102 protein-coding genes and 4 tRNA genes (2 of these 106 cut by a window edge) are annotated in these 115343 nt (G+C 40.2%); 61 read left to right on the top strand and 45 right to left on the bottom strand.

Annotation, left to right across the window (positions count from 1 at the left end):
* Both F3J02_RS15915 and F3J02_RS15910 read right to left on the bottom strand, forming a co-directional pair.
* Nucleotides 1–963, bottom strand: the 5' portion of a protein-coding gene (locus F3J02_RS15915; protein ID WP_167250828.1) for a glycerophosphodiester phosphodiesterase. Its footprint begins 180 nt before the window's first position; 963 of the gene's 1143 nt are visible here — the first part of the coding sequence; its start codon is at nt 961–963; its stop codon lies beyond the left edge, outside the window.
* 168 nt (nt 964–1131) lie between these two features.
* The gene (locus tag F3J02_RS15910; RefSeq protein WP_167250826.1) at nt 1132–2745 is read right to left on the bottom strand and encodes a phosphoethanolamine transferase; all 1614 of its coding nucleotides are present in this window, start codon (nt 2743–2745) and stop codon (nt 1132–1134) included.
* A 333-nt stretch (nt 2746–3078) separates the two neighbouring features.
* On the opposite strand from F3J02_RS15910, the gene F3J02_RS15905 reads away from it, so the two are divergent.
* The 3 genes from F3J02_RS15905 to F3J02_RS15895 all read left to right on the top strand — a co-directional run bounded on the left by F3J02_RS15905 (nt 3079) and on the right by F3J02_RS15895 (nt 8484).
* A complete protein-coding gene (locus tag F3J02_RS15905) occupies nt 3079–6183 on the top strand; it encodes an efflux RND transporter permease subunit (RefSeq protein ID WP_167250824.1) in 3105 nt (1034 codons plus the stop codon).
* A gap of 291 nt (nt 6184–6474) precedes the next feature.
* Complete coding sequence (gene mgtE / locus F3J02_RS15900) at nt 6475–7812, top strand: magnesium transporter (protein ID WP_167250823.1); 1338 nt, start codon at nt 6475–6477, stop codon at nt 7810–7812.
* 78 nt (nt 7813–7890) lie between these two features.
* Nucleotides 7891–8484: a DUF4112 domain-containing protein gene (locus F3J02_RS15895; protein WP_167250822.1), complete on the top strand. Its 594-nt coding sequence runs from the start codon at nt 7891–7893 to the stop codon at nt 8482–8484.
* Between the two features lie 58 nt (nt 8485–8542).
* Here F3J02_RS15895 and htpX read toward each other — a convergent pair whose 3' ends face one another.
* Together htpX and F3J02_RS15885 are read right to left on the bottom strand one after the other, a co-directional pair.
* A complete protein-coding gene (gene htpX / locus F3J02_RS15890) occupies nt 8543–9448 on the bottom strand; it encodes a protease HtpX (protein ID WP_167250821.1) in 906 nt (301 codons plus the stop codon).
* Nucleotides 9449–9664: 216 nt separating this feature from the next.
* Nucleotides 9665–10543 (bottom strand): lytic transglycosylase domain-containing protein, encoded by an 879-nt coding sequence (locus tag F3J02_RS15885; protein ID WP_171526153.1) that lies wholly within the window; start codon nt 10541–10543, stop codon nt 9665–9667.
* Between the two features lie 498 nt (nt 10544–11041).
* Here F3J02_RS15885 and ttcA point away from each other — a divergent pair, with 498 nt between their 5' ends.
* A complete protein-coding gene (gene ttcA / locus F3J02_RS15880; protein ID WP_167250819.1) occupies nt 11042–11947 on the top strand; it encodes a tRNA 2-thiocytidine(32) synthetase TtcA in 906 nt (301 codons plus the stop codon).
* A gap of 196 nt (nt 11948–12143) precedes the next feature.
* Nucleotides 12144–12527: an SCP2 sterol-binding domain-containing protein gene (locus F3J02_RS15875; protein WP_004801562.1), complete on the top strand. Its 384-nt coding sequence runs from the start codon at nt 12144–12146 to the stop codon at nt 12525–12527.
* A gap of 56 nt (nt 12528–12583) precedes the next feature.
* Here the strand turns inward: F3J02_RS15875 and F3J02_RS15870 are convergent, their stop codons facing one another.
* A complete protein-coding gene (locus F3J02_RS15870; RefSeq protein ID WP_005208108.1) occupies nt 12584–13693 on the bottom strand; it encodes a transglycosylase SLT domain-containing protein in 1110 nt (369 codons plus the stop codon).
* 374 nt (nt 13694–14067) lie between these two features.
* Between F3J02_RS15870 and greB the strand changes: the two genes are divergently transcribed.
* Together greB and F3J02_RS15860 are read left to right on the top strand one after the other, a co-directional pair.
* A complete protein-coding gene (gene greB / locus F3J02_RS15865) occupies nt 14068–14556 on the top strand; it encodes a transcription elongation factor GreB (RefSeq protein WP_167250817.1) in 489 nt (162 codons plus the stop codon).
* A 96-nt stretch (nt 14557–14652) separates the two neighbouring features.
* Nucleotides 14653–14742: transfer RNA gene (locus F3J02_RS15860), tRNA-Ser, on the top strand.
* A 50-nt stretch (nt 14743–14792) separates the two neighbouring features.
* Here F3J02_RS15860 and F3J02_RS15855 read toward each other — a convergent pair.
* A complete protein-coding gene (locus F3J02_RS15855; protein WP_159882427.1) occupies nt 14793–15389 on the bottom strand; it encodes a LysE/ArgO family amino acid transporter in 597 nt (198 codons plus the stop codon).
* Nucleotides 15390–15939: 550 nt separating this feature from the next.
* Here F3J02_RS15855 and F3J02_RS15850 point away from each other — a divergent pair.
* Complete coding sequence (locus tag F3J02_RS15850) at nt 15940–17103, top strand: MFS transporter (RefSeq protein ID WP_167250815.1); 1164 nt, start codon at nt 15940–15942, stop codon at nt 17101–17103.
* Between the two features lie 114 nt (nt 17104–17217).
* Nucleotides 17218–18105 carry an ArgP/LysG family DNA-binding transcriptional regulator gene (locus tag F3J02_RS15845; protein WP_167250813.1) on the top strand — a complete coding sequence of 296 codons (888 nt, stop codon included), beginning with the start codon at nt 17218–17220 and terminating at the stop codon, nt 18103–18105.
* 170 nt (nt 18106–18275) lie between these two features.
* Here F3J02_RS15845 and F3J02_RS15840 read toward each other — a convergent pair whose 3' ends face one another.
* Entirely contained in the window at nt 18276–18611 is a 336-nt protein-coding gene (locus F3J02_RS15840) for a hypothetical protein (RefSeq protein WP_167250811.1), read from the bottom strand.
* A 300-nt stretch (nt 18612–18911) separates the two neighbouring features.
* Here F3J02_RS15840 and F3J02_RS15835 point away from each other — a divergent pair, with 300 nt between their 5' ends.
* The 3 genes from F3J02_RS15835 (at nt 18912) to F3J02_RS15825 (ending at nt 20760) form a co-directional block, all read left to right on the top strand.
* A complete protein-coding gene (locus F3J02_RS15835; RefSeq protein ID WP_167250881.1) occupies nt 18912–19322 on the top strand; it encodes a J517_1871 family lipoprotein in 411 nt (136 codons plus the stop codon).
* Nucleotides 19323–19395: 73 nt separating this feature from the next.
* On the top strand, nt 19396–20019 hold the full coding sequence (locus F3J02_RS15830; protein WP_016541197.1) for a MarC family protein: 624 nt from the start codon (nt 19396–19398) through the stop codon (nt 20017–20019).
* A gap of 225 nt (nt 20020–20244) precedes the next feature.
* The gene (locus tag F3J02_RS15825; RefSeq protein WP_167250809.1) at nt 20245–20760 is read left to right on the top strand and encodes an acyl-CoA thioesterase; all 516 of its coding nucleotides are present in this window, start codon (nt 20245–20247) and stop codon (nt 20758–20760) included.
* A gap of 143 nt (nt 20761–20903) precedes the next feature.
* Here F3J02_RS15825 and F3J02_RS15820 read toward each other — a convergent pair whose 3' ends face one another.
* Entirely contained in the window at nt 20904–21101 is a 198-nt protein-coding gene (locus F3J02_RS15820) for a hypothetical protein (RefSeq protein ID WP_167250807.1), read from the bottom strand.
* 478 nt (nt 21102–21579) lie between these two features.
* Here F3J02_RS15820 and F3J02_RS15815 point away from each other — a divergent pair, with 478 nt between their 5' ends.
* The 7 genes from F3J02_RS15815 (at nt 21580) to pgaD (ending at nt 28309) form a co-directional block, all read left to right on the top strand.
* On the top strand, nt 21580–22608 hold the full coding sequence (locus tag F3J02_RS15815) for a CobW family GTP-binding protein (RefSeq protein ID WP_167250805.1): 1029 nt from the start codon (nt 21580–21582) through the stop codon (nt 22606–22608).
* 54 nt (nt 22609–22662) lie between these two features.
* Nucleotides 22663–23193 carry a YaeQ family protein gene (locus F3J02_RS15810; RefSeq protein WP_004801500.1) on the top strand — a complete coding sequence of 177 codons (531 nt, stop codon included), beginning with the start codon at nt 22663–22665 and terminating at the stop codon, nt 23191–23193.
* Nucleotides 23194–23222: 29 nt separating this feature from the next.
* Nucleotides 23223–23564, top strand: coding sequence for an FKBP-type peptidyl-prolyl cis-trans isomerase (locus F3J02_RS15805; RefSeq protein ID WP_004652009.1), 342 nt, complete (start codon nt 23223–23225; stop codon nt 23562–23564).
* A gap of 372 nt (nt 23565–23936) precedes the next feature.
* Nucleotides 23937–24338 (top strand): hypothetical protein, encoded by a 402-nt coding sequence (locus F3J02_RS15800; RefSeq protein WP_167250803.1) that lies wholly within the window; start codon nt 23937–23939, stop codon nt 24336–24338.
* Between the two features lie 253 nt (nt 24339–24591).
* Nucleotides 24592–26589 (top strand): poly-beta-1,6-N-acetyl-D-glucosamine N-deacetylase PgaB, encoded by a 1998-nt coding sequence (gene pgaB, locus F3J02_RS15795; RefSeq protein WP_167250801.1) that lies wholly within the window; start codon nt 24592–24594, stop codon nt 26587–26589.
* A gap of 13 nt (nt 26590–26602) precedes the next feature.
* Nucleotides 26603–27859: a poly-beta-1,6-N-acetyl-D-glucosamine synthase gene (gene pgaC, locus F3J02_RS15790; RefSeq protein WP_005184274.1), complete on the top strand. Its 1257-nt coding sequence runs from the start codon at nt 26603–26605 to the stop codon at nt 27857–27859.
* A gap of 33 nt (nt 27860–27892) precedes the next feature.
* Entirely contained in the window at nt 27893–28309 is a 417-nt protein-coding gene (pgaD, locus tag F3J02_RS15785) for a poly-beta-1,6-N-acetyl-D-glucosamine biosynthesis protein PgaD (RefSeq protein ID WP_167250799.1), read from the top strand.
* A gap of 144 nt (nt 28310–28453) precedes the next feature.
* Here pgaD and F3J02_RS15780 read toward each other — a convergent pair.
* A tRNA-Leu gene (locus tag F3J02_RS15780) sits at nt 28454–28539 on the bottom strand.
* Nucleotides 28540–28752: 213 nt separating this feature from the next.
* Here F3J02_RS15780 and F3J02_RS15775 point away from each other — a divergent pair.
* Complete coding sequence (locus F3J02_RS15775) at nt 28753–30513, top strand: alkaline phosphatase D family protein (protein WP_167250797.1); 1761 nt, start codon at nt 28753–28755, stop codon at nt 30511–30513.
* 128 nt (nt 30514–30641) lie between these two features.
* Here the strand turns inward: F3J02_RS15775 and F3J02_RS15770 are convergent.
* Nucleotides 30642–30727 (bottom strand) — tRNA-Leu (locus F3J02_RS15770).
* 8 nt (nt 30728–30735) lie between these two features.
* A tRNA-Cys gene (locus F3J02_RS15765) sits at nt 30736–30809 on the bottom strand.
* Between the two features lie 152 nt (nt 30810–30961).
* Here F3J02_RS15765 and folD point away from each other — a divergent pair.
* From folD to F3J02_RS15750, 3 genes are all read left to right on the top strand, one after another.
* Entirely contained in the window at nt 30962–31810 is an 849-nt protein-coding gene (gene folD / locus F3J02_RS15760; protein WP_167250795.1) for a bifunctional methylenetetrahydrofolate dehydrogenase/methenyltetrahydrofolate cyclohydrolase FolD, read from the top strand.
* Between the two features lie 49 nt (nt 31811–31859).
* Entirely contained in the window at nt 31860–32528 is a 669-nt protein-coding gene (locus F3J02_RS15755; protein WP_167250793.1) for a class I SAM-dependent methyltransferase, read from the top strand.
* 159 nt (nt 32529–32687) lie between these two features.
* A complete protein-coding gene (locus F3J02_RS15750; RefSeq protein ID WP_167250791.1) occupies nt 32688–32972 on the top strand; it encodes a GNAT family N-acetyltransferase in 285 nt (94 codons plus the stop codon).
* A gap of 65 nt (nt 32973–33037) precedes the next feature.
* Here the strand turns inward: F3J02_RS15750 and F3J02_RS15745 are convergent, their stop codons facing one another.
* Entirely contained in the window at nt 33038–33460 is a 423-nt protein-coding gene (locus F3J02_RS15745) for a hypothetical protein (protein WP_167250789.1), read from the bottom strand.
* Between the two features lie 261 nt (nt 33461–33721).
* Between F3J02_RS15745 and glpK the strand changes: the two genes are divergently transcribed.
* The 3 genes from glpK (at nt 33722) to glpD (ending at nt 37828) form a co-directional block, all read left to right on the top strand.
* Complete coding sequence (gene glpK, locus F3J02_RS15740) at nt 33722–35236, top strand: glycerol kinase GlpK (RefSeq protein WP_159882447.1); 1515 nt, start codon at nt 33722–33724, stop codon at nt 35234–35236.
* A gap of 51 nt (nt 35237–35287) precedes the next feature.
* On the top strand, nt 35288–36046 hold the full coding sequence (locus F3J02_RS15735; protein WP_167250787.1) for a DeoR family transcriptional regulator: 759 nt from the start codon (nt 35288–35290) through the stop codon (nt 36044–36046).
* Between the two features lie 261 nt (nt 36047–36307).
* Nucleotides 36308–37828 (top strand): glycerol-3-phosphate dehydrogenase, encoded by a 1521-nt coding sequence (glpD, locus tag F3J02_RS15730; RefSeq protein ID WP_167250785.1) that lies wholly within the window; start codon nt 36308–36310, stop codon nt 37826–37828.
* 53 nt (nt 37829–37881) lie between these two features.
* Here the strand turns inward: glpD and F3J02_RS15725 are convergent, their stop codons facing one another.
* Both F3J02_RS15725 and F3J02_RS15720 read right to left on the bottom strand, forming a co-directional pair.
* Nucleotides 37882–40074: a TonB-dependent siderophore receptor gene (locus F3J02_RS15725; protein ID WP_167250783.1), complete on the bottom strand. Its 2193-nt coding sequence runs from the start codon at nt 40072–40074 to the stop codon at nt 37882–37884.
* A 202-nt stretch (nt 40075–40276) separates the two neighbouring features.
* A complete protein-coding gene (locus F3J02_RS15720; RefSeq protein ID WP_004801473.1) occupies nt 40277–42106 on the bottom strand; it encodes a phosphoenolpyruvate carboxykinase (GTP) in 1830 nt (609 codons plus the stop codon).
* A 397-nt stretch (nt 42107–42503) separates the two neighbouring features.
* Here F3J02_RS15720 and F3J02_RS15715 point away from each other — a divergent pair, with 397 nt between their 5' ends.
* The 4 genes from F3J02_RS15715 (at nt 42504) to groL (ending at nt 46349) form a co-directional block, all read left to right on the top strand.
* Complete coding sequence (locus F3J02_RS15715; protein WP_167250781.1) at nt 42504–43442, top strand: diacylglycerol/lipid kinase family protein; 939 nt, start codon at nt 42504–42506, stop codon at nt 43440–43442.
* Nucleotides 43423–44190 carry a metallophosphoesterase family protein gene (locus F3J02_RS15710; RefSeq protein ID WP_167250779.1) on the top strand — a complete coding sequence of 256 codons (768 nt, stop codon included), beginning with the start codon at nt 43423–43425 and terminating at the stop codon, nt 44188–44190. Before F3J02_RS15715 ends, F3J02_RS15710 begins: the two co-directional genes overlap by 20 nt.
* A gap of 175 nt (nt 44191–44365) precedes the next feature.
* Nucleotides 44366–44656, top strand: coding sequence for a co-chaperone GroES (locus tag F3J02_RS15705; protein WP_004652030.1), 291 nt, complete (start codon nt 44366–44368; stop codon nt 44654–44656).
* A gap of 58 nt (nt 44657–44714) precedes the next feature.
* Nucleotides 44715–46349, top strand: a complete 1635-nt coding sequence (groL, locus tag F3J02_RS15700; RefSeq protein ID WP_005202097.1) for a chaperonin GroEL — start codon at nt 44715–44717, stop codon at nt 46347–46349.
* A gap of 68 nt (nt 46350–46417) precedes the next feature.
* Here the strand turns inward: groL and F3J02_RS15695 are convergent, their stop codons facing one another.
* On the bottom strand, nt 46418–46792 hold the full coding sequence (locus tag F3J02_RS15695; RefSeq protein WP_167250879.1) for a diacylglycerol kinase: 375 nt from the start codon (nt 46790–46792) through the stop codon (nt 46418–46420).
* Nucleotides 46793–46982: 190 nt separating this feature from the next.
* Here F3J02_RS15695 and F3J02_RS15690 point away from each other — a divergent pair, with 190 nt between their 5' ends.
* Both F3J02_RS15690 and epmA read left to right on the top strand, forming a co-directional pair.
* Entirely contained in the window at nt 46983–48050 is a 1068-nt protein-coding gene (locus tag F3J02_RS15690; RefSeq protein ID WP_167250777.1) for a 4-phosphoerythronate dehydrogenase, read from the top strand.
* Complete coding sequence (gene epmA, locus F3J02_RS15685; RefSeq protein WP_167250775.1) at nt 48047–49030, top strand: EF-P lysine aminoacylase EpmA; 984 nt, start codon at nt 48047–48049, stop codon at nt 49028–49030. The genes F3J02_RS15690 and epmA overlap by 4 nt, the downstream gene beginning before the upstream one ends.
* A gap of 18 nt (nt 49031–49048) precedes the next feature.
* Here the strand turns inward: epmA and F3J02_RS15680 are convergent, their stop codons facing one another.
* The 5 genes from F3J02_RS15680 to F3J02_RS15665 all read right to left on the bottom strand — a co-directional run bounded on the left by F3J02_RS15680 (nt 49049) and on the right by F3J02_RS15665 (nt 54049).
* Nucleotides 49049–50176: a helix-turn-helix transcriptional regulator gene (locus tag F3J02_RS15680; RefSeq protein WP_167250773.1), complete on the bottom strand. Its 1128-nt coding sequence runs from the start codon at nt 50174–50176 to the stop codon at nt 49049–49051.
* A gap of 183 nt (nt 50177–50359) precedes the next feature.
* Nucleotides 50360–50521 (bottom strand): hypothetical protein, encoded by a 162-nt coding sequence (locus F3J02_RS18805; RefSeq protein WP_416224654.1) that lies wholly within the window; start codon nt 50519–50521, stop codon nt 50360–50362.
* Nucleotides 50522–50616: 95 nt separating this feature from the next.
* The gene (locus tag F3J02_RS15675) at nt 50617–51618 is read right to left on the bottom strand and encodes an SUMF1/EgtB/PvdO family nonheme iron enzyme (RefSeq protein ID WP_216076287.1); all 1002 of its coding nucleotides are present in this window, start codon (nt 51616–51618) and stop codon (nt 50617–50619) included.
* Nucleotides 51615–53297 (bottom strand): arylsulfatase, encoded by a 1683-nt coding sequence (locus F3J02_RS15670; protein WP_167250771.1) that lies wholly within the window; start codon nt 53295–53297, stop codon nt 51615–51617. Before F3J02_RS15670 ends, F3J02_RS15675 begins: the two co-directional genes overlap by 4 nt.
* A 134-nt stretch (nt 53298–53431) precedes the next feature.
* Nucleotides 53432–54049: a rhomboid family intramembrane serine protease gene (locus F3J02_RS15665; protein WP_005145015.1), complete on the bottom strand. Its 618-nt coding sequence runs from the start codon at nt 54047–54049 to the stop codon at nt 53432–53434.
* Between the two features lie 153 nt (nt 54050–54202).
* On the opposite strand from F3J02_RS15665, the gene nfuA reads away from it, so the two are divergent.
* Both nfuA and F3J02_RS15655 read left to right on the top strand, forming a co-directional pair.
* Nucleotides 54203–54841 (top strand): Fe-S biogenesis protein NfuA, encoded by a 639-nt coding sequence (gene nfuA, locus F3J02_RS15660; protein ID WP_004652044.1) that lies wholly within the window; start codon nt 54203–54205, stop codon nt 54839–54841.
* Between the two features lie 225 nt (nt 54842–55066).
* A complete protein-coding gene (locus F3J02_RS15655; protein ID WP_167250769.1) occupies nt 55067–57112 on the top strand; it encodes a TonB-dependent receptor domain-containing protein in 2046 nt (681 codons plus the stop codon).
* Nucleotides 57113–57134: 22 nt separating this feature from the next.
* Here F3J02_RS15655 and F3J02_RS15650 read toward each other — a convergent pair whose 3' ends face one another.
* The gene (locus F3J02_RS15650) at nt 57135–58145 is read right to left on the bottom strand and encodes a hypothetical protein (RefSeq protein WP_167250767.1); all 1011 of its coding nucleotides are present in this window, start codon (nt 58143–58145) and stop codon (nt 57135–57137) included.
* 24 nt (nt 58146–58169) lie between these two features.
* Complete coding sequence (locus F3J02_RS15645) at nt 58170–59186, bottom strand: alpha/beta fold hydrolase (RefSeq protein WP_167250765.1); 1017 nt, start codon at nt 59184–59186, stop codon at nt 58170–58172.
* Between the two features lie 233 nt (nt 59187–59419).
* Here F3J02_RS15645 and F3J02_RS15640 point away from each other — a divergent pair, with 233 nt between their 5' ends.
* The 3 genes from F3J02_RS15640 to aac(6')-I all read left to right on the top strand — a co-directional run bounded on the left by F3J02_RS15640 (nt 59420) and on the right by aac(6')-I (nt 61269).
* Nucleotides 59420–60034, top strand: coding sequence for a carbonic anhydrase (locus F3J02_RS15640; RefSeq protein ID WP_167250763.1), 615 nt, complete (start codon nt 59420–59422; stop codon nt 60032–60034).
* Between the two features lie 209 nt (nt 60035–60243).
* Nucleotides 60244–60756 (top strand): GNAT family N-acetyltransferase, encoded by a 513-nt coding sequence (locus tag F3J02_RS15635; RefSeq protein WP_167250761.1) that lies wholly within the window; start codon nt 60244–60246, stop codon nt 60754–60756.
* A 72-nt stretch (nt 60757–60828) separates the two neighbouring features.
* Nucleotides 60829–61269 (top strand): AAC(6')-Ighjkrstuvwx family aminoglycoside N-acetyltransferase, encoded by a 441-nt coding sequence (gene aac(6')-I, locus F3J02_RS15630; protein WP_167250759.1) that lies wholly within the window; start codon nt 60829–60831, stop codon nt 61267–61269.
* Nucleotides 61270–61294: 25 nt separating this feature from the next.
* Here the strand turns inward: aac(6')-I and F3J02_RS15625 are convergent, their stop codons facing one another.
* Nucleotides 61295–61924 carry an arylesterase gene (locus tag F3J02_RS15625; protein WP_167250757.1) on the bottom strand — a complete coding sequence of 210 codons (630 nt, stop codon included), beginning with the start codon at nt 61922–61924 and terminating at the stop codon, nt 61295–61297.
* 36 nt (nt 61925–61960) lie between these two features.
* On the opposite strand from F3J02_RS15625, the gene F3J02_RS15620 reads away from it, so the two are divergent.
* Nucleotides 61961–62665 (top strand): ABC transporter ATP-binding protein, encoded by a 705-nt coding sequence (locus tag F3J02_RS15620; RefSeq protein WP_167250755.1) that lies wholly within the window; start codon nt 61961–61963, stop codon nt 62663–62665.
* On the top strand, nt 62662–65145 hold the full coding sequence (locus tag F3J02_RS15615) for an ABC transporter permease (RefSeq protein ID WP_167250753.1): 2484 nt from the start codon (nt 62662–62664) through the stop codon (nt 65143–65145). Before F3J02_RS15620 ends, F3J02_RS15615 begins: the two co-directional genes overlap by 4 nt.
* Here F3J02_RS15615 and F3J02_RS15610 read toward each other — a convergent pair.
* Entirely contained in the window at nt 65142–65948 is an 807-nt protein-coding gene (locus F3J02_RS15610; RefSeq protein WP_167250751.1) for a rhomboid family intramembrane serine protease, read from the bottom strand. The genes F3J02_RS15615 and F3J02_RS15610 overlap by 4 nt on opposite strands.
* Nucleotides 65949–66020: 72 nt before the next feature.
* Here F3J02_RS15610 and mtgA point away from each other — a divergent pair, with 72 nt between their 5' ends.
* On the top strand, nt 66021–66695 hold the full coding sequence (gene mtgA, locus F3J02_RS15605; protein ID WP_167250749.1) for a monofunctional biosynthetic peptidoglycan transglycosylase: 675 nt from the start codon (nt 66021–66023) through the stop codon (nt 66693–66695).
* Between the two features lie 112 nt (nt 66696–66807).
* The gene (gene ppk1 / locus F3J02_RS15600; protein WP_167250747.1) at nt 66808–68886 is read left to right on the top strand and encodes a polyphosphate kinase 1; all 2079 of its coding nucleotides are present in this window, start codon (nt 66808–66810) and stop codon (nt 68884–68886) included.
* Nucleotides 68887–68936: 50 nt separating this feature from the next.
* Here ppk1 and F3J02_RS15595 read toward each other — a convergent pair whose 3' ends face one another.
* Nucleotides 68937–69980 (bottom strand): NAD(P)H-dependent flavin oxidoreductase, encoded by a 1044-nt coding sequence (locus F3J02_RS15595; protein ID WP_167250745.1) that lies wholly within the window; start codon nt 69978–69980, stop codon nt 68937–68939.
* Nucleotides 69981–70099: 119 nt separating this feature from the next.
* Nucleotides 70100–70801 carry a VIT1/CCC1 transporter family protein gene (locus F3J02_RS15590; protein WP_167250743.1) on the bottom strand — a complete coding sequence of 234 codons (702 nt, stop codon included), beginning with the start codon at nt 70799–70801 and terminating at the stop codon, nt 70100–70102.
* Nucleotides 70802–71030: 229 nt separating this feature from the next.
* Here F3J02_RS15590 and F3J02_RS15585 point away from each other — a divergent pair, with 229 nt between their 5' ends.
* Together F3J02_RS15585 and wecB are read left to right on the top strand one after the other, a co-directional pair.
* Nucleotides 71031–72245, top strand: a complete 1215-nt coding sequence (locus F3J02_RS15585) for a tetratricopeptide repeat protein (RefSeq protein ID WP_167250741.1) — start codon at nt 71031–71033, stop codon at nt 72243–72245.
* 2 nt (nt 72246–72247) lie between these two features.
* On the top strand, nt 72248–73387 hold the full coding sequence (gene wecB / locus F3J02_RS15580) for a non-hydrolyzing UDP-N-acetylglucosamine 2-epimerase (RefSeq protein ID WP_167250739.1): 1140 nt from the start codon (nt 72248–72250) through the stop codon (nt 73385–73387).
* Here wecB and F3J02_RS15575 read toward each other — a convergent pair whose 3' ends face one another.
* From F3J02_RS15575 to F3J02_RS15535, 9 genes are all read right to left on the bottom strand, one after another.
* On the bottom strand, nt 73388–74266 hold the full coding sequence (locus F3J02_RS15575; protein WP_167250737.1) for a hypothetical protein: 879 nt from the start codon (nt 74264–74266) through the stop codon (nt 73388–73390).
* Nucleotides 74244–76091: a hypothetical protein gene (locus F3J02_RS15570; protein ID WP_167250735.1), complete on the bottom strand. Its 1848-nt coding sequence runs from the start codon at nt 76089–76091 to the stop codon at nt 74244–74246. The genes F3J02_RS15575 and F3J02_RS15570 overlap by 23 nt, the downstream gene beginning before the upstream one ends.
* On the bottom strand, nt 76092–77342 hold the full coding sequence (locus F3J02_RS15565; protein WP_167250733.1) for a glycosyltransferase family 2 protein: 1251 nt from the start codon (nt 77340–77342) through the stop codon (nt 76092–76094).
* On the bottom strand, nt 77329–78234 hold the full coding sequence (locus F3J02_RS15560) for a hypothetical protein (protein WP_167250731.1): 906 nt from the start codon (nt 78232–78234) through the stop codon (nt 77329–77331). The genes F3J02_RS15565 and F3J02_RS15560 overlap by 14 nt, the downstream gene beginning before the upstream one ends.
* On the bottom strand, nt 78234–78983 hold the full coding sequence (locus tag F3J02_RS15555) for a hypothetical protein (protein WP_167250729.1): 750 nt from the start codon (nt 78981–78983) through the stop codon (nt 78234–78236). Before F3J02_RS15555 ends, F3J02_RS15560 begins: the two co-directional genes overlap by 1 nt.
* A 185-nt stretch (nt 78984–79168) precedes the next feature.
* Complete coding sequence (locus tag F3J02_RS15550) at nt 79169–80608, bottom strand: cryptochrome/photolyase family protein (RefSeq protein ID WP_167250727.1); 1440 nt, start codon at nt 80606–80608, stop codon at nt 79169–79171.
* Nucleotides 80609–80727: 119 nt separating this feature from the next.
* Entirely contained in the window at nt 80728–81210 is a 483-nt protein-coding gene (locus tag F3J02_RS15545; RefSeq protein WP_004801387.1) for an FKBP-type peptidyl-prolyl cis-trans isomerase, read from the bottom strand.
* A gap of 122 nt (nt 81211–81332) precedes the next feature.
* A complete protein-coding gene (locus F3J02_RS15540; RefSeq protein ID WP_167250725.1) occupies nt 81333–82619 on the bottom strand; it encodes an NAD(P)/FAD-dependent oxidoreductase in 1287 nt (428 codons plus the stop codon).
* Nucleotides 82620–82712: 93 nt separating this feature from the next.
* The gene (locus F3J02_RS15535; RefSeq protein ID WP_167250723.1) at nt 82713–84032 is read right to left on the bottom strand and encodes a D-alanyl-D-alanine carboxypeptidase PBP6B; all 1320 of its coding nucleotides are present in this window, start codon (nt 84030–84032) and stop codon (nt 82713–82715) included.
* Between the two features lie 170 nt (nt 84033–84202).
* Here F3J02_RS15535 and F3J02_RS15530 point away from each other — a divergent pair, with 170 nt between their 5' ends.
* Nucleotides 84203–85906, top strand: a complete 1704-nt coding sequence (locus F3J02_RS15530) for a M61 family metallopeptidase (RefSeq protein WP_167250721.1) — start codon at nt 84203–84205, stop codon at nt 85904–85906.
* Between the two features lie 37 nt (nt 85907–85943).
* On the opposite strand, the gene uraH is transcribed toward F3J02_RS15530, so the two are convergent.
* Nucleotides 85944–86345 (bottom strand): hydroxyisourate hydrolase, encoded by a 402-nt coding sequence (gene uraH / locus F3J02_RS15525; RefSeq protein ID WP_167250719.1) that lies wholly within the window; start codon nt 86343–86345, stop codon nt 85944–85946.
* A 120-nt stretch (nt 86346–86465) separates the two neighbouring features.
* A complete protein-coding gene (locus F3J02_RS15520; RefSeq protein WP_167250717.1) occupies nt 86466–87158 on the bottom strand; it encodes an outer membrane protein in 693 nt (230 codons plus the stop codon).
* Nucleotides 87159–87309: 151 nt separating this feature from the next.
* Here F3J02_RS15520 and F3J02_RS15515 point away from each other — a divergent pair, with 151 nt between their 5' ends.
* The 4 genes from F3J02_RS15515 (at nt 87310) to F3J02_RS15500 (ending at nt 92539) form a co-directional block, all read left to right on the top strand.
* A complete protein-coding gene (locus F3J02_RS15515; RefSeq protein WP_167250715.1) occupies nt 87310–87993 on the top strand; it encodes a heavy metal response regulator transcription factor in 684 nt (227 codons plus the stop codon).
* Nucleotides 87977–89353: a heavy metal sensor histidine kinase gene (locus F3J02_RS15510; RefSeq protein WP_167250713.1), complete on the top strand. Its 1377-nt coding sequence runs from the start codon at nt 87977–87979 to the stop codon at nt 89351–89353. Before F3J02_RS15515 ends, F3J02_RS15510 begins: the two co-directional genes overlap by 17 nt.
* Before the next feature lie 328 nt (nt 89354–89681).
* Nucleotides 89682–91913, top strand: a complete 2232-nt coding sequence (locus tag F3J02_RS15505) for an NADP-dependent isocitrate dehydrogenase (protein ID WP_167250711.1) — start codon at nt 89682–89684, stop codon at nt 91911–91913.
* A 224-nt stretch (nt 91914–92137) separates the two neighbouring features.
* Nucleotides 92138–92539, top strand: a complete 402-nt coding sequence (locus tag F3J02_RS15500) for a hypothetical protein (protein WP_167250709.1) — start codon at nt 92138–92140, stop codon at nt 92537–92539.
* A gap of 40 nt (nt 92540–92579) precedes the next feature.
* Here F3J02_RS15500 and F3J02_RS15495 read toward each other — a convergent pair whose 3' ends face one another.
* The gene (locus F3J02_RS15495) at nt 92580–93398 is read right to left on the bottom strand and encodes an rRNA large subunit pseudouridine synthase E (RefSeq protein WP_167250707.1); all 819 of its coding nucleotides are present in this window, start codon (nt 93396–93398) and stop codon (nt 92580–92582) included.
* A 194-nt stretch (nt 93399–93592) separates the two neighbouring features.
* Between F3J02_RS15495 and icd the strand changes: the two genes are divergently transcribed.
* Together icd and F3J02_RS15485 are read left to right on the top strand one after the other, a co-directional pair.
* A complete protein-coding gene (gene icd / locus F3J02_RS15490; protein ID WP_167250705.1) occupies nt 93593–94849 on the top strand; it encodes an NADP-dependent isocitrate dehydrogenase in 1257 nt (418 codons plus the stop codon).
* 137 nt (nt 94850–94986) lie between these two features.
* Nucleotides 94987–95607 carry a pentapeptide repeat-containing protein gene (locus tag F3J02_RS15485; RefSeq protein WP_167250703.1) on the top strand — a complete coding sequence of 207 codons (621 nt, stop codon included), beginning with the start codon at nt 94987–94989 and terminating at the stop codon, nt 95605–95607.
* Nucleotides 95608–95687: 80 nt separating this feature from the next.
* Here the strand turns inward: F3J02_RS15485 and F3J02_RS15480 are convergent, their stop codons facing one another.
* Both F3J02_RS15480 and F3J02_RS15475 read right to left on the bottom strand, forming a co-directional pair.
* On the bottom strand, nt 95688–95852 hold the full coding sequence (locus F3J02_RS15480) for a DUF1427 family protein (RefSeq protein WP_167250701.1): 165 nt from the start codon (nt 95850–95852) through the stop codon (nt 95688–95690).
* Between the two features lie 13 nt (nt 95853–95865).
* The gene (locus tag F3J02_RS15475) at nt 95866–96477 is read right to left on the bottom strand and encodes a DJ-1/PfpI family protein (RefSeq protein WP_167250699.1); all 612 of its coding nucleotides are present in this window, start codon (nt 96475–96477) and stop codon (nt 95866–95868) included.
* A 273-nt stretch (nt 96478–96750) separates the two neighbouring features.
* On the opposite strand from F3J02_RS15475, the gene F3J02_RS15470 reads away from it, so the two are divergent.
* Nucleotides 96751–97569, top strand: a complete 819-nt coding sequence (locus tag F3J02_RS15470) for a PhzF family phenazine biosynthesis protein (protein ID WP_167250697.1) — start codon at nt 96751–96753, stop codon at nt 97567–97569.
* Between the two features lie 144 nt (nt 97570–97713).
* A complete protein-coding gene (locus tag F3J02_RS15465) occupies nt 97714–100482 on the top strand; it encodes a M16 family metallopeptidase (RefSeq protein WP_167250695.1) in 2769 nt (922 codons plus the stop codon).
* Between the two features lie 52 nt (nt 100483–100534).
* On the opposite strand, the gene F3J02_RS15460 is transcribed toward F3J02_RS15465, so the two are convergent.
* Nucleotides 100535–100918: a DUF3144 domain-containing protein gene (locus F3J02_RS15460; protein WP_167250693.1), complete on the bottom strand. Its 384-nt coding sequence runs from the start codon at nt 100916–100918 to the stop codon at nt 100535–100537.
* A 105-nt stretch (nt 100919–101023) separates the two neighbouring features.
* On the opposite strand from F3J02_RS15460, the gene F3J02_RS15455 reads away from it, so the two are divergent.
* Complete coding sequence (locus tag F3J02_RS15455) at nt 101024–101656, top strand: hypothetical protein (RefSeq protein ID WP_167250691.1); 633 nt, start codon at nt 101024–101026, stop codon at nt 101654–101656.
* 329 nt (nt 101657–101985) lie between these two features.
* Here F3J02_RS15455 and F3J02_RS15450 read toward each other — a convergent pair whose 3' ends face one another.
* Nucleotides 101986–103443 (bottom strand): CYTH and CHAD domain-containing protein, encoded by a 1458-nt coding sequence (locus F3J02_RS15450; RefSeq protein ID WP_167250689.1) that lies wholly within the window; start codon nt 103441–103443, stop codon nt 101986–101988.
* A gap of 177 nt (nt 103444–103620) precedes the next feature.
* On the opposite strand from F3J02_RS15450, the gene F3J02_RS15445 reads away from it, so the two are divergent.
* From F3J02_RS15445 to rapA, 6 genes are all read left to right on the top strand, one after another.
* Nucleotides 103621–103992 (top strand): DUF962 domain-containing protein, encoded by a 372-nt coding sequence (locus F3J02_RS15445; protein WP_004801345.1) that lies wholly within the window; start codon nt 103621–103623, stop codon nt 103990–103992.
* Nucleotides 103993–104170: 178 nt separating this feature from the next.
* On the top strand, nt 104171–104782 hold the full coding sequence (gene thiE / locus F3J02_RS15440) for a thiamine phosphate synthase (RefSeq protein ID WP_167250875.1): 612 nt from the start codon (nt 104171–104173) through the stop codon (nt 104780–104782).
* Between the two features lie 82 nt (nt 104783–104864).
* On the top strand, nt 104865–106163 hold the full coding sequence (gene hemL / locus F3J02_RS15435) for a glutamate-1-semialdehyde 2,1-aminomutase (protein WP_167250687.1): 1299 nt from the start codon (nt 104865–104867) through the stop codon (nt 106161–106163).
* A 329-nt stretch (nt 106164–106492) separates the two neighbouring features.
* Nucleotides 106493–106909, top strand: a complete 417-nt coding sequence (locus tag F3J02_RS15430; RefSeq protein WP_167250685.1) for a GlcG/HbpS family heme-binding protein — start codon at nt 106493–106495, stop codon at nt 106907–106909.
* Between the two features lie 142 nt (nt 106910–107051).
* Nucleotides 107052–107696, top strand: a complete 645-nt coding sequence (locus F3J02_RS15425; protein WP_171526150.1) for an RluA family pseudouridine synthase — start codon at nt 107052–107054, stop codon at nt 107694–107696.
* Between the two features lie 144 nt (nt 107697–107840).
* Nucleotides 107841–110678, top strand: a complete 2838-nt coding sequence (gene rapA / locus F3J02_RS15420; RefSeq protein WP_167250681.1) for an RNA polymerase-associated protein RapA — start codon at nt 107841–107843, stop codon at nt 110676–110678.
* A gap of 56 nt (nt 110679–110734) precedes the next feature.
* Here the strand turns inward: rapA and dps are convergent, their stop codons facing one another.
* From dps to fabR, 3 genes are all read right to left on the bottom strand, one after another.
* Entirely contained in the window at nt 110735–111229 is a 495-nt protein-coding gene (gene dps, locus F3J02_RS15415) for a DNA starvation/stationary phase protection protein Dps (protein ID WP_167250679.1), read from the bottom strand.
* 215 nt (nt 111230–111444) lie between these two features.
* Nucleotides 111445–112461 carry an AI-2E family transporter gene (locus F3J02_RS15410; protein WP_167250677.1) on the bottom strand — a complete coding sequence of 339 codons (1017 nt, stop codon included), beginning with the start codon at nt 112459–112461 and terminating at the stop codon, nt 111445–111447.
* Between the two features lie 85 nt (nt 112462–112546).
* Nucleotides 112547–113242, bottom strand: coding sequence for an HTH-type transcriptional repressor FabR (gene fabR, locus F3J02_RS15405; protein ID WP_167250675.1), 696 nt, complete (start codon nt 113240–113242; stop codon nt 112547–112549).
* Nucleotides 113243–113382: 140 nt separating this feature from the next.
* On the opposite strand from fabR, the gene F3J02_RS15400 reads away from it, so the two are divergent.
* Both F3J02_RS15400 and F3J02_RS15395 read left to right on the top strand, forming a co-directional pair.
* Nucleotides 113383–114450: a ferredoxin reductase gene (locus F3J02_RS15400; protein WP_167250673.1), complete on the top strand. Its 1068-nt coding sequence runs from the start codon at nt 113383–113385 to the stop codon at nt 114448–114450.
* A gap of 14 nt (nt 114451–114464) precedes the next feature.
* Nucleotides 114465–115343, top strand: partial view of a fatty acid desaturase family protein gene (locus F3J02_RS15395; RefSeq protein ID WP_167250671.1) — the 5' portion only. It continues 216 nt past the right edge of the window; 879 of the gene's 1095 nt are visible here — the first part of the coding sequence; it begins with the start codon at nt 114465–114467; the stop codon falls past the right edge of the window.

Genomic DNA, 115343 nt, shown 5'->3' with positions numbered 1-115343 from the left:
ATTCTCAGGGCGGAAGGTATACGGATGTACCTTTAAATTGACTTTATGCGCATCCGCAATAAAAGAGGTGGTCTGTGTCATTGCGGCATCTTTAAAGACATAGACTTTCCATGGACCGACGCCATTGGCATAGCTTGAAACGTCTTTGAGACCCTGTGCCGTTGCCAGATCCGCATAGGTTTTAGGGTTGTTTTGCGCAACATAATCTGCTGGTCTTGCTTCTGGCGCATCATAGAGCTGAATCAATTGTGCATGCTTAACACTCTTGTGTAAGTCCAGTTGGTTTTTCAAATATTTTAAATTGCCAACTTCGAAAGATTGTAGATAAATTGGTGCAATATCGCGAGTGTATTGATATTTAGACAGCGTTTTAAGTAGCGTGTCTTCCATCGCCAAATTTTGTTTTTGGAAATAGGTCGGATGTTTAGTTTCAATATACAAGCCAATAATCTTGCCGGTTTTTTTATAATGCGCATCAGCAAGTTCAATGATCTGCTCTAACGTCGGAACAGGATAGAGATCATTGTATTTTTGATTGTCTGGTCGGAATTGCGGAATACGTTCACGTGCTTTCAGTTGTTGTAATTCGTTTAAAGTAAAGTCTTCAGTAAACCATCCTTCCAAAGTCATACCATCAATCACTTTAGTTTTTTTACGATCCGCAAATTGGGGTAGGGTCGAAACATTGGTGGTACCCCCAATTTCATTTTCATGTCGAGCGACCAAAACACCATCTTTAGTTGAAACTAAATCTGGTTCGATGAAGTCAGCACCATCATCAATGGCTTTTTGATAAGACGCAAGCGTATGTTCTGGGCGCAAAGCACTGGCGCCACGATGTCCGATCACTAAAATTTTTGGCAGTTGATATTCAGGTTGCGTGGTATTAGTTTGATTATTATTGTCATCATTACAGCCTGCAAGACTGATCAGGCAGAGACAAAGCGCAGCTTTTTTAAACATGAACAAACTCATCAGTTTTTATCTAAGCGGCTAGTTTGGAAGCTAAAGTTATCAAACCGATGACAGTTGTATGATGCTTTTATGAAAATATGAAGAATTCTAAAGTTGCGCCGTGATAAGTAAGAACTCCAGTTTAGATGAAGGTGCTCAATTGAAGTTCTTTTATCGTTAAGACTTATGTTTCCAATACGGCCAATTGATCTCTGGTGTGAATTGATAATTTTCATCTTCCCAATAAGATTGTTTTGGCGAGGATTTATCTTTAAGCCCCATAATATGCATGAGATTGTTATCGAGTTCGGCTGTATTTAAGGTCTTGTCTTTGTTCACCCCAGTTGTCCGCATTTTATCAGACCACATAATTACCGGAACTTGATAACCAGCTTTGGTATTTGGACTATGTCCTGCATAGTCAATTTCATGTCCAACTTCATTACCGTGATCTGAAACAACTGTGAATGATCTGAAGTCTGGCACGGCATCCGATCTTAAATCATCTAGAAACTTGGCCAGTAAAGAGTCCTCGTATAAAACCGCATTATCATAATCATTACGCAATGAGCGAATCCATGGGTCAATATCTCGTTTTTTAAGTTCAAGTTCGACCTGGTCATTACTGGTGCTGGTAAATTTATTGAATGTATCTGGGTAACGCTCTTTATAATTTGGATGTGCACCAATTAGATGAAGAATAATTAATTTTTTTGGCTCTGGGTCTGCCAGTGCCTGTTGATAATCAGGGATTAAGCTTTCATCCAAAGACGTACTACTGCGCCCAGAACGGGTATTTTTATACACGGCTTTATCGGCATAGGAACCAAATAGAGACGATAAATAGGTATCATCTTGATTGCTGAGCCAATAAATCTTATAACCAGCAGCACGTGCATAGGCCAACACACTTTCGGATGAATACTTATCATGTTCTGCTGCTGGACTTTCAGTCAATAAAACACGCAGCGCATTGATGGTAGACGGTGCTGGAGAAAAAGCATTACAGAAGACTTTAATTTCACCGAGCCGCTTTTTCATTTCTGGTGTGGTATCTCTCGGATAATCGCATACACCTAAGTTTAGACTGGTGAGACTTTCTGAGAGAACCAAGATATGAGTCTGTTTTCCTTTGGCTTGGTCAGTCAGCACTAAATTATTTTTTGCACTTAAATCCCACTGATGATGCACATCTTTATGCTGCTTGATTCTATCTTTAAAATCTTGAATTTTAGTTTGGAACTCAGACCAAAATATAACAGGATGTACCTTTCGAGATGGTTTCATTAAATAGCTGGTGGCGGTTAACAAGATCAGTAAAATAATGCAACTACGATAAACACGGCTTTGCCAAAGTTGACTGAAATGAATCGGTTTAACCAGTTTAAACACAGCAAAACTATAGAGGCTTAGTGTACTGAGTAAACCAAATACCACAGCAGCAATCGTGACTAGATGAAGCTGGATAAATCCCCAGGTTTCTTGTTGATTGGTATTGGCAATTGCTTCGATAATAAAATAGGCTTCATTATCACTATTGAATAAAAACCATGTACTCGAACGGAGTAGGGCATCGAGCCATGCGATGAACCACCAAGTAATTGTGAGAACATACCAATATATTTTTTGTCGCGTGATTGCGAGATAGATAAAAACAACACCAGGTAAAGATAAAAAGCCGAGCCTTAAACCATCAGACAAATTACCAGCGCTAATCAGCAAACCTCCAGTAATGAACGCTGGAAGCAGAATAAGCAGCAAGATATTAAAGTTTTTTAAGCTGGCCTTCATATATGCCTAATACAATGGGGGGAGAGTAACCGAGCGTGCTAATATCGTTTTTAGTAGGGGATGTGTCAATTCCAAATTAAGAAGTATTTGATTGCACAGTGAATAAAATTGATTAGTAGCGCTAAATAGTTTGGTCGTTGCCAAGATATTGCATTAATTTATGTTCAAGTACGGCCGAAATCCATTATTTCTCCTCAATTACCACTTTTTGAAATGATATGTTAATAGGGATGGTGTTTGCCTGAAAGCTCGGTAATGATCATAGGGTGATCGTAGCCGTATCTCACCTATCTTTTTGAAAAATTGACTGTTTCACGAATGGAATGAACAGCCATGTTATCTAAGTTTTTTATTCATCGCCCGATCTTTGCTGGTGTACTGGCAATCATTGTCATGGCTGTTGGTCTGTTTTCAATTTTAAATTTACCGGTAGAGCGTTATCCAGATATCGCACCACCGCGAATTACTGTCGCTGCAAATTATAGTGGGGCAGATGCACAGGCAGTTGAAGATAGTGTTACCCAAGTTTTAGAACAACAAATTAAGGGTATTGACCATCTGCTGTATTTCAACTCAAGCAGTGATGCCAGTGGTAATAGCCGAATCAGCCTGTTCTTTGATCAGGGTACAGATCCAGATCAAGCACAGGTGCAGGTACAAAATGCGATTAATGGTGCGATCAATCGCTTACCTGAAGATGTACAGCGACAGGGTGTAAATGTACGGAAATCTTTAAGTGATTCGTTTATGGTGATTGGTCTTGGAGATAAGTCTGGGCGTTCAACCAATTTAGATATTTCAGACTATTTGACCAACAATTTTGAATTGAATCTAAGTCGAATCGAAGGGATTGGTGAGGTTAGTGTATTTGGGTCACAATATGCCATGCGTATTTGGCTTGATCCACAGCGTCTAGAGCGTTATCAATTACAAGTCAGTGATGTTCGTTCAGCAATTGAAAATCAAAATACTCAAGTTGCGGCAGGTGCGATTGGTGATCTACCGACAACTGATCAACAGTATCTCAACGCTAAGGTTACTTCGGGCTCTTTATTACGAACACCTGAACAGTTTGAAAATATCATTGTCAAAGCCAATACAGATGGCAGCTTTGTCTACTTAAAAGATGTGGCACGGGTTGAGGTCGGTGCAGAAAATTATCAAGTCTTCAACCGTTTAAATGGCTATCCAGCATCAGGGCTTTCACTGTCCTTGACTGTAGGGGCCAATGTGATGCAGGTGGCCGATGCAGTATATAAGGAAGTGGCGCGTTTAGAGAAAGACTTACCAGAGGGCTATTTTGTGGTCTACCCACGAGATGATACGCCTTTCGTGAAAGAGTCGATGTCGCAAGTGGTTTCCACCTTGATTGAAGCGATTGGTCTGGTTGTCTTGGTAATGTTTATCTTTCTACAAAATTGGCGGGCCACATTAATTCCAGCAGTTACCGTTCCTGTGGTGATCTTAGGGACTTTTGCTGTTCTCGCTGTGCTAGGGATGAGCATCAACACCCTAACTTTGTTTGCAATGGTGCTGGCGATTGGTTTGTTGGTCGATGATGCGATTGTGGTAGTCGAGAACGTTGAACGGTTGATGCATGAGCAGCAACTCAGTGCCAAGCAAGCCGCGATTCAATCGATGCATGAAATCAGTGGCGCCTTGGTCGGGATTACCTTGGTGCTTACGGCTGTTTTTATTCCAATGTCCTTCTTTAGTGGTGCAACGGGTATTATTTACCGTCAGTTCTCCATTACCCTTGTAGTCGCAATGGGGTTGTCTTTATTGGTCGCATTGATTTTAACACCAGCCTTATGTGCGATTTTGTTAAAGCCTCAACAGAAACAGGCGCGTTGGGCGGTCAGGTTCAATCAGGGATTGGACTATATTAAAACCCGCTATCTCAATGTTTCACAAAAAGTGATTAATTTAAAGACCATTTCACTGTTGGGTATTGTGTTGCTGATCGGCAGCTTTATCTGGATTTATCGTGATCTACCAACCAGTTTTTTACCACAAGAAGATCAAGGGATATTAGGCGTGCAATTCCGTTTGCCAGAAGGCACGCCGATGAGCAAGACTGAAGAGGTTGGAAAGCAAATTTCAGATTATTTCCTTGAACATGAACAGGCCAATTTGAATGGTGTAATGGTCATTCATGGGCGTAACTTCTCAGGAACAGGACAAAATTTGGGTCAGGCCTTTGTTTCATTGAAACATTGGAATGATCGCAAAGGTAAGGAAAATAGTGCGCAAGAAATTCGTGCGCGAGCAATGAAGTATTTTTCAAAGAATAATCAAGCTCGGATTATGGTGTTGATGCCTTCGGTAATTCGTGGCCTTGGGAATTCAGATAAAATGGAGTTTTGGCTACAGGATACCAAAGGCGTAGGGCGAGAAAGTTTGTTGAACTCTTTCAGGAGCCTACAGCAACAGGGCAACGCTTTAGATTCGGTTGAGAATCTCGATAAAAAAGGCAATGATGATCAGGCTGTGCTGAATATCAAGATTGATCATAAAGCTGCCATGATTCATGGGCTGAATGTGAGTGAAATTAACCGCACTTTATCGACTGCATGGAGTGGTAGCTATATCAATGATTTTATTGATCGTGGACGAATTAAACGTGTCTACTTACAAGGTGATGCACCTTATCGTTCTAAGCCAGAAGATCTGAATTATTGGTATGTCAAAAATGCCAATGGGCAAATGGTACCATTCTCGCAGTTTAGTCAGATTAATTGGCAAGGTGCTCCTCCGATGTTGGAGCGTTTTATGGGCTATCCTGCTATTAGTCTGGAAGCAGATGCAGCTACTGGCTTCAGTAGTGGTCAGGGCATGCAGGCAATTCGTGGTCTGGTGGATAAAATGCCTGATGTTGGTCTGGCATGGAGTGGTTTGTCTTATCAGGAACAGGAGTCAAGTAATCAGGCGATTTGGTTATATCTAATTTCGGTTGCCTTTATTTTCCTATGCCTTGCAGCACTGTATGAAAGTTGGTCGATTCCCTCTGTGGTCATGTCGGCCATTCCGCTCGGGATTGGAGGTACGATTCTGTTTAGTTATTGGTTTGGTTTTGCCAATGATATCTACTTCCAGATTGCGCTACTCACAACCATTGGTCTGTCTTGTAAAAATGCGATTTTAATGGTCGAGTTTGCTGCGAGTCTGCAACAACAAGGTCGTAGCGCATTGCAAGCTGCTTTAGAGGCAGCTGGGCTTCGACTCAGACCAATTTTAATGACTTCAATTGCATTTGGTGCAGGCGTGATTCCATTGATGTTCTCTAGTGGCGCTGGCGCATTAAGCCGACAAGCGATTGGCTATAGTGTGTTTGGTGGCGTTGTTTTCGGCACCATTTTGGTACTTATTTTTATTCCATTCATGTATGTACTGGTAAGAACCACATTTAAACCGAAGACAACAGTTGAAGCTACTTAGAGTTGGTTAAAATCAGCAGCAGAAATGAATCATTGGTTCCTCTAATAAAGGTTCGAATTGTTCATTTTTGTTGTCTAAGTTGAGAATATAAAAAAATATTTGTAGTATTGCCGTGCCGTATAAGCGGCCTAATGAGGTTTGATTCCCTAAATGGACACGCAGAGTTGTAGTTTATTCCAAATTACACATTTTTATATTGATCAAAATCTGAATGAAGTTCTCTATTCGACCGTAAAATAATACGCCGTGTTTAGTTCTTCATTGCAGATATTTTGTAGTGAAGAGGCGAATATGAGCTACAACAACTTTTTATATTTATTAAGCGACGCACTTAAAAATAATCATATTGAACTGGCGCTTGCATCAGTTGAAACATTTCAAGCAGTCGATATCGCAGATCTATTGACACAGCTCTCGGCTGAACAAAGTCAATTGCTGCTCACGCATTTACCCGATCGGGCCTATGTATTTTCATATCTTCCACCAAGTGAACAAGTCAAACTGGCTCAAGCCATGCCTAGAAATATTTTGGCCGAAATGATAGGGGAAATGTCATCGGACAAACGTGCTGACGTTTTTAAGTGTCTCGATGAAGAACAACAAAATGCATTGTTACCAGCCTTGGCACAGGCGGAACGCGAAGATATCCGCCAACTGTCGTCTTATTTAGAAGGGACGGCTGGTGCGATCATGAGTTCAGAATATGCGACTTTAAAACCAAATATGATGGTCAATGACGCGATCAAAATGCTACGTCTTGAAGCACCAGATACCGAAATGATCTATTTTGCTTATGTGCTCGACGAAGCACGTAAAATTCTTGGGGTCTTATCTTTAAAGCAGCTAATTCTTGCACCTGAAGAGCAGAATATTAATGAGCTGATGGAAACCAATGTTTTAACCGCTTATGTGGATACAGACCAAGATGAAGTAGCAAAAACCATTGCACGTTATGACTTGCTTGCCTTGCCGATTATTGATCATCACCAGATGATGGTCGGCATTGTCACCTACGATGACGCGATGGATGTGGCCAGCGAAGAAGCAACCGAAGACTTCTTAAAAGTCGGTGCGGTGAATGCCTCATCTAAACTGAGTATTAAGTCTGCACCCATTTTGCAACTTTATCAGAAGCGTGTTTTTTGGCTAGTTTTCTTGGTGTTCGGCAGCTTGTTGTCAGGGATAGGTATTGCCCACTATGAAGATGTGATTGCAAAAAATCTGGTGTTGGTATTCTTCTTACCGTTATTGGTGGGAAGTGGAGGGAATGCAGGTTCACAATCATCAACGCTTATGGTACGTGCTTTAGCAACGGGAGATGTACAATTTAAAGACTGGTTTCATCTGTTAGGACGAGAAAGTCTGGTGGCTTTATGCCTAGGTGGAACCATGGCTATCGCTGTATCACTATTGGGTTATTTCCGTGGTGATGAAATGGTGGCTTTGGTATTGGCGCTGAGCATGATGGGTATTGTACTCATGGGCTGTTTGATTGGAATGAGTTTACCTTTCATTTTAAATAAAGCGGGACTTGATCCTGCCAGCGCATCGGCACCCTTGGTGACCTCAATTTGTGATGCGACAGGTGTGCTGGTGTATTTATTTATCGCATCGATGATTTTATTCTGATTGGTAATAATAATTGTACCGACAAAACGGAAAATCTGCTTTATTCTCAAGCATAAACATGGTTTTTAGGTTGAGTGAATGACTGCTCCAACAGAACAAAAAAAATTAACTCAGCAGCAAGCAATTGCTGTCGAACGTGATTTAGCAAAATTTGCCAATACCATGGACAGTTTGGTGCGTATTCCTTTCACCAAACAGGGGGTCGGAGCCGATGCTGCACTGAGTACCATTCCTTTTGCAGGTGATATTGCTGGCTTTATTTTAACGCTGTATGCGTTTAAAAAGGCGAGGGAGATAGGTGTACCACAGCATAAATTGAAGGGTGTGGTCAGACTGGCTATTATGGATATGTTGGTGGGTTTTGTACCGATTGTCGGCACATTATTTGATGTATTTATCCGTCCGAGTCGTAAGACGCTTGAAATTGTACATGACCATATCCGTGAGGAATATCAAGTACACAGCGATATTCATGTGGTCCATCCATTCTTACATGAGTCGCTTGAGCAGAAGCAAAAAACCTCAGCATTTTGGCGTAATCCAATCGTGAGCTGGATTTGGTTGCGTATCCCAGATTTATTGGGCATCGCGGTTCTAATTTTATTGGGCATCGCGGTTTGGGCAGGCTTCAGTTATCTGTGGCAGTTTTATCAATCTTTCCAAGCACCCTAGATTTTTAAGCAAAAATAAAGCCTCCATCACGGAGGCTTTATCATTTATCTGATACTGATTATTGAACATTTAATTGCTGTAATGCAGCAACACGTTGTTCAATTGTTGGGTGAGTTTGGAATAAAGCAGCTAAGCTAAAGCCTTGTTCCTTACCTTCCGCAATCGCAAATGCTTTCATTTCTTTCGGCATTTGATCTGGCATTTCTGATTCTGCTTGTAAACGAAGTAGAGCAGAGATCATCGCTTGTTTACCTGCTAAACGTGCACCAGCTTCGTCTGCGCGATATTCACGTTGACGAGAGAACCACATCACGATGGCAGAGGCCATAATACCGAATACGATGTCGAGTACGATGGTAATGGCAAAATAAGCAAGTCCTGGTGCTTCACCATCTTCACGACCAAATACATTACGGTCAATGAAGTCACCCGCAATACGTGCAAAGAACATCACGAACGCGTTGACTACACCTTGGATCAGTGCAAGGGTAACCATGTCACCATTGGCAACGTGACCGATTTCGTGCGCGAGTACTGCACGAAGTTCATCTTTGTTCATACGCTCTAATAGCCCTGTAGAAACAGCTACTAATGCGTCATTTTTATTCCAACCTGTCGCAAATGCATTGGATTGGTAAGAAGGGAAAATACCCACTTCAGGCATGTTAATACCTGCACGTTGAGATAATTGCGCCACTTCTTGTAATAACCAAGCTTCTGCTTGACTACGGGGTGCATTTGGGTCAATTAATTCAGTCCCAGTGGTTTTTTTAGCCATCCACTTCGACATGAACAGGGAAATAATAGAACCCACCATACCAAAGACAAAACAGACGACTAAAAGGTTGCCTAGATTCAAGCCCCCTGCGCCATGGTAACTACCGACACCGAAGAGTGACAAGATAATGCCAGCTACAACCAGTACCGCGAGGTTGGTTAGCAAGAACAAACCAATCCGCATCATTGAGAAAATCCTCTTATAAAGATAAAGTGATCTGATTTATAAATTATAAATCATAACGCTAATATGCAGGGCGAACCCTAAAAATTCAAGCAAAAAATAGGCGTAGATACATTTAGCCTATAAAACGATGAATTGGCTGTGAAACAGGGACTTAAAAGCAATTTTGTATAAAATATTACACAAAAATCATTCTGTGAGAATTGATGGTCTTAACGCTTAGTCACTCAGACGGATTCGAGCAGAAGCAGTGGCATTCGTGGTGGTATAGGTCCCAGAAGGTGCATCGGTAAAGGTACCATCGGCAAGGGTAATAATTTGACGGTTATATTGTTTTGATACAGTAGGTGCCGCAACAGTGTCATTTACTGGTGCAGTGTAATTTTCCGATTGAGCCACGATTTGCCCGTTAGAAGGGGTATTTACTGAGGTATTTGGTGATGTTCCTAAGCTTGAAGCATAAAGATTTTGATAACGACTGGTGACACGACGTACATAATCTTGAGTTTCACGAAATGGAGGGATGCCACCATACTTGTCGACATTACCTTCACCTGCATTATAGGCAGCGATTGCTAATTGGGTATTGCCATTAAAACGTTTGATTAACCAACTTAAATAACGTGCACCTGCAAAAATGTTCTGTTGAGGATCGTAGGCATTACTGACGTTGAAACGACGTGCAGTTGCAGGCATGAGTTGCATTAGACCCTGAGCGCCGACAGGAGAACGTGCATTAATATTAAAGCCTGATTCAGTATGCATCACTGCTTTAATCAGACCTTCTGAAACACCGTGCTGTTGTGCTGCTTGGCGAATTAGGTGGTCGAATGCATTTTTATTACGATTGTAGCTTGGTAGCACAGAAGCTTCACTTGCCCCCCAGTTACTATAGCTATGGATATTACTGTCAGGGTAATAGGTTGCTTTGACGACTTTTAAATGGCTGTACTCTGCTTTTTTCTTATTGGTAAGGAGAGTCGTCCCATTATTGTCTTTAAATTGGTAAATAGTCTGCCCAGCATAACTTGACGTTACGCCATTTAAAAAACCGATTGTCCCCAAGTAAAGGGCAAAAAAATAAGTTGTTTTGTTCATCGTTATAATATTCACGAAAGGATGAGCATAAGTTCTTCACAGCAGTGTAACAAAAAAAAGTAAAAAAAGAACTTTCGCTACAATTTTTTTATTTTCGGCTGTCAGACAAAAATCAAGTCTTTTTGTTCGAATGTTCAGCAAAAAAAATTAAAATATTTTTTTTAAAAACTAAGTCTTGACTTATGTAAGTCATTGATTTTGTTTTTATAAAATCATTGGTTAAAAAATGATCAATTTAATCAGAAGCCTTATTCTAAGATAAAAAGAGTTTGTCAATAGCGAAGAAATCCACAAATTTATCCACAGCTTTTGTGGACAACTGTGGAAAAGTTTGAAATATAAGCAATCCAGCGGAATCTAAATTTTTTTGATCAGAATTTTACCAGTATGAAACTCAAATATGACGATTGGAAGAAATTGAAAAATTCTTTAGATGCGCATTTTTTCTGAATGAGATAAAATCTTGCGGGTATTTTTGTTTATGAGTAAATCACGTCTATGTACGCGCCAGTGGAATCCAACCAAGGATTTAATTTCAAGCCAGAACTTCCGACAAGTTCAGCGTATTATCGCTTGTTGAAAAAGCTTCGTCGTCAGGTTGGGCATGCAATTCGTGATTACAACATGATCGAAGATGGTGATAAGGTCATGGTTTGTGTGTCTGGTGGTAAAGACAGCTATACCTTACTGGATATCTTGTTGCAGTTTAAACGGATTGCACCTATCAATTTTGATGTTGTGGCTGTCAATCTGGATCAAAAGCAACCTGGCTTCCCTGAAGATATCTTGCCGCGTTATATGGAAGAGAACAACATTCCATATTACATCCTTGAAAAAGATACTTATACCATTACCAAACGTTTAACACCTGAAGGCAAAACTTACTGCGCAGTATGTTCTCGTTTACGCCGTGGTTCGCTGTATGGCTTCGCTCAAGAAATTGGTGCAACCAAAGTTGCATTAGGTCATCACCGTGATGACATTATGGCAACTTTCTTCTTGAACTTGTTCCATGGTGGTAGTTTGAAGGCGATGCCGCCAAAATTACTTTCATCGGATAAAAAGAATATTCTGATTCGTCCTTTGGCTTATGTCGAAGAGAAAGACATTATCAAATATGCGGATTTACGCCAGTTCCCAATCATTCCGTGTAACTTGTGTGGCTCACAAGAAAACTTACAACGTGCCATTATTAATGACATGTTGCGTGAATGGGATAAGCAGCATCCAAAACGTTTACACAGTATTTTTGGTGCCTTACAGAATGTGTCTCCGTCACAATTGGCGGACCGTGAGCTATTCGATTTTGAAGCGTTGGATGCCCAACGTGAGTTTGATTTGAAAGACCCAGAAGAGCTGAAAAATCGCTTGGATGTGGTCAATCTGAGTTTTGCTGCTGAGTAAAGTGTAAAACTTTTTGAAAAGGTACTTGTTAAGTACCTTTTTTTTATAAAAATTTTAAAAATTGAATCACGCGTACAAAAAATCATAGCCTAAAATAAAAATTACATGCTATAACAGGGCACGAGCAAATTGCTTCATGAGATGTCGTCTGGATAGATGGCACAAGAAATTGAACAAATACATTTGAGGAATAATCATGGCTGCATTTTTAACTGATGATTGGTTTGCAACTGTTGAAAAACTTACTGCTGAAGCAGGTGATTTAAACTTGCCGCCAGCACTTGCGAATTTAGCGATTAACTTGGTTGTAACAGATGCAGCTGGTAATACAGAGTTGGCTTTAGATGCTGGTAAAATCCAAAAGGGTTTATCTTCAAATGCTAAAACAACTTTGAACATGGATGCTGAAACTTTACGTAAAGTATTCTTGGAGTTTGATATGGCTGCTGCGATGCAAGCATTCATGACTGGTAAAATCAAAGTACAAGGCGATATGTCTCAGCTTATGGCTTTACAAACAGCCAAGCCAAGCCAAGAGCAAAAAGATTTATTCAAGAAAGTACTTGAGCTTACTGCTTAATTCTTTCCGAATAAAAAAAGCTTACCCAGAGGTAAGCTTTTTTTATATCTATTCAGTTAGACATCGATACGGCTATTGGTTTTGAGATGCTCTAAATAGGTACGAATACGCGTTACATATTGTACGGCTTGTTTATATCGACCATTTCGTGCTTGGTTACGCTGTAAATAGTCATATAAATTGACCCACTGATTTGGATCTTTGCCTTGTGCACGAATTCGTTTCTGAATCTGGCTGACTGCACCAGGGCCCATATTGTATGCAACCAAGGCATACCAGTTACGGTCTGGATAAGGCACATTGCCAAATTGATCTAACATCAGATCAAAATATTTCGCGCCACCTTGAATACTTTGCAGTGGATCTGAGCGATTGCTTACCCCCATTGCTTTGGCAGTGCTGTTGGTCAACATCATTAAACCACGTACACCAGTGGGAGAAACTGAGCTTGGTTTAAGATAAGACTCTTGATAGCCAATTGCTGCGAGTAAGTGCCAATCTAAATTGTATTTAGATGCGCTTTGTTTAAAACTTGCCTTATAAATCGGCAAGCGTTGATTCAAATCTCTTTGAATCGTAGACCAAGACTCTGGTTTAACCACATTGCGGTTATAGAATGAGGCCAATTGTTGAGTTGTACCCGATTGTTTGCTTTGACAGATAAAACCACTCGCTGTGAGTGTGAGCGGATCATCAGCTTGTTTAAACACCCAGTTTAACTGAGGATTTAAACCATTTTTGCTTAAGCTTGCTTGATCACCACAACTTGCTGAAAATGAAACCAGTTGTTTATTTTCAATCGCAGCCAGATTGGCTGTTGTCATGGCAATGTTCGCTTTACCTTGAGCAACCCATTTCAATGCCGTGGCATTGTCAGGAACGGTTTTGAAATCAAGCTTTACATTTAAGCTTTGTGCGTAATTACGCACTAAGTCATAACCAAAACCATGTTGGAATTGACCGTCTTTAAAGACCGTGGTTGGACTTTCAACTGCAACTACAGTTAAAACGTTGGTATTCACAACCGTATTGTATTGATGTGATTTTTCAGCATTCAAGCTATTGAAAGGAAGGATTGCAGCTCCTAACGCTAAAACTTGAAAAGGTCGTTTGGAAGATAAAGAGTTAAGGCTAGGCCTCGACCCAGAACTTGAATTACTGTGCATGTTGTCTCCGCTACAGGTAATTTATGCCCAAAAAGTTCAGCAAAACACTGCCTTAACTTTTAAAAGTTGATAAATTCAATAAGGGTGGGCAAGTCATGAACGTCATTCAGTAATGACATTGAGTTAAAGGGAAAGATGGTGCAAATGTTTCACAACATTTACAAAGTGTATAAAAAATAAACAAAAATAAACTTAGGGGCGCATATTAAGCGTCAAAACCAAGAATGTCAAATTTTGCACAATAAAAAATTGAGAATTACATCACAAACCTATGATTTGGAAAAGAATAAAATTTATACACTTTAGCGGTGGCGAAATAAGGAATACAATGCAAAAACTTGTAAATGGACTGTTGTATTAACGTATTTGGGCTTATGAAATCGAATTTAATTACACGTACTGGACATGATCTTTTGGTCGCAGAGCTAAAAAAGCTATGGCATGACGAACGTCCTGAAATCACTAAAAAAGTAAATTGGGCGGCAAGCCTTGGCGATCGTTCTGAAAATGCAGACTATCAATATAATAAACAAATACTTAGAAAAATAGATCGTCGAGTTCGATACTTGGGAAAACGTTTAGAAGAATTAAAAATTGTCGATTATGTGCCTGAGCAGGAGGGAAAGGTCTACTTTGGTGCTTGGGTAGACATTGAAAATGATGCAGGGGAGCAAAAAAAATTGCGTCTCGTGGGTATTGATGAAATCTACGATCATCATCCACAACATATTTCGATTGAGTCACCCATGGCTCGTGCTTTACTTGGGAAACAAGTCGATGATGAAGTTGAGGTACACACGCCATTGGGCAAAAAACTGTGGTATATCAACTCAATTCGCTATGAAAAACCTGAAAATTCTTAAAATTACAGCAGGTTGATTTTATTTTGAGCGGTTGATGCATTATTTTGAATAAAAGATTTGCCAAGTTGAACTTTTATTTATATGATAGCCGCCATTGGAAGCGTGGCAGAGCGGTTTAATGCACCGGTCTTGAAAACCGACGAGGGTGTGAGTCCTCCGTGAGTTCGAATCTCACCGCTTCCGCCAAATACGAAAAAGCCCTTATGAAAATAAGGGCTTTTTTATTTCGCTGTGTTTTAGATTAACAGTTTAGTTGCAATCGCCCACATCATAAGTCCAACAACAACATCTAGAATTCTCCACGAACTTGCCTTTTTAAACCAAGGCAATAAAACTCTGGCGCCATAGCCTAAAGCGAAAAAGAAGATCCATGAAGAAAGTATGGTTCCAGCTGCAAACAAGTACAGATGATCTGCAAACTGAACTGAAATCGAACCAACCAGAATCACGGTATCTAGATAGACATGTGGGTTTAGCCATGTGAAGGCCAAACACATACCAATAATTTTAAATAGTGAGTCTTTTTCAATTTCACTGGGGTTAAGTGCTGAGCTATTATTTATAGCTGAATAAAAGTTTCTAAGGCCATATAAAAATAGAAAAGCAGCACCAAAGTACTTGGCAATGGTAACGATCAAGGGGAAGTCAATCACGATTTTTGAAAAGCCCATGACCCCTAAATAAATCAAGATAGAATCTGAAAGCGCACAGATCAAACAGACCCAAAAAACATGTTGTTGCTTTAAGCCTTGTTTTAGAACAAAAGCATTCTGCGCACCAATGGCTAAAATTAAAGAAAAGCCAATACCAAGCCCATAGAAAAATGCAGTCATATTTTGGTTCCTCGATCTTATAGGGGTGTGTTGGCTTTGGCTGGGAAAGAACTTACAGATGCTTAGGCAAAGGCAGTCCGTCTAACGCTTAAATCAAGTGTTAGATGCTTTTTTCCATTAAAAAATTTACTGTTTGCTATTATCTTTTTTTATTTATAAAAGTCAGTAAAATTAAGATTGTTTTGGTTTGGCTAAATTTTTTTAAGGTTTTATATTGAATACTAAATAAGGTGAAGCATCTTTTGCTATCGCTGGAAAGGGATATTTTGAACAGACTGCTATGAGGCATTCAGAATAAAAGCCAATGGCTTGTACGTTGGACTTTAGCTACAGCATTATTTAGCTGAGATTGATATAACTGAATAAGTGTTTAGATGTTGGTTTGTGCAACAAAGTTGCTTAAATATAGTTGTCCGAATTACCCCCCTTGTTTTTCAATTATTGCCCTTACTTTCAGAATTTTTTTAGGTCAAAATTATAAACAATCGACACAGGACGTGTTCGAGGAATATCCAAGCAAAAATTTTAAAAATAATGAAGTGAGTCAGGCATGGACCTCAATCATAATATTCAAGGTGTAAATAGCCTGATGCTCGGCAAAACAAGGAAAGTGATTGCGCTCGGTTTTGCGACACAGGGTCTTGGCTACGCGACCGTGATGACTTCACTCCCCACGATAAAAAGTCGATTCAGACTTTCTGATGATCAGTTATCGCTGATTATTCTGGGGGTATGCATTGCAGCAGCGCTCGGTTCAATTTTAGCTGATCGTATCGCAGTCAAGCTTGGCTCACGACTGGCCGTTGTGACTGGTTTTATTTTTGAAGCCATAGGAGTAGCAGTTGCGGCATTTAGTCCCAATATGATCCTCATGATTGCCAGCTTTTTGCTTTATGGGCTTGGACTAGGCTGTTTAGATGCGGCACTAAATATGCAAGCAGTTATGATGGAGCAACGGCTTGGTAAAAGTGTATTTGGTGGTTTCTTTGCTTGTTATACCGCAGCTGCATTTTTAGGGGCATTAATTATGTCAGCCACAGTTTCAACTGCACTCGGAGCAACGACAGCATTATGCATTGCAGTGGTGATCGCATTTATCACCTCTCAGCTCTCTAGACACTGGTTATTTCAGCAAAAACAATGCTCAGAAATAAATCCTCAAGAGAAACCTGCAATTCCATATCAACAACTTCTTATTTTTGGGCTGATTATTTTGATCCTGTTTACTGTCGATTCTGCAATCAGTACATGGAGTTCAATTTATCTCAAAGATGTCTTGGCAAGTTCGGCAACGATTGCTCCTTTGGGTTATGCCGCTTATCAAATTGGAATTTTACTCACCCGTTTAAGTCTTGATTATTTACTGCAATTTAAAACAGCGACATGGATTGCCTTGGTCACGCTCCTGATTGGAGCATTCGGATGTGCATTGTCTGGAATAAGTCATTCATTAGTGACCGTTATTTTGGGCTTTGCATTGGCTGGTGTTGCAGTAGGCGCTTTGGTTCCACTTACATATTCTGCTGTAGGTCGCTTGGATGAAAGTCGACGCGATGAAATTATTGCTCGTGTTAATATTTTTAATTATGGCGGTGCAGTAGCAGGTGCGGTCATCGTTGGGCTGTTGGCTACACCTTTTGGTTATGCGCCGTCCTTTATTGGTTTGGCATTTGCCTTACTCAGTATCATTTATTTGAGAAAAAGACTGGTTTAATCTATATCAATCAGGACAAAGCTATTTTGTGTTGGTAATGATCATCTTTTTTTATTTTTAAAATTTAGTTAAATTAAGGTTGTTTTGATTTTTCTAAATTTTTTTAAGGTTTTTATGCTGGACAATAAACAATGCGAAGCCTTCTTTGCGGTTGCTGAAAATGGAAGCTTCGAACAAGCAGGCACCAAGCTCTGTATTACTGCATCGGCGGTGACATTGAGAGTCCAAGCACTTGAAAAAGAGTTAGGCCAATTACTGCTGATTCGTGGTCGTCCTTGTGTCCTAACACAAGCAGGTCAGCAGATCTTCGAACATATACAGCACATCCGACGTTTAGAACAAAACTTACTCCATGGTTTGACTGGTGGAGGAGAATCACATTTTTTCAAGACTGTGATTGGTTCAAATGAAGACTCTTTAGCGACATGGTTGCTTCCTGCATTAAAGGATGTGTTACTCAAAGAAAAGATTGCAATTGAGCTGAGAACGGATGATCAGTCACATACCTATTCATTATTAGAAAAGGGGACGGTGAGTGCCTGTATTTCGATTGAAGATCAACCCATGCGCGGTTGCCGTGCGCAATATTTAGGTTTGATGCGTTATCAAATGATGGCGACAGAGCAATTTAGACGGAAATGGTTTGCAGATGGCGTACATCGAGAAACTTTACGTGCTGCACCAGCCATTATATTTAATGAGAAAGATCGCATGCATTTTGATCTTCTTGAAAAACACTATGGATTGATGAAAGGCACTTATCCCTGTCACTTAATTCCATCATCGGAGTCTTTTGTGACCGCGATTAAATTGGGGTTGGGTTATGGCATGGTGCCTGAGCTGCAACTGAATATTGAAAATAAAGCAGAAGTATTGGTTGGGTTATTGCCTGATATTCGAATTGATATTCCACTGTATTGGCATCATTGGGATCAACAATCAAAGCCACTACAGCTTTTGACTGAGCATATTGTAAAACATGCTCGATTAATTTTGGCTTAAGACGAGAGAATAACAATAAAAAATTATTATATCGTGTATGGTATCAGTATTTTAAACACATGAGTTTACACTGCTTCTAAAACGTTTAATTAGTGTAATGAAATCTAAGAAATATTTAGAAGCAACGTCAAAAACAAATCAATCCTGATTATTTTGTTGGAAGATAATAATTAGAAAATCCTAGAGCTTCCAATATATTGTTTAGAGACATTATTTAAAGCAGTTAATATACGGCTAGCATCTTTCGTGTTTAATGCTTCATTGAGCTCATGCATATACGCTACAATTTGTGCTTTTACTTTGTCTGCGAAAACTGGCGTGACCGCTTGATCTTCATAGAGTAGGACATAGTTTTTTGCAAAACCATAAATCAGAAATAAAGCATTGTGTTCAAGCGGGTGCTCAGCAGCAGCAATGGCTTGTTCGCATTGACATTTTAATTGTTGGTAGGCATCCGTTCCATTTGGAAGAGTTTGAAACGTTTCAAATATAGATTGGAAATTCATTTGAATTACTCGCTTAAAAAGAAAATCTACAGATGATTGAACTAAAAATCAAGGAAAATTTATTATTTTTTATGATGAGTTATTTATGCAATGATTCAGATTATTTTGCTTTAAAGGATTAAATAGTTTATTGGAAGATTTAGTTTATCTTTGCGAAAAAGTTGAATATAGCAATGATGTCACGGATTTGTTTAATGTTTTTTACATTTCCAATACTAGTCATATACATGCTGTACAAATCAAAAAGTGTCTTAATATGGGAAAATGATAACAATTATTTGATTTTGATCGTTTTAGGTGATGGTTGTGAAGAATATTTTATTACCCGCTATTTTGGTATTTGGTTTGGTTGGTTGTACTTCTATAACAACAATGACTCCTGCTCAATTTAACCAACTCGCTGCAACGCAAATTCCTTTTGCTGGAAGTTGGGCGGGTGAAGTGGGGCCTTCCTCTGCTGTCTTGCAGTTAAATCGTCAAGGGCACGGCATATTTTGTATAGACGATGGTAAAGACGTCATGTCATACAATGTCAAACTGATTGATCAAGTGTTGTATAGTGACAAAGGGGTCAAGTTTAAGGTGAAAGAATTAAATAACAGTAATGCCAAGATCCATATGAGTTTGTTAGGTCTAGGTGTGACTTTTGATCTAAATAAAGATGATCAATTACAGCGTGTGACATCGGCTTGCAAGCAAGCCCTGAATTAAGTTTGTATATAATTTTAATCACTTATACCTATACACACGGTATTTAAAATCTCCGCAGATGAAAGAGAGTATTATGTTTTCTCCTTATATTCATGCGTTTGCATTGTTTTTCTCATTACTCAATCCCTTCCTGATGAGTGTCTATATGGTAGGCATGATTCGTAATACCGATGCAAAGGTATTTAGTAAAGCCTTGATACAGGGCAGTTTAATTGCCTTTGGGGTGTTTATTCTATTTGCCTGGGGCGGTGAGAATATTTTCAGTCGCTATTTGAATGTTCGTTTCGAATCTTTTCAAATTTTTGGTGGCCTAATTTTCTTGGTAATCGGATATCGTTATGTATTTCAGGGTGCAGAAACGATTGGGGAAATGCGTGGTGCGCCTGAACATCTGGCTGGTACCATTGCGATGCCATTTATGATCGGTCCAGGCACAATTAGTGCAGCGGTGGTTACAGGGGTGAGTGTACCTTTTACTGGTGCAATGGCCGTTATTGCAATTACCTTGATTTTAACCTGTAGTATTTTGATCCTGATGAAATTTGGTCATGATCATCTACGTTATAAACATGCAAAATATATCGATCGCTATTTTGATATTGTTGGGCGTTTATCGGCTTTGCTGATTGGTACGATTGCAATTGATATGATTGTAAACGGTATAGTTGGTCTGATTCGTTCAGCCAATCTGAGTTAATTATGTCCTAGTTTGATTTTATATGGCTGATATTGAAGCTGTTTTTTATTTCATTAATCCTCTAGTTTGAAGAGGAGATCTGGATAAAAACAGTTTCATTGTCATTATTTCGAATTGAATGATAGAGCGATTATAAAAATAATTGATGATTTTTTATGGTTTTGCGCATATTTTTACGCGCATGAATGAACGATAATAACAATGTTGCATTCTCAATGAGCTCTCATGTATCAATTAGATCAAGCAAACCAAGCACCTGATGACCAGTCAGAGTTGACGATGACGGTTTTAATGACACCTGATATGGCAAACTTTTCAGGTAATGTTCATGGTGGAACTATTCTCAAGTTGCTCGATCAAGTCGCCTATGCATGCGCCAGCCGATATTCAGGTAGCTATGTGGTCACCATGTCGGTTGATCGCGTTAATTTTAAAGAACCCATCTATGTAGGTGAATTGGTAACTTTTCTTGCCAGTGTCAATCATGTCGGCCGTACTTCAATGGAAATCGGTATTCGTGTTGAATCCCAAAACATTCAGAAACGAACGATTCGTCATACCAATACTTGTTATTTCACCATGGTTGCCGTGGATGAACAGCGTAAACCAAAAGAAGTACCACAGTTAAATTTGGATACAGAATGGAAGCGTTGTCGTTTTGAAGCTGCTGAGCAGCGTAAGGCAATACGTTTGCAAGAAGTTCATCAACCTTCATGCAGTGTTTTTAAGAAAACGACATAGTACTCAGTTTTTTAATATACAGCTGATGCAAAAATAAAAGATCGAACCGCAGCATGGTTCGATCTTTTTTACATTTGTAATGAAATAAAGTTTAAATCATTAAAAATGTGGGTCTAAAGGTCTGGAGGAACCTTGAGATCTGATTAGTTTGTTGGTGCTGGTGTAGATGCAGGTGCTTCAGTAGTTGTCGCATCAGCTGCAGCTTGACCTTGAGTTTCAGGTTGTTCTTGAGTTGAAACAACCACTCTTTCTTCAGTTTGTTGCTCATTTGCTGGTGCTGCAAATGTAGACGCTGCTGCAAGAGTAAGTGTAGTTGCAAGAAGAGTTTTGATAAGTTTCATGTTTGGCATCCTTAATTTAATAAAATAACAACCTCAATACGATGATTCGGTTAATCCAAATCTCTCAATTTCGGCATGAGGTTCATGCTATGTGCCAAACGTTGTTGCGGCAATATTCTTAACAATCTATTACGCCTATCTTAACAATATGAAATATTGAATCGCCTTATGTAGTTACTATGTAAAACATCATGAAGAAATTAAGGATGAAAATGTATGTAAATATGTTTTTTAGATTAAAAAACGAGCAGTTTTTTTACGTGTTTTAAACACGATATGCGCTTCGGTGAAAAATCATTAATTGAATAAACCATTTATATTTTACATTTAAATAAGAATTTTAGATTTAATTTGTGAGATATATCTCATTATTTTTATAAAATAATATTTTGGTCTAATTATGTGGAAAAATCATTCTTTATTTTATTTCATCAAATTTTATCTTTAGAATGAAATAAATTTTTAAAGCGAGTTGATCGTGAAGGTTATTGCTCCCAAAACAGTGCCCACGCATATTATTTCTGGCTTTTTAGGGGCAGGGAAGACCACATTATTACAGCATTTGCTCACTCAAAAGCCTGAGCATGAGGTTTGGGCAGTTCTCATGAATGAGTTTGGACAGATTGGGGTAGACCAACAACTGATTACCCAGCAGCAAGGTTATGCGGTGAAAGAGTTGCTCGGTGGTTGTTTGTGCTGTAGCAGTCAATTGCCGATGCAGATAGCACTTTCGCGCTTACTCAGTGAAAGCAAACCTGATCGTTTATTTATCGAACCCACGGGTTTAGGGCATCCAGCGCAATTATTGGAACAACTGACTGAACCGCATTGGCAAACAAGCTTGGCAATGCGTGCTTTGGTGATTGTTGTAGATGGGAGTCGTCTGCATGATCAGGATTGGGTCAAACAGAATTTATATACCGATCAACTAAAAGCAGCACAGGTTGTGGTGTTGTCGCATATCGACTGTATGACAGCAGCAGATCATCAAGCCTACGTGACTTTAAAACAAGAATATGAAACCTATGTCCAGTATTGGATTGAAGCTGAAAATGGGCAGGTGGATATTCAACAATTGGATATTCAGCAGCAACCTGTTCAACGTAAGATTCAACCCTTATTAAAGTTACAACAAGCGCAAGCAGCGACTGAACAGCTATCAGAAATAAAGCAGCTTCCATATCACTATGTAGAAACAGCTCAGGGTTATACAGTGGCGGGTTGGAAGTTACCTAAGCGTTGGCAATTCAACTTTTATGAACTATTAGATTTATTGTGTGCGCAACAGGATTGGGTGCGAATTAAAGGAATCTTTAATACAGATCAAGGTTGGAAAAGCTTTAACTTTAATCCACAACAGTTTAACTATAAGTCGGCTGAAGAGAGCATCGATAATCGAGTTGAAATCATTTGCCAATCAACACAGGATTGGTTAGCTTTTGAAACACAATTATTGCAGTGCCGTATAGATCCAATTGATGATCAAATCGCACATGCTCCTCGGTAAAATAGAGTATGCTTAGCGCCAAATTTGAGAACATTGTATTTAAGAGTTTAGTTTATGGCGTTAAAGGCAACAATATATAAGGCAGACCTCAATATTGCCAATATGGATGAGCATATCTATGCAGATTATCAGCTTACACTTGCTCAGCATCCTTCTGAAACTATTGAACGTTTAATGGTTCGTATTCTGGCTTATGCACGTTTTGCTGATGAGCGTTTAGAGTTCACCAAAGACTTGTTTGAAACAGATGAGCCAGCGTTATGGCAAAAAGATTTGACTGGGCTGTTAGAGCAATGGATCGAAGTGGGTTGCCCATCTGAAGATAAAGTGAAAAAGGCGAGTGCACGTTGTAAGAATGTTGCAGTTGTGACTTATGGTTCTCAGTCAGATGATTGGTGGCAGAAAAATACCAAGATTAAAACCTTAAGCAATGTGCAAGTGTGGCAATTGGCCCCACAAACTACGCAGGCACTTGAGGGCTTATGCGAACGTACCATGCAATTGCAGCTGAATATTATGGATGGCGAATGGACATTGTTAAGCGACAAAGGTCAGGTCGACATTCAGTGGCAACAATTGCAATAATTTAGCTTGAGTGATTTGGAGAGATAGAAATGAGTGCAGAATTAGAAATTATTGATTTAAAAGTTGGCGAAGGTAAAGAAGCAGTTCGTGGTGCCTTGATTACGACTCATTATACCGGTTGGTTGGAAGATGGAACCAAGTTTGACTCATCTTTAGATCGTGGTAACTACTTTGAAACGGTGATTGGTACTGGACGTGTGATTAAAGGCTGGGACCAAGGCATTATGGGAATGCGTGTGGGCGGAAAGCGTAAATTGATTGTTCCTGCACACTTGGCTTATGGCTCACGTAAAATGGGCAAGATCATTCCAGCCAATGCCAATTTAACTTTTGAAATTGAGCTATTCGATGTGAAAACACGCGACGAATAACCGGTTTTTACTATTCAAAAAATAAAGCGATTTGGTCTATTTTTAGACGAAATCGCTTAAAAATCATAAGTATAAAATAATATTGCCAACCATATAATAAGGTTTTGATTTTTAAAAATATTTCTTTTATCTGAATTTTATTGCAGTCTAAGAAAAAAATATTGATTCTCTATATACAGTGCTGTATATCTTTGAGTTAAAAGAGCAATTTTTCTACGACCTTGATTTTGATGAAGCTGTATTTAATCTAAGGCTATGGAATTTTGCACTTTCGGTCACTATAAGTTGACGGGGGTAGTCACTGATAGTTTCTCCATTATAAAAATTCGGCAAAAAAAGTAACGGTAAGAATTTGAGTGAGTAGAGGTTGATATGAATGATTATTTGGATATCACTGCATCAGAATTATTAAAAGAGCTGGATCATTTTTTTCTGATAGATACCCATGATGGGGCACAGACTGGTTTTTGGGTCAATGAGAAAGCCTTAATTGATAAACATTATTGGATTGATGGGGATTATAAAATTGAAATCCTCAGATCATTGCAGCCTTCACACCAGTATGCGCCACATGATTATAAAATCACCCGTTTAGCAATGGGTGAAAATGATAGCAATGTGGTGTTACTGGAATATGATGGGGTGCATAAAAAAATTCAGACCTTTCGCCGTGGCGAATGGGTGAATCGTCTGAACAAATATTTTTATCAAAAAGAACGCCACTATTTACAGCAGCTTGCAGATCATCCGAATTTCCAATCAATTGAGTACTAATTCTTTTTTATCGTGATTGAAAGTTCCTGATATCGATTTATATATCAGGAACTGTGCTTATTAAAAAATATTCAATTAAAGTGTGATTGATTTCATAAAAAATACATTTAAGTTTATTTTCAGCTTTTAAAATTATAAATACAATCCGTACTTCCAGCTGACCATCAAAAACATCTTATTTGTCCATAAAATTGTAAGATGATGCAGGCATGATCTGCGATCAACGAATTTCTAATCTTGAGACGATATCTCTATGACAACACGTTTAGTGTCCCCGACGTTAAAAACTTTTTTAGGTCTAGTGTTTGGGGTGGTTGCCAGCACCACAACTTTTGCGGCAAATCCAAAAATCGATGCAACCACATTGACCGTCATTGGGTATCACGAAATTACAGATCGAAAAGATGCATTGATTCCAAGCTATGCAGTAACCGCGAAGCAGTTTGGTGAGCACATCGACTGGCTGAAAAAGAATGGTTATCACTTTATTAATGTCGATCAATTAATTAAGGCACATCAAGGCAAATATAAGTTGCCCAGTAAACCTATTTTACTGACCGTGGATGATGGTTATCAGTCGTTTTATCAAAATGCATATCCGATTATTCGTGCCAAAAAGATTCCAGTAGTTTTGGCTGTCGTTGGTTCATGGTTGGAGCCTAAAGCAGGGCAGAAAGTTGATTTTGGTGGTGAGCCGATTGAACGCAATAAAATCTTAAGTTGGGATGAGCTGAAGGAAATGCAAAACAGTGGTTTGGTTGAAATCGCCAGCCATAGTTATCATTTACATCAAGGGATTAATGGTAATCCACAGGGTAATCTAGAGCCTGCTGCGATTACGCGAATCTATGATCCTAAAACCAAGAGCTATGAAAGTGATGCGGTATATCAAGCCCGTGTTTATCAAGATTTAAAAACCAATAATGATCTTTTAAAAGCACATGGTTTACGTTCGCCACGTGTCATGGTTTGGCCTTATGGTCGTTATAATATGCAATTGGTACAAACGGCTAAGCAGCTGGGTATGCCGATTACCATCACTTTGGATGATGGAGCTGATCATGCCAAGCAATCGCTACAGAATATGAGCCGTATTTTGATTCAGGGCAATATGTCCACCAGCGCTTTGGCGCAAGAGATTAAGAACCGTGAATTGAATCTGAATGACAACAATCGACCGCAAAAAATTATGCATGTCGATTTAGACTACATTTATGATCCAGATAGCAAACAGCAAGAACGTAATCTCGACCATCTGATTGACCGTATTAATGGTATGGGCGTGAACACAGTCTATTTACAGGCCTTTTCTGATCCTGATGCCAATGGTTCTGCTGATATGGTGTATTTCCCAAATCGTCATATTCCAATGCGTGCAGATTTGTTCAATCGAGTGGCTTGGCAGATTCAAACCCGTACTCCAGTGCAGCGTCTATATGCATGGATGCCACTTTTGGCTTGGGAACTACCTAAGACTGATCCAGTGTCGAAAGACTTGGTGGAAACCCAGCAAGCAAAAGCGGGTGAGCATTTGAATATGGGCTATATTCGTCTCAGCCCATTCTCACCAGAAGCACGTCAGACCATTAAAGAGATTTATCAGGATCTTGCTAAATCAACACCGTTCGATGGCTTGTTATTCCATGACGATGTAACTTTGTCAGACTATGAAGATGCCAGTCCAGATGCGTTGGCGGCGTATGCCAAACAAGGTTTACCAACAGATTTAGCGAAGATACGTGACAATGATACGGACTTGCAAAAATGGACCGCTTATAAAACGAATTATTTAGATGACTTTGCGATGGAACTTGCTGGAGAAGTCCGTCAATATCAGCCATTCCTCGTGACTGCTCGTAATCTTTACGCACAAGTGGCATTAAATGCCTATGCGGAAAACTGGTATGCTCAATCCTTAGAACAATCCCTGAATCGTTATGACTTTACAGCGATTATGGCGATGCCTTATATGGAGCAATCAGACAATCCAGCCAAGTTTTATTCAGACATTATAAACCGTGTGAAGCAGTATCCAAATGGGATTAAAAAGACCGTGATGGAGTTGCAAGCGGTGAATTGGCGCAATGATCAAAAAGTGCCGTCTGAAGAAATGGCAGCGACGATTAAGTCTTTATATGAGCAAGGCGCAATGCACGTGGCGTATTATCCAGATGATCCGATCAAAGGGCATCCAGATGTAGAAACCATGCGTAAGGCATTTGGTCTAAAATCATCTCAATTAGTACCATAGTCGAGTAAGGTAGATGAGTTGGATTGCTTTATTGTGGTCATATGCCATTAAGTTTGTTTTTTACTATCCACTATTTATGTCGTATTTATGGATGGTTGGGGCAATTATTTTTTACTGGAAGGAGCGTCAAGATCCTCCCTATCAGCAACCCGCAGCTTTGCCTGAGTATCCCAAAGTCGCGGTCTTAGTGCCGTGCTTTAACGAGGGGGACAATGCTGAAGAAACTATTAGTCATGCACTGAAATTGGATTATCCAAACTTTGAGGTAATTGCGATTAATGATGGCAGTTCTGACAATACGGGTGAAGTACTAGATCGATTAGCCACGCAATATGAAAAATTACGTGTCGTGCATTTGGCTCAGAACCAGGGCAAAGCGATGGGGCTACAAGCAGGTAGCTTGATGACCGATGCAGAATTCCTGATCGGGATTGATGGTGATGCTCTGCTTGATCCGCATGCCGCTAAATGGATGATGCGGCATTTCTTGGAAGATCCAACAGTTGCCGCAGTCACGGGTAATCCGCGTATTCGGACACGTTCGACCTTGCTTGGACGAATTCAGGTGGGGGAGTTTTCTTCAATTGTCGGTATGATTAAGCGCGCACAACGTACTTTTGGTCGTTTATTTACCGTATCTGGTGTGATCACCGCCTTTCGTAAAAGTGCTGTCCATCAAGTTGATTATTGGTCACCGAATATGTTGACTGAAGATATCGATATCACTTGGAAATTGCAACGTGCTGGTTGGGATGTGCGCTTTGAGCCCAATGCCTTGGTGTGGATTTTGATGCCTGAAACTTTAAATGGTTTATGGAAACAGCGTTTACGTTGGGCTATGGGTGGGGCACAGGTTCTGGTTAAAAATATTGATGTGTTTTTAAAGCCTAAACTTAATTTCTTATGGCCTTTGATGTTTGAGCTGTGTTTGACACTCATTTGGTCATATTTGATGCTTATTATGGCGGTGATCTGGTTATTGCATTTTATCTTTGCAATCCCAGCTCTCGCTGTGGTGAGTTCGCCATTTTTACCATACGGTAGTGGAATTTTATTAGGTGCGACCTGCTTAATTCAGTTTGCTTTAAGCAAATGGATGGATAGTCGTTATGAGCCAAGCCTAGGGAAAAATTATTATTGGATGATTTGGTACCCGTTTGTGTTTTGGTTGATCACGATTACTGCTACAATCGTCGCCTTTCCAAAGGTGCTGTTGCGTAATGATGAGAAACGTGCCCGTTGGATTAGCCCAGATCGTGGAATTCGTTGAATCGGAAAGATTCATTTTGCTGAGTAATAAGCAATGAAAGCTGACAGTTTAATTATTGATGTACGTCGCCAACTCCCATGGCATAAACGTTACTTCTCGACTACTACCACCGCAATGATGTGGGCGGGGTGGTTATTGTTATGGCGTCCGTTTATTTTGGTATGGGTGCTGGTTGAGTTGCAAAAGACCCATATCGCACAACGTTTAATGTCCGCATTTAGCGACGGCATTGAGCATGGTGTAACGGCATTATTTATGTGTGCAGTTGCATTGTTGTTGTGGGGTTTTTTGCCAGCAAAACGTGTGCATCAAAAGCATGCTGTTGAAAAGACCTTACCTGATTATGCGCGTTATTTCGAATTACCTGAGCAAGAAATTCAGGTAGGGCGTCAGCAGAAGGTTAGCATCGTACATCATGATGAAAATGGTAAAATTATTCGAGTCGAATAATTACTTATTGTTCTAGATCAACAATATTGAATGCTTTAATTTTTTTAATTAAGGCATTTTTTATTATATGTCCTTAAATTTTAGGCATAAAAAAACCAGCTTAGGCTGGATTTTTATTTGCACCATCTTTCATTAGTTGGAAGATGGTGCCCGAGGCCAGACTCGAACTGGCACGCTTTGTGGGCGGGGGATTTTAAATCCCCTGTGTCTACCGATTTCACCACTCGGGCATGTGCGCAATAATAGAGGACACTTTAAAACTTGGCAAGAGCAAAACAGATTATTTGCTTTCTTTTCAATCAATTCATGTGCTTATCTGATGAAAAATAAGCATTGTCATATAATTTTAATGATTCTTTCATCAAATTGAGATCAAAGCTTCATCAAAGCTAATTAATTTAAGTCATTTATTTATAGTGATAAAAGTTAAGGTAGCTATCCAAATGACAGCAAAAATTTCACGACGGGAACTTATTCAAAAAAGTCTATTCGGTTTCGGGGCGTTGTCTTTATCTGCGGGTTTTACGGGGTGTAACGACAGTTCAGATCAAGAGACAACAACATTACAAGTGAATTTTGAACATGGGGTTGCCAGTGGTGATCCCTTGCAAGATCGTGTGATCTTATGGACGCGCTTGACACCAAGCGACAGTAGCGCACGTTTACAAGTAACTTGGGAAATTGCTTTAGATCAGCAATTCAAGCAAATTATTAAAACGGATAAGGTAACGACTTCGGTTTCACAAGATTTTACCGTGAAGGTTGATGCGACAGGTTTGAAACCGGATCAAAGCTATTTCTACCGTTTTATTTTCGGTGATAAGAGCTCGCCTATCGGGCAAACCAAGACTTTGCCAAGCAGCACGACAAAAGTCAGTTTTGCGGTATGTTCATGTTCAAACTACCCAGCAGGTTATTTCTATGTGTACCGTGAAATGGCCAAGCAGAATGTCGATGTAGTGATTCACCTTGGTGACTACATCTATGAATATGGTGCAGATGGCTATGCAGCAGAAGATGCAGCTAAATTGGGACGAAGCCTAGCTGCAGATAACAGTAAAGAAATTATTAAATTAGATGATTATCGCAAACGTTATGCGCTGTATCGTAAAGATAAAGACTTGCAGGCCTTGCATCATCGTCATCCATTTATTGTGATTTGGGATGATCATGAGTTAGCCAATGATGCATGGCGAGAGGGGGCTGAAAATCATCAACCGAATGAAGGACCTTTCCTTGATCGTAAATTGGCAGCTTTGCAGGCCTATTTTGAGTGGATGCCAATTCGCCCTGTCGATGATCAACACACCAAGATTTACCGCCAGTTCGATTTTGGCAATCTGGTTCAATTGACGATGTTGGATACGCGTATTATTGCGCGTGATGAACAGTTGGATTATGCCAATTATATGACAGCGAATGGTTTGGATATTGCAAAATTCCAAGCAGATCTCACTAATCCAGCGCGTACTTTAATGGGCTATACCCAACGTGATTGGCTGATTGGAAAACTGCAACAGTCAACAGCAACTTGGAATGTGCTTGGTCAGCAAATTTTAATGACCAAGATGTTGGTTCCTGCAGAACTGCTGCTTGCCTTAGCTGAGATTACCGCAGGCAATCCGAGTGCAGATACTTTAAATAAGATGAATGCCCAAATCACTGAATTAGTAAAATTGAAAATTCGATTATTACAGGGTGATCCTAGTTTAACTGCACAAGAAAAAGCGCGTGTTTTGACAGTTGCACCTTATAACCTAGATGCATGGGATGGCTATTTTGCCGAGCGTGAAATTGTATATGGCGCTTTGGCTCAACTAAAGAAAAAGGTTGTGGTGCTGGCAGGAGATACCCATAACGCATGGTCATCGAACTTATATAGTAAAGATGGTGTCTTTGTAGGGGTAGAATTGGCAACCAGTTCGGTGTCTTCACCGGGTTTGGAAAAATATTTAAATATTCCACTGGCGCAGTTGCAACAGTTTGAATTTGCATTTACGACTTTGATTGATGAGTTGAATTATTGCAACTTAAATCAAAGAGGCTATTTGATCGTGCAATTTGATGCTGCGCAGGTTCAATCGCAGTGGATTTATGTCGATTCGATCAAAAAGCCTGAATATGTGATTGATAAAACACGAGGTTATCAATTAAGTTTAGATAAAAACCTATTGCCAGTAAAAACAGGACAGCAAGTGGCTTAAGTTTCAAAAGTGGTAGGGAGGCCAAGTCAATGAACTTGGCTTTTTTATGATCTGCTCTTAAATTTTAGACATAAAAAAACCAGCTTACGCTGGATTTTTATTTGCACCATATTTCAGTAGCTGAAAGATGGTGCCCGAGGCCAGACTCGAACTGGCACGCTTTGTGGGCGGGGGATTTTAAATCCCCTGTGTCTACCGATTTCACCACTCGGGCTTTACCAATGGAGGCGGAGGTCGGAATCGAACCGGCGTACACGGAGTTGCAGTCCGCTGCATGACCACTCTGCCACCCCGCCATCTCTTGGTGATGCACATATTAGCAATCTTTAAAAAAAAAACAATAGTGTTTATAGCGAATATGCACATAAAAACAACATCTAAAAGAATATTGCTCAAATTATCATGTATTATTTACGCAATTGATTCATACCCACTTTGGAGATGCGCTGTGGCATTGGTTTTAGACGGTCGTGCATTAGCAAAACAAATTGAAACGGATTTGTTGGTACGTGTAGAAGCATTAAAAGCAAAATCGGGGCGTACCCCAATCTTGGCAACTATCTTGGTTGGTGATGATGGCGCATCTGCAACTTATGTGCGTATGAAAGGCAATGCTTGCCGCCGTGTTGGCATGGACTCATTAAAAGTTGAACTTCCAAAAGAAACCACAACTGAACAATTATTGGCTGAAATTGAAAAATTAAATGCTAATCCAGATGTACACGGAATCTTGTTGCAACATCCAGTGCCTGAACAGATTGATGAAAGAGCGTGTTTCGATGCGATTTCATTGGCGAAAGACGTTGATGGCGTGACTTGCTTAGGTTTTGGTCGTATGGCAATGGGCGAAGCGGCATATGGTTCAGCAACTCCTGCTGGCATCATGACTATTTTGCAAGAAAACAAAATTGAAATCGCTGGTAAGCATGCGGTTGTCGTGGGTCGTTCTGCTATTTTGGGTAAACCAATGGCGATGATGTTATTACAAGCCAATGCAACTGTGACGATTTGCCATTCTCGTACTCAAAATCTTCCAGAATTGGTAAAACAAGCCGATATTATTGTTGGTGCAGTCGGTAAAGCTGAATTGATTCAAAAAGACTGGATCAAACAAGGTGCTGTTGTAGTTGATGCGGGTTTCCATCCACGTGATGGTGGTGGTGTTGGTGATATCCAATTGGTCGGTATCGAAGAAATCGCTTCTGCTTATACCCCAGTTCCTGGTGGTGTAGGGCCGATGACGATTACGACTTTGATTCGCCAAACGGTAGAAGCCGCAGAAAAAGCTTTAGGTTAATATTTTAGCCCCTCTGAATAGAGGGGCTTTTTTAAAGAATTAAAGAAATATGAGTTGTACATTCCAATTTGCCAAAGCACCTGAACATTTGTTGCAGGCTCTGCATCAAGTTATTCCTAATACTGATTTATTAGCACAACAACTTCCCGAAACGCCAATTTCGTTATGGCTCATACCACCTGTATTTCCAACAGACCGTTTAGATGATGACGTGATTCGACGGATTTGGAATGAAACTCCGTATTGGATTTTTTGTTGGGCCTCTGGTTTAGCGATGGCACAATGGCTGTTGGCAGAGCCGCATCATGTCAAAGATAAAGTGGTACTAGATTTTGGTGCTGGATCAGGCGTAGTTGCAATTGCAGCAAAAATGGCAGGAGCAAAGCGTGTCATTTGCTGTGATATCGATCCTGTCAGCCTCGCATCCTGTCGTGAAAATGCATTGTTGAATGATGTTGAACTTGAATATCTAGATGATTTGTATCAGTCCGATCAGGTTGATGTGTTATTGGCAGCAGATGTGTTGTATGACCAATCTAATCGTTTCTTTCTGGATGAGTTCTTAAAGTTTGCACCTGAAGTATGGGTCGCTGATAGCCGAGTCAAAAACTTTAGTCATCCTCAATATCTAAAAATTGATGAACGTAGTGCAAGTACTTGGCCAGATTTGGATGAAGCCAAAGAGTTTAGAAACGTCAGCTTTTACCGCACCAAATAAATATTCGTGATCCCAAACGCTTAGTTGTGTAGAGGTTATCAAATCTCAACACAACAGTGTTGCTGCTCATGCTAAAACATTGAAATGAAATAAAGCGATCTCCTTTAATCGCTATTTATTCTATTTTCTAAAAGAATGTTTGACTAAAAAGGAAGGTGTATGGGTATTCAGCAAGTTGATGATGGCAAACACGGTGCACTTAAGCTTTTCGAAGGTGAAGCACTTGCAGGTGAAATGGCGTATACATGGGCGGGGGATAGTATGCTGATTATTGACCATACCGATGTCAATGAAGCATTTCGTGGTCAAGGCGTAGGACGCAAGCTGTTAGATGAACTGATTGTATTTGTTCGTGAACGCCAAGTGAAGGTAATTCCATTATGTCCTTTTTCAAAATCTGTTTTTGATAAGGACTCATCGATTCGTGATGTGTTAAAAGAATAAGATGAGTTGGATGTATTCTAAATGATGGAATACATCCATTTTCTTTTATTGATTAAGTAAAGAACTTAAGAACAGGTATAACGAACAACTTTAAGTGTACTTGGGCGAGTTTCAAGTGCCTGACGGGTTGCATAGCCTTCACTATTATTTAAATCTGGGGAATTAGATAAACCAAATGTTGCACGGCTATTACCGATTTTTACCCCATATTGTTCTTGTTGCGCTGGATTGACGATCTCATTGACGCTCAGCACTGCGAGTTTATAGGTCTTGTCTACACCTAAAATTTGCTTGCATGCGTGTTGTAATTTCTTCTCATCTAGATCTCTATTGCTACGCGCAGCTAAAGTATAGGCAACGGTTGCAGAGGTGGCTGTTTTATTTTCGATTTGATAGCCTGTTGTACCATTGTATTGATGTGGACTGCTTTGACAGGCTGAAAGAATAAGAGCACCGCTCATAATTAGCAATAAATTGGTTTTTTTCATATCAATGATCCTGTTATTTCTGGTTTTAGTATCGCATAAAATAAGTTTTTTATTGTGAGGAATCTTTAAAACACAGGCTATTCATCGTTTTTTAGCTTCAAATATAAAGAAAGAATTTTCGTTTTCGAACAATTTTGCATATAATCTGCCAAGTTTTTTATTTAATACAGAAGTCATTGCTTTTTTGTAGTATTTGAGCCCGTTTTTTAACGGGCGTTTAATTTATTGCACTATACATAAGCAAGTCTGGATAGGTATGTCATGATCTCTACAGATAGTCAAAAAAAATACGTGGTTGCATTTGACCAAGGTACAACCAGTTCACGTGCGATCGTATTGGATCACGATGCGAATGTCATCAGTATTGCTCAGCGTGAGTTTACGCAAATTTACCCACAACCAGGTTGGGTCGAGCACGATCCAATGGAAATCTGGGCGACTCAAAGTGCAGTGTGGGTTGAAGCTTTAGCGCAAGCAAGTATTTCTAGTGAGCAAATCGCAGCGATTGGGATTACCAACCAACGTGAAACCACTGTCATCTGGGATAAAAAGACAGGTAAACCTATTTACAATGCAATTGTATGGCAAAGCCGACAAAGCAATGAAATTTGTAATCAGCTTCGCCAAGATGGCTGGCAAGATTACGTTCATAAAGTAACTGGTCTGGTTCTTGATCCATATTTCTCTGCAACTAAAATTAAGTGGATTCTGGATCGTGTTGAAGGCAGCCGTGAACGTGCAGAACGTGGCGAGCTTTTATTTGGTACGATTGATACATGGTTGCTTTGGAAATTGACCAATGGTCAAGTGCATGTGACTGACTATACCAATGCATCTCGCACGATGTTATTCAACATCGAAACGCTTGAATGGGACGATAAACTGCTTGAAGCATTAAATATTCCTAAAGCGATGTTGCCTGAAGTTCGTGGTTCTTCTGAAATTTACGGTTATACACATACCATTAGTGGTCAGGAAATTGGGATTCCAATTGCAGGTATTGCAGGGGATCAACAGGCTGCATTGTTTGGACAAATGTGTGTTGAAGCGGGTCAAGCAAAAAATACTTATGGTACTGGTTGCTTCTTGCTTATGAATACGGGCAAACGCATTGTGCAATCTGATCATGGTTTATTGACGACGATTGCATGTGGTCCACGTGGTGAAGTGAACTATGCACTGGAAGGTGCAGTGTTCAATGGTGGTTCATGTGTGCAATGGTTGCGTGATGAACTGAAAGCGATTAATGATTCGCATGATTCTGAATACTATGCAACCAAAGTAAAAGACAGTAACGGTGTCTATGTGGTGCCTGCATTTACAGGTCTAGGTGCACCATATTGGGATCCAACAGCACGTGGTGCGATCTTGGGTATTACCCGCGGTGTAAGCATCGAACATATTATTCGTGCCACATTGGAGTCGATTGCTTACCAAACGCGTGATGTATTGGATGCCATGCAGCAGGATTCAGGTGAGAAATTGCGTACCTTGCGTGTTGATGGTGGTGTGACTGCCAATAACTTCTTGATGCAATTCCAAGCCGATATCATGGGCACGTCAGTTGAACGTCCTGCGATGAAAGAAACAACAGGCATGGGTGCGGCATTCTTGGCTGGTTTAGCTGTCGGTTTCTGGTCGGATTTGAATGAATTGAAGAGTAGAATGACCATCGAAAATACCTTTGTACCAGAGTGTAGTCAGGATGTGACTGAAAAACTCTATAAAGGTTGGTTAAAAGCTGTCGGACGTACTCGTGATTGGGCGGAAGACTAAGCTAAAATAGACCCATTTAATATGATCTAAAACAACACAGGATGGATGAGCATGAGCTTGATACTACGCCAACAGAAAACCCTCGAACTAGTGAGAGAGCGTGGCTATATCAGTATTGAAGAACTTGCTCAGCATTTTGATGTCACCCCACAAACCATCCGTCGGGATATTAATCAATTGGCGGATGAGGGTTTGTTGAGACGTTATCACGGTGGTGCAGCGCATGATTCGAGTGTGGAAAACACTGAATATACGATGCGTGTTGGTTATATGTTAGAAGAAAAGAGAATGATTGCAGCCGCAGTTGCTGCAGCCGTTCCTGATCATGCTTCTTTGTTTATTAATATTGGGACCACAACCGAAGCAATCGCACATGCATTGTTAAACCATACAGGTTTGCGGATTATTACCAATAATCTCAATGTTGCCAAAATTCTCAGCACCAAAGAAGACTTTGAAGTACTGATTGCCAGTGGGCGTGTGCGTCCAGATGGTGGAGTGATTGGTCAAGCGACTGCGGATTTCTTCAAGCAGTTTAAGGCAGATTACGCATTGGTGGGGATCAGTGGTATTGAAGAAGATGGTACTTTGTTGGATTTCGACTTCCAAGAAGTGTGCGTATCTCAAGAGATTGTTTCAAGTGCTCGCCAAGTTTTCCTTGCCGCGGATAGCAGTAAGTTTGGTCGTAATGCGATGATCCGTTTAGGTTCACTGAAGCAAGTCGACTGTATTTTTACCGATCAACAGCCGAATGATGAGTTTATGAAAACCATTCGCGATTTGGATGTTGGGCTGATTGTTGCCAAGTAAATCTTCATTTCCGAAAAATTGTTACTTTTCTTGAGCTGAGCCCTTTTGGCTCAAGAATATTTCAATAAGAATAATGCTATAACGTTGAGCAGTCTTGATATTGCCAGTCGATCCTTTTTTAAATAGATACATTTTCAATTTTTACCATTTATCTAAAAATGTCTATAAATTGGCATTTTTTTGACTGTTTTTTGTTGTTTATTTTCATTTCACGTGTTTAAATGTTCGTTATTGAAAAATAATGAATATTTGCGGTGATTTATGCAAACTTCTCCTCAGTCAAATGAAAAAATTTATGACCTTGCTGTGATTGGTGGCGGTATCAACGGTGTTGGTATTGCAGCGGATGCTTCAGGTCGTGGTTTATCTGTATTCCTCTGTGAAAAAGATGATTTGGCTAGCCATACCTCTTCTGCAAGTAGTAAGTTAATCCATGGTGGTTTACGTTACCTTGAACACAAAGAGTTTCGCTTAGTCCGTGAAGCGCTGGCTGAGCGTGAAGTATTGTTGGCAAAAGCACCACACATTATCCGTCCTATGCGCTTTATCATGCCGCATCGTCCACACTTACGCCCAGCGTGGTTGATTCGTACAGGTTTGTTCTTTTACGATCACTTGGGTAAACGTGAAAAGTTATTGGGTTCGAACAACGTTTATTTTAAAGAAGACAGCCCATTAAACGCTGCGATTACTCGCGGTTTTGAATATTCAGACTGCGCGGTAGATGACTCTCGTTTGGTCGTGTTGAATGCCATGCATGCACGTGAAAAGGGTGCAGACATTGTGACGCGTACCCGTTGCCTATCTGCACAACGTGAAGGGCAATACTGGATCGTTGATTTGGAAAATGCACAAGGTCAATTCCAGATCAAAGCTAAGGCTTTAGTGAATGCTGCTGGCCCTTGGGTTGCACAATTCATTAAGCAAGATTTACAGCTTAAATCACCATATGGCATTCGTTTGATTCAAGGTAGCCATATCATTGTGCCGAAGCTTTATGAAGGCGACAAAGCATTTATCATGCAGAATGATGATCGTCGTATTGTGTTCGCGATTCCATACTTAGACCAATACACCATGATTGGAACCACGGATCGTGAGTATCAAGGTGATCCTGCACAAGTAAAAATCACCCAAGAAGAAATTGATTACTTGATTGAGGTAAGCAATGCGCACTTCAAAAATCAGTTAACCCAAGCCGATATTATTTCTACTTTTGCGGGTGTACGTCCATTATGTGACGATGAATCAGACAATCCATCTGCCATTACCCGTGACTATACTTTGGCTTTATCGCAAGAAGCAGAAGATCAGGCGCCGTTACTGTCAGTCTTTGGTGGTAAGTTAACGACTTATCGTAAGTTGGCAGAATCTGCCATGCAGCAGCTCAAAGCATTTTTCCCAGAAATGAAAGGCAGTTGGACAGCGACAGAAGCTTTGCCTGGTGGTGAAAACATGGCAACAGCTGAACAGTTGGCGAAAGAGATTCGTGCACAAGTCACCGATGCATCTGAGGCTTTGGCAAAACGTTGGGCATCTGCTTATGGTTCACGTATCTGGAATATCTTGGGTGAAGCAACTTCGGTTGAGCAGTTAGGTCAGCATTTTGGTCAAGGCTTGTATGCGAAAGAAGTGGATTATTTATGTCGCTTTGAGTGGGTAACGACTAGCCAAGATATTTTGTGGAGACGTTCAAAGCTAGGTCTTAATTTTGCGCCAAGCGAAATCGAAAGCTTAGATGTGTATTTAGCAAATAAACCAAATACCACGGTTGCTGCTTAAAAATTCCTAATAAAAAAGCCCCTTTGAATAAGGGGCTTTTTTATTAGTCTTAATTAGTACTTGAAGCGGAATGCAACGGTGTAATTTGCAGGTGCTCCGTAGAAGGCTTGTCCATCAGTAAAGCTGTTTAGATATTTTTTATCAGTTACGTTATTGGCATTGGCCTGAATACTGAGATTTGGACTAATGTCATAGCTTGCCATCAAATTGAGCAGCGCATAATCACTTTGTTTGAGGTAAGTGCTATAGCTTGGGTCAAAGCGGGTGATTTTACTTTGCCATTTCACACCTGCTCCAACTTTCAGTTTTGGTAGCTGAGCAGGGGAATAAGTTGTTAGAAGATTGAAGCTTTGCGTTGGGTTATAAGTTCTTGCAGCACCGCCATTCTTTAGGTCTTGCAGGCTAAATTGGGTGTAGCCAAGAGAAACATTGACTTGATCGGTGAGTTGTCCCGCCAGACCAACTTCTACACCTTGTGAGCGAAGATCACTAATTTCAACTCTACGATCGAGAGAAGGGTTGTCAGTTGAGCGAAGCGGGTAGCTATTTTCCTCAGTTCTAAACACAGCCAGTGTTCCAGTAAGTTTGTTGTCTAGCCAAGAACTCTTAAACCCAACTTCATAGCTTTTACCTTCAATTGGATCTGCAACTTTGCCCGTTGCTTTGTCAACTGAGGTTTGTGGGCGGAAAATCGAGGTATAACTCATATAACCCGTATATTCAGGGGTGAAGTTATAGGTAATACCCGCATATGGCGATACTTTGCTCTCGTTATAATTCATTGGGTCGCCGTAACTCGTACCTTCACTCTTGGCTTGGACGTAGTTTGCACCTAGGGTTAATTTTAAATCATCATTGAAGTGTAGGCGGGTTGCTGCATAAACAGATTGATTACGTTGAGTATAATCTGCTGTTTTTGTGAATGGACCCCAGATCACACTATTTGGGGTCCAGCTTGCCCAATTAGTAGTACATTGGGCTTTGTATTCATTGTCGCCTGTGCCACGAACACATATTCCAACATTACTGTCTTGGATGTCGCCCACAGTTTGAGCGTCATTTTGTTTGCTCTGCGTGAAGCTGTAACCAACAATCGCTTCATGTTGTTGACCGAATAATTCAAACTTTCCATTTAGGTTGAGGTCAACACTGTGTTGTTTATTTTTTTCACTAAAGCCTTTAGCGGTAAAATCGATATCAGCGCCATTAGCTATTGGATAACCATAATAGTATAACAGTCGGCTGTCGCGATTCTTTTCATTGTAGTTGTAGTTTAGGTTGGCTGACCAATTCTCAGAAAGTTTCTGTTTGAGCTCAAAAAATGCATTTCGCGAAGTATTGTCCCAATAGGTCCAGTCTGGGTTTGGATTATAAGAGCGATCATAACTGATTTGTTTACCTGAAGAATCCATAAGAGGTAAAGCACCCCAGTTATTGGCATTCGGTTTATTTTTCTCCTGACTCGCACCAATGGTAAGCAATGTACTATCAGTAAGGTCTGCTTCTAAGGCAGCTGCAATCCCATTTTTCTCAGAAGTGTAGCGATCTAAGTGCGAATCACCTGTTTGCTGAAAACCAGAAACACGACCGCGAACACTGCCATCTGATACGAGGCTGCCTGAGGCATCTGCTTCATAGCGTTGCGTATCCCATGAACCATAACTTAGACCTGCATTGGCTTGGAACTCTTTAGTTGGGCGTTTACGGATGTAGTTAATGGTTGCGCTTGGATCGCCAAATGCATTGGTTAGTGCATCTGCACCCTTAATCACTTCAATACGATCGTAGAAATAGCTGTCTGGATTGGTATCATTATAATTCCAGCCACCAGAAGGGAAGCCTACACCGTCAACCAGAATGTTTGAGATTTCAAAACCACGTGCCATATACACTGAGCGTTCAGTTTCAAGTGAGTTAACGGTCACACCTGGTGTATTGTTGAGTACATCTCTAGAGCTGGTCAGACCGAAATCTTCAATTTGCTGACGTGTTACTACATTAACGGTTTGCGGAATTTCTTTGGCTTCAATATTCAGTTTGGTTGCGCTTGAGCTATTTTTAATACTGTATGCTTTGGTTTTCTCGCTGATGTCGCTGTCCTGAGTTGCTTGGACTTTGATGGTTGGCAGTTGTCGCGATCCCTCATCAAGTGCATAACTATAAGAGCTGATACTGACTAATGTTGAGATAGCTAAAAAGAGTGGGGTGCGTTTAAACAGAGGCGATGAACTCATACCTACAACCATGTAAATGAGAAATATTATTGTTACAATTATTGTTAATATTCGTTAATTTTGCAATTTATTTTGTCTAAAGCTTAATGGGAATAGCTGGCGTGGGACGATGGGTTAATAGGAATTTTCGAAAATTAGCTAATAAAAAAGGCCACCGAAGTGACCTTTTTAGTTTCCCTAGATCCCTCTTTGATCAAGAGGGCGATAAATGGGATTAAGCAGATTTAACAGCTGCTAATAATTCATTTTGACGATCTTTAAGCGCTTGAGGTAAGCGAGCACCAAGTTTAGTGAATAACTCAGTGTGGCTTTCAAGTTCTTTGATCCATTGATCTTTGTCTTGTGCTGTGACTGTATTGAATTGCTCTTTAGAGAAATCAATACCATTCCAGTTTAACTGTTCGTAAGTTGGAACATAACCGATTGGTGTTTCAGTCGCTTCAGCACGGCCTTCACAACGGTCGATAATCCACTCAAGAACACGCATGTTTTGACCGAAACCAGGCCATACGAAGTTGCCTTCAGCATCACGACGGAACCAGTTTACGTTGAAGATTTTTGGTAATTTATTACCAGCAGCTTCAGCTTTTGCACCAACTTCTTGACCAAGTTGTAACCAATGACCGAAGTAGTCAGCCATGTTGTAACCCGCAAATGGAAGCATTGCGAATGGGTCACGACGAACGATACCTTGTTGACCAACCGCTGCTGCAGTTGTTTCTGAACCCATCGTTGCTGCTTTATAAACGCCATCAACCCAGTCAAATGCTTCAGAAACTAAAGGCACGGTATCTGCACGACGACCACCGAAGATGAATGCAGAGATTGGTACGCCTGCTGGATTTTCCCAGTCAGCGTCAATCGAAGGGCATTGACCAGCAGAAACAGTAAAGCGTGAGTTTGGATGTGCTGCTTTTTCGCCTTCAACGTATGGTTGGCCTTTCCAAGTGATCAAGTCAGCTGGAACTTCTTTAGTTAGACCTTCCCACCATACTTCGCCATCTTTAGTCACAGCAACGTTGGTGTAAATCACATCTTTATGCATGGTTGCAATACAGTTCGGGTTGGTTTTGGTATTTGTACCAGGCGCAACACCGAAGAAACCAGCTTCTGGGTTGATTGCATATAAGCGACCATCTTCACCTGGTTTGATCCAAGCAATATCGTCACCTACTGTTTCAATCTTCCAGCCTTCGTAACCTGCTGGTGGAATTAACATTGCAAAGTTTGTTTTACCACATGCAGAAGGGAATGCTGCTGCGATGTAGTGTTTTTCACCTTGTGGGTTAGTCACACCTAAAATCAGCATGTGTTCAGCTAACCAGCCTTGCTCACGACCCATTGCAGAAGCAATACGTAATGCTAAGCATTTTTTACCCAATAATGCATTGCCGCCGTAACCAGAACCGTAAGACCAGATTTCACGAGTTTCTGGATAGTGAACGATATATTTTTCGTTGTTACATGGCCAAGCAACATCTTTTTGACCATCTTTTAATGGTGCAGCAACAGTGTGTACGCATGGGATAAACTCACCATCTGTACCTAACACGTCATAAACTGCTTTACCCATACGTGCCATTTTAGTCATGCTGACTGCAACGTAAGGTGAATCTGTTAACTCGATACCAATGTGAGCAATGTGGCTTCCTAAAGGACCCATCGAGAAGGGAACCACATACATGGTACGGCCTTCCATTGCACCGTCAAATAATCCATTTAATTTTTCGCGCATTTCTGCAGGAGCAACCCAGTTGTTTGTTGCGCCAGCATCTTCTTCATTTTGCGAGCAGATATAAGTACGGTCTTCAACACGAGCAACGTCAGAAGGGTCAGAATTTGCAAGATAAGAACCAGGATGTTTTTCTTGGTTAAGTTTTTGCATGGTGCCGTTAGCGATCATCAAGTCCATAAGACGTTGATATTCTTCTTCGCTGCCGTCACACCATTCGATTTTTGCTGGTTTGGTCAATTTTGCAATTTCTTCCACCCATGCAATAAGCTTAGGGTGACGAACGAATTCTGGTGCGTTCACTTGGGTCATGGTGATGCCTTTTTAAAATGTGTACAACGTACAAGTTCTATCTACTGGATGGCAGTAAGATAGAGGAAGTAAAAAAAGTGGCTGTATTAAAGCATAAAATCATAAAAAATATAAGACTAAAGAATAGTGAGGGGTGTGAATGTGGAAATGCATATTTTGGTTTAATGTGTTGTTTTTATTTGACTTTATTATTTTATATTTTAATATTTTGTTTATTTATATATGTTATTTTTGTTATAAATCACATTACAAAACAATATCTTACGATATTTTTATTTTTTTGAGAATTGTTATTGATTATATGAATGAAGCTCATTCAAAATTTACATAAACAAGCTTTTATTTGTTGATTTTGTAAACAAAAATATGTAAATGATCTGTCTTAAGGTTGAGATTTATGGCTCAAAATGTAAAGCCTTTATCTATTATTTATAATCAAAAATCAGGTTTTCATGCCGCTCAACAAGATGACGAATATGAGCGTCTCATGACCTTTTGGACGCAATATGGGTTCGAAATTCAGGTTTTTGAGTTAAATTCTCACGTTCACTTTGATGACATGATGGCAACGGTCTTGGCTCGGCATCAGTCTTCTGAGCATAAGGGGGTTGTCGTTGCAGCCGGGGGAGATGGAACTTTAAATGCAGTTGCAAAACAATTGATGCATACAGATATTCCGATGGGGATCATACCATTGGGGACATTTAACTATGTTGCACGTGCTTTGCATATTCCTATTGATGTTGCGCAAGCGGCAGAGGTGATTGCAACGGGTTCGATACAATCAGTACACGTTGCGGGAATAAATGATCAGATTTATTTGAATAATGCGAGTTTGGGTTTATACCCTTTATTTATAAAAAAACGTGAATTATATAATCAGCGTCTAGGGCGATTTCCACTTCATGCCTATACCTCTGGTTTAGATGTATTACTTCGAGAGCATAAATCTTTAAAACTGGCTGTCACTGTGGATGGGCAGAGATATCCTGTTGCGACCCCATTGGTTTTCTTTGGTAATAATCAACTGCAACTGAGTGATATGAAGTTAAGAATTGCCGAGTGTGCTGCCAATGGAAAGTTGGCAGGTGTGGTGGTGGCTAAAAGTGATCGTCTCAGTTTATTAAAAATGTTATGGAAACTGATTCAGGGAAAAATTGATCAGGCTTCAGATGTGTATTCATTTTGTGCCGAACATATACAGGTCGATTGTAAAAAGGCAAAGTTAACGGTTGCAGTGGATGGAGAACTTATGGAAATGCAAACCCCGTTAAAATTCTCAGTCAAAAAATCAGCCTTAAAAGTGATGGTTCCGAATGCTGTTACATCTGTCTGATCTGCATTTTGGAACGGAGCGTGAAGTCTGCATTGATGCAATCAAGCAGTTTTGCCATCAACATCGTCCTGAAGCCGTGATTGTGAGTGGTGATCTTACCCAACGTGCGCGCCTTAAGCAGTTTTATGCATGTCGACAATTTCTAGATACGCTCAATCTTCCTTATTTGGTGGTGCCAGGTAATCACGATATTCCGCTTTACCATGTATGGAATCGCTTCTTTTCGCCTTTTGTTCGTTATCAGGCATTCTTTGGTCGTTTGGAAACAACGCTGGAAACGGAGCATTTTTATATAGTTGGGATGAATAGTATTCGCCGCCGTTACCATACCCGTGGTCATATTTCACTTGAGCAAATTCATGAGACTTACGAGAAGTTAAACAATGCGCCAGCCAACAAAATAAAATTGGTGGTTTTTCATCAACCCTTTTATACCTTTCCGAATGAGCATGGTGATAAAGACTGTCCAGTTTTGGGGAAAATCGCGTTGGAAAAATGGGGCGCAACAGGCTTGTTTGGTTTATTGCATGGACATTTACACAAAGTGGCTATACACAATTTAAATCAAATTTTTGAGTTAGGATTCGATCATCCCATCTTGGATATTCATGCGGGTACAGCAACTTCAAACCGATTACGCTTTGGATTCTCGAATAGTTTTAATGTGATTTTGAATGATGGAGCGATTGAGCATTATTGGTTTGATGAGTCGCTTAAAATATTTCTGAAATCACAAACTGTTGTTTAATTCGGCAGCTATAGATTTTGATGTTTAAAAAAACATCTATAAGTAGAATTTTTTTTCATTTTCCCCTTGAAGCTATTTTTTTTAACCCCACAAAAGTGGCATATCAAAATTTTATGTATTGCCATGAATTGGCGATACACATTAATCAATAAGACTAAGTCTGATGGAGTTAACTATGAGCAACATTCGCCCATTACATGATCGTGTTGTGATTCGTCGCGTAGAAGAAGAAACTAAAACGGCTGGTGGTATTTTACTTCCAGGTTCTGCTGCTGAAAAACCATCTCAAGGTGAAGTAATTGCAGTCGGTAATGGTCAAATCACTGACAATGGCGTTCGCGCTTTAGACGTTAAAGTTGGCGATAAAGTATTGTTCGGTACTTATGCAGGTACAACAGTAAAAGTAAGCGGTGAAGAACTCTTGATCATGAAAGAGTCAGATATCTTAGCTGTACTTGAAGGCTAATTGATCCATAACTCACAAATTAATCAGATACAGTATTTAAAAAGATTCGGAGTTTAACATGTCAGCTAAAGACGTAAAATTTGGTGATTCAGCTCGCTCAAAAATGATTGCAGGCGTAAACGTACTTGCAGATGCAGTTAAAGTAACTTTAGGTCCTAAAGGCCGTAACGTTGTCATCGACCGTTCTTTCGGTGCACCGCACATCACTAAAGATGGTGTAACCGTTGCGAAAGAAATTTCTTTAAAAGACAAGTTTGAAAACATGGGTGCTCAACTTGTTCGCGAAGTTTCTTCTAAAACAAATGACATTGCGGGTGACGGTACAACAACTGCAACTGTACTTGCTCAAGCAATCTTAAATGAAGGGATCAAATCTGTAACTGCAGGTATGAACCCAATGGATTTAAAACGTGGTATCGACATCGCAGTGAAAACTGTAGTTGAAAATATCCGTACCAATGCAAAACCTGCTGATGATTTCAAAGCAATTGAACAAGTAGGTTCAATCTCTGCGAACTCTGATACGACTGTTGGTAAACTTATCGCTCAAGCGATGGAAAAAGTAGGTAAAGAAGGTGTTATCACTGTAGAAGAAGGTTCTGGCTTTGAAGACGCATTAGACGTTGTAGAAGGTATGCAGTTCGACCGTGGTTATATCTCTCCATACTTCGCGAACAAGCAAGATACCTTAACTGCTGAACTTGAAAATCCGTTCATCCTTCTTGTTGATAAAAAAATCGGCAATATCCGTGAATTGATCGCTGTATTAGAAGCGGTTGCTAAAACTGGTAAACCACTTCTTATCATCGCTGAAGATGTTGAAGGCGAAGCGCTTGCAACACTTGTTGTGAACAACATGCGCGGTATTATCAAAGTATGTGCGGTTAAAGCACCTGGTTTTGGTGACCGTCGTAAAGCAATGCTTCAAGACATCGCGATCTTGACTGGCGCGACTGTGATTTCTGAAGAAGTAGGCATGTCTTTAGAGCAAGCTTCTCTTCAAGATCTAGGTACTGCACACAAAATCACTGTTTCTAAAGAAAATACAGTAATTGTTGATGGTGCTGGTAATGCTGCACAAATCGCTGAACGTGTTCAACAGATCCGTGCGCAAATTGAAGAATCTACTTCTGAATACGACAAAGAAAAACTTCAAGAACGCGTTGCTAAATTAGCTGGCGGTGTTGCAGTCATCAAAATTGGTGCGGCAACTGAAGTTGAAATGAAAGAGAAGAAAGATCGTGTTGACGATGCGCTTCACGCAACTCGTGCAGCAGTAGAAGAAGGTGTTGTTGCAGGTGGTGGTGTTGCACTGGTACGTGCTGTAAACGTATTGGATGGCTTAAAAGGCGCGAACGAAGATCAAACTGCAGGTATCAACATTTTACGTCGTGCGATTGAAGCGCCACTTCGTCAAATCGTTTCAAATGCAGGTGATGAGCCTTCAGTTGTGATCAATGCAGTTAAAGCGGGTGAAGGTAACTTCGGTTATAACGCTGCAACTGGCGAATATGGCGATATGTTGGAAATGGGTATTCTTGACCCTGCTAAAGTAACGCGTTCTGCACTTGAACACGCAGCTTCTGTTGCTGGTTTGATGTTAACGACTGAATGTATGATTACTGATATCCCAGAAGATAAACCAGCTGCTCCAGATATGGGCGGTATGGGTGGTATGGGCGGCATGATGTAATCACATCTACGTCTAAATAAAAAAATCCCTGCATATGCAGGGATTTTTTTATGGATATTTCTTGGAATTTATCGAAATAAAATAATCATCCAAGTAAAAAAGATAATCGCCAAGGAAACAAATTGCGCAGCACTACCCATATCTTTTGCATTCTTAGACAATGGATTTTTTTCTAAGGACACACGATCAACTACAGCTTCAATAGCGGAATTAAACAGCTCTACAATAATCGCCAATAAACAGACAGCAACCATAAGTGCTTGCTCAACGGCTGATACGTGTACAAAAAAACTGAGTGGGATCAAGATCACATTCAGTAATAGGATTTGTCGGAAGGCAGCTTCGTGGCTAAAAGCAACTTTAAATCCTGCGATTGAATAGCCTGTGGCATTGAGAATCCTTTTAATGCCACTTTTGCCTTTATAGGGAGAGTATTGCGTCATTACGATAGAGGAATGAGAGAAAGGCGTATTATAAGAGCAAAGATGTTGCAGTAAATTGGCAATATGTCGCATGCGTATAGTATAAGCCACAGCTTTCTGTCATTAATCTCTACAAAGCCTGCATTTATAAATTGTCAATTTGTGCTGTGCTAAGGATAATAAGCACAGAATTATTGAAGGAAAACGCTGCATGAAAATTATCGCAGATGAAAATTTGGCATTTACCGATTATTTCTTTGCGGAATTTGCAGAAATACAGCACCGAGCAGGACGTACTCTGACCCATGCTGATGTACAGGATGCCGATGCACTTTTAATTCGCTCTGTGACCAAAGTAAACCATGCCTTAATTGACCAGACCTCGATCAAATTCGTGGGCAGCGCCACTATCGGAACCGATCACCTAGATATTCAAGCCTTAGAGCAACAACATATTGCGTGGAGTAATGCAGCGGGTTGTAATGCGCAAGCTGTCGCTGAATATGTGATTACGGCTTTATTGCATTTAGATATCGGCTTATTAGAACAAAATAAAGCCTTCACTTTAGCCATTGTTGGTTTAGGTAATGTCGGTAGTCGTCTTGCTGTAATGGCACAACTGCTCGGCTGGAATGTCATTGGCTATGATCCTTATGTGCAATTAGGCGGTATTGAAAATGTCTCTTTTTCTGAGCTGTTAAAACGTGCCGATGCAATCTCAATTCATGTGCCTTTGATCTTATCGGGTGATTTCCCGACACAGCATTTATTTGATGCAACTGCTTTGGCTGCAATGAAACCTTCTGCTATTTTAATCAATAGTGCGCGTGGTCCTGTCATTGAACAGGCTGCATTAATGGCAGATATTATCGCGACGCAGCGTCAAGTCGTTCTCGATGTATTTGAGTTTGAACCTGAAATTTCTGAGCAATTGTTGCATTTACTGGCATTGGCGACACCACATATTGCGGGCTATAGTCTGGAAGGTAAGGCCAGAGGCACACAAATGATCTATCAAGCTTTTTGCGATAAATTTTCTTATCAAGTCTCAAAGCGTTTTGAGAGTCAATTGCCTCAGGTGGAACAATATTTTGGGCAGCAGGATTTAAAAGCTGCGCTTAAACAACATCTGACTCAGATTTATGATATTGCTGCCGATGATCAGCAACTACGTGCGTGTGTACAAGCAGGTAAGGTAGAGCAAACAGCATTTGACCTACTTCGGAAAAATTATCCCTTACGCCGTGAGTGGGCTGCACACGGTGGACCAAAAGCATGAGTCAAGCAATGAAAAGCTATCAACCAACCTGTTCAATTGATGCCTTAAAAGCACGTGCGGAGATGTACGGCAAGATTCGTCAGTTTTTTGCACAACGCAGCGTTTTAGAAGTAGAAACTCCAGTTTTGTCTCAGGCAGGGGTGACGGATGTACATTTGGCTTCTGTTCAAGTACAGCGTCATATTCATGGCAAATTAAATACCCAGTATTTACAGACCTCACCTGAATTTCCAATGAAACGTTTATTGGCCAGTGGCAGTGGGGCAATCTATCAAATTTGCAAAGTGTTTCGCGATGATGAACACGGGCGTAAGCACAACAGTGAATTTACCATGTTGGAATGGTATCGACCGGGATTAGACTTAAAAGGCTTGATGCATGAAACTGCGGATCTGTTAGAAACCTGTTTGGCACATCGTTTTGGTGATATTCGTCCAGTAGTTCTCAGTTATAAGCATGCTTTTCAGGATCGTTTGGATATTAATCCTTTGCAAGCCAGCTTGAAACAACTCAAAGAGACTGCCAATCGTGTTGGGCTTAATCTTGATTTGGGTGATGATCGTCTGGCTTATATGGATCTGTTATTTTCGCACTTTGTTGAGCCAAGTCTGGGCTTTGATGCGCCTGTATTTTTAACTGACTTCCCACCTGAAATGGCGTCATTGGCCAAAGTAAAACTGGACGAGGATGGTGAGTCCGTTGCAGCTCGTTTTGAGGTTTATATCGAAGGTCTAGAGCTGGCAAATGCCTATGATGAGTTATTAGATGCTGAAGTTCTAGCATCTCGTTTTGAGGCAGATAATGCAGAACGTGCAAAGCAGGGTTTGGCTGTGATTCCAACGGATCAATATTTATTGGCAGCTTTACCCCATATGCCAGAATGTTCTGGTATTGCTTTGGGTATCGACCGCTTACTTATGGTTGCCATGAATCAAGTCAAAATTGATCAGGTCATTGCATTCCCAGCAGAGATTGCCTAAGGCTTTTATTTTCAATCTTTATAGAAGTTGCATCAATAGCTGTATTAATTCACTTTGGCGATGAGTTCCGGTTTTTTTGAAAATTGATTGCAGATGCTTCTTTACCGTATCCGCTTGAATTTCATGTGAAAGGGCAATTTCTTTGGTGGTTTTGCCCTCAAGCAGTTGCTCACATATTTTATGTTCAACAGGTGTAAACATAAACAGCTGGGTACAAATGTCTTTCTGATATTTTGGCTTCTGTTTTAATCCAGAAAAGGTTGCAAGTAAGACTGGACGAAGGCCAAAAATCTTATGGCTTTTTTCTGGGCTGAGTAAATCTAGCGTTAAGAATAAGTGTTGATCGAGCAGCATGATTTTAGAACATTCATGACTTGTTTGTTTAGGATTGTTTTTATACTGACGTTCGAGTTCAATCAGGTGTTGATCGAATTGGATTTGCTTATTTTCACTGAAAATAAAGCGGCGTTGCTGAATGCAAATATGCGGATTATGCTCCAGTAACTGTTCAGCTTCACGATTAATTTCTAAGATATCCCCATTGAGGTTAATAATCGCAATCGGTTGGTTCATTTTTTGAATTAACTGTGACCCAAGTAAGGTCATGGTGGAATATTCAAAATGATGGCGATATTGTTGAATTTTCTGCTGTACGATCGGTAAAATTTCATAAATCGGCTGAAGTTCAATACAGCTTAATGCACCACGCTTAGGGCTGGTGAGAAAGGCCAGTAATACACAGACTTTATGATCATAAATGATTTGAATGGCTGAACAGAAACGTAGATCTAAGGGCTGTAAAACACGTTGGTAAACTTGTGTTTGGGTGATTTCGTGCTCTTGAAAGTGTTGATTGCAATGCATCCATCCCGTCATCGGTCCCAAAAGCATTTTCTTTAAACGCGGGTCATCATCTATGGCCAAGCGGATTTGGGTCAGTGCGGCTTGTTCCAGTTGATTGGAGTCAAAATTCACACCGTGATGGACGCTGAAAGAGAGTGCTTGGACTTCAAGGTCAACAGCCAACAGTTGCGAAGCTTGCACATCAAAATAGTGATTCAGTTGCTCTAAGAAGATCATCCAATCATCAGCATGCTGAACTTTATTCAAGATGTCCACGACTGGGCTGTGTTGGCTTAGAGTCATCTAAAATTCCATCGAAAATAGAATGTATTCCATATAGTCTATATGGATTTTAACTAAATGAAATTATTAAATTAAAAAAATGTGACTTCTTATGCAATTATCAGATGAAATGAGTATTTAAAGTTAAATCAGCTTTGAACGAAATATGCCTAAACGCAATAATCAGTTTAGGCAAATTGGGGCTTAGCAGCGCCCCTTTTTGGCTTGTCCTGGAGGGCAGAAATCACCATGACTATCATGATGGTTGTCTGGATCAACAATTACGCTGCCATGCGGGGTATGTACGGCACAGGCCGATAAGCCGAATGTAAGTAAAGTGCTGAAGCAGAGCAGTATTATTTTCATCCTTGCATCCTATTGTTATTGCTTTCCCTACTACTGTAAATCGATCAGTCGGTTTCAGCGAGCAGAATGATGCAGGTTTTTAACATAGATTTGTATCATTCAGCTGTACGTAAAACCGTTCTAAATCCGACATGCGTAGCTGCCAAATCAAATTCTTGCGGATAGCGGCTGCTATTTCGATAACGGGCGCAAAAGTTGGAGGCGCATAGAAAAGAACCGCCTTTAAGTACATATTGCGTTGCGGTACTGTTTTGTTGACGCAGTTCTGCGTAATTGCCCATGTGCTGATCATGTGCGCCGTGATAAACAGATGAGGTCCACTCCCAGACATTGCCAATCATATCGAACAGCTTAAAGGCATTGGCAGGGTAACAGCCGACGGGTGCAACACTTTGAAAATGATCTTCAACCGTATTATTGAAAGGAAATTCACCTTGCCAATAATTGGCTTGTGGATGTTGGTGGGTATCCTGTGGTGCTTGGTGTAAAGGGGTATCGGTTTTCGAACCAGCCTTGGCTGCATATTCCCATTCTTGTTCTGTAGGTAAATCCCGACCTAACCAAACAGCATAGTGCTCAGCATCATTTTTAGTGACATAGCGAACTGGCTCAGACGGCAATGGAGGCTGGCCTTGAGCGCCATTCGGTGTTTTCCATGTGTAATATGCTTTCAGTTGCCACCATTGATTTGGGTTATTCACATCAGGAGAAAATACTGCAGCTTGTTTCTGTTTTTCCGCATCAGTGATATAGCCTGTTGCTTTAACAAAACTGGAAAACTGGGCAACCGTCACTTCGGTTTGATCGATCCAAAAACCTGCCACCTGACGTTGTGCTTGGCCAAAATTCAGCTCATCAGGGTAGGCTAAGTTTGAACCCAATTGAAATGAACCTTTAGGAACCCATACCATCCCAGCGGTTTTACTGTTTTGCCATGCTTCGGGTAAACCAGAATACTGTTGGCATTGCTGCAATGTACCCAGTTGAGCCTCGGTGCTGTTTTGAGTATGTGAATGAGTGTTAGCAGGCTTAACTTTGCTGCAGCCTGTCACAAGGGACAGGCTGCAGAGTGAAATTAAAAAGGTAATCCACTTCATTTAATGTTGTATTCCTTAACACCATTTTGCTGGGTATATTTGTTATAGACATCCACCAGTTCTTGTAACTTGGCAGGATTATCCTGAGCAAGGTTTTGCGTTTCACCTCGATCATTTTTCAAGTTGTATAACTCCCATGCACCTGTTCCGAGTTCTGATTTACCTTGTAATGCAATTTTCCAGTCCCCTTGACGTGCATATTTACTGCCATGCAATTCATCGGCAAAGCTAAAGTTGACTGGGCGAATGGCTTGGGCTTTATTGTCGAGTACGGGTTTCCAAGAATAGCCGCTTGGTGTATTGATTTGACGGCCTTTATATTGCCCTTGTGGGACGGCAATATTTGCGTAGTCGAGCACGGTTGGGAACACATCCAATACTGAGGCAAAACCATGATGAGTTGCTTGGGCTTTGGTTTGGTATGGCAGTTTTACAATTGCAGGTGCGGTGGTTGCACCTTCACCGGCAGTATCTTTCCAGAGATGGAAGGGTGCCGCGCTGACTTCCGCCCAACGTGGTCCAACATAGTGATAAGAGTTTGATGTACCGACATTATTGACACTGTTATCAAAACCTGCCTCAGCTCCATAATTTCCACGAATAAAACCTTCTGCTCCATTATCGGAAACAAAGAAAATTAAAGTGTTGTCATATAAGTTATTACGTTTTAGATATTGAATTACCCGACCAATATTGGCATCCAGATTTTCCACCATACCCGCGTAGATTTCCATTCTGCGTGCTTCTAGGGCTTTTTGCTCGGTTGAAAGCTCATTCCATTTGCCATATTTTTGGGGTGCATTTTGTGTTGCGATTGGTTCAGCTGCTTTAAAGTTAGCTGGAATTAATCCGAGTTGTTTTTGTCGTGCAATACGTGCGTCTCGGATTACATCATAGCCTACATCGTAAACACCACGATAACGATCACGATATTCAGCAGGTGCTTGTAAAGGCCAATGTGGTGCTGTGTAAGCGGCATAGGCAAAGAACGGTTTACCTGAATTTTTACCTGATTCTAGATAACTGATCAGTTTGTCGGTGAAGTAGTTGGTGGAGAAGAAATCATCAGGCAAGGATGAAATCGGAACTGGTTTACCATCTTCGGTATAAGTCGCATTACGTTTATAGGCAGTAGGAGCCTGTTTAAAATGAAGGTCTAAACCTTGTAATAGCGTAAATGAATGATCGAACCCTTTGGCATGCGCGTTGGTTGCATCGGTCAAGCCCAAATGCCATTTACCACTGATATAGGTTCGATAGCCATTGTCTTTGAGAACTTCGGCAATCGAAAGTGAACGTTCATTTAAATAACCTTCATAACCAGGCTGACCTTTTAGATGCTCAGGTGTGAGTTCAGCCATTGCGCCAATACCTGCTAAATGGTGGTCAGTTCCCGAAATCAATTGTGAGCGGGTCGGTGAGCAGGTTGGGGCAGTATGGTAATCCGTTAAAATGCGACCTGCTCGGGTCAGTTCGTCGATATTTGGGGTATGAATTTCCCCACCGAAAGCCCCTAAGTCTGAATAGCCTAAGTCATCTGCCATAATGAATAAAATATTGGGTTGTTTCTTGGTTTCAACTACGGTATTGGAGTCATCAGAATCATTATTACTGCAAGCTGAAATTGAAAGGCTAAATAACGCAATTGAAAGCGTGCTAAGAAGGCTATTACGAGACATGAGAATCGACTTAATTTTATAAAAGAATTATGGCGAGTTTAGAGATATGATTTTTATGATAAAAATAATTAAAATTTGATTATTAATCTTAAAAAAAGAAAAGCCCCAATGCAGGGGCTTATTCCTAAGATGATTTAAAATGGGATTTTGGTGAGTTGATTCAAGAAATGTGGAACAACTCGCGGTTCCAAGATGATAGTCACCACAACGCCATAGGCAGCACCCCAGAGATGCGCACTGTGGTTGATATTGCTATTGCCGCGTTTACCTGACCAGATGCTATAAGCTACATATAAAATGGCAAAAATAATTGCAGGAACTGGAATAAAGAATACAAAAATCAGATTCCATGGCTGGAATAGGATATAGGCAAATAGCACTGCCGAGACTGCACCAGAAGCACCTAAGCTCGCCCATCGTGCATCATGACGATGCTTCAGATAGCTCGGTAAAATCGCAACAATCAGTCCGCCCAAATAGAACAGAACAAAGCCCATGTCATAGAAAAACTGACGATAGAAGCTTTCGATAATATTGCCGAAGAAAAACAGCGTGATCATATTGAACAATAGATGCGTACCATCGGCATGAATAAAGCCATGCGTGATAAAACGGTCATATTGTCCACGTTGCATTGCAGGAGGCCAAAAGATCAAACGGTTCATTACAGCCTGATTAGAGAAGGCCAATAAGGAGATTGCAACAGTAATAATGATAAGAGTCACAGTGTGACCAAAGGGTAGATGTAACATATAGGTTTTAAATTGATCAGTGTCTAAGCAATAATGCCATTAAAAACTTAATAAACAATGTTCTTGCATAGAATTCCTACAAAAATGGTTGATTTTTTTTTATTACCCTCCATCTTCGGTTAATATAACGACATCAGCTTGAGGATTATTGTTATGTCGACTGAGAACACCAACACTGCTGTCGCAGAAGAAATTCCAAACCTTTTAATTACTCCATCTGCACAAGAGTATTTAGGTGATTTATTAGCAAAGCAAAATACCCCAGGAATTGGCGTTCGTGTTTTTGTAGAGCATCCAGGTACTCCACGTGCTGAATGTTGTATGGCATATAGCGCACCTGAAGAGGTGGTGCCGACAGACTATAAACAGGATTATCCTAATTTTCCTGCTTATGTTGATGCACCATCAATTCCCTATTTGGTTGATGCCGTAATTGACTACAACAAAGATCGTTTTGGTGGTCAATTAACATTCCGTGCACCAAACTCAAAAGTACCGCGTGTCGGTCCAGATGCTTCAATTGAAGAGCGTATTACCTATGTACTGCAATCTGAAATTAATCCAGGTCTAGAAGGACATGGCGGTAATTGTAGTTTGGTAGAAGTAAATAATGATCCAGAACATGGTCTGACTGCTGTATTGAAATTTGGTGGTGGTTGCCAAGGTTGTTCTGCGATTGATGTCACCTTGAAGCAAGGTGTCGAAACTACGTTAAGACAGCATGTGCCTGAATTACAGCGTGTAGTGGATCAAACCGATCATACGCAAGCAGAAGGCGCTTATTTTAAATAATCGCTGGAAATTTACTGTATTTTTAAAAGCCCTTTCGAGGGCTTTTTTTATTGTTTAATCAAAAATTAAAACATTTTCTTTTATTTCATAAATAGATGTATATAAAACAAAATGAATTTATAAATAATAATAATTATCATTTTTATTGAGTTTTATTTGTTTTTTGTTAGAATTCTCATGAATTTTTAAGCAAATCTTAAGATTTTTTCTGAATCAGGTGGGAATATGTCCAATACAATAGTACGTCAATCACTACTCACAATTTCTGTGTTGAGCGGTATGATGACAGTTGCACATGCAGCAGAAACTCAAACAAATAAAGATGCTGTTCAACTCGAAAAAATTGTTGTGACTGCTAGTAGCCAAGCTGTAGATGTAAAAGATGCACCTGCAAGTATTAGTGTGATTACCCGCGAAGATATAGAAAAACAGCCGGTAACAAGTATTGGTGAATTATTGAATAAAGTTCCTGGTGTTACAGGGGGAACGAGTCCTAATGGTGACGGTTCAAAAATTAAATTACGTGGTTTACCAGATAATTACACATTGATCTTAATTGATGGGAAACGTATTGGTTCTTCGCGTGATACCAACTATCGCCCAGATTTAGGCCGTCAGGATTTAAACTGGATTACACCAGAAATGATTGAACGAATTGAAGTGGTACGTGGCCCAATGTCATCACTTTATGGTTCAGATGCGATGGGTGGGGTAATCAACATCATTACTCGTAAGATTCCAACCAAATGGGGCGGGAGCTTAACTCGTAATTATACTGTTCCAACGACTTCAGGGGATTTAGGGCATACTGATCAAATGGGCGTTATGGTGACAGGTCCATTAACTGATAGTTTAGGATTGCGTTTAACTGCTGGTCGTACAGAGCGTGAAGCAGACCAGAATATTAAAGCTGGTAAAGGAACTTCTGGATACATTGATGAAAACTATAATGCATTATTGAATTATAAAATTAATGATAAACATCAAGTTGCTGTTGAAGCTGGAATTTCAACTCAAAAAAATAAAGCAGGATTTGGTGAGGTCGTTGGACGTGGTGGTGCGATTAGTGAGGGAGAAATCTCTTGGGGACCAGACAATTTAGAACACCATACTTATAGTATTTCCCATGATGGGGATTGGGGTTTTGGTAAATCTAAACTGTCTGCATATTACAATGATTACGATAGTAGTAATGAGAGTGGCATTGCGAAGTCAAATGAAACAATTGTTGAAGGTAATTTGAATATCCCATTCAATGCATTGTTTGAACAATCATTAACGTTTGGTGGACAGTGGAAGAAAAATGAGTTAACCAATACTCAAACCATTGGAACATCGCCAGATGGAAGTTGGGATGGACAGAAATATTCAGATCCGACTGTCGATAATAAAACGTGGGCAGTTTTCTTGGAAAATAGCATAAGTTTATTAGACAACTTAAATTTAACGATTGGTGATCGATTAGACCATGATGATAAATATGGTTCACATCATAGCCCACGAGCTTATCTTGTCTTCCATCCAGTCAATGATTTCACCATTAAAGGTGGAGTTGCAAAAGGTTTCCGTGCACCATCATTAAAAGAAACAACTGCAGGTGCTGCAACTTTTTCTAGAGGAGGCGGTTGTAGTTCTCTAATCCCACTAGGTTATACGACGGGTGGTTGTTACATGGCAGGTAATCCAAATCTGCAACCCGAAGAGAGTACCAACTATGAAATTAGCTTCAATTATACGGGCTTTAACGCTGATCTTGGTGTGACGTATTTCCATACTGATTTCAAAGATAAAATTGATTATGCAGCGTTAGATAAGATTAATGGTCGTTGGTATACCCGTTATGAAAATATAGGTAAGGCACGTACTAAAGGCTTAGAGGTTGTAGCGAACTTCCCACTCACAGATACGTTGTATTGGAATAATAATATGACTTATTTCTTTGAGGCAAAAAACTTAGATACAGGTGAAGAGCTAATTACTACACCTAAAATTACAGTGAACTCAGCTTTAAATTGGAAACCAACAGATGCTTTTGCTTTTGAATTCAATGCAAAACATTCAGGAAAACAATATTTTGGTAATAATGTAACAACCAGTAGTCTGCAAAAACCACATACCATTTTTGGGGTGTCTGCAAACTATAACTACAATGATAATCTTACCTTTAGAACCGGTTTGAATAACTTATTTGATAAGAATTTATCAAATGGTGATGATTCATATTTAGTAGAACGTCAGCGTGCATTTGTTGGCGTAACTGTTAAATACTAAGTGAATAGGTCAGAATGATCGTTTAACGATCTTTCTGACCTAGAATATTTTGGGTTTTTTCAGAATAATAAAACTTCTCTAAATACGCGCGTGCACGTTGTCTTAAATAACCTGTCTGGATGACTTGCTGTAAAACAGGTGATAGTAGGTCAGTCAACTGATTTTGAATCAACTCTTCATCAATATTCAGATCACGCAATAACAGGTCAAAAGTTCGTTCCTGATTACGTGCATACCATGCATAGACGCCATCATGCACTTGCTGTTTTAGGTAAGGCGTTTGACGGATATGTTCCCAAATTTCATGTCCCATACCCACGGTCTTAGGCAAATCTTGTACTTCGACATAATTACGCAAAACCGATAAAGGCATGACCTTAATTTTATGCCAGAGATTGGCTTGAAAATGGTAGAGTTTATCGTCATTAAAATGCTGATTTAAGACCTTTTCACTCATTTGACTGATTTTTAAAATATTCTTTTGTAGATAATGTCCAATTGTTTCATTTAGATTGGAATCAGTCACTGACTCTAAAACCGATTTCCCCATTTTCATAAAATGTCCAACACCGGGAACACGTTTAGACATCATAGAATTATCTAAATAATCTTGAATGGAATGCTGAATCAGTTGGGTAATTAATGCAGAAAAGGCCGGGTTGTTTACCACTGTTTTCATCAAGCGTTGGCGATGTCCACTTTTGCTTGCGACATACTGTGCGATTGAGTCGATGGTCAGTACAGGGATAACATCTTCAATGGTGGTTTGATCATTGATAGGGTGAATCAAGGCAAAGCGAATATGTTCCGCAATTTGTTCAATCAAGAATGCGCTGGCAGGTGTGGTTAAAATTTGTTTTTCGATCAGTTCAAAGATTTGTTCAAATGACCAAATATGCTGTAGCTGTTGTAAACGCAACCAATGATAGAACTGTTTAAACTCAAGTTGAATGGTTTCTGCTTGTGCGAACTCAGCGTCAAGAAAATCAAGTTGAGCATCAATCAGTTGTTCTATCATGGGTTGTTTAGACATAAAATCTCAAATTATTAATCAAATTTATGGTGATGGCACAGTTGCAGGTTTTTGTGCCTGAATCTTGCTTAGAAATGGTAAATATTGCTGAACCACCAATTGATCTGCTTCCAAGATTGGCATATGTCCAACATTATCCAAGATCACGGGTGTTTGCGCATTTTTCAAGAGCGATTTTAACTCAGGTGCAACTTCAACATTGATAATTTTATCTTGTTTACCCCATAAAATGAGCGTTGGTGCGTCAATTGAGCGCGCCAGTAAAGCAAATGAGTCTGGTGTATATAACTTATTGAGTGCAATGATTTGATCAACCATCTTTTGGGTTTGCCCAACCTGACCAATCATCATTTTCTCTTGCGCTTGTGCAATTTCCTTCGGAATAAATGGTGGTGTATACATGGCTTGTTGTATTAAGAAGTTAAAGTCACCCTTCTTACTCACAATCATGTTTTTTACTTGGGTTGGATCTTTTAGGTAAGGGGTCGTAGCGGACTTATAAACACCAGCCGCATCAATCAAGAATAAGCTTTTGGTTTCAAATGGATATTGACCAGCATACAGCATCGCAATTGAGCCACCCAAGGAATGGCCTGCAACATGCGCTGGCCCTGTGAGGTTGGCTGCTTCAACAAAACGACGTAATTTTTCAGTCACGTTTGGAACTGAATAATCAAAATCTTTCGGAACTTGTGTTTCACCGCTGGCTGGAAGGTCTGGAATGATGACGTGGTAATTTGTGGTGAGGGCACGTGCAACACGGTTCCAGTTATCGCGACTTCCTGCTAAGCCATGAATCAAGATGACGATAGGTTTGCCTGCTTGCCCACCTTCGCTATATGACCATGTGATATCACCCACTTTTAAAGTCTTATTTTGTAAGCCTGCCCAAGCACGTTCTTGTTGTAATAGGTTTTGGAAACTCATTTCAATTTCTGCAGCCTGTGTGGTGCTGATTGCAATGGTGGTTAAACTGCATGCCAGTAAAGCTGCTGTGAATGTCCTACGAAAGGGCATTGCAAATTGGTTTTTTGTGTTCATTGTTCTGTCCTTGATCTATTTTTACACCCATTGATTATTGGGGAAGGGGGTCACGGAGTCATTTGCATAATCTACAACTGTATGGAAATTCTTGCCAATGAAATCATTAATTTTCCATTATTTCCCTGATTAAAACATTAGCAAATGCTCCGAGAGTTTCTATTTTTGTCAGTGACTTTCAAACAGGTGCGCATTAAACTGTTTGCTCATGTCAACCATAGATGGATTTAAGCATGCTCACCGCTCAAGAAGCCCTAGAACGTTTAAAAGCTGGTAATGCTCGTTTTGTAAAGGGAGAGGCAGTTCAACAAAAACTATTGTCTCACCAAGAACGTGCCGAAATGGCAAGTGAACAAAATCCTTTTGCGATTGTTTTAGGATGTTCTGATTCTCGAGTACCTGCGGAAATGGTATTTGACCAAGGCTTAGGTGACCTATTCGTGATTCGTGTTGCAGGTAATATTGTTGCACCTTCACAAGTGGGGAGTGTTGAGTTTGCAGCAGAACGTTATGACTGTGCAGTGGTTGTGGTATTAGGACATAGTCATTGTGGTGCGATTCAAGCAACCATTGACACCTTAATGCACCCTGAACAGCCGCCATCGTCAAATTTGATGTCGATTGTCAATCGTGTGCGTCCTTCGGTTGAAATCTTGATGCAAACAGATTTAAAAAATGATTTGAAAAAACTGTCAGCTCATGCGGTTCGTTCCAATGTATTTGCTTCAGTGAATCAATTACGTCATGGTTCAGCGGTGTTGGAAAGTCTAATCGAGAAAGGCAAAATGATTGTGGTAGGCGCTGAATATTCACTGGAAACAGGTGAAGTCAGTTTCTTCGATTTTTAAAGCAGATGGCGAGTTGAGAAACTCGCCATCTTTTTAGGTTTGAGAATATTTATTACTCCAGCAATTAAAGATTCTGAAATAGAAAAATTGTTAGAGATAAATGATCCTTTTAGAAGCCATCTTTATATTTGATTTTTGTAGGAACATTACTGAAGTTTTTTTGATTTATATGTAGTAGAAACCTAAATTCCTATGATAAGGAAATGGATTTGAATATACGTAATGCATTAATAGAAGATGTTGATTCTATTTCAAAAATACATGTGAATAGTTGGGTTTCTACTTATAAAGGAATTCTTCCAGAAAAAACACTAGCAGAGTTATCTGTTGAAGAAAGAGTGGAGATGTGGAAAAAAATAGTTACCGAAGCTGAAACTAAAATATTAGTCTATGATCATAATAATATAGGTATCTTAGGATGGATCTCTTATGGAAATGCTCGTGATGATATTAAATACAAGGGAGTAGTAGGTGAGATCAAAGCAATTTATATAGATCCAAATTATATTAGATGTGGCTATGGTAAACTGTTATTTCAAAAATCAATTATTGATTTTAAAAAAATGGGATTTACTCGAGTATATTTATGGGTTTTGTCCGAAAATATTATGGCTAAAAATTTTTATCAAAGGCTAGGTATGATTTGTGATATTAATTATAAAAATGAAATAACTTATGAAAATATAAATTTTCAAGAAGAAATGTATTATTTGGATATTTAATAGTTAATGATGATTTTAATCGGATGAACCTAAATTAATTTTGGAATAGGATTAAGCAACCATTCATATATTATGAAAATTATACGGATATCTGAATCAGGGTTGGCAGATTGGCTACGATTAAGAAGCTTACTCTGGCCTGATCATGAAGATGCACATTTACAGGAAATGCGCCAACTGATCACACAGGCACATTGCTTACAATTATTGGCTTATACCGATAGCCAACAAGCAATTGCCATGTTGGAGGCTTCGATTCGATATGAATATGTGAATGGTACGCAAACTTCACCCGTGGCTTTTCTTGAAGGGATTTATGTCTTACCTGAATATCGCCGTTCAGGCATCGCGACCCAGTTGGTTCAGCACGTAGAGGAATGGGCGAAACAATTTGCATGTACTGAGTTTGCTTCAGATGCAGCGATTGACAATACGATTAGCCATGCAATGCATCGAGCACTGGGTTTTCATGAAACTGAACGTGTGGTGTATTTTAAGAAAAATATCGGCTAAGTAGCTTTAGCTTTTATACAGGCGCTTATAAGGCGCCTTTGATATAGGGATAGGCTATATTAAGCATGATCGGTTGTGCTTTGGTATTGGGGTGAATTTGATCATTCTGGATTAAATGTTTCTGCCCAGCCACACCTTCAAGGAAGAACGGCAACAGTTTTACTTTATATTGCTGGCTTACAATTTTGTAATTATTTTCAAAAGCCGTGCTATAGGCTGTCCCATAATTCGGTGGTATTTTCATACCAAACAGTAAAACATTGGCTTTCTGTTTTTGGCTCAGTTGTACCAATTGAGCGAGATTCTTTTGAATCATTTGTGGCGGTTGACCACGTAATCCATCATTACCGCCAAGCTCAATGACTACGATTTCAGGCTTATAGGTTTGCAATAACTTCGGAAGTCTTGCTAAGGCACCGCTAGTGGTTTCGCCACTGACACTTGCATTGACCACTTTGTGCTGTTTCGGATACTGTTGGTCTAGGCGTTGCTGTAATAATTGAACCCAGCCTTGTTTTACATCGATGCCATAACCTGCGCTCAGGCTATCACCCAAAATTAAAATAGTCTTTGCTGAAACCAATGTTGGGAGCAATGCAATGGCAATGATTCCAACTGCTTTTGAAACTGACCAGATAACTTTAGATTTTTGCATCGTATTTCAAATTTGTCCTAAAGGATACGTGACATCATGCCACAACCGATTATCTCTGCCCAAAAAGTTACACAAAATATTCAAATCAATCAGCAAAGTCTCAGCATCTTAAAAGATATTGATTTAGACATCTATCAAGGTGAACAAATTGCCATTACAGGACGTTCAGGCTCAGGAAAATCAACCTTATTAGGTATCCTTGCGACATTGGATCGACCAAGTCTGGGCGAGTTATGGGTTTGTGGAGAAGCTGTTCATACGCTTACTGAAGAACAACGTGCCCGTGTCCGTTTAGAAAATATTGGCTTTGTCTTTCAATCTTTTCAGCTGTTGCCACAGTTAAGCGCATTGGAAAATGTGATGCTGCCATTACGTTTGCAACCAGACTTTAATTTTAAACAGGCAGAACAAAAAGCATTGGCATGGTTGGAGCGGGTCGGACTGATTCGACAAGCGCAGCAAACGCCGAAAGTACTTTCAGGGGGAGAGCAGCAACGTGTTGCGATTGCACGTGCGTTAATTGCAGAGCCAAAAATCATTTTTGCAGATGAACCCACAGGGAATCTGGATGGACAAACTGCGGAAGAGGTTGAACAACTGTTATTTGATTTAAATCAAGAACTCGGTACAACCTTAGTGTTAGTCACCCATGATCAAAACTTAGCTTCATTGTGCCAACGCCACGTCAAACTCGCTGATGGACAAATTCAGGAAATCGTCAAGTTGCAGGAGGGGATATGAGTTCAGTCCTGAAACCCTTACTGTTACAAAGTTTTCGAACTGGGGGCTTATATCTGCTGATTATTGCATTGTCTTTGGCAATCAGTGCAACTACAGCGCTCAAGTTTAGTAATACTCAAGTCCAAAATGCGGTGGCATTACAAGCTGCCGAAATGTTGGGTGGTGATTTAGTCCTATCAGACAAGGACCCTATTCAGCCGAATTGGTTACAACAGGCAGATGAACTGAAGTTAAAGCATGCTCCTGTGACCGTATTTAGTTCAATGGCACACACCCAAGATCAATTTGTGATGGTGAATGTCAAAGCGGTAGATGCAAATTTTCCCTTACGTGGTCAGTTGGTGATTCAACCCAAAGCACAGGCGATACAACCAGGAGAAGTCTGGTTAAGTCAGCGGGCGATGGATTTATTGCATGCAAAAATGGGCGAGCCACTCGCAATTGCTGATGCGCAGTTTAAGGTCACGGGCATTATCGAACGGGATTCTAATCAAGAGACTGGATTTTCAGGTTTCTCTCCAACGGTGATTATTCACCAAGCCGATATTGCTAAAACCAATGCGGTTCAGGTTGGCAGTCGTATTGAATATCGACTATTGCTTGCGGGCGAACCAGAGCCAATCAAAGCCTATAAAAAGATTTTTAAACAATCTCAGAAAGATGAGCAGGGTACGGATCAGGCTGCAGATCAACAACTTGAAGGTGAGCAAAATTCACTGAAACTCAGAGATGCCAGTCAATCCAATACTCGTTTAATGAAGCCGATTGAAAATCTGGATACTTTCTTACAACTGGCCAATCTATTGACCATTTTACTTTGTGGTATCGCGATTGCCTTAACTAGTCAGCGCTACGTACAGCAGAATCAAGATCATATTGCATTGATGCGTTGTTTGGGGGCAAGTAAGCGACAAATTTTATTGGCTTATATGGCTTTGCTTGGAATCGTTAGTGCCTTGTCGGTTGTATTAGGCAGTTTGATTGGGATTGCTTTGGGCTATGGTTTATTGCAGTTAATGTTGCAACTGATTCCACAACTGCAATTAAGCTTCGCAGTTGTCGATCTGCTTTATGCCTTACCGATTGCGATTTTTACCAGTGTGATGGTGTTGATTGGCTTTATTTTGCCAAGTATTTGGGAATTACTAAACACGCCACCGATTCGGGTGATTCGCCAGCAAGAGCGTTCGCGTAAGTCTTATGTGGCAATGTTTGCGATTGGTATTGTCAGCTTGATCATCTTTAGTTTGGTGCTCAGCGATAACTTACAATTAAGCCTGTTGGTGCTCACTGCAATCTTGTTGCTCTGTGTGATTTTGTATGCGGTGATTTGGTTGCTACTCAAAGCGATTAAACAGCTGAAACATCCTTTAGCAGCTTATGTACGAATTCCACATCAAACCGCTTTGCAGATCACCGCACTGGCTTTAGGACTCAGCTTAATTACTGTGCTCAGTGTATTAAGAACCGATCTACTGCAACGTTGGCAACAACAATTGCCTGTGGGAACACCGAACCAATTTGTCTATGGTTTGCCACCGTTTGATATGCCACAGTTCAAACAGCAAATTGAACAAAATGGTTGGCAATCGACACCACTTTATCCCAATATCCGCGGACGGTTACTGGCTAAAAATGGTCATGCATTTTCACCTGAATTGGTCAAACAAAACAACTCATTACGTCGTGAGCTTAATCTGACTCAAGCCAATCTTTATCCAAAAGATAATGTGATTACCCAAGGTACTGCAAACTTTAGCAAAGCAGGGCAAGTCTCTGTAGAGGAAAAAACAGCGCATGAACTTGGCATTCAAATTGGTGATCAGCTCAGTTTTAGTCTGCCTGAAGGTACCTTAGAAGCAACGGTGGTGAACTTACGTACGGTCGAATGGGAAAGCTTTAGTCCGAATTTTTTCTTTATATTTTCACCTAAAACGATGGATGAAAACGCTGGCAGCTATTTAAGCAGCTTCTATTTACCACCTGCCGATCAGCCGAAAATGGTGCAATTGATTCAGCAATTTTCCAATACCGTCTTTATTGATGTCGGACGGATTCTAGATGAAATTAAACGCTTGGTGAATGTGCTGGTACAGATTGTCACGGTACTGGCCGCCTTGGTGGGTTTCTCTGGTGTATTGGTACTGATAGCATGTTTAAATGTGCTAATGGATGAGCGCCGTAAAGAAGTTGCTTTGCTACGTTCATTTGGCGTTGCCAAGAATAAGCTTAAACGGATGCTCAGTCTCGAGATTGGTTTTATTGGATTGTTGTCAGGTGTGGTGGCGTGTTTATTTGCCGAAGTGATTAGTGCGATTGCCAGTCACAGGATGCAAATGGCCGTGCAATGGCATCCTGAAATTTGGTTGATCCTACCGCTGAGCATGATGATCATTTGTACTTTAATCGGTCGTTATCGCCTAAGCTATTTATGCGATATTCCACCGCTACAAAGCTTAAGAGAAATGAATCAGTCTTAAAAGGTTGACTGATTCTGGCGCAGGATTTCATGCCATAATGGATTGAGTCCTGTGCTGAGCTGGGTGCAATACCAATAAAATGCGGCAAGTAACAGCAATCCGACACTTAAAGCGATGATCTGAAATAAGGCTTTATTTGGTGTTTTCTGACTGAAATACCATGTCGATGCTAACAAAGCTCCCATGATCATACCGCCAATATGTGCGGCATTATTAATGCCTGACACAGTAAAACCAAAGATCAGGTTAATCCCCATAATCATCAGTAATGACTTTTTATCGAGCCAGAAACGTTGCTGGGGCAAAGGCGGAAATAAGGATACCACGGTCAACGCGGCACCAATGCCCATCACTGCACCAGAAGCACCAGCACTGATACGTGGAAGTAAGTTGGGATCGAAATGTTGCAACAGTTCGTATCCATCACGAATGCTTAAATAACTTGAAAGTACACTGCCCATTAAACCCGCAAGAAAATACAGAGCAATATAGTAGCTTCGTCCAAATAGCTGTTCAGCTACACTGCCGAAAATATACAGTGCCCACATATTCAGCATTAAATGAATCATGCCAAAATGAAAAAACATACTGCTGAATAAGCGTTCAGGTTCACCTGTGAAGGTCAGTGGAGTAAAATCTGCCCCCCAAGCGATTGCATCTACTGGGGCAGGGTCGGTAATATTCACCCCTGAAAGAATTTGCCAGCCAAATAATCCAACATTGACTGCAATCAGTAGCGCAGTAAACCACCATGTTTGTATTTGCAGTTTTTGATTAATTTGTGGTGGAGTCGTTTCAGTCATGTGTTTACGCTAGTTATTGATATAAAAAATAGCTTAGCATGAATTAGTTGCACGATGGAGTGATGCACTTTAATGAAAGCCTTTTTAGCACGCGCAGTAATGTTGATTATCGGCGTCATTCTACTGATTCAATTATGGATCTTTGGTAGTTTGGTCTGGTGGCGTACCCATCCAGTTGAAACCACGATGTTTATGCGTGCAGACTATTTGACTGACTTCAAACCGATCAAGCAGGAATGGCGAGATTACGATGAAATTAGTGATAATTTCAAACGTGCCATTTTAGCGGGTGAAGATGCCAAGTTCATCCATCATCATGGTTTTGACTGGGCTGGAATCCAATTTGCATTGGAACGGAATAGTGAAAAAGGTGAGTTGGTTGCGGGTGGATCAACGGTTTCTCAACAGTTGGCTAAGAACTTATTTCTTTATAACCAAAGATCATTTATTCGTAAGGGGCAAGAGGCTGTTGCCACATGGATGATGGAGCGGATGTGGTCAAAGCGCCGTATTTTAGAAGTGTATATGAACTCGGTTGAATTTGGTCAGAACATCTATGGTGTTGAGGCTGCAGCTCAATTCTATTATGGCAAAAGTTCAAAAAGTTTAAGCCGAGAACAAGCCGCTTTCTTGGCAGCATTACTGCCAAATCCAAAGTATTATCAAGACAATCGTAATGATCGTAAGCTGCAATATCGCAAACGTGTCATTTTAAAATATATGAATGCGATACAAATTCCGCAATAATTCAAAAAAATTTAAAAAAGCCCAATATTTTTGGGCTTTTTTACCAAATTGACATAATTTTGCAGCATACTTAAATCATCACTTGATGAATGATAAAGCGACAAGGTTCAGTATGAATACTGCAGTGACGACAACAGCGCCCATAGAATATAGCTACAACGATCGTTATATTAATCGTGAAATTTCAATTCTCGATTTCCATCTTCGTGTACTTGAACAGGCCGTCGATCCACTTCACCCACTTTTAGAACGGATGAATTTCCTTCTGATTTTTTCACGCAACTTAGATGAATTCTTTGAGATTCGTGTTGCAGGGGTAATGGAGCAACTGACCTTAGGCAATGAAAGCCGGACCCCAGATGGCTTAACGCCTAAACAAGTTTTAGATCAAATTTCAAAAACAACACATGCTGCGATTGAGCGTCAATACCGTATTTTAAATGAAGAAATTTTGCCAAAATTACGTGAAGAAGATATCTGCTTCTTGCGTCGTGGTGAATTGACGCCTGCCCAATCGGCATGGATTAAGAAATATTTCCAAGAACAGGTTGCACCTGTACTGACTCCAATTAGCCTTGACCCTGCACATCCATTCCCACGCTTAGTGAATAAAAGTTTAAACTTCATTGTGACTTTAGAAGGGAAAGATGCATTTGGTCGTCAGATTGATCTTGCAGTTGTACCAGCACCACGTTCCTTGCCGCGTGTGGTACGTTTACCAGATGAGTTAACCGATGGCAAAGAACATCATGTGATGTTGTCTGCAATCATTCACGAGCATGTGTCTGATTTGTTCCCTGGCATGACGGCAACGGGTTGTTATCAATTCCGTGTGACCCGTAATGCCGATTTAGCATTGAATGAAGATGTAGAAGATCTGGCGAAAGCGCTTAAAGGTGAATTGAGCTCACGCCGTTTTGGTCGCGCAGTTCGTTTGGAGGTTACGCATAACTGTCCAAAGCATATTTATGAATATTTGTTAGATGAGTTTGATCTAAACGAAGAGCAACTCTATCGTGTTGATGGACCAGTGAATTTGGCGCGTTTATTGTCGAATTTTAAACGTCCGCATTTGCGCTATGACTCGCATACACCTGTCATCCCAAAAGCATTTAAAAAGTCGGAAAGCATTTTTGCTGCCATGCAAAAACAGGACATTTTATTGCACCATCCCTTTGAATCATTTGCTCCCGTGATTCAATTGTTACGTGAAGCGGCACGTGATCCGCAAGTGCTTGCGATTAAGCAAACCCTTTACCGTAGCGGTGCCGATTCGGAAATCGTGCAAGTACTTGCCGAAGCCGCACGAAATGGGAAGGAAGTCACAGCAGTGATCGAACTGCGTGCCCGTTTTGATGAAGAGTCTAATATCGAAGTAGCCAACGTCCTGCAAGAAGCGGGTGCTGTGGTGGTGTATGGCATCGTGGGTTATAAAACCCATGCCAAAATGATTCTGGTGGTACGTCGCGAAAATAATAAATTAGTGCGTTATGTACATTTAGGCACAGGGAACTATCATGCCACTAATGCACGTATTTATACCGATTATGGTTTGATGACCACTGATAAAGACTTGTGTGAAGACGTACACCGTATTTTCCAAGAATTAACTGGTATGGGCAAAATGGCAAAGCCGAAAAAGCTATTGCATGCGCCATTCACTTTACATGCGCAACTTATTAATTATATTGATGATGAAATTACCAATGCCAAAGAAGGCAAACCAGCGCAAATTATTATTAAAGTAAATGCCTTAACTGAAGTTCAATTAATCAATAAATTGTATGAAGCTTCGCAGGCAGGTGTTCAGGTCGACCTGATTATTCGTTCAATTTGCTGCTTACGTCCGGGCTTGCCAAATCTTTCGGAAAACATTCGTGTTCGTTCGATTGTTGGGCGCTTTTTGGAACATACACGTGTTTATTATTTCAGTAATAATGGTAATCCACGTATTTATGGTTCGAGTGCGGACTGGATGGATCGTAATTTGTTTAACCGTGTTGAAGCATGTTTCCCGATTGAAGATCCTGCGTTGAAGAAGCGTATCTATCAACTCGGTTTATTGAATTATCTAAAAGATAATCAGCAAGCATGGTTGTTACAGGGCGATGGTGTTTGGGATCGTGCACGGCCTGTAGAAGGTGAGGCTCCGCATAATGCACAGCACACTTTGCTTGACGCAATTAAATAAGGCCAATAAAAAAACCGACCTACATAGGTCGGTTTTTTTATTTAAAACATTCAGTTAGTTTTGATTTCTAACACCAGTTGATTAACCAGATCAGCTGCTTCCAGTTCTCTGATTTGTCCGACATTGCTACCTGCCCAAAATGCGCCATAACTAAAATCATGTTGTGCGCTTGCGACAGACATGAGTTGTTTCGCTAAATCATAGGTATATGGATAAGCAGGGACTTTGGGGCGATTAGGCGAATCAAGCTGTGTATGCCAAGTCCCCAGTAAGCCACGGGCTGGTCGACCAGACAGGCTTGCACTGATTTGAGTAATGTTCTGGCTAAATAGAGCTTTACGATAGGCTGCATTTGCACTTGAACTTTTACATTGTACGAAAGCGGTACCTAGTTGCACAGCGGCAGCTCCTAATTTAAGTACCGCTTTCGCTTGATCACCATTCATGATTCCACCTGCTGCAATTACGGGCAGTGTGCAATGTTGAGTGATAAGTTGTACTAGATCATAGGTTTTAATTGCAGCATCAAAATGTTGATTGAAAATACCACGATGCCCACCTGCCTCGATACCTTGCGCAATAATGATATCAATGCCAGCGGCTTCAATGGCTTGGGCTTCAAGCAAATTGGTCGCGGAGACCATCGTGATAATCCCAGCATCTTTTAATGCTTGAATTTGATGAGGGTGTGGAATCCCAAAATGAAAACTCACCGCTTTAGGACGAGTTTCAAGTACGACATGTAGATAGTCATCATTGTCTAAAAAGCTGGGATAAATGCAATTCAGCTGTGTTGGGGGGGCTGCATTAAATTTTTCAAATTGAGGGCGAAGATAATCAATCCACTGTTGTGCTGTTTCAGTATTTAATACTTCTGATTGGTGACAAAAGAAGTTCACTAGAAAGGGGTGATCTGTTAACTCTTGAGTTTTTAAAATCTGAGCTTTAGCCGCTTCTGGCGTATTGGCACCAAGACCTAAGGAACCTAGTGCGCCTTGATTAGAAACTTCTGCGGCAAGTTCTGGAGTCGAAACACCTGCCATTGGTGCAAGTAAAATCGGATGTTTTATTTCTAATAATTGTAAAATTGACATGATGCTTTACTCATTCCATTTTTAACCACCTTAACGTAAAAACAAAAAGGCTTGCAAATAATAATCGCCATTTACTTATTGAATATAGAGGTTATTTTTATATTAAAAAATTTAGCTTCCTATATAGGAGTGACATTAAACAGAGAGCCGACCCAACTAGAAAATGCCATAGCGAGCATACCCCATAAGGTAATACGTAAACTCCCTTTGAGCATGGAGGTACGGGCGAAGTAGCTGGATAATGCACCTAGTAAGGCCAGTGAAATTACCCCTGTAATAAGAACAGAACGTGCCACCCATGAACTTGGACTGAGTAAAATTGCCAACATTGGTAGAGCAGCACCACAAGAAAATGAGGCTGCTGAGGATAAAGCGGCTTGAACTGGATTGGCTGCGGTATTTTCGTGAATACCAATCTCATCGCGCGCATGTGCACCAAGTGCATCGTGTTCAGTCAGTTGTTTGGCAACCTCATGTGCAAGCTCTGGTTCAAGCCCACGTGAAATATAAATCTGAGTCAGTTCTTTGAGTTCAGCATGTGGATTTTTTTCCAGCTCTCTGGCTTCAAAATGAAGATCAGATTTTTCAATGTCTTCTTGAGATTTGACTGAAATGTATTCGCCAGCTGCCATCGAGGTGGCGCCAGAAATGAGTCCTGCAATACAGGTAATCAATAGGGTATGAGAACTGGCACCACTTGCGGCCATACCCATGATTAAACTGGTGACAGAAATAATACCATCATTGGCACCCAAAACAGCTGCACGCAGCCAGCCAGAACGTTGTATTACATGTGGTTCAGCATGTTGAGAGTAGGACATAATGCGCTCTTTAAAATTATTTGGACTGAATCATTTATAACGTAGTGAATCATGGGTTATTTGTAAAATTCTATTGATGATTCATAAACTTAATCTATTATAAAATAACGTATTTTAACGATTGCATAACCATGATTTGGTTATAATATGTGAATAATTTAACACTTTAACTTTGGATTACATCGATTTTTATTGTCCATATGATGAGTATTTTTAGTTGAGATCTGCGATGAACAATTCGAAAAATAAGCTGCTGAGTCATACACTATTAATTTTAGGTCTTATCTTACCAGTCCAATATGCATTCAGTGCTGGCTCTGATTTTGTCAAAGAAGGGGATGCCGCATATAAACCAGGTAACCCAATTTATGATCGTTGGGACAAGTTTTATAAAATTGAACAAAGCCAGCCAGTAGAAGCTGAGAAAATTTTGATTGAGTTAAGTCAACTCACACCACAAGATATTAAGGTTTGGAAAAGTTTGACTTATTTGCAGATTCGCTTAAATAAACAAAATGATGCGATTCAAAGTGTACGAAAGGCTGAACAGCTTGCACCACAAGACGATCAGCTGAAATTACAAGAAGCCTATTTGCTGAATCAGCAGAAACGGAATAAAGAAGCATTAGTTATTTTTAAAGGATTATCGACATCTTCAGATGCTGAAATTGCAGCTAAAGCCCAGCAAGCCGTGCAAAACTTAAGAGGAGCAATTGTTCCATCGACTTTTAAGGATGTGTATTTTGCACCATCGTATGAATCACGTTATGACGATTTCATTTTTCCCTTAAAAATGCGTTATGGGAAGAATCTCGATAATGGTCGGGCGCAAGTCTATGGCTTTGTAAATCTAAACCGTGACACCAAATCTAAGGGTGGGGTTCGTCCTGAAATCATTGATGAAAATGCAGTGACTGTTGGTATCGGTGCAAACTATCAACCTTGGCAATCAATTCCTGTCCGTGCTTATTTAGAAGTCGGTGGCAGTTATGATCTGATTGACCGTAATCGAGACAAATTCCGTGAAAGTGTAGTCGGTGGCGTGACAGGTTACCAAGAATGGTACGCTAACCCCGCGATAGAACAACGCACGCTATGGAATGATTATTTTACTGACTTGTATGGCAATGTCGCGAGTTACTCGCGTGAAGACTATAATGTGATTGCTGATTTGAGATTGCGTTCTGGTTTCAATGTTTATCGCGGTGAAGCGGGTACAGTACAAGCCTATGGCAAGCTGCATACCTTAGCGGATTCGGAAGGCGAAAATTACAATAATTTATTTGAATATGGTGCTGGCATTGCTTGGCAGCCATTTAACTATATTCCAGTGAAATTACGTGTTGAACGCTTGTATGGGCACTATTTTAAAGATGCTCTAGCTGATGGCACTGAAAATTATAACAACACCCGTACTGAACTGGTTTTTTATAAGAGTTTTTAACTATGAAAAAAATGATATCGATTGTGTTTGGAACACGACCTGAATTGATTAAATTAGCACCTGTTATTTTACAAGCTCAACAGGATTCTCGTTTTCAGGTCGAAGTTGTTTTCACAGGTCAGCATGATGAGTTAGTTCGTGATGCGATTGAATTCTTTCAAATAAAAATTGATCATCGTTTAAAAATGATGAATGCAGGCCAAAGTCTAAATCAATTATTGATACAAGGTCTAAGTCAGTTAGAAGGTGTTTTTAATGATGGGCAACAGCGCGATGCAATTATAATTCAAGGTGATACCACAACTGTTCTAGCTGCTGGATTAGTCGCCTTTTCTATGAAAATTCCAGTCGCTCATGTTGAAGCAGGTTTACGTTCTTATGATTTAGAGCACCCATTTCCAGAAGAAGGCAATCGTCAACTGGTTTCAAGAATTACTCAATGGCATTTCGCACCGACTGAGCAGTCGAAACAGAATTTATTGCAGGAGCATATTGCTACTGATGCAATTACAGTAACTGGTAATACTGTGGTAGATGCAGTCTATTTAGGTCGAGAACTGATTCAGCGTAAAGGTGCTGAACAAAATTATTTACAGCAACATGATTTGAATTTCTCAGCCAATTCACGAGTGGTCTTAATTACAGCGCATCGTCGTGAAAATTTCGGTGAAGGTATTCAAAACATCTGTAATGCCGTTCAGCATTTAGCACAGAAATATAGAGATGTGCATTTTGTGTGGCCTGTACACTTAAATCCTGCCGTACATGATCTTGTTCATGCTCAATTTGATGGACATGCTCAAGTACATTTGGTTAAACCTCTCGATTATCCAAGCTTACTGGCTGTGATTGATCGGGCTAGTTTTATTTTAACGGATTCTGGTGGTTTACAAGAGGAAAGCCCTTCATTTAATAAGCCTGTACTGATCTTAAGAGAGACAACGGAGCGCCCCGAAGTTGTACAAGTAGGTGCTGGGATATTGGTTGGGACGGATCAAGAAAAAATCGTAGCAGAAGCTGAGAAATTATTATCTGATCAAGCACATTACGAGCTAATGGCCAATGTTCCAAATCCCTTTGGAGATGGTAAAGCGTCGCAACGTATTTTAGACCAAATTGCAGATGGTTGGTCTCATGATTGATTAGCTGTATTTGAGTTTATACCACAAGGCGACTGCATAAACTGTCATACGGTTCATATAATGTGGGCCGTCAAAAATATACACTTTTTGCCCTTCGTAGGCTTTCAGTTGTTGCATGATTTCCCACGGGTAGGCGGAGCGAAACTTTCCGCCTTTCACAGGACGAAAAGCTTCTAATACAATCACAATATTGTCCTTACCAAATTCTTTTTGAAGGTCTTCTAGCACGACTCGGGCTTGTTGCGGTGAACGGGTTCCAACGCCAACACCATCTTGGAAGAACACACCTGTGTGGCTGGGTAACCAGCTTTTTAACCACGAATCTAAATGTTCAGGTGCTTGTTCGCCACTGTAGATACTGATCCAAAGTGGTTTGGGTAAGGTTCGGATCGCTTTTGCTAAATCATCTACACAGATCCAAGTTGGGTCTGCTTCCACTGGAAAGTAATAACCTTTAAGTGGAATGACTTTAGTATTCGCAATGATTTTTTTAGAATTCTCGGCAAGCTGCAATACATTGGAGCGGGCTAGCTTCTCATCATACTCTCCAGCCAAGCCTAAAAGAATATGTTGAGCCCATGGCTTTTGCTGAAGTTGTTTCAGATTAATATTTTTATCCCATTTTTCTAAACCGATATCATGGTCAAACCAAGATTTAGATTGCACAACTGACCATTGGGGTACAAAAGTAGAGACACCTAATAAGTTCCAATTGCCTGACGGTGGCGTAGTTGCCAAGTCAGGCTGCCAAAACATACCTTCAATGTGTGGAGGTTGTACATCTGTTTTGAGATGATGAATACAACCTCCTAAAAATAGCAGAGCTGATAAAGCAAGCGTGATTAAAATTGTTGATTTAGTCAGCCTTATTTTTAGCATTTGGTCTTTTTCGCCAGTACCAGAGCAAAATTGCAAGAATCATGATAGCAGAGATTATAACGACCAAGATAAAGAATGATGATTGCTTAACGAGAGGCGCTTTTTGGTTTCCAACCATAATTTTTTGTAAAACAAAAACTTGACCGCTTTCAGTGACTAAAATTTTACTGGCATTGTTTGGGATATTTTGTTGAACCTTTTCCCAAAGCTTGGTGAAGTTCTGCGCACCTTGCATTGAGTCAGTAATAATATCAAAACGTTGATCGTGGAAACTGACCAAGAAACCATTGGCAGTTGCAGGTGCATAAAGTGTACTTTGATGCATTAAAACCTGTTGACGATAGATATTAGGATTCACCTGTACATTAAGAAGTTCAGGTTTATTGGGATCTAATTTCACTAGGTTTAGCGGGATTGGATCATTGGTCATCAGCATTTTTTTAGCCACTTGGCTGACGATCATCGCAATTTCCAAGCTTCCCGCATTACTATCAATAGCAATAGTTGGATGGGTTGCAAAAGTCATCGATAAGGATGCAACCCCATTTTTGAGTTTATGTGGCAGTTTCACTGTCGACTTTTGTGTATCAATCCAAAGTGAACCTTTCGCGGTTGGTAGGCACTGTGAATTTACAATAACCGAATTTTCAAGCTTCAAATTGAAGGTTGTATTATTTGAAATGGTTTTGGCAAAGTAGTTGAATTGTCGATTCACGGGGTCTGAATCTAAATTGGCTGTTTTCAAACTCCCCGCAAAACCACCATCAATCCAAGTGGTAATGTTAGAGCCTTCCAATAAACCACTTTGCACACGGAGTGCGATTTGACCTTGTAAAATATCCGTTGGCTGCCAAACAGCGGGGAAGTTGAGGAAGAGATTTTTTTCAGCTTGGTTCAAGCGGAAATCACTGATACCTAAATCGGCAAGGGTATGAATTTGTTTGATTTTAGCCCAATTTGGTGCTGCAAGCTTATTCGGAAGAAAGGTTGCAGAGGTGTTCAGTTGCTGTAAGTAATCTGCATTGAGTAAGCCGTTAATTGCGGAGGTCAGTTTTTCAGGTTGGTCATATTGAATTTGTAAGGTTGGAATATCATTTTCAGTGCTAATTTGCACTAAAGTCCCTTTTGGTAAAGGACTAGCTGACTTTACAATTTCTATATAAAAGTTGGGAGTCTGTTCTGTTGGTGCATTTTGCTCATACCATTGGATAGGCGTGACTGAACCCCATGCACTGATCAAACGCCCTAACATTGAAGCTTCATTGACATGTGCAGGGTTATATTTCAAGACGCCAACAAATGGCGTTGGTCGCACAACCTGAGGGTTGAATAAGGCATCTGGTAAATCTTTTAAGCGATAAATCGGTCGGTGGCGAACATATTCAATTTTAGAGTTACTTAAATAAGTCACCTGATCGACATCTTCACTACAGAAGGTAGTACGGTCAGCAGCAGGCGAGGTATTTGGCGAATATTGCTGTAAAATAAAATCTAGACGATGAAAGCCGCTTGGGGTTGCTGGAATATCAAAACTCAGCGTACCATCACCGTTTAGTGTCGTGTTATAGATCAGCTTGTCATCAAATTTGACCAATAAAGTAGTGAAATGCTCTGTGGAATAATCACTACTAAAACGAATATTCTGCCATTCAGAGCCTTTGCCCACATAAAAGAAGTGTGGCTCAATGGTATATTTATTGGACGTATTGATATTGTCAAAGGTCCATGTATTCAATGTGTCCGCGGATGTAAATACGGGCAAGGAGAGTACTACACTTGCAAGCATAGCTTTTAAAAATGGATGATGTAAGGTTTTATTTTTCATTTATTTTTTCTCCTTGCTACGCTCAGTTTTATACCACTGTAACGAGTTTCCCTGAATCTTATTTTTAAGCATGTCATAAGCCGCTTTAAACACGATAAATAAGAATACTTGTGAATACGTGACATAAGATAAAACCGCGAAGAAATATAGTTGAGGTTTGGCTCTTTCTAAAGATAAGGTGAACCACATTTGTGCGACATATAAACAGAAGGATAGGCCCCAAAGTAGCGTAAATGGACCAGGAACGGTAATCCCTGCAATACCCAATAAGCCTAACGTTAAGGTGATGTGACTCCAGATCAGTGCAGGTACAAACAGCACGTAGCACATGATGTTGTTAAAAATTTCGATGCCGATAGGGAACGGTTTGCGAAGTGCGATCGGTAAATATTTACTGGTTACGTAGAAATTCCCTTGTGTCCAGCGTGAACGCTGTTTGACAAAGACACTTAACGAGGGTGGGTCTTGTTGCCAACCAACCGCGTAAGGTACCCACTTGATTCGTCTTTGCCCGAGGAAGATACGGAAGCTCATTTCGGTATCATCAACCAAAGATTTTTCATCAAAACCACCAAGTGTTTCTAGAGCATCGCGCCAGATTACATAATTGGTGCCCATCAAGGTAGACAGTTCGAAACGTTGCCAGCGACCACCTTGGAAAATCCATTGAAAGAAAATAAATTCAATCGCAATAAACCGAGTCAAAATACTGTCACGCCAGTTACGGGTACGCACTTTCCCGTTTACCGCCACTAACTTTTTATCTGCAAGTAAGGTTTGGGCCAACAGTCGTACACAGTCTGGCTCTGGCGTACTATCTGCATCATAGACGACGATTAATTCTCCTGTGGCATGCGGTAAACCATTATTGAGAGTACGAGATTTGCCTTTTCCTCCCATGCCTTTAGGGACATTAACAATTTTTATGCAAGGATAAATGGCAGCCATCCGCTCTGCAATTTCTAGCGTATTGTCTTTCGAACCATCATTAATCAGTAGAACTTCATAGGCATGCGCAGGATAGTCCTGTTGTGCAATCGCATGCAAAGTATCTTCGATTACAACACCTTCGTTGTAGGCAGGAATCAGAACACTTAACACAGGCCAATGCTCAGGAACAGGCATATTCTCCAGTTCTTTGGCTGCATTTTTTGAATATTTCCATGCTTGGAAACTTAACCAAGCCCAAAAGGCTTGAGGTATCCAGATACCCAGAAAACCAAATAAGAAAAGAATATCAATTGCGGGCATTTATTCTTCTCCTACGAATGATAGAAATAATCAAGATAAGGAGTAGTCCGCCACCAAGTAATAGTGAAATCCAAGAAATTGAACTCCCAAATGTACTGAGCAAACTTGGATAATGTGCTGAATAAATATAGTCGAGTGGAATGACCACTGTACTTAGCCCAATTAGAATATAGCCAAATAAACTGGTTTCGACTCCATCAGTACTGCTGCTAAATTGTGTGCGATTCAAATCCCATGAGATGCCCAGTTTGGGGTATTCGATGGTATTTACAGGCATTCCAAGTGGCGGATTAATCACCACTTGATAACCTGAGCTTTGCGAAGGATCTGTAATGGCTTGATAAAAATAGTGCTGATGATGTTGAATTTTTCGTGCTGGAATGCGTAATTCATCTGGGAAATCTGATTGAATAATATAGCTGCCAGCAGGCTGGGCAATCAGGTTCTCATCCCAACCCGTTTCAATCAGCGCTGCTAAGGGGCGTAGACCTATGGCTGTAGAGAAAGTTGCTTTGGCGGCAAAATACTTTGCATGGGCCATTTGATAGAAAGCAACAGGAATAGCACCCTCGTTCACGGCTTTTTTAATTTTATAATATTTAACTGCACTAAAATATTCATTCGGTAAGATTACACCTGGTTTAATACCTTGTTCGACCAACTGTTTGAAGCTTTCGGAGTCCAACTGATCAGATGTAAATACAGGCCACCACGTCGCAGGCTGAGGAAAGAATTCAGCAACAATTTGAGGGGGCTGAATTTGAGTGCTTAGATCTGTCTTTGCTGTTTCGATCTGACAGTGATAGTACTGCTGATAAAATTGCTGCAAGGTTGTATCTGGGAAATGGCTGGTCGCAACCAGTACACCACAAATATTAAGTAATACAGACATCAGTGCACCTCTCGACTGGAAGGTGTCAAGTATTCAGTATGTTGCTCAATATGCAGTTTGAGTACAGTGAGTTCTTGAAGATCTTGAATGAAGCGGGGATAGATCTGATGTTCATCCATGCTCGGTTCGTGAATGACAATACTTTTAATTTCACTGAGTTCTTCATTAATGAAATGGTAAATCACACTATCTCTTTCATTTGAAAGAATCGCCATAATTTTATTTTGGGTTTCTTTCCAAATATCTTCGCCCAACATTTCACGAATCAGTACGGTATTATTGATATGGGTGGTAATGATTTTATAGTGGTCTTTGTGCGTGAGTTGAAGTAGCTTTTTTAATTCGCCTTGGAAATGTTTCAACGCTGTAAGTGGCAAAATATCGTGTTGATAATTACGATCATAACTTTGAATGTCACGGAAGCTTTTGAGCGCATTTTGAATATTATGACGGATCGCACTTAAAAAAATGGGGGTAATCGGCAGGACGAACAATAGCAGGAGTTGGCGTTCCACATAGGTTTGATTGGCTAGGTCGAGGAAAAAATAGACAGCTACACCTACAAATGTAACGAGGCCAAGCACTAATGCCATACCAACATTTAAAAAAGCCCCTGAAATTAACAGAATAAGTAGAAATACCCAGCTTCCGCGATAACTTGCTGGTAGCCACTCATACGCAACGATGCCCATAAAAATTTGAGCTGAGATAATCCATAAGACGAGTGCTGGAGCCGGATTTTTTTGCATAATAATTTTAGTTTTAATAAATGTCTTTTGTGAAGAAGTTAGCATTATTTTACAGTTTTGACGACAGTTTTTGTGTTGTTGGCTTTGTAAAATAATTTTATAAACAGTAACATACAGTATAGTCTGTATTTCAAAACAATAAAAATTGTCTTATTTTATAATTTTTTTAATTTATGTAAGCCACCCTAAGATGACTTAAATGCTTCAATTGCGCGTAGGCGACTGGCTTTTAAATCCACCAGTGGCTCAGGATAACTCAATGCTAAAGAATGATTTTTAGCATATGGTTCATGAATCATTTTGTTATCAAGATGGGCCAGTTCAGGAACCCATTGACGAATATATTCTCCCTCAGGATCAAACTTTTGTGACTGTGTAATGGGATTAAATACACGGAAATAGGGAACAGCATCCGTCCCTGTCGAAGCACACCATTGCCATCCACCATTATTGGCAGCCAAGTCACCATCAATTAGGTGCTGCATAAACCATTGTTCACCCTTACGCCAGTCAATAAGCAGATTTTTGCTTAGAAACATGGCGCAGATCATACGCACCCGATTATGCATCCAACCTGTAGCTAACATTTGTCGCATGCCAGCATCGATAATGGGGATGCCAGTTTGTCCTTGCTGCCATTGTTCTAATGCAATTGGATCATCTCGCCAGTTGATTTTTTGAGTATGAGATTGAAAGGGCTGATGTTTGGAGACTTTAGGGAAATCAAACAAGATGTGTTGATAAAACTCACGCCAAAGTAGTTCATCCAGCCATGTTTGTTGGCCTTCGGACTGAACCTCAAAATGTCCGTGTTGCGGTCTAAACAGGGCTTGCAGGCATTGACGAATTGAAATAATGCCAATATTTAAATAGGCTGAAAGCTGACTGGTGCCAGATAGCGCAGGTAAATCCCGTGCTGTTTTATAGTCAGTTAAACGTTCATCAATAAATTGATCTAAGAGCATGAGTGCATGTGCTTCTTCAACGTGCCACTCGCCAAAGTTAGTATCTTGGATTTGTTTTATATAGTCGCGTTGTAATGTTTGAATATCATCTTGTTGAAAGGCTGATATATCCAGCGACAGTGGTTGCTGCTTCGTTGGTGATGGATAACATTGGGGTAAACCGTGCTGTAAACGTTGATAGCAGGTTTTCTTGAATGCACCAAAAACCTGATAGGGTGAGTTAGATTGATTGCGGATAGAGGCAACTGGAAATAAAGTTCGATCATGGAAAAGGATCAATTCTTTTTTATGTTGATTGAGTTGTTGCTGTACCGTCTGATCTCGTTTTAACTCATTGACCCCGAGTTCGATATTGGCATAAACATTTTCAATTTCAAGCTGCTGTAGCAAGTAAGCAAAAAAATCAGGGATATCTTTCCAAAGCGAAATTGTCTGCATCAGTAAAGGAATATTGAGTTTATCCAGCTGTTGTTTTAATTCTTGTAGTTGACGTAGGTAAAATTCGATTTTAATCGCTGCATCGTTATGTTGCTGCCACTGCGCAGGGGACAAAACGACAAGTGCAATTGTAGGGCCTGCCTGAGTCGCATGCCAAAGCGCTGCATGATCATGGATTCTTAAATCTTGGCGAAACCAAATCAGTTGATAGGTCTGAGACATAGCAAGTGTTATAAATGACGATTTGAATGACCTTAAGCGATTTTTTGACTTTGTAAAAGTACTTGGCAATAAAAAAGCAAAGCCGAAGCTTTGCTTTTTGCATCTAATTCAAAAATGAATTAGTGGTGGTGACCACCTGCACCGTGAACGTGACCATGATCTAATTCTTCTTGAGAAGCATCACGGATTTCAACGATTTCAACTTCAAAAGTAAGATCTTGGCCAGCAAGTGGGAAGTTCGCATCAACAATGATGTTGTCGCCTTCAATCGCTTTAACAGTAACGATTTGAACGCCATCATCAGTTTGAGCTTGGAATTGCATACCAGGTTGGATGTTGTCCACGCCTTGGAACATTTGAGCTGGAACTTCTTGTACTAAATCTGGGTTGTACTCGCCATAGCCTTCAGCAGCTGGAACGTTTACAGTGAATTTTTCGCCTACAGTTTTACCTGTAAGTGCATTTTCTAAACCAGGAATGATGTTGCCTGCGCCGTGCAAATATGCAAGTGGTTCACCTTGAGATTGATCAAGTGTTTCACCCTCAGCGTTTGTTAAAGTGTAGTGGAATGAAACCACGTGGTTAAGTGCAATAGCAGTCATGTTATTTGATCCATTCAATCAATTTAGGTGTATATCATAAAGTGAAAAATAGATTTTGTTGACTATTTTCCACTTTTTGAAACTATTTCATCATTTATAGGGACGAAATAGCAAATTTCAACTCAATACAGTTTAATTTTTGGACGTACGCGACGTGTCAGAAAATCTTTCATGGTGAGCATGCCTGCTTGGGTATAACCATGAATGTTGGCTTGATGCAATCGGTATAGAGAAACATACATGGTTTTGGCAATAAAACCTTGTACGCTGACATCGCCTAACAATTCTCCTACAGCCTGATTATGACTTAATGACACCAATGAGCCTTTCTCATTAAAACTAAACATCGGTTGTGGCGAACCCGACAACCGTGCTGCCATTGCATCTACTAAGAATGTTGCTTGTTGACTTGCCACTTGTGCGCGTGGACCTAGGGGTGGCTGGCGAGCATCTAGTTGACAGTTGGCACAATCGCCAAAGGCAAAGACATTTGGGTCTGAGTAAGTTTGCAATGTTGCATAGACCATTAAACGATTAATTTTGTCTCGTTTAAAATCTGTAAATGACTCTAGCACTTTCGGTGCTTTGACGCCTGCCGCCCAGACTGTAATATCTGAGTGCAAGACACTACCATTACTAAAATAGACATTCGATTCATCGACTTTTTGCACTTTATGTCGGGTCAGAATTTCAATGCCCATTTTCTTGAGTTGCTTAGCACTATGTGCTGCGGTTTTTTCTGTAAGTGCAGGCAGAATACGATCAGAGGCTTCAATTAAAGTAATTTTGACTTGCTTCGGATCAATTTTCTTGAGGCCATAACGATAAAAGTTTTTCGTGGTTTCAATCAGTTCTGCCGCCAGCTCAACACCTGTTGCACCAGCCCCGACGATACCAATATTTAAAGCGCGTTCGGTTGGTTGGTTTTGTGCTTCGATATATAGATGAAACAAATCTTGTTGGAAGATATCGGCTTGTTGACGGCTATCGAGGAAATGACAATGTTCGCGTACACCTTCTGTGCCAAAGTCATTGGATACTGAACCTACGGCTAGCACAAGTGTATCGTAGCTGAGATTCTGGGTGAGTGGGGTGTGTTCTTTGGAAAGCTGTGGGGGAGAAAGCGTAATTTGTTTTTGATCTTTGTTTACATCGATTAAGGTTCCAAGTACGAACTCAAAATGATGTTTCTGTGCGTGAGCAAAATAATTGGTTTGTTCTTCGTGAGGATTTAGTGAGCCAGCAGCGATTTCGTGTAGGAGAGGTTTCCATATGTGAGTGAGATTTTGGTCAACTAGGGTAATTTTAGCTTTCTTACGTCTGCCAAAACGCTCACCTAGTTGTGTTGCAAGTTCTAAACCACCTGCGCCACCGCCCACAATCACGATATGATGTAAGGTTTTGCTCATGATCAACCTAATTATTTTTGTGAAAGGATGGTTGGATTATGCCATCCTTTTCTCAATATTGTATGGTTAATCTTGATAAAAATAGTTGGTTTTTTATCCTTGATTTAATGGATAAAGTTTGGCAGCTTTACTATCACTGGTAGAGAAAAAAGAGAATAAATTAGAAAACCAAATCATAATTTTCTGGAATATATTGGCTTCTTCAATCTGCACATCATTCTCAATTTGTAAACTACGAATCAACTGATTATTTTGATAAATCGATACCGTTGCCAAGTTCATTACTTGAGTTAAAGGTGCTGTTAAATGTTGTTCATTGAGTTCGATATTGATATGTGTATTGGTGGTTTGAAGGGGTTCAACCGTGGTCACTTGCTGATTTGCATCAATCAAATGAATGCGTTGTGTCAGTAAATCAAAAGTATTTAAATCAATTGGTGTCGCTTGACCATATAGAGACGTTGTTACAATGGTTGGTTGCTGTGTCTCTACTTTAAACATTTTTAAAGTCGATTTAATCACAGGAAGTTCTGCAATGAGTCTTTGCTTTGGAATAACTTCTTCGTCACGGGTGTAAGTGTAGGCCAAGTTCATGAGTTTATGAGCAACTTCTGCACGTTTTACGGCACTTGGGGTTCCGAGTACTACAACGATCAAACGACGCTTTTCAACATGTGGGTTAAAAGTCGGACGCTCTGCTGTTAATGCAAGATTGTAGCCTGCTGCTTTGGTATAACCCGTTTTTAGGCCATCTGCGGTTGGATCCATTTTCAATGCAAGATTGGTTGCATGATGGAAGTGCTGGTTATAGCTAAAACTCGGCATTTTTGAATAATGCAAATATTCAGGTGTTTCTTTCACAATCGCTTTCGCAAGTAAGCTTAAATCTGCAGCTGTTGAATAGTGATCAGTCATGGTGATTCCAGCAGGATTACTGAAATGTGTATCTTTCATGCCCAATGCTTGTGCTTCTTGATTCATACGAGCAACGAACTGTGGCACACTACCTGAAATTTTTTCAGCAAGGGTAACTGCCGCATCATTGGCAGACATCACAATTAAACCTGCCAAAAGCTGATCCACAGAAATCTGTTCGCCAGCTTTCAGGTACATCTGTGACTCATCCCACATCACTGTGCTGACCACAGGTGTAGCCGTCAGTACTTCTTCTTTACGTAATTTACCTGCTTCAATGTCTTTTAATGCAATATAGGCAACCATCATTTTAGTTAAAGACGCTGGTGCGCGTTGAACATGACTATTATGTTCAGCAATGATTTGCCCTGATTGAGCATCAATCACTGACCATGCTTGTGCTTCAACTGTTTCAGGTGCGATGTTCAGTAAATTTGCATGTGCAAGGTTTGCACAAATGAGACTAAACAACGTAAAGAGGGAGAGGAGAAATTTCACGTGAATACCTTGTATTGCCGATCCGATGGCCTAGAATGCGAGACAAGAATGCTATGACTTTTTTGTTGAAGAATCCAGCAACTTTTGCTGACAATTAAGACATCTAGGCAAGACTTTGTAAAAAAATGCTAAGCTGTGTGAAATTGTTCCTATTTTCATGATTAAAAATTATGTTGCATTATCAAATTGAGTTCGACGATTATCGCCAACACCTAATTCATGTCACCCTTCGTTTTCTTGCAAATCCAAACCAAGAGCTTTGGTTACCAACTTGGATTCCAGGCAGCTATCTGATTCGAGAGTTTTCAAAACATATTGAGTCGGTGAAAGCATCAGACGAAGCTGGACGTTTACTGACGATTAAAAAAACTGAAAAGAATCGCTGGCGTTTATTCAATACCGATCATGAACTGATTACGGTTGAATATGATGTATATGCCTATGATTTGTCCGTACGTGGTGCCTATGTCGATCAAACACGGTTATATGTTAATCCTGCATGTGTTTGTTTAGGGCTGATAGATCAAGAACAAGCAGCATGTGAGCTTGAACTATTTCTACCTGATGAATTAAAACATTTTCAAATCGCAACAGGTTTGCCATCAAAAAGTTTAGTGAAGGGACGTTTTACCTTAAAAGCAGAGAACTATGACCAGTTGATTGACAGTCCATTTGAATTGGCAGATCAAAGTCGTTTTAGTTTTGAAGCTCATGGTATTCCGCATGAGTTTGTAATCTCAGGTAAGCACAATACCAACTTGTCGCGTTTAGAGGCGGACATTCAAAAGATCTGCCAGGCTGAAATTAATATGTTCGGTTCAGCACCATTCCAAAACTATACCTTTATGACCATGGCGACAGGCAATAGTTATGGTGGTTTGGAGCACTGCAACAGTACCAGCTTAATTACGCCACGGGATGATTTACCGAAGGCAGATGAAACAGAAGAACCTTCTAAAGATTATCAACGCTTCTTAGGTCTTTGTAGCCATGAATATTTTCATTCATGGTTAGTGAAATTTATTCGTCCTGAAAATTTTGCCAATTATGATTTGCATAAAGAAGCCTATACCAGCTTACTTTGGATTTTTGAAGGTTTTACGTCTTATTATGATGATTTGATTTTATTGCGTAGTGGCGTGATTTCGCAGAAGTCTTATTTAGAGCTACTGAAAGCACAAATTGATCGTTATTTACAAAATCCAGGACGTTCAATTCAATCGGTTTCCGAGTCTAGTTTTGATGCGTGGATCAAGTTCTACCGTCAGGATGAGAACTCGAATAATGCTGGAACGAGTTACTATAACAAAGGTAGTTTAGTGGCACTTTGCCTAGATTTGGGCTTACGCTTACGCGGTTCAAACTTAGATGCTTTGATGCGTCGTCTGTATGAAAATACCCAAAACGGCATTCAGGTCAATGACCGCACTATTTTTGAATTATGTAATGAACTGACAGGTGATAACTGGATCGAGCAGATCAATCATTTGATCAACACCACGGATGAATTACCACTCGATCAATTATTCCCTGAATTTGGTTTAAGTTATAACATCAAAGATGATAAGGCTTTGCCTTTTGGCTTAAAAGTGGCTGATAAAGCGGAAGGTGTGGTGGTACAACAGCTTCGTCGTGACAGTGCCGCAGCTCAAGCGGGCTTGTCGGCGAATGATGTGATTATCGCGATTGATGGTATCAAAGCATCAGAAAAACTGTTAGCCAAATATGCGAAGCAAAAAGGTTGTTTTACAGTTTATGCATTCCGTCGCGATGAGTTGTTACAACTGGAACTGCAAGCGGGTGAAAATTCACTGACAACAGTTGAACTTAAAGTTGAAGACCAGCAAAAAGTTGACCGCTGGTTGAAGGGTTAGAATTTGATAAAAAGGACGCTATGAGCGTCCTTTTTTATTAGCTGCCACGGTAGGTCGAATAACCATAAGGGCTGAGCAGTAATGGAATGTGATAGTGCAGTAAAGTGCCGTCAACTTCAAAAATAACAGGAATTTCAGGAAAAAAGCTGCTTTGTTTTTGCGCTTTATACCAGTCGCCTGTTTTAAAAGTTACTTTATAAATACCCGACTTTAATTGTTGTTGCGTCGGATAAAGGGCAGTAATTCGTCCATTCTGATCAGTTTTGGCCTGATTGATTTCTATCCACTGATTTTTTTGCTGTGCTTCGAGAACAACGGTGACATTAGCAGCAGGTAGACCATTTTGCTGATTGAGAACATGCACACTCAATGGATTTGTCGCTGCGAATAAGCTGCTTGAAGCCGATAGTGTGGCGATGGCGAATAGATTTTTATGCATAGCAATATTTCACCTTTCTAGATCAATGTTTTCGTATGCATTGCCGTCAGTTGTTGTGAAGGCAATGCATGGGATAGGAGCGCAAAAAGCACTATTGAATAGTGCTTTTTTAATACTGTTTTAGAACGAATATCTTGCACCGAGATAGAGCTCGCTTGAGTATAGATGTGCTTTCATCTGCTCATCTTGCAAGTTACGTACATTGGTGAAGTTATTTAACCCGCTATCGGCTTTACCCAAGTCTACATAGCGATAACCCAAATCAAGATTTAAATTTTTAATGGCTTTGTAAGTCGCACCTGCACCTAAGCTATAGACCAATTGTGTTTCGGTATTTGCAAGGTATTGACGAGATACATTACCTTGCCAGCCTGAAGATTCGGTGCGGGCAATACCTAAGCCGATATTGCCATACACGGCTACATTGTTGATGACCTCAAAATCACGATAAGCATTCAGCATCAGACGTTGAGTCTCGACTTTATGATGATTGAGACTGGTGGGAAAGTTGCTTGAACCGCTGGTAAATTCAGCATTATTTTTAAAGTTATATTCACCTTCAGTACGCCAACCATTGCCAAAGTCATAGCCGAAACCTAATGAGGTATTGGTTAAATCTTTTTTATCTTTAGCCGCGATAAATTGACCAATGCCTGGGCGTAAGCTGGTTTCCATATTGTCGGCTTGAAGCTTAGCAGCGGCAACTTTTGCAGAGATATAATAAGCTGCATCATTGACGTCCTGAGCGTAACTTAGGGATACAGCAGTCAGTAAAACAGATGAAACCGCGAAACGGGTGAGTAGCTTGTCCATATTTAATTTTCCAAAAAACAGTAGAGGAATGTTTGGTGATAAAAATCTTTATTTCCTCAGAACATGGTAGGAAGAAAAAAATCTTGGCGTGATGACAATTGGATTACCGATTTGTAATCTTGGCAATGAATAAACAAGGTTAAGATGTGGGATGCATATTTTAATTGTCGAAGATGAATCTAAAATCGCGCAGTTTTTAGCGAAAGGATTAAATGAATCAGGTTATACCTGTGCTATTGCAAAAGATGGCATAGAGGCATTGTCACGTTTGCAACAAGACGTCTTTGATTTACTGATTTTGGATGTGATGCTGCCACAATTGGACGGTTGGCAAGTCTTACAAACGCTACGGACGTTTTCGAAAATGCCAGTTTTAATGCTAACTGCAAAAGATCATGTTCTGGATCGAGTAAAAGGTTTGGAGCTCGGAGCCGATGATTATTTAATTAAACCCTTTTCTTATGTGGAACTCTTGGCAAGGATCAAAAGCCTGTTACGCCGTGTACCGAATGTAGAAAAAGAAATTTATCAAATTTCAAACTTAAGCTTAAATCGACTCAGTCGGGAAGTATATCGTGCTGATACCAAAATTGATTTAACTGCCAAAGAGTTTGTGTTGTTACAGTTGTTGATTCAACATCGTGGTGAAGTACTGACACGAACGCAAATTGCCTCAATGGTTTGGAATATTAATTTTGATACGGATACCAATGTGGTGGATGTTGCGATACGCCGATTAAGGGCAAAGATTGATGATCATTTTGTTCCCAAGTTAATTTATACCGTCAGGGGCATGGGCTATAAGGTTGATTTAAAAGATGGCAATAATGAATAGACTGTCATTGGCATCCCGCCTAAGTATTGCCTTTAGCTTAATTTCCTGCGTAGTTTTTATCAGTATTGGCGGTTTGTCTTATCAAAATTTTCGTGAAATGGTCTATACCCAGCAAGATAAGGCCTTGGCTGCTCGGATTAAACGAATGGAAGTTTTTTTGACCGATGCACATACCGTTCAGATATTGGGGAAATATCCTAAGCTTTATGAAAATATGGTGGGACATGAGGACAGTATTTTTATTGTCAAAGAATCAGCTCGCGACCTGATCAGGATTAATCCATTACAGATCAAAATCCCTGAACTGAATTATTCAAATAAAATTCAGTATCGTAATAATACAGTTGAGCATCCAAGTACACGCTTCGCATTTCAATCCATTCAATATGGTCATAAGCAGTATCAATTGATTGCAGGACAACAATGGGATGGGGCGAATCAGATCCTGAGTCAATATTTTTGGAAAGTCTTGTTTTATAGTGGTCTAGGCATTTTGTTGTCCAGTCTTCTTGGATTTATGGTGGGACATTATTTATTTCGTTCCATGCGTACTTTGATTGCCGAGACCAGTAAAATTAATGTGCAAAAACTGAATCATCGTATTGAAGTTGAATCCACCAATATTGAAGTTCAGCAACTGAGTCAGGCAATGAATGAAATGCTGGATAAAATTCAGCAGGATTATCAGAAACTGGCACAATTCTCAGAAGATATCGCACATGAACTCAGGACACCACTCAATAATTTAATGGGGCAAACTCAGATTTTATTGTCACAAACCCGTAAAACAGAAGAATTAGAAAATTTATTATATTCGCATTTGGAAGAGTATGAACGGCTCACCAAAATGATTGAAAGTATGCTGTTCATTGCACGTTCTGAACACGATGAGCAGGTGCTTGAGAAAAAGTCAGTCAATGTCAAACAGCTAATCAGGAATGTTATTGATTATTTTGATTGTTTGATTGAAGAACATCAGATGACGCTCCAACTGGATGTCATGGATGATCTCAATATCATGGCGAATGAGGCATTAATCCAGCGTGCGATTGCGAATTTAATCAGTAATGCCATTTTACATGGTCGAGCGCATGGTGTGATTGCAGTAGCGATAAATCAACGTGATTCAAATTGTGTCATGACGATTGTAACAGAAGGCATTTTTATTGATGAAAAACATTTGCCTTACTTATTCGACCGGTTTTATCAGGTCGATGAAAGTCGACATCAAAAAGCACAAACAGGTGGTCTAGGTTTGGCTATTGTTCGCTCAATTATGCAGTTACATTCAGGTTCAACTGAGGTCGAAAATCGATTTGAAGGAGTGGCGTTTAAATTGATCTTACCACTAAAGAATTAACGTAATCTTCATGAAGCTCTGTCAAAATAGGGCTCATGCTTAAGCAATACGCATATTTGTTTGCTAAATGATCAATTCAGTGCGTTCATTTAAAGTTGGCAGTGGTTTGTATTTGAAAAGACATCACTTGACCTCATATATACATACCAGAACGCTACTATTATATCATTTTGTAGTATTTTTTATCGAAATGTCGTTATCACAGGATATTGCGTTGACTCGCATGTGATGAACACTGATACTCTCAAGTTTGTTCAAGCAAATCGGTTCTAGGAGCTGGGCCACAAGCGCAGTTTTCCATAACTCAATCCAACACAAGGGGCTATATATGGCTGGTGGAAAGTCAAAAATCATTTACACACTGACTGATGAGGCGCCGTTATTAGCGACTTATTCATTACTACCGATCATTGAGACCTTTACAAAACCTGCTGGCATTGAGATTGTTAAAAGTGACATCTCAGTTGCGGTTCGTGTGCTCGCAGAATTTTCAGATTACCTTAAAGATGAACAGAAGGTAAACAATAACCTTGCGGAGTTAGGTCGCCTTACGCAAGATCCAGATACCAATATCATTAAACTTCCGAACATCAGTGCTTCGGTTGCTCAGTTGGTATCATGTATTAAAGAGCTCCAGTCGAAGGGCTATGCAATTCCTGATTATCCAGAAAACCCAACTACTGAAGAAGAAAAAGAGATCAAGGCACGTTATGGTAAATGCCTTGGTTCAGCTGTAAACCCTGTATTGCGTGAAGGTAACTCTGACCGTCGCGCACCAGCTGCAGTAAAAAATTATGCGAAAAAACACCCGCATTCAATGAGCGAGTGGAAGCAGTGGTCACAGACTCACGTTTCTCACATGGATGAAGGCGACTTCTACCATGGCGAAAAATCAATGACTTTAGACCGTGCACGTAACGTGAAAATGGAACTCATCACTAAGTCTGGTGAAACTATTGTGCTCAAGCCAAAAGTTGCGCTGCAAGATGGTGAAATCATTGACTCGATGTTTATGAGCAAGAAAGCGCTGTGTGACTTCTACGAGAAAGAACTTGAAGACTGTCGTGAAGCGGGCATTTTGTTCTCATTACACGTTAAAGCAACCATGATGAAAGTTTCACACCCGATCGTATTCGGTCACTGTGTGAAAATTTACTACAAAGATGCTTTTGAAAAACACGGTAAATTGTTTGATGAACTCGGTATTAACGTAAACAACGGTATGGCTGGTCTTTATGAAAAGATTGCAACTTTACCGACATCTTTACGTGAAGAAATCATTGAAGATTTACATGCTTGCCAAGAACACCGTCCTGCACTTGCAATGGTAGATTCTGCAAAAGGTATTACTAACTTCCATTCACCAAATGACGTGATTGTCGATGCTTCTATGCCTGCAATGATTCGTGGTGGCGGTAAAATGTGGGGTGCAGATGGTAAGCCTTACGATTGTAAAGCAGTAATGCCTGAGTCAACTTTCGCTCGTATTTACCAAGAAATGATCAACTTCTGTAAGTGGAACGGTAACTTTGACCCACGTACTATGGGGACTGTGCCTAACGTTGGTTTGATGGCACAGAAAGCAGAAGAATACGGTTCACACGACAAAACGTTTGAAATTTCAGAAGCAGGTATTGCCAACATTACTGATCTAGACACTGGTGAAGTGTTGATGTCACAAAATGTGGAAGAAGGCGATATCTGGCGTATGTGTCAGGTGAAAGACGCACCAATTCGTGACTGGGTGAAACTTGCTGTAACGCGTGCGCGTAACTCAGGTATGCCTGCAATCTTCTGGCTTGACCCATACCGTCCACACGAAAATGAATTGATCAAGAAAGTTGAAAAATACTTGAAAGATCATGACACCACTGGTCTTGATATCCAAATCATGTCACAAGTACGTGCAATGCGTTATACGCTTGAACGTGTAGCACGTGGTTTAGATACCATTTCAGTAACGGGTAACATTTTACGTGACTACTTAACTGACTTGTTCCCAATTATGGAATTGGGTACTTCAGCGAAAATGTTATCGATCGTGCCGTTAATGGCTGGCGGTGGCATGTACGAAACAGGTGCGGGTGGTTCAGCACCGAAACATGTGCAGCAGTTAGTTGAAGAAAATCACTTACGTTGGGATTCTCTTGGTGAGTTCCTTGCATTGGCTGTGTCTTTAGAAGAGCTTGGTATCAAAGAAAGTAATGACCGTGCGAAATTACTTGCCAAAACACTTGATCAAGCGACAGGGAAATTGTTGGATAACGACAAATCTCCATCACGTCGTACAGGTGAGCTTGATAACCGTGGCAGCCACTTCTACTTAGCATTGTACTGGGCTGAAGCATTAGCAGCTCAAGACGAAGATGTTGAGTTAAAAGCGAAATTTGCTCCGCTTGCACAATCACTTGCTGAAAATGAACAGAAGATTGTTGCTGAGCTTGCTCAAGTACAAGGTCAAGCTGCGGATATCGGTGGTTACTATGCAATCGATCCAGCAAAAGTGAATGCGGTAATGCGTCCAAGTGCAACGTTTAATACCACACTTGCGTCACTTTAATTGTTGATATATCACCGACAATGTTGTCGGTGATATAAAAAAGCCGATGTGAAAACATCGGCTTTTTTTATAACTAATCAAAATTTAAAATAGTTGAAATACAGCATTAGACTCGTTTCTAAATTTTTATAATCATATTTATCCTGTTGTATTTATAAGAGTCGTCTTTATATTTAATGTCTGTCGAAGAAAGTCAGTTAAAAATAATTTTAATATGAGAGGGGATGATGGAAAAACTAGGAATAGCAATAATAATGTCTTTATTGAGCAGCATAATGACAAGCACACATGCTGAACTGGTTTTAGTATCGGGGAAAGCCAAACAAAAGAATTATATTGATACCGCTAGTATTGTGATTAAAAGGAATCCCAAAGTTATCATCTATAATCAACTGATATTTTTTGACCAAAATTTTGTCATTGAGCAGTATCGTGATTCAGTTATGGTTCATAAAATTATGCTGAATTGTGGTGAAAAAAATTGGGTCACTTTGTCTGAAGTGAGAAAAACAACTGATCAAAGAAAAGTACTTGAAGTTTTACAAGATAACGCTAGCAATTTAAATACAAAGCCCGTGATAAATTCCGGTCCAGTAAAATTTATATATGATAATTATTGTCGTTGAAAGAGAAGCCCACTTTCGTGGGCTTTAATATTATCAAATCTTAACGACCATTACGGTTACGACCGCGTGGTGCTTTAGTATTTGGACGTGTTGTACCATTGGTCTTACGACGTGGTTTATCTGCATCATCAGTTTGCCAAATACGGGTTGTACCACCGCCAGCTTTCTTCTTACCTTTAAATGGTTTTTCACCTTTTTCTTCACGTGCTTTATCTTTGGCACGAGAGAAATGCGGTTTATTATTCGATTTTCTAGCGAAAGAACGGCCTTCATAAGGCTTATCAGCTGGAACGTCTTTAAAGTCTGGATAAAGCAAAGGTTCGATTTCGAGTTGTTCACCTGGCTGTAAACCCAGTTTGACGAGATCAATGCTACCAATTTGAGTGCGAATCAGACGTAAAGTCGGAAAACCCACAGCTGCTGTCATACGACGTACTTGACGGTTACGACCTTCGCAGATTTGTAGTTCGATCCAAGTCGTTGGAATATTGGCACGATAACGTACCGGTGGGTTACGTTCCCATAGCCATTCAGGTTGTTCAACTTTACGTGCTTTGGCAGGTAAAGTCATACCATCTGCAAGTTCAACACCTTTTTGCAGTTTTTCAATTGCTTCTTCTGTGACATCACCATCAACTTGAGCAAGATAAGTTTTATATTTCTTATTATCAGGATGGGTGATGAATTGATTTAAACCACCATGATCAGTAAGAAACATTAAACCTTCAGAGTCTAAATCTAAACGTCCTGCAATACGAAGTTCAGGATCTTTAATAAAACTTGAAACTGTTAAATGTTTTTCATCTTCGCGAAACTGTGACAAAACGTCAAAAGGTTTATTAAATACGACTACTTTCATATGGATATACTACTTTGGCTATGGGCGGCATCATAACAATAAAGGTTTCTATTTAATGGGAAAATGTTGTTATTTCCCGTATAAATCTCAAAAAAAACCTGTTTTGGACTAAACTGTTTCATGCAATAAAAAACGAAAGTATGCCATAGAAGGCATAGAGATAATCGCTAAATACATGAGGGAGAACCTACAAAATGGGTTATCAGAAGATTGTGGTTCCTGCAGATGGAGACAAAATCACAGTAAATGCAGACCTGTCATTGAATGTTCCAAATCGTCCAATCATCCCTTTTATTGAAGGTGATGGTATTGGTGTGGATATTACACCAGCAATGAAGGCAGTAGTAGATGCCGCCGTGTTAAAAGCTTACGGTGGCAAACGTTCAATCGAATGGATGGAAGTCTACTGCGGCGAAAAAGCAGATAAAATCTATGGCAATTATATGCCAGAAGAAACTTTTGATGCTTTACGCGAGTTTATTATATCAATAAAAGGCCCATTGACTACACCTGTTGGTGGCGGTATTCGTTCTTTGAATGTTGCATTGCGCCAAGAACTCGATCTATATGTCTGTGTGCGTCCAGTACGTTGGTTTGAAGGTGTACCTTCACCTGTGCAACATCCAGAACTCACGGATATGGTAATTTTCCGTGAGAACTCAGAAGATATCTATGCAGGGATCGAATGGAAGGCTGATTCTCCAGAAGCAAAGAAAGTCATTAAATTTTTGCAAGAAGAAATGGGTGTAACCAAAATCCGATTTCCTAAAGATTGTGGGATTGGGATTAAACCTGTTTCTAAAGAAGGAACCCAGCGTCTGGTGCGTAAAGCCATTCAGTTTGCGATTGATAATGACAAACCTTCTGTGACGCTAGTACACAAAGGCAACATTATGAAGTACACCGAAGGCGCGTTTAAAGAGTGGGGCTATGAACTCGCAATAGAACGTTTTGGTGGACAGTTGCTAGATGGTGGACCTTGGGTAAAAATTAAAAATCCAAGAACGGGTAAAGATATCATTATTAAAGATGTGATTGCCGATGCGTTCTTACAGCAAATTTTAATGCGTCCAGCCGATTATTCCGTGATTGCTACACTGAACTTAAATGGTGATTACATTTCCGATGCACTTGCAGCAGAAGTGGGTGGTATTGGGATTGCACCGGGCGCGAATATTGGTGGGGCAATTGCAGTTTATGAAGCAACACATGGCACTGCGCCGAAGTATGCAGGGCAAGATAAGGTCAACCCGGGTTCGATTATTTTGTCTGCTGAAATGATGCTACGTGATATGGGCTGGATCGAAGCCGCAGATCTGATTATTCAGGGTGTTTCGGGGGCGATCTCGGCAAAAACAGTGACCTATGATTTTGAACGTTTAATGCCAAATGCAACTTTATTACGTTGTTCTGAATTTGGACAAGCCATAATCCAGCACATGGAAGATTAAAGTCTAAGTATAAAATGAAAGAGCGGTTTTACCGCTCTTTTTTATTTAAAATGGAGATAAATGAGTCATGAGAAAAACATGTACAAAATTGAATGCATGACATATTTTGATGTATTCGAAAATACAAACTGAACATCATGGCGGAAAGAAAATATGGTGCGGCAGCACCGAAAACAACAGAAACCATTACCAGCTTGGATTGCTACGGACAAGTACTGAGCAATCAAAAATATGAGCGGACGCTATTTGTTGACTTAGATCTGTCAGAAGCCCAAAGCACAGGTGCGGTTTTTAATGAATGTACTTTTCGACGAGCACGTTTTAATGCTTCAGTTCATCAAAGTAGTGCTTTTTTAAATTGTACTTTCTATTTTTGCAATTTCTTTGATAGTAAATTCACTGACTGCAAGTTGGTCGGCAGTATGTTTAGCGATTGTCAGTTCCACCATATGCGAGTTGAGGACAGTGATTGGGCTTTTGTTGGATTACCGGGCGCAGATTTAGAGAAAGCTTCTTTTTTGAGAACCCGTTTAAGAGAAGCTGATCTGACGGGAGCACGTTGCCATGGAAGTTCGCTTCGAGATAGCGATCTCTCTGGTGCATGGCTACACCGCGCAGATTTTACCGAGTGTGATTTAAGAGGCAGTGATTTGAGTGCCTTAGACCCCAAAGAAACGCAGATTAAAGATGCGATTATTAACCTTGATCAAACGCTGATGATTGCTGAAAATCTAGGCTTTGATGTCAGAATTGATTGAAATAAGGATAAAAGGCTCTAATTAAAATGAGTGGTTTTAGGCCACTCATTTTTATGGGAGATAGAGTAAAGCTTATCCTGTTAAGAAAGATAGAGTCGAATAAAAGGGACTAATTGTTCACCAATCACAATGCCCAATAAACCCAGTAATGCCACAATGGGTGGTGCAGGTGCTTTAACATCGACTAGGTAATACAGCACACCAACCAATACGCCAACTGCGAGCGATAATACATAAATCTTCATAATCAGCCGTTGATCAGCCTGCTTTTACTTTACAAAAGGGATCAATGTTTGGATTACTATTCCAGATATATTCGGCTTCTTCCGCACAAAGTTGAGCAACTTTTTCACCCTGTGTGTTATGTATAAAGGCAAGAGTCATATCCATCCCCGCACTGACACCTGATGAAGTATAAAATTTCCCATCAATCACCCAACGAGCCTGAGCTTGCCACAACACTTGATCGTTGAGCTTTTGTACAAATTCAAATGCCATTTTATTCGAGGTTGCCTTAATACCATTTAAAAGACTTGTCGCGGCAAGTAATGAACTGCCTGTACAAATCGTCAGAACATGTTTGCTTTGAGCTGCTAAAGTTTTGAGCTGATCAAGAAATTGCTGATTTTTGATTAATTCAAAAGTCACGATGCCACCAGGAACGAGCAAAATACTTTCAGCATGTGTTTTGATTTCGCTAAAAGATTTGGTCTGGATACAAACACCATGTTTATTAGAAACTAGACCACCATTCAGGCTATAAAACTGGACTTGATAATGCTCTTGCAGTAAGCCAAACAATTCAACAGGACCCATAATGTCAAGGGTTTCAAAATCTTCAAATACGACAGCATTCACAGGAATACGCATGGTTTTTCTCGCTTGTTTAATCTGCCTAACACCATAGTGAGCTTCACATTTTTTATTGTGAATATTCTGTATGGCTTATTTTGAATTATGCTAAATCATTGGACTTTTAGGCTGATCTGTTAGCAAGCGGAGTATTGTTTTTGCTTAATTTAAAAGCATTTAGTGTGCTTGAATAAGAAACGCCACGGTGTATCGTAAATTTAGAAAAATCTGTATCTATACTTTATAGACCAAATGTTCAAAATAATTGAAAAATAGAGAGAGTGCTGTGACATGAAGATGTACCAAGTTGATGCTTTTACAAAAGAATTATTTAAAGGGAATCCTGCGGCTGTAATCGTCGTCGATGAATGGTTAGATGATCGTTTGATGCAGAATATCGCGATGGAAAATAATGTATCAGAGACTGCTTTTGTTAAAACCATTGATGAAACCAATTATGAGATTCGTTGGTTTTCTCCGCTCAATGAGGTTGCGTTTTGTGGGCATGCCACTTTAGCCAGTGCTTTTGTTTTATTTAAAGACTTTAGCAAGGCAGAAACGATCCAGTTCCATGTACGTGATCTGGGTATTTTTATTGTCAGCCAAGATGCTGATGGCAAAATTAAAATGAATTTTCCAATTCGTAAACCAGGGTTAGTTACTGATTATCCTAAAGAATTACGTGAAGGGCTGACCAAGCCGTTTAAAGCAGTTTATCGTAATGTGCAAGCCTATATTATTGAATATGAAACGGTGCAGGATGTATTGGATGAACAACCTGATCTAGAAAAACTAAAACAATTGGGACAAGTTCGTACCGCGATTACCGCTTCTCAGCCTGATGTTGCCATTACCGCCAGAGGTGAAGGGAAGTTTGATTGCGTTTCTCGTTATTTTGCGCCAGCAATTGGTATTGACGAAGATCCGGTAACAGGTTCAATTCATACCGCAATTGTTCCACTTTGGGCGGAAAAACTGAATCAGACTCGATTAACCGCCTTTCAGGCATCTAAACGTGGTGGGGTTTTAGAATGTGTGATTGAGTCTGAAGACCGCATTGAAATTTCAGGTTATGCCAAATTGTATATGCAAGCCGAACTGACAATCTGATTTTTAGCTTAAACTGTGCAAAAATAAAGATAAAAGCTGTTTAAATAAACAGCTTTTTTCAAAACATAACTATTAAAAATGCGAATCATTCTCTACCATAGCTTGTCTCTATTATTTAAATCACCATAAATACTTGGATAAATTATGTTAATGCGGTTTAAGCAGCTTACTCTCTCGCTTTGTTTGATTGGGTTGAGTGCGACGTCTTGGTCTCAGACAGTGCTCGTAAAAAGTGAAAAAAATATCGAAGAATATAAATTAGATAACGGTTTCAGAGTTATTCTTGCACCAAACGATAAAGAAAATAAAGTCTATGTAAATACGGTTTATTTGACAGGTTCGCTGAATGATCCGAAAGGTAAAGGCGGACTTGCGCATCTATTAGAACATTTGGCCTTTAAAGGCACTCAAAATGTGAAGGGTGACGAGTTTCAACGTCGTCTGGATCAATATACGTTGATGACCAATGCCAGCACAGATTATTACGCAACTAAATATCTAAATATTGTTCGTCCTGAAAAAAATGCACTCAATGAAATTCTGTACCTTGAATCAGAGCGTATGGATAAATTGGTGTTGCAAGAAAAATTTGTTCCTTCTGAAATTGAAATCGTAAAACGTGAACGAGAAATCCGTATGGATCAGCCGTTTGCTGTACTGATGGATCAAATGTGGAAAGCGGCTTATGGCAATCAATATTTAGGTCGTTTGCCGATTGGTGATTTACCTGAATTAAAGTCGATTCAGTTAAATGAGTTAAACCAGTTCTATAGAACGTGGTATGCACCAAACAATGCAGTCATGGTGATTTCTGGTAAATTTGATAAGACCGAAGTATTGAGCAAGATTGATCAGTATTTTAGTCCAATTCCAGCACGTCCAGTACCTGCACAAGTTCAAGTTCCAGTTTTGGATTCAAGTAAAATTGAACAGCGTCAGTTTACGGTACAAAAGGGCAGTGATTTGGCTAAATTCCATGTCTATATGAATGGAAAAAATACCCCATTACAACCGACTTTAGCGCTTGCGCCAGCGTTATATACCATGCAGCCAAGTGGTACTTTGTATAAGAGTATGGTGGAGACGGGAATCAGTACGGCAGTGCAGTCAACCACATGGTTAGATCAAGATTTTAACGTGGTCTTTATGGGCGCAATTTATGCTCCGAATCATGATGCGAAAAAGGTTGATGAAGCACTAAAAACAGGTGTTGAAAATAGCCAGCCATTTACTGAAGCTGAATTACAGCGTATTAAAAATATTACTCAAAATGCCGCAGATACCATTGCCAATGACGCTGTAGCCCTAGGCTCACGCCTGAGCGACTATGCAGTTTCATCACATGGTCAATGGGATCAATACTTTAAGGACTTACAAGCAGTTCAAGACTTAAAGCTTAAAGATGCGAATAAAACCTTAAAAGACTTTTTAGTCTCTTCACATCGTATTTCAGGCGATATTCTACCGACGCCAGAAGATCAAAAGAAAGCGATGACCATGAAAGCAGAAGTGAAGCCTAAAACTTTAGATCAAAGCGAGGAAAAGCCTGAGCCATTAAAAGATGCAAATGTCTACAAGCAGGAAGTGACCCAGTTTATGGTACAGTCTGCTCAACAATTGCAAAAAAATGAGCAGAAAATTCAGCGTGGTGAGTTAAAGAATGGTATTCGCTATGCATTATTCCCAACGCCTACACGTGACGATAAAACCTATGCCACGATTAGTTTGGATTTTGGCGATGAAAAAACATTATTTGGTAAAGGGGTTACTTTAGATTTAGCCAGCTATTTAATGCTTCGTGGTTCTGAAAAGCATAGCTTGCAGGAAATTACCGATAAGGCAATTGCGGCTAGTGGTGGTGCATCGGTCAGTTCAAATGGCAATGGTTTTACTATTGTTGTTCAAGCGAAGAAAGACAAGTTTGAAGATTTCTTTAACTTTATTGTTGATGTCCTGAAACAGCCAAAATTCTCGCAAACAGAGTTTGATCTGGCAAAAAATCAAAGCCTGTCTGTATTGGATCGTCCATATACAGAACCTGCGGTTGTGTCATCGATGACCTTGTCTAAGATTTTGGAAATTTATCAACCAGGGGATATCCGTTATCACTTTGAACCAGAACTTGCCAAGAAGCAGATTAGTGAAGTCACTCAGCCGCAAGTGAAACAATTCTATGATCAGTTCTTTGTGACAGACCATGCTCAAATTGCAGTGACGGGTGATTTTGATGCCAAGAAAATGCAGAAGACTTTGCAAAAAGCCTTTGGTTCTTGGAAAGCAAAGCAACCATTCACAAAAGTGACAGGACAATATACGGTTTATAAAGCACAGAAAGTTCATGCTTTATCGGAACAACGCGAGTTTGGCAGCTATCAAAGTGTTTTAGCCTTGCCCGTTGGTTCCTATCATAAAGATGCGCCAGCTTTGATTATTTTGAGCCATGTTTTAGGCAACTCACAACTTTCATCACGTTTGGCTCAAGAGTTACGTGAGAAAAATGCGCTAGTGTATGGATTTGGTAGTGGCTTAGATCTTGATCCCGATATTGATGATGGTACTTTAAGTATTACTGCAAACTACACATCTGGTCGTTCTGCACAAGTATCGCAATCTGTACATAAAGTCTTAAATGAGCTTTTAAGTAAAGGTGTGACCGAACAGGAAGTGGAAGCAGCGAAAGCAGATATCATGAAGAAGCGTGTGACTGCTTTAGAAGATGAACGCAATATTCATGGCATGTTGACAGGTCAGTTAGAACGCAACAAAACGCTATTGGATCGTGAAGAGCGCGATCAGGAGCTAGCGAAACTGACCAAAGAAGATGTCAATGCTGCAATTAAAAAATACATCAAACTAGACCAATTTGTAGAAGTCATGGCTGATCAATATGGTCAAGCACAAGACTTGAAGTAAACCACAAAAAACAAAGCCACCGATGAGGTGGCTTTGTTTTAATCATCAATCATTAATGATCGTGTTTATGTGCATGAAAATCTTCGTTCTTGCGGAAACGTAAGTAGTTTTCAAACTGTTCACAATATTCGTCAAAATTATCTTCTAACATCATTTGGAATTGTTGTAGGAGATAAGACATGACTTGTTCTTTGGCATCACGCATTTCATTGCCATCTTTAAAATTATTGGCTGCGACCCACGTATTAAAGCGAGCAGTAGCAAATAACATGGCTGCACTCACTTGGCCACGTAACTCTTCTGGCTGGACTTTCTGACCTTTTGGCGGTCGGCAGAAATCATTGGCAAGTTTAATAAATTCATCTGCACGCTCAAAAAATACCGCATTTAAAGCTTCTTCATCCGTCACATCGGTGGCGTTAATTTTTTGAGACATGATATTTTCCAGCGACAAGTTAAGACACCTCATTATAGACAAAGCCTTGTCGAAACTAAACCTTTGCCTTAATCTAAAATAGCCTAAGCAATTAGAAAAATCACTATGCAAGATGCAATCGCGATTCAAAGCTTAAAAACAGATATAGCCTTACTGCGCCAACATATCCATCCACCTCAATATTTAGAAAATGTTGAGGGTTTGCCAATCTATTATGGTTTGAAAGATGATGTGGATGAATACTACAGACAATGGCAACCCTTGATTGAAAGAGCACAACAGCTGTGTCAGCCTTTTATGGAAGACGAGATAGTGGATGCAATTCACTTACCCAGTCATTTAAATTTGCCGCTATTTTTCTTTCATGTCGATCGGATTCGGATTAATAAAACACGTGCTAAAGAATCGAAAACCTTTCGAGGTGTGGCTGCCTTGTTAGAAAAATGTGGGCAGTTTGAGACCGATCAGATTTTTGCGATGCAGGAGTGGCTAGGCAGTGATGATACTGCGGCCTTAGTTGCGCATCGTGAGTTTATTGATTTACGAACTTATGTTTTCCAACACGGACAAAGTGAATATACGAGAACTCGATTTTATATGAACGGTATGATTCTCAGTGTTGAACCGCATTTTAAATTGGTCGATGCACGGGATAAGCCGCGGAAGCAGCGTAATGATAGTTATAGTGATCCGATTGCAGATAATGGAACGTGGAAGATTTTTGGGAAGTATCGGTAAATGATTTAAGTGGAATAAATAGTTTAACACTCTAATTTTCATTAAAAAATAATAGCACAGCCACAAGTGCTATATAAAGTTTGAATGTTTTCGCGTAGGCGATTTCCTACTTTGTTTTCGGACAAAGTAGGCAAAGCCATTGTCATCAGCAAAACCTGTTTATTTCTTGGATTTATTAAAATGTATCGCAGAAACATTACTTTGCTTATATCACGCAGGTTGCTGATGACGTTTCCGAGTATCCGCTTTTTGTTAAGATTTAGATTATTTGTGGCGGCATCCATGCCGCCAAGCACGATAGCGATTTAAAGAAATTTGTTTTGGTAGAGCTATCGCTTCTCATCCCAAAAAGCGTCCTGAGCAGATAGGGTCTGAAGCTTTTTATCCGCTTTCTTGGCCACATGTGGCTGCTGTGCCTTGACCCAACCTAAAGCAAATAAAAATTGTGGGTACTCAGCAGCTTGTTGCTCGAAGATTTGCTCAGCAACAAACAGGTCATTATAAAACCCTAAATATTCCTGAATTGGCTGTAACTTATTTAAGAATTGTTGAACGTGTTTTTCAGGATAAATCCCTGCAATAAAGTCGATGCAATAACGCAATTGTTTAACGCGTTTACGAGTACGATGTTGTTGCTCAACTTCTAAAGTTGAGAACTGAGCTGCATCATTTAGAATCTTTTGGTAAAGCTTAGTTAGGCTTTTAGCTGCCTGTTTGGAAAGTTTAGATTTAGACTCATGCTCACTATAAGTGAAGCTGAATAATGCTAAAAATAGCTGAGTGGTTTTAGTGTGGCTTAATAACTGAGAAACACTATTGTCAGTACTCTCTGGGAATGGAAAATCAAAATCACAGACTTCTTTTACTAACGGAATAACGGAATCTTGAATCGCATCATTATCACGGGATTGCCCCAATGCCCTAAAAATATCTGCTAACTGACTTTCCCATGTGGGATCAATTTGCGCAGACCAGTTAGAAAAATGTTTTAGAGCAGAACGTAAACGACGTAAACCGACACGAGCTTGATGAATATGATCGGCCTCTGCCACACCATCAGCAATTGCAGCTGCATTGGGTAAGATATGATTAAGTGTATTTTCGATAATCAGTTTGATTGCTTGTTCAGCACTTACATTTTTCTCAAGGTTTAGTGATTTCGCTTTGCTGGCGGGGGATACCGTTTTGCCCATAGCCAATAAATTGCCACGTTCAGCCTTACTACGCACATCGAGCCAGAGTTGATATTTATCTACCCAAGTTTTGGCAAAATTAATTAGGGACTGAGCCGAGCCTTGCTTTAATTCAAACTCGATTTCACAGATTTTGGCTTGGCTGGTTGGAGTACGGATTTCGCCATCGTCCAAGCAAACTTCAATTTGTGAGCCTTCAAACTCGAATATATGAAAGGTACGTTGGACGTCAGTTTGAAACTGTAGTAATAAATTTGCAGGTACTTCACCTAAAATATCACGAAGTACGCTTTGAACAGTTTGATTGTTTTTATAGAGGGATAAATCGAGCTCGGGTTCTTCGGTACATTTGCCTAAATAAATATCTTCTTCGATGCGTTGTAAATGGTTTTTACTAGCAGCTTTAAAGGTTTGCACCCAATGTTCACCCTCTTGACGCAGACGGATCGCAACATAATTCTTTGCCAGTAAACGGTCGGCAGTGTCGTAATACTTGGCTTGAAGGTGAATTTTTTGTGCTTTTTGCTTGCCTAAAACTTGTAACACACTTTTTTTCTTAGATTCAGGGAGTTGAAATTTTAGCTCTATTTCCATGATGTTATGACTCCTGACCACCGAGACTGATAAATACAAAACTCAGTATAACTTGTTGATCTCAAAAATCATTGTAAAGTTGTTTTAAGCTTGAAAAGGATGGCACGCAATGACTTTATTTTGTACAGAAAATGCATTAACGTGTGGAGAGTCTTGCACGATTAGGATGATCCAAAAATGAATGCACCAGCGAATATAACGAAGCCAGTGGAATTTTCATTACCCATTAAAAACTATGATGAATTTTATCACTTTTATTTAACAGAACATCGCAGTATTGCCAGCCGTCGTTTACATGTGGCAGGTAGCTCGATCGGTTTATATTTCTTTAGTAAAGCCATCCGTAAACGTCAGGCAAAATATGCTTTGTATGGGTTGGTATCAGGCTATGCTTGTGCTTGGGTTGGGCATTTTTTCTTTGAACATAATAAACCTGCCAGCTTTAAACAGCCGCTGTATAGCTTTATCTCGGATTGGCGCATGTTGTCTGATGTTGCACGTGGTCGTTTAAGTCTGATTGATCGTCAGTTTGATAAAATTGAGTCGTAAATCAATGTTTATTTAAAAATTATAAAGCGACATTAAGTGTCGTAAAGCTGCTTCGGCAGCTTTTTTATTTGTTCTGATTTGCAGCGATTAATGATGTAAATACACTCGCTATCTTTAATTTTCAAACAAGAAAATATACCCTGAAGCTAATGTAATTATAGTGAATAGTGAAACGTTCATGCGCGGTCTTTATCTTATTACCAATGATGATCCAATTCAATTATTATTAGAAAAACTAGATGTGGCTCTGGCGACAGGCAAGGTTGAGATTCTGCAATATCGTCGTAAGAAAGTGGCAAAAGCAGATCAGCCAAGTGAAGTAGAGCAGATCAAAGCACTTTGTGAAAAGCATCAGGTCTCATTTGTGATTAATGATGATTTGGCATTAGCGGAACAATTTGGTTTAGGTGTGCATCTTGGACAGTCCGATGGTGAAATAAGTGATGCTGCCGCACGTTTACCACAAGGTGTGATTATTGGCCGTACTTGCTTAAATTCATTAGAATTGGCGGAAAAGGCGATTGCTGACGGTGCAACTTATGTGGCCTTTGGTGCGGTTTATGCGACCTCAACAAAACCAGAAGCAGGCAATGTCGGCATCGAAGTGATTAAGCAAGCGAAACAAAAATTTGCTGTGCCGATTTGTGCGATTGGTGGTTTGACCGTTGAAAATTCTCAAGTCGTGGTTGAGGCTGGAGCAAGCCTTTGTGCGGTAATTAGTGATATATTAGGACGATCAACAGCCGAAATTCCTGCTCGTGTACATGCATGGGCAACGTTATTTGACTAATTATATGCATCCGCTTTGCGGAGCTTTCATTGTTTCTCGGAACGACAGCGTTCCTCGTCCTTGATTCTAGGTTGAGTCTTTTATGAGTTTATCTCCAAAGCAAGAACAGTTATTTAAACAAGCAAGTAAACATATTCCAGGTGGGGTTAACTCACCGGTACGTGCATTTAACGGTGTTGGTGGTACGCCTGTCTTTATTGAAAAGGCAAAAGGTGCGTATTTATGGGATGTCGATGGCAAACGCTATGTTGACTATGTCGGTTCATGGGGCCCAATGATTTTGGGTCATGCGCATCCAGATATTATTCAAGCGGTACAAACTGCTGCGGAAGATGGCCTAAGTTTTGGCGCACCAACCGTACATGAAACCACTTTGGCAGACACCATTTGCGAGATCATGCCTTCGATTGAATTGGTGCGTATGACCAGTTCAGGTACTGAAGCAACCATGACCGCGATTCGCTTGGCGCGTGGTTATACTGGTCGTGACAAGATTGTTAAATTTGAAGGCTGCTACCACGGTCATTCAGACTCGCTATTGGTCAAAGCGGGTTCAGGTTTACTAACTTTAGGCGAAGGTGAGCCAACTTCAAAAGGTGTACCTGCTGATTTCGCTAAACATACATTAACGTTGCCGTATAACAATATTGAAGCGTTGAAAGAATGCTTTAGCAAATTTGGCCATGAGATTGCGGGTGTCATCATTGAGCCTGTTGCAGGCAATATGAACTTGGTGACACCAATCGATGGTTTCTTGCAAGCGATTCGTGATGTGTGCGATGAATACAAATCGGTCTTTATCATTGATGAAGTGATGACTGGTTTCCGTGTTGCTTTAGGCGGTGCGCAATCTGTTTATAAGGTAAAACCTGATTTAACTACATTGGGTAAAATCATTGGTGCGGGCTTACCTGTTGGTGCTTTTGGTGGTAAACGTGAAATCATGGAGTGCATCGCACCTTTAGGTGGTGTTTATCAAGCAGGGACATTGTCTGGTAACCCATTGGCAATGCGTGCAGGTATTGCGATGTTCAAGCATCTGCGTGAACCAGAGTTTTATGACAAGCTGGCTGCACAGCTCGCAAAATTACTTGCAGGTTTACAGGCTGCAGCAGACGAAGCGGGTATTCCATTTAAGACCCAGCAAGTCGGTGGCATGTTCGGTTTGTATTTCACTGATCAAGAGGACATTACCAGCTTTGATTCAATGTTGGCTTGTGATGTTGAAGCATTTAAGAAATTCTTCCACGGCATGTTAAAGCGTGGCGTGTATCTTGCACCATCTGCATTTGAAGCAGGATTTATTTCATCTATGCATTCAGATCAAGATATTGCAGAGACGATTCAGGCAGCAAAAGAAACTTTTGCAGAAATGAAATAACGCTGTGATCTATACAGAAGCCCGATTTGTTCGGGCTTTTTTTATGGACGAATTTTAGCTTGAGCTGAATAGAGAACTTAACGGGTTTAAAAATAATAGATGATCGTAACGGAATCTTACCCAGTTCCCAACAGTTTGTATGCTAAACCTCCACGACGAAGCGCAAAGATAAACAATCTTTACTGTACCGCAAGATAAAATAATGCTTGAATAATAAACTATATTTTACGTTGGTCTTAGGCTGTGCTTTGGGCTTGCGTAGGCTGTAGATGGCAGTTGTATCATATCTAAAAGCTTTTTATAAGAAACCCATAGGAATGGAGTAAAACATGAAAACTAAACATTATTTAACGTCCGCTGATGTGGAAATTCTGGTTGACGCAGCATTGCAATATGCAACAGCGCACCGCTTTAATGTCAGTATTGCAGTTGTGGATGACGGTGGAACGTTATTAATGATGAAGCGTATGGATGGCGCATCGGTATTATCGACACAGATTTGCCAAGAAAAAGCACAATCTGCTGCGGTCAGCCGAAGAACCACTAAGGCATCCGAAGATATGATCCGTGATGGTAAGATCGGCTTTTTAACGATCAATGCAGCAAAAGGTATGTTAGAAGGCGGTGAGCCGATTGTCTATCAAGGGCAGGTTGTCGGGGCTGTTGGTGTGTCGGGTGTACAATCTTTTCAAGATGCAGAAATTGCTCAACATGCGATTCAACAATTTCTAGAGCAACAGACCTAAATCATCATTAAAATTCGAATCTGGATGAAAATTCGAGAGAAACACGAAAAAAATCAGTAAAAATACGTGTCATGCATTGTAATTCAGCGCCAAGCTTTTTATGATTGCCCGCTTGTTTTCATCCAGTCGTTGGAAGGCTACCTTGAATGATTTTCTAAGTGAACATTTGATTCATCGTGATGAAGATTTTATGGTCATCCATAAACCTGCAGGCCTACTTACTGTGCCGGGGAAAACACCTGATTTACAAGATTGTTTAATCAATCGTTTATTAGAATTAGAACCAAAAACTTTACTGATTCATCGTCTAGATCGCGATACTTCTGGCATCTTGGTGTTTGGTTTATCCAAATTTGGACAGAGCAATATTTCGCGCCAGTTTCAAGATCGTCAAACCTCAAAAATTTATCAAGCTTTGGTTGCTGGACATTTAGAAGGTCAGGGCACAGTCGATATTCCTGTGATTTATGATCCAAGCCGTCCACCATTGCATATTGTGGATGCTTCTTATCACAAGCCAGCATTAACCGAATGGCAAGCGATCGAACATTTAGAAATTCAGGGACAAGCTGTAACTCGAGTTAAACTCGTTCCGATTACAGGACGTTCACATCAGCTTCGTGTGCATATGCAATATTTAGGTCATCCGATTCTAGGTGATACCTTATATGCCACTTCAGAACAGCAACAGCTTTATCCGCGTTTGTGTTTACATGCAACGCAATTAAGCTTTGCGCATCCTAAAACAGGCGCACAACTCAGCTTTGATTGTGCTGTACCGTTTTAGTCTAAAAACTTTTTTATGAAACACGATGTGATGCACGCTATTTGATTGCGCTTTGTGTCAAAATACATCGTTGAAAACTACATAAAATGCCTTAACTTTTATTTGGGTCAGGGCATAAAATATGTAGGCTAACTTGAGATAAAGGTGGAAAAATTGCAGCAGTTTGCTATTGGTCAACGTTGGTTATCAGATACTGAAACTGAACTCGGTTTAGGGGTTCTTATTGATGTAGATGAACGTTCTATCAGCATTTTATTCCCTAAAAGTGATGAAACTCGTGTTTATGCACGTAACAATGCGCCTTTATCTCGCATCATCTTTAACGTTAATGATGAAGTACAAGACCAAGAAGGCATCAAGTGGACTGTTGAATCCATTGAAGATCGTCATGGTGTGCTGCGTTACGATGTGGTTCGTAGTCTTGAAAATGGCGAACAAGAACGTAAGTCGCTAAACGAAACTCGCATTGGCGCGCAGATTCAGCTGTCAAAACCTTTAGAGCGTCTGTTAGCCAGCCAAGTTGATTATAAAGAGTGGTATGACCTGCGTATTGAAGCAATGTTGTTGCAAGCGCAAATGCATACCAGTCCTTTACGTGGTTTTCTTGGCGCACGTGTAGGCTTGATTCCGCATCAGCTTTATATTGCACATGAAGTGGGTAAGCGTTTTGCTCCGCGTGTTTTATTGGCCGATGAAGTGGGCTTAGGTAAAACCATTGAAGCAGGTTTGATCATTCACCAACAACTAAAAACTGGGCGTTCTGAACGTATCCTGATTCTAGTCCCTGATTCATTGCAATATCAGTGGATGATTGAAATGCGTCGCCGTTTCAATTTGCAATTCTCGCTATTCGACTTAACCCGTACCGCTTCGATCAAAGAACATGATCCTGACCTGAATCCCTTCCTGACTGAGCAATGCATTATCGCCAGTGTTGACTTGATGGTTGACCATGATGACTTGCGTGAGCAAGCGATGGAAGCAGGTTTTGATCTATTGGTTGTCGATGAAGCACATCACTTAATGTGGAGTGAAGAAGAAGGCGGTAATGATCGTTATGATCTTGTTGAAGAACTCGCTGAACAAACAGCAGGTGTGTTACTGCTCACAGCTACACCAGAACAGTTAGGTGTTGAAAGTCATTTTGCTCGTCTTCGTTTACTCGATCCACAGCGTTTCAGCAGCTTAGATCGTTTCCTTGATGAAGAAGAACAATATCAACATACCGCAAAAATTGCAGAAGTGTTGATGTCAGATCAAGCATTAACAGAAGAGCATCTTGCTGCACTGGACGGCTTATTGGGTCATCGTATTGATGATCAGCCTGAACAGCGCATGCGTGCGATCCACGAATTATTAGATCGTCATGGTACAGGTCGTATTCTGTTCCGTAATACCCGTGAAGCGATTCAGGGCTTCCCAGGTCGTGATTGTCAGCCAGCACCATTGCCAGCACCAGAAGATTGGTCATTTGATGGCAAAATGCGTGAGCAAATGTGGCCAGAAGAAGGTCAACTGGATGGCGCATGGATGGAAAATGATCCGCGTGTGCCTTGGTTGATGGAAGTTCTCCGCAAAGATTTAAAACACAAAAAAGTGTTGTTGATCGCGCGTAGTGGACCAGTGGTTGAAGCATTGGAAAACGTATTACGTTTACATGCGGGTATTCGTACCGCTATGTTCCATGAGGGTATGAGTTTATTAGAGCGTGACCAAGCTGCGGCATATTTTGCAGAAGACAGTTATGGTGCTCAGATTTTACTTTGTTCGGAAATTGGTTCGGAAGGGCGTAACTTCCAGTTTGCCAGTGATTTAGTTTTATTTGATTTACCCGCAAACCCTGACGTACTTGAACAGCGTATTGGTCGTTTGGATCGTATCGGTCAAGAAAACCGTATTCAGATCCATGTGCCATATTTGATGGGTACAGCACAAGAACGTATGTTCCGTTGGTACAACGAAGCACTCAATATTTTCAGCAGCATTTCTCCAACAGCGCAAACGCTGCAAGAGAATTTTATTGTTGAATTAAAAGATTGCTTATTGGCAGACCAAGGCCAGACTTTTGAAGATTTGCTTGAAGAAGTCAATGTACAGCGTCAAGCCTTGGAAGCTGAATTACAGGCAGGTCGTGACCGTTTGCTTGAGTACAACTCTTGCCGTCCAGTGGTTGCACAAGGCATTGTACAAGCGCTTGAAGATTATGATGACAACACCACTTTGCCGATGTTTGTGAAGCGTTTCATGTCATCAACCAATATTGATTTTGATGAGCAAAGCAATGGTACGGTAATCATCAAGCCGACGGATCAAATGCAAGTTCAAGGGATTAGCTTGGACGAAGAAGGAATGACTGCGACTTTCTATCGTGATCAGGCACAAATCCGTGAAGATGCGCAATATCTGACCTTGGAACATCCGTTTATTGAGAGTGTGATGGAGATGATCCGTACACAATCATTTGGTAGTACCAATGTTGCCTTACTAAAATCAAATGCATTGAAACAAGGTTCGGTGTTGTTGGAAGTATGGTTTAAGGTTGATGTCGTTGCGCCTAAAGCGTTGAACTTGCCATCAAGCTTGCCGAAGCAATTGATTCGTGTTTTGCTCAGTGAAAATGGTCAGGATTTGTCAGCGAAGATTGACCCAAGCATTTTACGTCCATACTTACACCATTTAGATGGCAATAGTTGCCGACAAGTAGTCAAAGCACGTCGTGATGTGATCGAAACACGTTATGCACAAGCTTTAGATATTGCCAAAGAATCATTACCAGAATTGATGCAACAAGCTAAAGAGCATTACAGCGGTAAATGGCAATATGAAATTGACCGTTTAAGCTATCTCAAGCAATTTAATCCAAGTATTCGTGAAGACGAAATTGAGCGGTTACAGAAGTTCCAGAAAGAAGGCTTAGGTCTATTGGATGGTCTATCTGTGACACCAGAAGCGATTCAGGTCTTGGTTGTGGTTAAGCCATAATTGGGACTGACATAAAAAAGAGGACTGTAACAGTCCTCTTTTTTATGGTTAGATTTTTAGTGATCAATATTGGCTTCCAAGAACCATAAATATTGATCCAGATCTTCAAGTGCTGCGTGAATAATATCTTCTGAAATCGGATCTTGAATTTCATCAATGGTATCACGTAGGTGATTGGCGACCACACCATAGCGATCTGCCAGTTCTTTTAAATGATCTTGTACCGCATGGATGGCGACAGGATAGGGTTTCAGATGAGACGTTTCTGCAACAGTTTGTGTCGTACCCAATGCTGTTCCACCGATCTGTACCGCACGTTCTGCAACATTGTCTAAATGGGTGATCAATGAAGTACGGAACATATCTAACATTTCATGCACCGCAATAAAGTTGCTACCCCGCATGTTCCAATGTGCTTGTTTGGTCAGTAATGAAAGATCAATCAAGTTGGCAAGGATCTGATTTAATATTTTTACCGTGGCCTCTTTGATTGAGTCATCTAAATTATTACGGGTATAAACTTTTAAAGATTTAGCTGCTGAAGAATTCATAGTTACCTCATTCAATTATAATGTGATAAAACATAATGAACAAAAACCATTCATTTGCTGATTAGCTTATCGCTTGAAGCAAGGCGTGAGTGTTTTCGTTTTCTAGGCTTTTGTAAGTTTACTTATCATCAATTTTATTTTTGATAACGCCCGTTTGAATTCAGATTAAATGATGATTTCATTTGTTAGAGTATTTCTCTGATTGTAAAAACAAGCTAAATCAATCCTGCATCCTTACATTCTAATTTGATATAAGCATAGAAAATAGGTGCAACAATTAGACCGCTGAGACCAAAAATCGACTCGAAAATGAGCATCGCCAATAACACTTCCCAAGCACTGGCATTGATTTTGGTACCAATAATTTTGGCATTCACGAAATATTCAAGTTTATGAATAATGACCAAGTAAGCCAGAGAAATCGCTGCGACTGAGAGGGAAATGGTCAATCCAGCCATAATGATTAAAGTATTGGAAATCAGATTGCCAATAATCGGCAGTAGACCAAAAATAAAAGTCAGAATGGTCAGTGTTTTGGCAAAAGGTAAGTGGATATTAAATATAGGTAAGACAATAAAAACAAAAATAATGAATAAGCCTGTATTGATCAAAGAGATCTTCACTTGGGCAAATACCACATTTTTAAAAGAAACAGAAAGTTTTTGAATACGATGCAAGATTGCTGCTTTAAATGCAGGCTGAGGTGCATGTTGCTTAAAGTTTTGAATCGCAACCAAAATTCCGACAATCAGACCGATTAACATGGTGGCTAGATTATGCAGGATATCAGTGCCTGTGTTTTTCACGATGGATATATTATTTTTGATGAAAGACAAGATCTGATTTTTGATGTCGGCCACACTATGTGGCAGATACCCTGGCAAATATTGACTCATCTCAGCTTGGAACTTAATCAAGGTTTGATCAATTTTAAAGTTAAAGGAATTTAGTCCAGTCCCTTTTAAATCATAAATCACAAAGCTGATTAGACTGGTAATAAAGAAGCCCAGTAATACGATTGTGAACACACCCAAAATAATACTGATAAAGATACGCGCACGTTGTCCATCAATATGTTTTTCAACAATCGAACTTAAACTATTAATAATTTCAAAAACCAAGAAGCCTGCAAAAAAACTTGGAAGCAGATGCAGGGGAATGACCATCATTAAAAACAAAGCCATCAGAATGAAACTGGCGATGATGCTTTGACGGTCATTGAGTAGATTCATGATCTATGGCCTAGTTTAGGTTGTTGTTATGTTAAAGGACAAAAATATGATTTTGATGACATCTATCCTATTGCTGTGCAAACAATTAATCAATTTCCGTTTCATTAATATGACGCGCACCTTCTAAAATCATGCGAATCATCACCATGGTTTGTTCTGCCACTTCAGTACGCTGCTCAGCAGGCAAATCGAGCACTTTTGCGCCCATGTTGAACACCAATTGAGTGATGGCTTTAGCCGCAAGATCAGCATGACTAAGCTTACTGTTATTCAAACGTTCTAAACGAATCAGGTCTTCTTGAAGCTCTTGCTGGAAGAAGCTAAGTTGACGGTCAACCGCTGCTTTATACGAGGTTGAGCCTGTATAACCTTCGCGTAATAACAAACTCAGGTTGCCTTCATCGGTATTCAACTGTTGAATAAATACTTCAACCGAACTGCGGATAATACTTTGCTGCTTTGAAGCCTGTAAGCGTGCTTCACGGATAATACGACGAAGTACCAAACCAGACTGATCAATCAGGGCAATTGCCAGTTCATCAATATCTTTAAAATGACGATAAAAGCTATTAGGCGCAATGCCTGCTTCTCGTGCAATTTCACGTAAGCTGAGCGAAGCGATGCTTTTTTGCGGGCCAATCAGGTTAAGCGTGGCTTGAAACAACTCTTCTTTGGTAATGGTTGCTTTTCTACCTACTGAACGCACAGGAGATTTCATAGGAATGACATCTTGTTCGTTTACGTTGTCATGGCCGAGCGGTAAAAAAGAAGAATGAACCATTGTTTTCAATATATAAGTAAGCTACTCGGGATTATAGCGATTGTCTGTGGACTTGTGAAATGTAAATTCTTATACGAGTGTATATACAAATATATATACATATGTATAATAATTAGAAAACCACCAGAGTAAAACTGCTCATGCATGCAATTGAAAAGAGAAACTCTCTATTTAATTCGTTGGCTCACAGTGTGATGAACAGCCATGATGCCAATTTTTGGTTACAGAAAATCAATCCTTTATGGTCTATAAATCAGTCTCTTGCCAAAATCGTAAAAAAACAAATCGTGGCAAAAGATACGGTCAGCCTAATTTTGCAATGCAATCGACATGTGGTACGTGGCGTTGCAGGGCAGCACCATCCTGTTACTGTTGATATTGCAGGTCGTCACTATGAGCGTACTTATAGTTTGATGCAGGTGGATGCAGATCATCTTTGTTTAACCGTTAAAAAAGTTGATCAAGGCTTAGTGAGTTCTTGGTTGGTTGAGAGCAGCCAAACAGGAGATATCTTACGTTTGGGGCAACCATACGGTGAGATGCAGCAGTCTGTTGCGACACCGCATTTGTTATTGCTGGCTGCTGGTAGTGGTATCACACCGATGTTGAGTTTGATTGAAGGCTTATGCCAGTCTAAACAATTGAATACAACATCAGTCCAATTGATGTATTGGGTTAAAACCCAAGCCGATGCTGCTTATGCTGAATATCTCAAAGAAGTCTCTGAAAATTTCGCTCATTTTAGTTATCAAATTTTTTATACCCAAGAACAGGATCAGCGTTTAAATCAAAATCACGTTGATCAATTGCTTGCTTTAGATCAAACCACTGTTTATGCCTGTGGGCCATCTGGTTTTGCTGCATCAGCAGAAAGCCTGTTTAAAGATGCTGCTGCACTGCAAACAGAAGCTTTTAGCTTAAGCCCGTTTGGTACCGATGCCACAGATACCGGCTTTATCAATGTCATCTTAACCAAATCAAATAAAACTGTTGCGATTCCAAAAGGACAATCGATTCTGGCTAGTCTTGAGCATCAAGGCATTAAACCAAATCATGGTTGTCGTATGGGTATTTGTAATAAATGTGCCTGTAACAAGGCGCAGGGTGCGACCAAAAATTTATTGAATGGTGCTGCCAATAATGAGCCAACGCAGCTGTTAAAAATTTGTGTCAATTCAGCCCAGTCTGATCTTGTGATTGATCTATAAGAGAGTAATTGATTATGAACATGCCTGTTAAGATGGAATTTTTTAAAAATCCCAAAAATCGTGATTTAACTGCTGCAGAATTAGATGCTTTTGCTCGTGAGCTCGATCAAATCAAACAAGACGTATTGGATGATTTAGGCGAGAAAGACGCTAAATATATCCGCCGTGTCTATTCCACGATTCGTTATAGTAGTATGGCTGGGCGTGCTTGTTTATTTTTAGGTTGGTTCCCACCAGCATGGTTACTCGGCACAGGCTTATTAGGCTTTGCCAAAATCATGGAAAACATGGAGCTAGGTCATAATGTCATGCACGGGCAATACGACTGGATGAATGATCCTAAATTTAATGGTCAAACCTATGAATGGGATACGGTAGGGACTTCAGACAACTGGCGTCAAACCCATAACTATAAGCATCATACCTATACTAATGTAAAAGGCATGGATGATGATGTTGGTTATGGCGTATTCCGTTTATTTCCAGAACAACGTTGGTCAAAGTTCACTTTAATTCAGCCGATCTATATCGTGCCATTTAGTTTGTTGTTCCAATGGGGAGTGGCGATCCAAAATCTTGAATTAGGTAAAGTGCTATATAAACGTAAAACCATGGCTGAGTTCAAACAAGAGTGGCAGCCTGCACAAAAGAAAATTTTAAAGCAGATGTTTAAGGATTATGTATTCTTCCCTTTGATTGCGGGACCTGCTGCGATTCCTGTATTTACAGGCAACTTGGTTGCAAACGGGATTCGTAATGTGTGGACATTCAGTATTATTTTCTGTGGGCATTTTACCAAAGACGTGGAAGTATTCCCTAAAGCAATTTTAAAAGATGAAAGTCGTGGACATTGGTATATGCGCCAGATTCGCGGTTCATCAAATTTAACTGGC

The sequence above is a fragment of the Acinetobacter sp. Tr-809 genome (assembly GCF_011753255.1).
Lineage (GTDB): Bacteria > Pseudomonadota > Gammaproteobacteria > Pseudomonadales > Moraxellaceae > Acinetobacter.
The sequence above is the reverse complement of the archived record's forward strand: the minus strand, read 5'-3'. Positions and strand labels throughout refer to the sequence as shown.

Bases quoted from the DNA above. Each gene is read 5' to 3' on its own strand.
- F3J02_RS15530 (WP_167250721.1), top strand. From the start codon at position 84,203: ATGTTGCATTATCAAATTGAGTTCGACGATTATCGCCAACACCTAATT.
- F3J02_RS15885 (WP_171526153.1), bottom strand. From the start codon at position 10,543: ATGAACAAAACAACTTATTTTTTTGCCCTTTACTTGGGGACAATCGGT.
- F3J02_RS15555 (WP_167250729.1), bottom strand. From the start codon at position 78,983: ATGCAAAAAAATCCGGCTCCAGCACTCGTCTTATGGATTATCTCAGCT.
- thiE (WP_167250875.1), top strand. From the start codon at position 104,171: ATGCGCGGTCTTTATCTTATTACCAATGATGATCCAATTCAATTATTA.
- pgaD (WP_167250799.1), top strand. From the start codon at position 27,893: ATGAAAGCTGACAGTTTAATTATTGATGTACGTCGCCAACTCCCATGG.
- F3J02_RS15520 (WP_167250717.1), bottom strand. From the start codon at position 87,158: ATGGACAAGCTACTCACCCGTTTCGCGGTTTCATCTGTTTTACTGACT.
- F3J02_RS15850 (WP_167250815.1), top strand. From the start codon at position 15,940: ATGGACCTCAATCATAATATTCAAGGTGTAAATAGCCTGATGCTCGGC.
- F3J02_RS15710 (WP_167250779.1), top strand. From the start codon at position 43,423: ATGCTGTTACATCTGTCTGATCTGCATTTTGGAACGGAGCGTGAAGTC.
- F3J02_RS15695 (WP_167250879.1), bottom strand. From the start codon at position 46,792: ATGACGCAATACTCTCCCTATAAAGGCAAAAGTGGCATTAAAAGGATT.
- F3J02_RS15690 (WP_167250777.1), top strand. From the start codon at position 46,983: ATGAAAATTATCGCAGATGAAAATTTGGCATTTACCGATTATTTCTTT.
- F3J02_RS15540 (WP_167250725.1), bottom strand. From the start codon at position 82,619: ATGAGCAAAACCTTACATCATATCGTGATTGTGGGCGGTGGCGCAGGT.
- F3J02_RS15510 (WP_167250713.1), top strand. From the start codon at position 87,977: ATGGCAATAATGAATAGACTGTCATTGGCATCCCGCCTAAGTATTGCC.
- mgtE (WP_167250823.1), top strand. From the start codon at position 6,475: ATGAGCTACAACAACTTTTTATATTTATTAAGCGACGCACTTAAAAAT.
- F3J02_RS15410 (WP_167250677.1), bottom strand. From the start codon at position 112,461: ATGAATCTACTCAATGACCGTCAAAGCATCATCGCCAGTTTCATTCTG.
- F3J02_RS15905 (WP_167250824.1), top strand. From the start codon at position 3,079: ATGTTATCTAAGTTTTTTATTCATCGCCCGATCTTTGCTGGTGTACTG.
- F3J02_RS15870 (WP_005208108.1), bottom strand. From the start codon at position 13,693: ATGCACAGTAATTCAAGTTCTGGGTCGAGGCCTAGCCTTAACTCTTTA.
- F3J02_RS15610 (WP_167250751.1), bottom strand. From the start codon at position 65,948: ATGACTGAAACGACTCCACCACAAATTAATCAAAAACTGCAAATACAA.
- F3J02_RS15550 (WP_167250727.1), bottom strand. From the start codon at position 80,608: ATGTCTCAGACCTATCAACTGATTTGGTTTCGCCAAGATTTAAGAATC.
- glpD (WP_167250785.1), top strand. From the start codon at position 36,308: ATGCAAACTTCTCCTCAGTCAAATGAAAAAATTTATGACCTTGCTGTG.
- F3J02_RS15645 (WP_167250765.1), bottom strand. From the start codon at position 59,186: ATGAACACAAAAAACCAATTTGCAATGCCCTTTCGTAGGACATTCACA.
- F3J02_RS15625 (WP_167250757.1), bottom strand. From the start codon at position 61,924: ATGCAAAAATCTAAAGTTATCTGGTCAGTTTCAAAAGCAGTTGGAATC.
- F3J02_RS15775 (WP_167250797.1), top strand. From the start codon at position 28,753: ATGACAGCAAAAATTTCACGACGGGAACTTATTCAAAAAAGTCTATTC.
- F3J02_RS15910 (WP_167250826.1), bottom strand. From the start codon at position 2,745: ATGAAGGCCAGCTTAAAAAACTTTAATATCTTGCTGCTTATTCTGCTT.
- groL (WP_005202097.1), top strand. From the start codon at position 44,715: ATGTCAGCTAAAGACGTAAAATTTGGTGATTCAGCTCGCTCAAAAATG.
- F3J02_RS15810 (WP_004801500.1), top strand. From the start codon at position 22,663: ATGGCGTTAAAGGCAACAATATATAAGGCAGACCTCAATATTGCCAAT.
- F3J02_RS15715 (WP_167250781.1), top strand. From the start codon at position 42,504: ATGGCTCAAAATGTAAAGCCTTTATCTATTATTTATAATCAAAAATCA.
- F3J02_RS15680 (WP_167250773.1), bottom strand. From the start codon at position 50,176: ATGACTCTAAGCCAACACAGCCCAGTCGTGGACATCTTGAATAAAGTT.
- F3J02_RS15590 (WP_167250743.1), bottom strand. From the start codon at position 70,801: ATGTCCTACTCTCAACATGCTGAACCACATGTAATACAACGTTCTGGC.
- F3J02_RS15820 (WP_167250807.1), bottom strand. From the start codon at position 21,101: ATGAAACTTATCAAAACTCTTCTTGCAACTACACTTACTCTTGCAGCA.
- F3J02_RS15455 (WP_167250691.1), top strand. From the start codon at position 101,024: ATGCAAGATGCAATCGCGATTCAAAGCTTAAAAACAGATATAGCCTTA.
- F3J02_RS15505 (WP_167250711.1), top strand. From the start codon at position 89,682: ATGGCTGGTGGAAAGTCAAAAATCATTTACACACTGACTGATGAGGCG.
- F3J02_RS15480 (WP_167250701.1), bottom strand. From the start codon at position 95,852: ATGAAGATTTATGTATTATCGCTCGCAGTTGGCGTATTGGTTGGTGTG.
- F3J02_RS15570 (WP_167250735.1), bottom strand. From the start codon at position 76,091: ATGAAAAATAAAACCTTACATCATCCATTTTTAAAAGCTATGCTTGCA.
- F3J02_RS15485 (WP_167250703.1), top strand. From the start codon at position 94,987: ATGGCGGAAAGAAAATATGGTGCGGCAGCACCGAAAACAACAGAAACC.
- F3J02_RS15800 (WP_167250803.1), top strand. From the start codon at position 23,937: ATGAATGATTATTTGGATATCACTGCATCAGAATTATTAAAAGAGCTG.
- F3J02_RS15620 (WP_167250755.1), top strand. From the start codon at position 61,961: ATGCCACAACCGATTATCTCTGCCCAAAAAGTTACACAAAATATTCAA.
- dps (WP_167250679.1), bottom strand. From the start codon at position 111,229: ATGAATTCTTCAGCAGCTAAATCTTTAAAAGTTTATACCCGTAATAAT.
- F3J02_RS15515 (WP_167250715.1), top strand. From the start codon at position 87,310: ATGCATATTTTAATTGTCGAAGATGAATCTAAAATCGCGCAGTTTTTA.
- F3J02_RS15670 (WP_167250771.1), bottom strand. From the start codon at position 53,297: ATGTCTCGTAATAGCCTTCTTAGCACGCTTTCAATTGCGTTATTTAGC.
- F3J02_RS15450 (WP_167250689.1), bottom strand. From the start codon at position 103,443: ATGGAAATAGAGCTAAAATTTCAACTCCCTGAATCTAAGAAAAAAAGT.
- F3J02_RS15640 (WP_167250763.1), top strand. From the start codon at position 59,420: ATGCTCACCGCTCAAGAAGCCCTAGAACGTTTAAAAGCTGGTAATGCT.
- F3J02_RS15465 (WP_167250695.1), top strand. From the start codon at position 97,714: ATGTTAATGCGGTTTAAGCAGCTTACTCTCTCGCTTTGTTTGATTGGG.
- F3J02_RS15895 (WP_167250822.1), top strand. From the start codon at position 7,891: ATGACTGCTCCAACAGAACAAAAAAAATTAACTCAGCAGCAAGCAATT.
- icd (WP_167250705.1), top strand. From the start codon at position 93,593: ATGGGTTATCAGAAGATTGTGGTTCCTGCAGATGGAGACAAAATCACA.
- F3J02_RS15400 (WP_167250673.1), top strand. From the start codon at position 113,383: ATGCATGCAATTGAAAAGAGAAACTCTCTATTTAATTCGTTGGCTCAC.
- F3J02_RS15835 (WP_167250881.1), top strand. From the start codon at position 18,912: ATGGTTGTGAAGAATATTTTATTACCCGCTATTTTGGTATTTGGTTTG.
- F3J02_RS15845 (WP_167250813.1), top strand. From the start codon at position 17,218: ATGCTGGACAATAAACAATGCGAAGCCTTCTTTGCGGTTGCTGAAAAT.
- F3J02_RS15445 (WP_004801345.1), top strand. From the start codon at position 103,621: ATGAATGCACCAGCGAATATAACGAAGCCAGTGGAATTTTCATTACCC.
- F3J02_RS15755 (WP_167250793.1), top strand. From the start codon at position 31,860: ATGAGTTGTACATTCCAATTTGCCAAAGCACCTGAACATTTGTTGCAG.
- F3J02_RS15560 (WP_167250731.1), bottom strand. From the start codon at position 78,234: ATGTCTGTATTACTTAATATTTGTGGTGTACTGGTTGCGACCAGCCAT.
- glpK (WP_159882447.1), top strand. From the start codon at position 33,722: ATGATCTCTACAGATAGTCAAAAAAAATACGTGGTTGCATTTGACCAA.
- ttcA (WP_167250819.1), top strand. From the start codon at position 11,042: ATGTACGCGCCAGTGGAATCCAACCAAGGATTTAATTTCAAGCCAGAA.
- F3J02_RS15500 (WP_167250709.1), top strand. From the start codon at position 92,138: ATGATGGAAAAACTAGGAATAGCAATAATAATGTCTTTATTGAGCAGC.
- F3J02_RS15650 (WP_167250767.1), bottom strand. From the start codon at position 58,145: ATGTCTAAACAACCCATGATAGAACAACTGATTGATGCTCAACTTGAT.
- F3J02_RS15475 (WP_167250699.1), bottom strand. From the start codon at position 96,477: ATGCGTATTCCTGTGAATGCTGTCGTATTTGAAGATTTTGAAACCCTT.
- nfuA (WP_004652044.1), top strand. From the start codon at position 54,203: ATGTCGACTGAGAACACCAACACTGCTGTCGCAGAAGAAATTCCAAAC.
- F3J02_RS15830 (WP_016541197.1), top strand. From the start codon at position 19,396: ATGTTTTCTCCTTATATTCATGCGTTTGCATTGTTTTTCTCATTACTC.
- pgaC (WP_005184274.1), top strand. From the start codon at position 26,603: ATGAGTTGGATTGCTTTATTGTGGTCATATGCCATTAAGTTTGTTTTT.
- F3J02_RS18805 (WP_416224654.1), bottom strand. From the start codon at position 50,521: ATGAAAATAATACTGCTCTGCTTCAGCACTTTACTTACATTCGGCTTA.
- F3J02_RS15430 (WP_167250685.1), top strand. From the start codon at position 106,493: ATGAAAACTAAACATTATTTAACGTCCGCTGATGTGGAAATTCTGGTT.
- F3J02_RS15460 (WP_167250693.1), bottom strand. From the start codon at position 100,918: ATGTCTCAAAAAATTAACGCCACCGATGTGACGGATGAAGAAGCTTTA.
- F3J02_RS15705 (WP_004652030.1), top strand. From the start codon at position 44,366: ATGAGCAACATTCGCCCATTACATGATCGTGTTGTGATTCGTCGCGTA.
- epmA (WP_167250775.1), top strand. From the start codon at position 48,047: ATGAGTCAAGCAATGAAAAGCTATCAACCAACCTGTTCAATTGATGCC.
- greB (WP_167250817.1), top strand. From the start codon at position 14,068: ATGAAATCGAATTTAATTACACGTACTGGACATGATCTTTTGGTCGCA.
- F3J02_RS15575 (WP_167250737.1), bottom strand. From the start codon at position 74,266: ATGCTAAAAATAAGGCTGACTAAATCAACAATTTTAATCACGCTTGCT.
- uraH (WP_167250719.1), bottom strand. From the start codon at position 86,345: ATGCATAAAAATCTATTCGCCATCGCCACACTATCGGCTTCAAGCAGC.
- wecB (WP_167250739.1), top strand. From the start codon at position 72,248: ATGAAAAAAATGATATCGATTGTGTTTGGAACACGACCTGAATTGATT.
- fabR (WP_167250675.1), bottom strand. From the start codon at position 113,242: ATGGTTCATTCTTCTTTTTTACCGCTCGGCCATGACAACGTAAACGAA.
- hemL (WP_167250687.1), top strand. From the start codon at position 104,865: ATGAGTTTATCTCCAAAGCAAGAACAGTTATTTAAACAAGCAAGTAAA.
- htpX (WP_167250821.1), bottom strand. From the start codon at position 9,448: ATGATGCGGATTGGTTTGTTCTTGCTAACCAACCTCGCGGTACTGGTT.
- F3J02_RS15665 (WP_005145015.1), bottom strand. From the start codon at position 54,049: ATGTTACATCTACCCTTTGGTCACACTGTGACTCTTATCATTATTACT.
- F3J02_RS15745 (WP_167250789.1), bottom strand. From the start codon at position 33,460: ATGAAAAAAACCAATTTATTGCTAATTATGAGCGGTGCTCTTATTCTT.
- pgaB (WP_167250801.1), top strand. From the start codon at position 24,592: ATGACAACACGTTTAGTGTCCCCGACGTTAAAAACTTTTTTAGGTCTA.
- F3J02_RS15495 (WP_167250707.1), bottom strand. From the start codon at position 93,398: ATGAAAGTAGTCGTATTTAATAAACCTTTTGACGTTTTGTCACAGTTT.
- F3J02_RS15725 (WP_167250783.1), bottom strand. From the start codon at position 40,074: ATGGTTGTAGGTATGAGTTCATCGCCTCTGTTTAAACGCACCCCACTC.
- F3J02_RS15615 (WP_167250753.1), top strand. From the start codon at position 62,662: ATGAGTTCAGTCCTGAAACCCTTACTGTTACAAAGTTTTCGAACTGGG.
- F3J02_RS15595 (WP_167250745.1), bottom strand. From the start codon at position 69,980: ATGTCAATTTTACAATTATTAGAAATAAAACATCCGATTTTACTTGCA.
- F3J02_RS15585 (WP_167250741.1), top strand. From the start codon at position 71,031: ATGAACAATTCGAAAAATAAGCTGCTGAGTCATACACTATTAATTTTA.
- ppk1 (WP_167250747.1), top strand. From the start codon at position 66,808: ATGAATACTGCAGTGACGACAACAGCGCCCATAGAATATAGCTACAAC.
- F3J02_RS15840 (WP_167250811.1), bottom strand. From the start codon at position 18,611: ATGAATTTCCAATCTATATTTGAAACGTTTCAAACTCTTCCAAATGGA.
- F3J02_RS15735 (WP_167250787.1), top strand. From the start codon at position 35,288: ATGAGCTTGATACTACGCCAACAGAAAACCCTCGAACTAGTGAGAGAG.
- F3J02_RS15805 (WP_004652009.1), top strand. From the start codon at position 23,223: ATGAGTGCAGAATTAGAAATTATTGATTTAAAAGTTGGCGAAGGTAAA.
- F3J02_RS15875 (WP_004801562.1), top strand. From the start codon at position 12,144: ATGGCTGCATTTTTAACTGATGATTGGTTTGCAACTGTTGAAAAACTT.
- F3J02_RS15720 (WP_004801473.1), bottom strand. From the start codon at position 42,106: ATGACCCAAGTGAACGCACCAGAATTCGTTCGTCACCCTAAGCTTATT.
- mtgA (WP_167250749.1), top strand. From the start codon at position 66,021: ATGAAAGCCTTTTTAGCACGCGCAGTAATGTTGATTATCGGCGTCATT.
- F3J02_RS15655 (WP_167250769.1), top strand. From the start codon at position 55,067: ATGTCCAATACAATAGTACGTCAATCACTACTCACAATTTCTGTGTTG.
- F3J02_RS15675 (WP_216076287.1), bottom strand. From the start codon at position 51,618: ATGAAGTGGATTACCTTTTTAATTTCACTCTGCAGCCTGTCCCTTGTG.
- F3J02_RS15750 (WP_167250791.1), top strand. From the start codon at position 32,688: ATGGGTATTCAGCAAGTTGATGATGGCAAACACGGTGCACTTAAGCTT.
- F3J02_RS15855 (WP_159882427.1), bottom strand. From the start codon at position 15,389: ATGACTGCATTTTTCTATGGGCTTGGTATTGGCTTTTCTTTAATTTTA.
- F3J02_RS15825 (WP_167250809.1), top strand. From the start codon at position 20,245: ATGTATCAATTAGATCAAGCAAACCAAGCACCTGATGACCAGTCAGAG.
- F3J02_RS15470 (WP_167250697.1), top strand. From the start codon at position 96,751: ATGAAGATGTACCAAGTTGATGCTTTTACAAAAGAATTATTTAAAGGG.
- F3J02_RS15565 (WP_167250733.1), bottom strand. From the start codon at position 77,342: ATGCCCGCAATTGATATTCTTTTCTTATTTGGTTTTCTGGGTATCTGG.
- F3J02_RS15545 (WP_004801387.1), bottom strand. From the start codon at position 81,210: ATGACTGCTATTGCACTTAACCACGTGGTTTCATTCCACTACACTTTA.